The following is a 115343-nucleotide window of genomic DNA, read 5'->3' on the forward strand; positions in this document are numbered from 1 at the left end:
GCAGCTCTCGGACACCCAGTTCAGCCTGCTTCACGGCCTGGCGTTCTCGCTGTTCTATGCCTTTATGGGGATGCCCATCGCGCTGCTCGCCGACCGTTTTTCCAGGCCGCGGATCATCGCCATCGGCATCGCGTTCTGGAGTATGGCCACCGCCCTGTGCGGGCTGTGCACGACCTTTGCGCAGATGTTCCTGGCGCGGATCGGGGTCGGCATCGGCGAAGCCGCGCTGTCCCCCGCCACCTACTCCATGCTCAGCGACATGTTCCCCCGGGAAAAACTCGGGCGGGCGGTGGCGATCTATTCCATCGGCTCGTTTATCGGCGGTGGCATGGCCTTCCTGATCGGTGGCTATGTCATCGACCTGCTGAAAAACCTCGACAGCCTGATGGTGCCGCTGCTGGGAGAAATGCGCCCCTGGCAGCTGACGTTCGTCCTGGTCGGCCTGCCGGGCCTGTTGGTGGCGCTGCTGATTGCCCTGACCGTGCGCGACCCGGCGCGCCAGGGCCTGAAACTCGATGCCGACGGCCAGGTACGGGCGCCGAGCATGGGCCAGGCGCTGCGCTTTCTGACGCTGCATCGCAAGACCTTCAGTTGCCATTACCTGGGGTTTTCCTTCTATGCCATGACCCTGTTCTGCATGCTCAGTTGGTCGCCGGCTTTTTACATGCGCAGCTTCGGCCTGGCTCCGAGCCACGTCGGTTACCTGCTGGGGGGCATCGTGTTGCTGGCCAACACCAGCGGGGTGTTCTGCGGCGGTTGGCTGGTGGACTGGCTGGCCCGCAAGGGCTACAGCGACGCACCGATGCGCGCCGGGGTGATCGGCGCCCTGGGCATGGCGCTGCCGGCGGTGCTGTTTACCCAGGTCGGTGATTTGGGCTGGTCGCTGGGGCTGCTGGCGGTGGCGATGTTCTTCGCCTCGTTCCCGATGCCGGCCTCGACGGCGGCGATGCAGATCCTGCCGCCGAACCAGATGCGGGCGCAGATCTCGGCCCTGTTTTTACTGATATCGAACCTGATCGGCCTGGGCCTGGGCACCAGCCTGGTGGCCCTGGCCACCGACCGTCTGTTCCACGATCCGTTGCAGGTGGGCGCCTCGATATCCCTGCTCAATGCCGGCGCCGTGGTCCTGACCCTGGTGCTGCTGGGCAAGGGTTGCGGTCACTTTCGCGCCAGCCTCAAGCACGAAGGGCTGGCCTGAGGCCGCGGCCCAAGGGCCTGCCCGCGCGGCTGGGTCGCGGGTGGGGTCGCTGGTTTTTTGCCAGGCCCGGCGCGACAATGGCCGCCGCGCTAAGCCATGCCCGGGCCTGCTGCGGTCGACAGCCCGCGTGCAACCCTCTATAAAGCCAGCTCATCAGAAAAGACTACGCGACCCTTTATGACCACCCCGAAAAAACGCCTGAGCCGCTACAACCCCGCCAGTGAAGATTTCAAGAAAGAAGAGTTTCCCTTCTATTGGCTGGCGCGCCTGCACGGTCGTTATTCCATGGCCATGGAAAAGGCGCTGAAGAAAATCGACATGGACATTCCGCGCTGGCGGATCCTGTTTATCCTCAAGGAAAACGGTGAGTCGAGCATTTCCGAAATCTCGATCCACGCCATCGCCAAGCTCTCGACCATCACCAAGATCGTCTACCGCATGAAGGCCGACGGCCTGGTGGAAACCAACACCAGCGCCAGCGACGGGCGGGTAACCCAGGTGTCGCTGACCGACCTGGGCCGCCACACCATCGAAGAGATCCAGCACGGCACCAGCGATATCTTCCGCACCAGCTTCAAGGGCCTGACCGAAGCGCAGATCACCAAGCTCAACGGGACCCTGGAAAAGATCTTCAACAACCTGCCGGAAGACTGATTCCGAACCGGCTTAGAACGCCAGTTTGTAGCCGATGGAAAACAGCATCACCGCCAGGCACGGGCGCAGGATTTCATCCGAGACGCGCCCGGTCATATGGCTGCCGACCCAGATCCCGGGCAGCGACCCCATCAGCAGGAACCCCAGCAGGTGCCAGTCCATGTTGCCCATGCTGGCGTGGCCCAGGCCGGCGACCAGGGTCAGGGGCACGGCATGGGCAATCTCGGTGCCCACCAGGCGTTTGGTGGCCAGGAACGGGTAGAGAATAAACAGCGCCACGGTGCCCAGCGCGCCGGCACCGATCGACGTCAGGGCGACCATGGTCCCCAGCACCAGGCCGGTGACCACGGTCAGGGCATTGAGCTTCGAATCGCTGAGCTGGTAGTGATCACCGGCATGCCGTTGGGCGAAGGCCAGCAACCTCTTCTTGAACAGAATCGCCAGGGCCGTCAGCAGCAGGACCACACCCAGCGCCTGCTTGATCACCGAGTTCAGGGCCTGGGGATCGCCGTCCAGGTTGTTCAGGAACCACAGGGTCGCGAGCACCGCCGGCACACTGCCCAGGGTCAGCCAGCCGGTGATCTTCCAATCGATGTTTCTGTTCTTCTGGTGTACCAGCACCCCACCGGACTTGGTGATGGCTGCATACAGCAGGTCGGTGCCCACGGCAGTCGCCGGGTTGATACCGAACCACAGGAGGATGGGGGTCATCAACGAACCGCCCCCGACGCCGGTCATGCCGACAATAAATCCGACTACCAAGCCTGCAATCACAAACCCAAAATTACCGACATCCATTAACACATGTCCTACACGTCACGCGGCTATATAAAATTCTGGCGGCAGCATAGCGATTTTTCTTATAACCACTTATATCGATATGATCTGACTTTATAACCATTCAACCATAAGCCGTGGTGAGGGAGCTTGCTCCCGCTCGGCTGCGCAGCAGCCGCAAACCCCGAGCCCGCCATGCTCCCGGAGCAATCACGGGACAGCCATCGACGCCCCCCGCGCGCTGGAGCGCCACCTTGGCCCAGCCGGAGCAAGATCCCTCACCCTCATTAACCAGAGCAGCGCACATTGATACTTCGCTGGGCAACGAAGTGTCAGCCCTTGCTGGCCCGCAGACTGTGGCTTCCACACCGTCCAAGGCAAAGCGCAATGAATCGAGCAGTATTCTTCGGCAATAAAGTGCTGCTCACGGCCTTTGTCCTGGCCATGCTCGGCTGGGGCATCGGCTTTTATGGGCCGCCGATTTTCATGTACGCGGTCATCCAGCGCAGCGGCTGGTCCCTGAGCCTGTGCTCGGCGGCCGTCACCGTACATTTTCTGGCCGGAACCCTGGTGGTCGCCAACCTGCCCCGGCTGTACCGGCGCTTTGGCCTGCCGCGCGTCACCTGCCTCGGCACCCTGCTCCTGGCCCTGGGCCTGCTCGGTTGGGCCCTGGCCCGCGAGCCCTATCAGCTGTTTATCGGTGCCCTGCTCAGCGGCCTGGGCTGGGTGACCCTGGGCGCGGCGGCGATCAACGCGATCATTGCTCCCTGGTTTGTGCGCAAGCGCCCCGCCGCCCTGGCCATGGCCTACAACGGCGCGAGCCTGGGCGGGGTCATTTTTTCATCGGCCTGGGTCTACCTGATCAACCGCCTGGGCTTTGCCATGGCCGCGCTGCTGGTGGGCACCCTGGCCCTGGTGACAGTGGCGAGCGTCGCGCGCCGGGTGTTGAACAAAAGTCCCGCGCTGCTCGGCCAGCATCCCGACGGACTGGAACCGCAGCCCACGCCTACAGCGCCGACCACCCCTTCCACCGACGCCCCGGTTTCCCTGTGGCGCAACCGCCATTTCCTGACCCTGGGCGCCGCCATGGCCTTGGGCCTGGTGGCACAGATCGGCCTGATCGCCCACCTGTTTCGGGTCCTGGTACCGCGTTTTGGCGAACAGCAGGCCGGCCTGGCCATGGGCCTCGCAACCCTGAGCGCCATCGCCGGCCGCACCCTGGTGGGTTGGCTGATGCCCCCCGGCGCCAACCGCCGGCATATCGCCTGCCTCAGCTACGGCGTGCAACTGACCGGCTGCATCGCCCTGGTCCTGGCTGGCGCCCATGACAGCCTGATCTGGCTCGGGGTGCTGCTGTTCGGCGCCGGCATCGGCAACGCCACCTCGCTACCGCCGCTGATCGCCCAGGCCGAATTCAGCAGCCAGCACAGCCAGCGGGTGGTGGCCCTGATCGTGGCCTTCGCCCAGGGCTGCTACGCCTTCGCTCCGGCACTGTTTGGCGCCTTGCTGGCCATGCCGCAAAGCGCCGGGTCGAGCAGTGGGTTGTTTATCGGCGCGGGGCTGATTCAGGTACTGGCGATGGGGGTCATGGCCTGGGGCGGCCGCTCCAGCAGCAGGCAAGGCGAGCGGACGGCGACCCATGCCTGAGTCGCACTCCTCGTAGGCCACCTGCCTTTTGGAGCATTGAAATCCCATTCGTATAGATACATCAGCGCCCAGCCTCCTCGATAACACGGGGAAACCTGGGCTCATAACACAACAACAACGACAGCCAGTGGCCCGTGCCGTGAATAAGAACGACCGGCAGTAGCAGCAAGTTGATCAGGACAAATACCCACAGGCCACTGTGTTGCAAAAAGCGGGTATCCAACCCCCAGGCCGCCTTGAACGAGTTCCAGGGCCAGGGAAACTTGCTGATCAGTTTTTTCGGGGGCGGGGCCGCCGCAGGACCGTCTTCCATATAACGGCGGATATATTCCCAGAAGGCCAGCAGTTCGCTGGCATTGCGGGTGGGCTTGCCGACGAAGGCCGCCTCAATATTGTCAAGCGGATTACCCTGCAGGTCTACGCCATCATCTTTTTCCCAGATCACAATGACAAACCCGCCTGTGCCATCCAGCTCCGTCATGTTTTTATCAATAACGACTTCGGCCTTATCCCATTCCATTATCCGAATACCCCCCAGATGTTTGGGGCGCAGCAAATATACTTTGCGGGTGATGCGATTAAAGCGAACGATAATGCGACGCGCAGTAAACGACTCTAGCCGAAGGTATCGAAAGCCGTATTTAAAATAGATGAAAAGCATTCCCACAACAAACAAAGGGATCATTATCAGGAAGAAACAATCCGACCCACTCACTGGCGTACCATCGTGATTAAGCCCTGTATACAACCTTCTTATTGATATATCCAAAGTCACAATCAGCAGGTAGAAAAAGAAACCTCCAAGCCATCCAAGAAAGATCGTTATTAATCCGCGCTTTTCATCGTTAGGCGTACGCAAATCAATATAAGTATCGTTATAGTTATATAAAGATTCATTATCATAAACAGATTTTGAAACGGACTCTTGAACGCCGTCCGGGGCGTTGAGTTCAGCTTGCCCGGGTTTGCGCTGTTGGTTATTGACGGCTTCGGTGCACTCCTCGTAGGTCATCTGCTTTTTCGACCATTGGAACCCCCATTCGAATAGATACATCAGAGCGTACTCCCTATCGCGCGCTGCAAGATTTCAAGTTCCTTTTGTTCGGTATCGGCGATGCCGTTGCTGCGGTTTTTGCGAAAGGCGCTGTGGGACAAATAACGTTCAAGTGCATCGGGAAGAAAGAAAATCTCGATAACGACCAGAGCAATAAACAGGACATTAAGCCCGAAGAAAATACGCAGCATCGGCAGCATTCGCAGTGCCAATGTCGAAGAAGTTTGCAATGTGTACAAAAGAAATCTTCCGAACAACGACTTGGCGCCATGTTTCTTGATCAAATATTCTAGATACGGGCCAGCAGAGGCCAGACCAATTGCAATTGAAAGAGACGCTGCACCTGCTTGCGCACTTGCTCGTATGAGATAAAACATGCCAATTGAGTATTCACTTACCTTCAAGTTATCCCTCATATCTTGACCGTCATACCACGCCCCCACTCCCGCCGCCCCACCCGCCAATACCCCAGCCCCCAATCGCAAACCACTCTTGAACACTTTGGCGCCTTGCTGGACTGCCGCATTGCTGCTTTTTTCCGCAAGGCCTGCCGTCGATGCGCCTATTTCAAGACCCGCCGCCGCGAGCCCCACCATTGCGGCCGCGAGTTCGGCGTACTCTCGGCTGTTCTTGTCAGCGGCATTGAAGCGATTGTGCAGGTTCCACATTTCCAGTATGACCAGTAGACCGCCGAGACGCACCTCAGCCATGGGCCCTTTGGTACCGGCGCGCAGCGCCTCGTCAAAACTGCGGGAGGTCGCTCGGTCCATGCGGCCCAACGTGCCGCGGCTCAAGGCCTTGCCGTCACGCATTTCCAGGCGGAAGTGCTGCGAGTAGTGGCCCAAACGCGATTTCAAGACCCTGGCCAACAACCAGTTCAGGGGTTTGTCCAGATTGCTCGCCAACGTGCCCTGGAACAGGGTATTGCCCAGGGTGTTGATCATCAGAGCGCCGGCCGCCAGGTAACTTGCCGGTGGCCCTGCTATGCCGCTCTGGGCCAGCGCGTCGAGAAGCGCACCGCTTTTTTCATAGAGGTCGGACAGCTTCTTGAATTTTTCCTGGAGTGTTTGCGGATCAAGGTGAACCAGCGAATGCTGCTGGGGGACCAGCGTTTTGACTTCGTCCTCGAGGGCGGTCTGGTTTTGCGCCAGGGAGCGCCAGAACAGGTTCTCCCGGGAGATATCCGCGGCGCGCCAGCGCTCCAGAAGCGCCTCGCCTACGGCGGTGGCGTTCATCCCGACAATGGCTTTTCCCATCTGGTCTTCGAACAGCAGGGCCTGTTCGGCGTCGTTACGATCAAAGGCATCCAGCGCTTCGAGGAACGACTCGCTTTCCAGCCACCGCAGGTGATCGCCAGCGCGGGCATCCTTGGCCTGGTTCGCTTGATCGACCACGCGCTGATAGTCCTTCAGGAAAGCTTGGCGCCGGTCTTCATTGAGGTGCTCGGCGTATTTGTTCCAGCTGTCTTGACGTCGCTGCCGGGCGGTGGCCTGCTGCACTTCTTGCTGATGCGTAGGGTTGCGGTAATTACGATAGGTTCCCGCTGACTGCACGACGGCGTGCCGGTTGCTCATTTCATATTCGCGGTCGGTGTAGCGCACACCGATGTTCTGCTCTGCCTTGTAGTAGCTAGCCTCCGCCGCTTCGGCCAGCAACTGCTTGATGTTTTCTATGGCGAAGGCGACGGTGAGTTTGCGCTTATTGTCGAGGTTCTCTGCGTCCTTCTGCTCCATAAAGGCATCGAGGGGCTCTACGCTTGCATTGCGCCAGGTATTGAGTTCCTGAGTGATGCCGATCGCGTCATGCACAACGATAGCCGCCCCCCGGTATTCCTTGCGTGTACCGGCAGGCAGCATTTCGGCTCGAGCCACCTGCAACGGTGGCGGCAACGTGGAATATGCCTGGGTCTTGAGCAGTTCTTTCAACCTGGGCTGGTCGAGCGCTGCAAACTCCGCCACCCGATTGAGTTGGTCCTGAGCCAATACACCGTCCATTACCGCAGGCTCTGCGCAAGCCAGTTTGGCGACGTCAATCGAGGTCAGGGTGTCACGGTAACGTGGCAATGCACGGTACTTCTTCATTGAATCTTCGGTCAGCGGGGCCGGACTGTAGAGCAGACGAAGGTCGCTGATGTCGTCCACATCATTGACCTTGAACATCCAGGTCAAGCCCTTGATGCCGTCAGCGTCGACACTCGCGGAAGGGGCGGGTTGCCACGGCTTGTGCGCATCGATGTAGCTCAGTGTTCCGAGTTCCGAGATTCGGTACTGGCTATGCCAGGCGTAAGTGCCGTTACTGATGCGCTTGATAAGCACATACAAAAAGCCCTGGCGCAGCGGACGTATGGCGTAGCCTGCCGCACTCAGGGCCGCGACCTGTTGCGGCTTGCTCAAGTGTGTCGGCAAAGACGGCAGCAGTTTCAGTTGTGCAGCACTGCCGCCCACTGCGCCATAGCGCAAGGGGAGGATGGCAAAGGTTCGCGTGCAACTGACCTCTGGACCGCGATCGAGCGCACTGTCCAAGAGCGAGCGGTTTTCAGTGCATTGCTCAAAGGTCTCTTTCCAACTGAACATGGGTATCCTCAAGCGCCTTTCTTGCGCATGCGTAGTTGCAGGGCTTGTGCGAGTGGACGACCCTGGTCTCTGGCTTCCTGCAATGCCTCGTTCCAAATCGGCGAGCCTTGCAGGCTTTTGCCTTGCAAGGCCATCAGGGTGACGTAGTCAATTTTGTCGCTCTGGCGACTCAGCCCCAGGCGATGGGCCTGTGCCAGTAACTCGCGAACCAGCCCAAGCCGGGTGCCATGACAATTCTCATGCATCCCTGAGCGGGTCAGCGGCTCCAGCAGTTGGTCTGCCAAGCGGTAGCTCAGTGGGTCGCCTGCCAGTGCTTTCCAGCACGATGCATCAAGCTCAATCGTTGAAACCCCGCGCAGTGAAGGCTTGTCGTAGCCAGCGAAATGCCGCCAGGCTTTACGTTCCGGGTGCGGGGATACGACCCACCATGAGCGAATCGGCGCCAGCCAATCCGCAATGCCCGGCAAGTCGCGGCGGGCATGCAGCACGGGAAAGGCCAGCTCGGTATGAAAGCGCAGCAGATAGGCCGCACCATCAGGCCCTTGGGCGACGGTGGCCTGGCTCAAGTGCTCAGCCAGGTCAGGCGGGGGCAAGGCGCTGATAAGCCATCCGCAAATCGCATCACTGGTGCACTCAGTGAGGTCGCAGTGGAAATCGTATTGCCCCTGCAGGCACGACTCGGAAGACGCTGCAAAAAGCCAGGGCCCAACGTCCCGCAAATGGGCAAATTCGGGCTGTGGCAATAGCGGCCATCCCGCATACCGCTCGATGACATGCTGCCTGGCCGCTGCCTCCAGGCGGGCCATTTCAACGATGGCCGTCAGTCTGTGTGTCGGCAATGGTCGCAACTCATTCACAATGCCTTCGGCAAATGGAGTCATTGGGCTGTCTCCTCCAACCGAACGACACTGCGCCCTTGCGCAATGGCCTTGAGCAGGCAACCCAGGCAAATCGGCTCTCCCGGCACCGGTGCTGCATCGATGAGGATCGAGTTCGTGCTGCCTGTGGACTCCAGAGTCATTGCTCCCTTCATCCGAATGCTGATGCCATCGAGGACGATGCCAGAGCCGTCGATACGGATGCTGCCACCGGGCCCTCTGATCAGCACTTCATCGGCGGCCTGCAACTCGTAGACCTTGGTCCGATGCCGAATCCCCTGGCCCGCTTGCAGTTCGGATCGGCCTTCCACGCTGTGCTCCTGGTGCCCACCGATGCTGACCCAGTGGTTGGCCGTGGTCTTGTCGCGGCGATGATTGCCCACCTCTTCGAGGCGATCCTTGCCGGTGCGAATCGTCTGGTTGCGACCGATGCTCAGGTCATCGTCCTGGCCGATTTCGTGCCGGCGGTCCTGGCCGATATTGACCTGCTCGTCGTTGCCTACGGTTTCCTTGCGGTCGTGACCGATGCTGATGGTTTCGTCGTGTTCGACTTGTTCGCTGCGGTCATGGCCGACGAAAGTCGTCTCGTCGTGGTTGATGTGGATGTTCTGGTCTTTCTGCGCGTGGACGTAGATTTCTTCCTGGTCCTTTTCATCCTCGAAGCGCAGTTCGTTGAAACCTTCGCCCTTGTGGGTTTTGCTCTTGAGGGTCATCCGGGTTTTATGCCGGGGCAGTTCATAGGGTGGTAGCTGGAGGCGGTTGTAGGTGCGACCGGTGATGATCGGTTGATCAGGGTCGCCGTCGAAATGGTCGACGATAACCTCCTGGCCGATCCGCGGAATGGCCATATGGCCCCAGGTGGCGCCGGAGATGTTTTGCGCGACGCGGATCCAGCAGGAGCTGTATTCGTCTTGCTTGCCGTCGCGATCCCAGGGGAATTGAACCTTCACTCGGCCGTATTCGTCGGTATAGATTTCTTCCCCTGGTGGCCCAACCACCACCGCATTTTGCGGCCCGTCGATCAGTGGCTTAGGCAGCGGTTCGGCGCGCCATTCGGCATCATCGGGGACCAGTTCGGCCTGGTAGCTGTAGTGCGTACCCAACTGCGCCTCGGCACTTTCTTCAGACTGGCTGGTGTGCTGCTTTCCGTGGTGAACGATGCTCACCGGGCGCCAGCCTCGGTTCATATCTTCCCGCGGGTGGCCCGCGAGAGTGAAGGAAATGCCCGGCTGCAGGCGCGGATCATCGCCCTCTACCAGCGCCATGCGTGCATCGCGCCGATGACCGCGCAGGCGGTTCTCGGCGAAGGGTTTTCCGGCCTCGTCAAACTTGGCGCGTGCCGGGTAATCGTAGCGTTCGTATTGGCGACCTTGATGGTCGAGATCGACGCCATCACGGCTGTGCTGATGGCTGTAACGCGGATGGTAGAAGGTGTAATCGCGCTGGGTCTGGCGCGCCGTGCGTACGTTTTCGCTATAGGCGAAGCGGCGCAGAGCCGGTTGTGGCTGATCACCGCCGGGCGTTGGGTTGTATTGCACGGGCTCATCACCCACCCGACCGTGGATAAATAGTCGGTCGCTGTGGACCAGTTGGTGACCTTCGGCACTGTGCCGAAAGGAGTAGAAAAATCCTTCCTCGCGCATGATGCGTTCGACAAAGTGGTAGTCCGTATCTCCCGCCTGCACACAGTATTCGCGGGGCTGATGCTCGGTGGTGAGACGTTGTTCGTAGTCATGAATCAGACCATGGGCCTTGAGCACCGCCTCGGTAATCTGCGGCACGCTAAGGGTCTGAAAAATGCGCCAGTCGGAGCTGAGCTTCAACCGCGCCAGGCGCGGTTCGATCACTGCCGAATAACGGGTGCGCCTGAAGCCGCTGTCGTGCTGAACAAAGGAAGACACCGCGCCGTGCACATGGCGTACGGGAGTCTGGCCATGCCAGAGGGTCATCAGGGCCGAGCGATCGAGCACCTGGCCAAAGTCGATGGCCGGATTAGCACTGGTGAGGTCAACGGCGAGAAGGAAGGTCTCTGAGAGAGCTTCTTGCAAGGTGAACTCGACAACGTCAAAGGACTCATCGCCGATGCTGAAGGTAAAGCGCAAATCGGATTGGCTGGCCATCACTCACTCCCTGTCACTGGGCGCCCTGTTTGCTCCCCAAAGCGTGGGAGATATGCAGGGCTTGCCCCGGCGGCGGGAATTTAGGGCAGAGTTCAAGGGCGGGATATAAGGGCAGTCTGAAACTGACTCAGGTTGGGCAGGCCATGTGGACGCTGAAGAACGACAAAGCGTTTCGTGTCCCTAGGCTTCCACCTCGAGACGGGCATAAGTCGAGGCCGGATTGTTGGAGACGATGCGTCGACCCGAATCGGCAGGCATTGAACACAGGTTCCCGATCTGTCCCGTGATTGCAGGTGGCTTCCAGTCAGGACCCTGTACCCGCACCACACAGGGCGCGCACCACCCACCGTGGCTGTTTATACTGCGCGCCCTTCCCCTTCAATGGACTGAACCATGACCGACGAACAACTTTGCCTGGTTTTTATTCCGGCCCTGGTGGCCGTGCTGCACCACGCCGAGCAAGCCAAGGGCGCCCCGTTGAGCGAAAGCGAAGTGCTGGAGATTCGCGACGGCGCGGTGTGCATGGCGATGTCGTTCAGTACCGCGTTGCAGATGGAAGAAAAACGCGGTTACCCCGATATCGTCGCCGAAGATTGCTGGGCCCAGTGGCAGTTGGCACGGGCCGAGCTGAACGCCCCTGACACCGGTGAGTGACCTCGACACTCGGCGTTAGCGGGCGACCGCGATCTTTTTCACCGTCTCGATCCATTGCGGGTCCAGGCGTGGCTGATCGGTGTCCAGGCCCATGGCTTGCATCGCTTCCTTATGCTGGTCGGCCTCGCGCACCAGTTGGTCCTGGCCGCTGGAGTTGGCGTCGAGCTGGTGCATCTGGTGGATCCCCTGGTGGTAGAAACGCAGCAGCTTCATGGCCGCCGGGTCCCGCGCCTGCACGCCAGCCGTCACGTGGTGCATGACGTTGGTCACGCTCATCAGGCTGCGCTTGAGCTGCCAGCCGTAGACCGCTGCGGCCATCCACGGCTGGGACCAGAAACGCACGCGCATCAGGCCGATGCTCAGCGCGAGGCCGGCCGCCACCCCGGCCACGTTGAGCCAGAAGTTGTCGCCACCGGGCTGGCCGAACAGCAGCACCGCCGCGCTGGACAGGACCATGGCCAGGGACAGGAAAATCAGTGCGATAAACAGCGTGCTGCGGCGCGTCTGCTGGCGGTAGGTGGCGGGGTCGAACGGCTTGATCTCGAACATGGCGGCAACGGGCTCTGATAAGGAACAGGCAAGAAGATTGCCGGGCATTATCACCGTCGCCACGCCGCTGCGCCGATTAAATCGCCCGCTGCGACAAAAGCACGCAGTGGGGTCATACCGATCATTCGAGCACCAGAGCCGGCGAACAATGCTGTGGCGAAGTAACTGGCTGCCGTTGGACCAGCCGCTGCGCCGGCGTAACAGTCCCATTTCAGGGCCGCTGCGCGGCCCAGCGGGAGCAAGCTCCCTCGCCACACGTGGGTGTTGGCCCTCGGACGAGCCTCAGGCCGCGCCGCCCCGGGCTTGTTGTTCCAGGTGCAATTGCAGTTCGGGCTCGATGCCCAGCGCCGCCGCCAGTTCGTCCAGGTAATTGCGTTCGGCGGCCTGTTGCTGGTCCACCAGCATCACGCTGGCCAGGTACATTTCTGCGGCCATGCCCGGGCCGTCGGCGGCTTGCGCCACATCGGCAGCGTCCAGCGGCCGTGCGACTTCGGCGTCGAGCCATTGCTGCAGGTCGGGGTCGTCGGTGTGGCGCCCCAGTTCGCTGCTGATCAACTGCTGCTCCTGTTCATCGATGCGCCCATCGGCCTTGGCTGCGGCGATCAGGGCCCGCAGGATGGCATGGCTATGGGCCTCGGCTTCCGGCCCGGCCAGCAGGTCGACGGTGCGCAGGGCCTCGGGCGCGACGGCGGCCGGTTGCGCGGTGCTGGCCTGTTGCTGCTGCCAGGCCTGGTACGCCTGGAACGCCATCATCCCCAGGGACGCCAGGGCCGCGTAGCGGTTGCCCGAAGTCCGCCCCTGAGGCGTGGCGCCACCCAGGCCCGAACCGCCCAGCAGGCCGCCGAGCAAACCACCCAGGCCACCTCCGCCGCCCGCCGCCCCGCTTGAGCCCAATAGCCCGCCGAGCAGCCCGCCCAGGCCACCCAGCCCGGTAGAAGCGCCCCGGGATTGCGGGCTGGCGCCGCTCTGGGAGTTGATCGAGGCCTGGCCGGCCCGTAGCAGTTGTTCCAGCAGATCACTGGTGTTCATGGCATCGCCCTCATGGATCGCGCGCAGCGAAAAAGGCAACGATAGCCCTCGCCGGCCAATGCGCCATGACCGTCCGGCCGGGGCGTGCGCTGTGATCCTGAGCGTGGGGGGCAGGGCCGCGTTAAGTGCGTGGGGGCGGCTCATTGAGAAACAGGTTCCAGACCTTGTACGCCTCGTGCTGGCGGCGGTTGGCGATCTCCCATTCCGGCCCTGTCAGTTGGTGTGCGGACACCAGTTTCATCATGTCGCAGGTGGCCGCATCCAGCTCCATCAGCAGTTGATGGGATCTGTACCTGAAATCGTCGACGCTGTTCATGGTGGGGGTATGCCTGTGACCGAGGCCGACTTCGCAAGTGGCGAAGCCATGCACCCGGCACAAGATCGACAACCGACGGAGGCGATTAATTGTCATCGCCCGATAAACGGTCGCAGGCGCCTTATACGGCGCCTGCCCCGCTATGTTCGCCAGCGCACAGACACCTCCCCCCCGAGCTGGACAGACTCAGACCCTGAGAAGCTGCGTCCCGCGAGGTCTGGCACCCGATAACGCCCGCCTCGCTTATTGCCCCCGCTTCGGCGCTTCTCCGGTCGAGGGCACGCTCTGCCAAGGAAAACATGGACAGTCATTGGACCCTCAAACTCTTTCGGTTCTGGCGTCTGCCTGCCGTCCATTACCGCCAGTGGAGCGAATCGCGGCGCAAGTTCGAATATGAACCGCTGCTGCGCTCCGAGCTGTTCAGCGCCGAACAGATGGCACACCACGGCACCCTGCTGGCGCAGCAACATCGCCTGAGCCCGGGGAACACCGCCGATACCCTGCTGGCGCGCCTGGCTGACAACGAAGCGACCCTGGCCAGCAGCTGCCGGGCCCTGACGGCCGCGCCCCTGTCCTCGCGCCGCGCGACCCCGGCCGCCGAGTGGCTGCTGGACAACTACTACCTGGTGGAAGAGCAGATCCGCACCACCAAGACCCACCTGCCGCGTGGCTACAGCCGGCAATTGCCGCGCCTGGCCGAAGGCCAGTCGGCGGGTCTGCCACGGGTCTACGACATTGCCCTGGAAACCATTTCCCATGGCGATGGCCGGGTCGATGGTGACAGCCTGGGGCGCTTCGTCGAGTGTTATCAGAGCGTGATGCCGCTCAAGCTTGGCGAGCTGTGGGCGATTCCGATCATGTTGCGCCTGGCCCTGATCGAGAACCTGCGGCGCGTGGCCTCACGGGTCATGGCCAACTGGGATGACCGCAACCTGGCCAACGACTGGGCCGATCGCCTGATCGAAACCGCCGAGCAGGATGCCAAGAGCGTGGTGCTGACGGTGGCTGACATGGCGCGCTCGGGGCCGCCAATGACCTCCTCATTCGTCGCCGAACTGGCGCGCCGCCTGCAAGGGCAAAACGCCGCGCTGGTGCTGCCCCTGGCCTGGATCGAACAACTGCTGGGCGAGTCGGGGCTGAACATCGAGCGCCTGGTGCAACTCGACGCCCAGCAACAGGCTGCCGACCAGGTGTCGATCAGCAACAGCATCGCCAGCCTGCGCCTGCTCTCGGCCACCAACTGGCGTGAGTTCGTCGAGCGCATGAGCCACGTCGAACAGGTGCTGCGCAGCGACCCGGCGGGCCTGTATGAGCGCATGGACTTCGCCACCCGCGACCACTACCGGCACCGGGTCGAACGCCTGGCGCGGCAATGCTCGCTCAGCGAAGAACAGGTGGCGCGCATTGCCATCGACCTGAGCAACAGCCAGCCGCCACAGGACCCCGCCGCCGTGGCCAGCCATGTCGGTTACTACCTGGTCGGCCCCGGTCGCGGCGAGCTGGAGCAACGCATCGCAGCACGGGTGCCCCTGGCCCAGCGCTGGCAGCGCCTGCTGCAACGGGCGCCTTTGAGTTTCTTTCTGCTGCCGGTGGCGCTGCTGTCGCTGCTATTGGCCTGGTCCTTTATGCAGTCGGTGCATGAGGACGGACACGCGTTTTACCTGCTGGCCCTGCTGGCACTGCCGACCCTGCTGATGAGCAGCCGCCTGGCAATCGGCCTGATCAACTGGCTGGTGACCCTGACGGTGGCGCCCTGCATCCTGCCGCGCCTGGACTACAGCGAAGGCATCCCGGAGCAGGCGCGAACCCTGGTGGTAGTGCCGACCCTGATCGCCAACGCGGCGGATGTCGAAGAACTGGTCGAAGGCCTGGAAGTGCGCTTTCTGGCCAACCGCGACCCGCACCTGCACTTCGCCCTGCTCAGCGACTTCATGGACGCCGACAGCGAGGTGCTGCCCGAAGACGCCGGCTTGCTGCAACTGGCGCAGCAGTTGATCGAAGGCCTGAACCGCAAATACCCGGAGGCCGAGGCCGAGCGCTTCTTCCTCCTGCATCGTCCACGGCGCTGGAACCCGGCCGAGCGCAGCTGGATGGGTTATGAACGCAAACGCGGCAAGCTGGCGGAACTCAATGCGCTGCTGCGTGGCCAGGGGCGCGAGCGCTTCGCGCTGATCGTCGGCGATATCCAGGCCCTGCCCCGGGTCCAGTACGTGATCACCCTGGACACCGACACCCAATTGCCGCGCGATGTGGCCATGCAATGCATCGGCGCCATCGACCATCCGTTGAACCACCCGGTGTTCGACCCGCAGACCGGGCAGATCAGCGCCGGCTACGCGATCCTCCAGCCACGGGTCGGCATCAGCCTGCCGAGCACCGCGCGCTCGGCCTATGCCCGTCTGTTCGGCAGCGATGCCGGGGTCGATCCCTACACCCGCGCGGTGTCGGATGTGTACCAGGACCTGTTCGAACACGGCTCGTTTATCGGCAAAGGCATCTACGCCGTGGACGCCTTCGAGCATGCGTTGCAGGACTGTTTCCCGGATAACCGGGTGCTCAGCCACGACCTGATCGAGGGCTGCTACGCCCGCTCCGGGCTGCTCAGCGATGTGCAGCTGTTCGAGGAATACCCCTCGCGCTACAGCGCCGACGTCAAGCGCCGTCACCGCTGGATTCGCGGCGACTGGCAGTTGCTGCCGTGGCTGATGCCCTGGACACCCAAGGCCAGCGGCGGGCTCAAGCGCAACCGGCTCAGCGCCCTGGCCTGCTGGAAGATTTTCGATAACCTGCGCCGCAGCCTGGAACCCGCAGCGTTTCTGATCATGCTGCTGTGGGGCTGGTTCGGTGCCTCTGAGCCCGTGTCCTGGACCCTGGCAGTGTTGATGCTGGTGCTGATCCAGCCGCTGTGCAGCGCGTTGCAGGAACTGATGCACAAGACCGTCGACGTGCCGATCGAACAACACCTGGCTGCAGCCCTGCACACCTGCTCCCAACACTTCACCCGGGCCCTGCTGCCGCTGGTCTGGCTGCCCTATGAAACCTGGTACAGCCTGGATGCCATCGGCCGCACCCTGTGGCGCATGCTGCTGAGCAAACGCCGGCTGTTGCAGTGGCAACCGTCGCGGGAAGTCGAGCGCGGCCACGGCCATTCCCTGGCCGGGCAATACCGCAGCATGTGGATCGCTCCGCTACTGGCCCTGATGCTGCTGGCATTGCTGCAGCTGCCGGCGCTGCTCAGCGCCGGGCCCTTTATCCTGATGTGGCTGGCCAGCCCGGCCATTGCCTGGTGGCTGAGCCGACCGTCGCGGCGCGCCGAGTTTCATCCCTCCAGCACCGAACTGCGGTTTCTGCAAACCCTGGCCCGGCGCACCTGGGCCTTCTTCGACCAGTACGTGGGGCCGGCCGACAACTGGCTGCCACCGGACAATATCCAGGAGCAGCCGCTGTTCGCCGTGGCCCACCGCACCTCGCCGACCAACATGGGCATGGCCCTGCTGTCGCACCTGGCGGCCCACGACTTCGGCTACCTGAGCAGCGGCCGCCTGCTGCAACGCCTGGAACAGAGCCTGGCGAGCATGGCCCAGCTGGAACGCTATCGCGGACACTTCTACAACTGGTACGACACCCTGACCTGCAAACCCCTGCCGCCGCTGTATGTGTCGACGGTGGACAGCGGCAACCTGGCCGGCCTGCTGCTGACCCTGCGCCCGGGCCTGCTGACCCTGGCCGATGCGCCGCGGCATGACTTGCGCCTGGCCAGCGGCCTGGTGGATACCCTGGACGTGCTGCAGGACGCACTGAACACGGCCGGCCTCGACAGCCGCGAAATCGAGGTCCTGAGCCTGCAGGCCCGGGCGATGCAACACCGCCTGAGCCACAGCGCCAACGGCTCCAGCGCGCAGTTGCTGAGCCTGCTGGAGCAGATCAGCGCCCACGGGGCCAACAGCGCGCTCGAGGGCGACGCCGAGGTGCTGTTCTGGCGCGCCGAGCTGGCGGCGCAATGCCTGGACCTGCGCAGCGAACTGGAGCGTTTCGTGCTGCCCGCGCAACAGGATGGCAGCAACCTGCCACCCCTGAGCTGGCGTCAGTTGGCCGAACTTGACCTCAGCCTCTGGGTGCCCGAGCAGCAACCCCGGGTCAGTGCCGTCCGCGCCTTGGCCAGCCAGCGCCTGGCCACCCTGGAGCAATTGACCGACCAGATCAGCGACCTGGCCCGCATGGACTTCGGCTTCCTCTATGACCGTCAGCGCAACCTGTTCGTGATCGGTTACAACGCCGACGAACGCAAGCTCGACGCCGGTTACTACGATCTGCTGGCCTCGGAAGCGCGCCTGACCAACTTTGTGGTGATCGCCCAGGGCCAGTTGCCCCAGGAGGGCTGGTTCTCCTTGGGCCGCTTGCTGACCAGCAATGGCGGGATGCCGGTGCTGCTGTCTTGGTCCGGCTCGATGTTCGAATACCTGATGCCGATGCTAGTGATGCCCAACTACGAAGGCACTCTGCTGGACCAGACGTGCCGCGCCGCGGTCGCCCTGCAGATCGAGCACGGCAAGCAGCTGGGGATTCCCTGGGGGGTGTCCGAGTCGGGCTACAACACCCTGGATGCCCAGCTCAACTATCAGTACCGGGCCTTCGGCGTTCCCGGCCTGGGCCTCAAGCGCGGCCTGGGCGAAGACAGCGTGGTCGCGCCCTACGCCAGCGTGCTGGCGTTGATGGTGGCGCCCCAGGCGGCCTGCGATAACCTGCAACGCCTCAGCGAGCTGGGCCTGGCCGGGCGTTTCGGCCTGTATGAAGCGGTGGATTACACCGAGGCTCGCCTGCCGCGCGGGCAGAGCCAGGCCATCGTCCAATCCTTCATGGCCCACCACCAGGGCATGAGTCTGCTGTCCCTGACCTGGCTGTTGCTGGATCAACCGATGCAGCGGCGCTTTGAATCCGATCCGCAGTTCCAGGCCACCGCCCTGCTCTTGCAGGAGCGCGTACCGAAAACCGCCGCCCAGTACCTGCATGCCTCCAGTGCCCCGGCGGCCGATGAAGCGGCGAGGGTCAACGAGACCAAGCTGCGGGTGTTCACCGACCCCGACCGCAAGCGCCCGGCCCTGCAGCTGTTGTCCAACGGCCGCTACCACGTGATGGTCAGCAGCGCCGGCGGCGGCTACAGCCGTTGCAACGAACTGGCGGTGACCCGCTGGCATGAGGACAGCACCTGCGACAACTGGGGCATGTTCTGCTACCTGCGGGATGTGGCCAGCGGTGCTTTCTGGTCCGCCGCGCACCAGCCGACCCTGGGTCGCCCGGCAAGCTTCGAGGCGATTTTCACCGATGCCCGCGCCGAGTTCCGCGTGCGCGAACTGGACTTCGACACCCACAGCGAAATCGTCGTCTCACCCGAGGACGACATCGAACTGCGACGCCTGCACGTCACCAACCGCGGCCGCACCCGGCGTAGCATCGAGCTCACCAGCTACGCCGAAGTGGTGCTGGCCTCAGCCATCAGCGATGCCATGCACCCGGCGTTCAGTAACCTGTTCGTGCAGACCGAGCTGCTGGCGCCGTTGCAGGCGATCATCTGCACCCGCCGGCCGCGCTCCAATCATGAAACCCCGCCCTGGATGTGCCACCTGCTGGCCGCCCACGGTGTGGACATCGATGCCATTTCCTACGAAACCGACCGCGCGCGCTTTATCGGTCGTGGTCGCAGCGTGGTGGCGCCGGCGGCCATGGAACCGCAGATCGAGCAGTTGTCCGGCACCGCCGGGCCGGTGCTCGACCCGATTGTCGCGATCCGCTGCCGGATCACCCTGGATGCTGGGCAGACCGCAACCATCGACTTCGTGACCGGGGTCGCCCAGAGCCGCGACAGTTGCCTGCAACTGATCCACAAATACCGCGACCGGCACCTGGCCGACCGGGTCTTCGACCTGGCCTGGACCCACAGCCAGGTGCTGTTGCGCCAGCTCAATGCCTCCCTGGCCGATGCCCGGCTGTTCGAGCAGATGGCGGCGTCGATCATCTACGCCAACGCCACCCTGCGCGCCGAAAGCAGCCTGTTGCTGAGCAACCGCCGCAACCAGTCGGGGCTGTGGGGCCAGGCGATTTCCGGCGACCTGCCGATCGTCCTGCTGCAAGTCGGCGACCTGGCCAACATCGAGCTGGTGCAGCAGATGGTCAAGGCCCACGCCTATTGGCGGCAGAAGGGCCTGGCGGTGGACCTGGTGATCTGGAACGAAGACCAGGCCGGTTATCGCCAGCAATTGCAGGACCTGATCATGGGCCTGGTGACCTCCGGCAGCGAAGCCAGCCTGATCGACCGTCCCGGTGGCATCTTCGTGCGCCCGGCCCAGCAGCTGTCGAGCGAAGACCGCACGCTGATGCTGGCGGTGGCGCGCCTGGTGATCAACGACACCCGGGGCAGCCTCGCCGAGCAGGTCCAGCGCCGGCGCGCCGACCCGCTGCTGGCGCGCCTGGAACCGAACCTGGTGCGCCGCGAGCGCCTGACCCGGCAGCCGGTGGCGACGCAGATACCGCAACTGATCCTCGATACCCCCTTCGGCGGCTTCAGCCCCGATGGCCGCGAGTACATCATGACCCTGCACCCGGGCCAGCCGACCCCGGCGCCCTGGTGCAACGTGCTGGCCAACGCCCGGCTGGGCACGGTGATTTCCGAAAGCGGCGGGGCCTACACCTGGAACGAAAACGCCCACGAATATCGCCTCACGCCCTGGAACAACGACCCGGTCAGCGATCCCAGCGGCGAGGCGATGTACCTGCGCGACGAAGACAGCGGGCACTTCTGGTCGCCGACGCCCCAGCCATGCCCGGGCAGCGGCAGTTACCGCACGCGCCACGGTTTTGGCTACAGCGTGTTCGAGCATGAAGAAGACGGCATCCAATCCGAACTGTGGGTGTACGTGGCGCTCGACGCGCCGCTCAAGTTCTCGCGGCTGATCGTGCGCAACCGCAGCGGCCGGCCACGCCGGCTCTCGGCCACGCACTATGTGGAATGGGTGCTGGGGGACCTGCGCAGCCGCTCAGCGATGCACGTGGTGACCGAAAGCGACCCCTTCAGTGGCGCGCTGTTTGCGCGCAACGCCTACTCCATCGAGTTCGGCGCACGGGTGGCGTTTCTCGACACCGACGCCAGCGACCGCAGTTTCAGCGGCGACCGCACCGAGTTCATCGGCCGCAACGGCACCCTTGCCGCCCCGGCAGCCATGACCCGGGCCAAGTTGTCCGGGCGTTGCGGCGGGGCCTTCGACCCGTGCGCGGCGATGCAGGTCGGGCTTGAACTGGCTGACGGCGAAAGCCAGGAAATCGTCTTTCGCCTGGGTGCCGAACGCGATGCCAAGGCCGCGACCCGCCTGGTCCAGCAGTACCGCGGCAATCGCGCCGCCGCCCTGGAACTGGAAGCCGTGCACCAGCACTGGCGCAGCACCCTGGGCGCGATCCGGGTGACCACCCCGGAGCCGGCCCTGGACGTGCTGGTCAATGGCTGGCTGATGTACCAGGTGATCGCCTGCCGCTTCCTCGGGCGAAGCGGCTTTTACCAGTCCGGCGGCGCCATCGGCTTTCGCGACCAGTTGCAAGACAGCATGGCCATGCTCCACGCCGACCCGCAGGCCGCGCGCCAGCACCTGCTGCTGTGCGCCGCCCACCAGTACCCGGAAGGCGACGTGCAGCACTGGTGGCACCCACCGCAAAACCGTGGGGTGCGCACCGGCTGTTCGGACGACATGCTCTGGCTGCCCCTGGCCACCAGCCGTTATGTGCAGGTGACCGGCGACCGCAGTGTGCTGGAGGAAAAGGTCGGCTACATCGAAGGTCGCGCGTTGAACGCCGGCGAGGAGTCCTACTACGACCTGCCCGGCGTCTCGTCCCTGGAAGAAAGTCTCTACCACCACTGCCAGCGCGCCATCGAGCGCGGCCTGACCCAGGGCATCCACGGCCTGCCGTTGATGGGCACCGGCGACTGGAACGACGGGATGAACCGGGTCGGCGAACAGGGTCGGGGCGAAAGCATCTGGCTGGGTTTTTTCGGCCATGAAGTGCTGGAGCAATTCGCCGCCATCGCCCGGCTGCACGGCGATGGCGCCTTCGCCCAGCGCTGCCATGAGCAGGCAACCACCCTGCGCAGCGCCCTGGATCAGCACGCCTGGGACGGCGCCTGGTACCGCCGGGCCTATTTCGACGACGGCCAGGTACTGGGCTCGGCGGCGAACCAGGAATGCCGCATCGACTCCATCGCCCAAAGCTGGTCGGTGCTCAGCGGCGCCGCCAGCCCCGAGCGCCAGCAACAGGCCATGACCGCCCTCGACCAGCACCTGGTGCGGCGCGAGGCCGGGGTGGTGCTGCTGCTCGACCCGCCGTTCGACCAGGGCAGCCTGGACCCCGGTTACATCAAGGGCTACGTGCCCGGCGTACGCGAGAACGGCGGCCAATACACCCACGCCGCCGTATGGGCGAGCATGGCCTTCGCCCGCCTGGGTGACAGCGCCAAAGCCTGGGAACTGTTGCGCCTGATCAACCCGGTCAGCCGCCGCAGCGCCGCGCAAGTCGACATCTACAAGGTCGAACCCTACGTGATGGCCGCCGATGTCTACGGCGTGGCACCGCATACCGGGCGCGGCGGCTGGACCTGGTACACCGGCTCGGCGGGCTGGATGTACCGCCTGGCCGTCGAGTCGCTGCTGGGGCTGGTACGCAGCGGCGACACCCTGCGCTTCGAACCGGTGCTCCCCGGCGACTGGAGCGGCTACAGCCTGGACTACCGCTTCGGCGCCAGCCTGTACCGGATCGAGATCAGCCAGCAACCGGGCGCGCGGCACAGCATCAGCCTGGATGGCCAACCGCTGGCCGAGCCATTGCTGGCTTTGCACGACGACGGCCAGGAGCACCGAGTGCAGGTGATCTGCCCGGCCCCGCTGCGGCTCGACCACCCACAATCGTTAGGCACAACGGGCAGCGCCACAGCGTCGGTGCCAGGGCCATGAGGGATAACAGACAGCGACGCCGTTGTGGACTACCCTGACCAACCGGGAAATGGCTCCTGGGGAATGGCTTCTAAAAGGTGGCGCTGCATATGCTGGATGTACACAAGCCACACCAGAACTACCTGCTGGCCGCGCTCCCGGAGCCGGTCAAGCAGCGCCTGATCCCCGACCTGGAGCAGATCGCCCTGCCCCTGGGCAAGGTCCTGTACGAATCGGGGGACGTCCCGCGCTACGTGTACTTTCCCACCGACGCCATCGTGTCCCTGTTGTATGTGATGGAAAGCGGTGCCTCGGCGGAAATCGCCGTGGTCGGCAACGAAGGGCTGGTGGGCGTGTCATTGTTCATGGGCGGCGAAAGCACCCCGAGTCGGGCCATTGTGCAAAGCCCGGGACACGCCTTTCGCCTGCCCGGGCAACGGCTCAAGGACGAGTTCAACCGCCACGGCGAAATGCTCCTGCTGATGCTGCGCTACACCCAGTCGCTGATCACCCAGATGGCCCAGACCGCCGTCTGCAACCGCCACCACTCCATCGACCAGCAACTGTGCCGCTGGCTGCTCCTGTCCCTCGACCGCCTGCCCGGCAACCAACTGATCATGACCCAGGAACTGATCGCCAACATGCTCGGCGTGCGCCGCGAGGGCGTCACCGAAGCCGCCGGCAAGCTGCAACGCCTGGGAGTGATCGAGTACAGCCGAGGCCACATCACCGTGATCGACCGGCCCCAGCTCGAACAACTGAGCTGCGAGTGCTACGCCGTAGTGCGCAACGAAACCGCACGCCTGCTGCCCTATTTGCCGGCCCACCGTTTGGGCGGTTAGGGGCTCGGTGCTGTGGGAGCGCACCTTGCGCCTGGGGCGCAGTGTTGTGTGGGTGGAAGATCGGGGTTCTTTGCAGCATCGGGGAGGTTTTCAATAGCTGCGGGAAATGGGGTGAACATTGCCACGAGCGGGGCAGGTACAAACTGAGGTGGTTAGAATAATTGTGTTAAGCGTGCAGGTTCGTTTTGCTTGCTCAAGTCCAACAATCAGTTAAGGGCGATTTTATTTAAGAGTTACATAGGGCCGCAGCTCAACCCCAAACGCTGGTACCAAAAAATATAACGCATAGGAATTTAGAGCTGACCGAATACCCTATAAAGCCAGCCTCCTGAACTGATGACATTAGTTATAGAACACAACAGAAATTTACCCCCTCAACTTCCCGACAAACATCAATGTTTATTATCCCTAATAAAACGAGAGACACGCTCAACCTCCTCTTGCATTTCCCTGCTGGACACCACGCCAACTTCAAACTCTTTAATATGCTTCCTTAATTTTTCATTTCCAGTAAACATCAGGGGAACAGAATTATTTTTACCAATATATACAACAGAATAACAGTAAGGATTAGCCCCAATAGTGGTCGGTTGTTTAAAGAGGCTTGCAAATATGCTATTGCGCAATGCTTTCCGATCGATCGGTTCGCACATCGGGTGCGATGAGTAGATATCATGAATTTTTCCAGAAGACCTCTCAAGTTCCTCAATCGTAACACCTCTCCCTAGAGGGACGTTTTTTGCTGATGGTTTTCGACCTACGGCTTCGAGCTGAACTATCCAGCCTGAATTGTCGTGCGAAGTACATTCGCAGTCACAGCTTATCAAATAAAGATTTTCTGCTCTTTTATTCCATGACATGGAGATACGGGGGGATTCGCACGCTTTATTCAACTTAACCGAAAGTGCGGTTATTTCCACAGAGCATTCGCCACCCCTATTGCAAACTGCATTATATTTTGAACCATTCCCTTCACCCCTCAACAACTCATTACAAAGACCCACTCCACTCCAGATAGCGGCCATACAGATAAATGCATATTTTAATATTTTATTAGAGATCACCGACATTTCGATTGCTAACTCCCTTGAGTAGTCAAAAAATCGATCTCCACCTGAAGCTACTGCGTGAAAATATCGAGCGAAAGCGTGCTTTTACTCGACTCTGAAGATTGGAGAGTACAACTAGAACGCGACATTTTCTCAGCGCTACACCTCGCCGTCCGAACAACTATAGGAACGGTTATGTTATCTGCAAGAGCACAGATTTCAGCATAGGTTGGACTATTACACTGAGCGTTAAATCCGAGGAGATTTGCCTGAAGCCAACGCGCAGCAAGCGGGGAGTATCTGTCCGCGTCAGATTGAGTCTCAACGAATAGCACCAGCATTGGACTTCCTATATGTAACGCTTGGCGCCTTACCAGTAATGCATCGAACTCCGCCATGGTCTTAATTCCTTTCTGTGAGCGCCAACTGAATATTCTTGGAATATTTGTCGCGCCCCCTACGAGCTTAAGCTTGTCGCCTTCGTCAAATATGGCAATTGACTGAACTTCTGCCTGCCCCTCTTGCCACCCCCATATAATTTGGGTTCCATCCTTGAGTCTTACTGAACTTGGTGGATTCTGTTGAAACCCAGAAACCACTCTACTCGTCACAGAGAGTTTCACCCTTGAATCCACATCAAACATGAAACCATGATTATTTCTTGTAAACCCTCTTATTTGCAGCATCAACGATGAGTGACTTATTACAGAACGATTGCGCTCAACACTCAAACTATTTACAAGCAAAGGGAGGGACTCGGAATTCTTTCCATCCCTCATTGGCTCAACAAACTCCGCACATGAGTTGTCATATGCAAAGAAAAATAAAACAGCACTAAAAAACACTCTACGCCGCACCCAACTCATGCCTCAGCCTCAAGCGCGTTAATAAAATATCAAACACAAGATCTCCAACCTCAGAGAACTCACCACTATCAGCGGCCCCTTTTATCAATTAATCTTCTAAGGCAGCATCCAATTATTGCTTCACTTAGCTCGCTAGATTTATTCAAGCCACAACCAGCCGAAGGAGATTTCATTTAAATAGATAATACTTCTCGCCTGCGCTAAATCTGCAGCCTATAGATCACCTCTAGCGAATCAAGTAGTTACTCCAATCACACTTAACTCCCCCACCATCGCCCTGCAACGAATAACCGCCCCCTACCGGGTATAACACTTGATCCAACAACAGAATGGGAGTGCTATAACTAATGATATCACCCACCTTGGACCTAACATTTGGATCAATATTTAACTCTCGTAGCAACATGCCGTTTCCCGCTACGCACGCCTCAAGTAAAACCAAGCTTCCCTCATAATCTCGCCATGACGAAATTCGATCCATTTTCCTTACAAGCTCGCCTGCGGAGTTATACACCGCAATACTGGCCACAAGCTCGCGCCCCTCGCCATCGCCAACAAAATAGCCATCCCTGATAAATACGACATAATAACTCCCGCCCAACAACCGCACAGAAATTGGCTTCAAGTCCTTATTAACACCTTCCTTCAATCCAACTTCACCACGCACTTTGAACTCATACATCTTAGACGAAAGACAGTGAATGGAAAGTGGCAATGCGTTAGTAATCTTATAACTGCCCTCTCTATCTGAATCATCAGATTCGCTTTGAGAGCCCAACGGCGGATAACTTTTAAACAGCCTGAAGGTGCTTATTGAAAACCCATCATCATTGGCTATTGTTGCGTTGCGCCTCAGACTATCCGCACACAATTCAGCTTCATCACCAGTTGGTACAAGAGCAGCATAAGCCCTCACCTCCCCCCCTAGGAGCAATGTAAAAAAAGCTATCGAGATGAACATTTTAATATTCACTGCTTGATCTCTTTTAATTTTGGAGAAAAGCCCGCCACATGAAGATGATGGTAATGCCCTGGATAGTGAACAGTGCGCGACAGAAGCTTCTGCGTCCCATTTTTTGTATATTTCCATGCGTAATGCGTCCTCCAACCAAACTTAAATAGCGCCTCATTAAGGCTATTCTGCCTTTCTTCATCCAGGAAGCTCACATCATTTGCCACGTTAAGATGAGTTGAGACACTCCAGTTATTATCAAGCCGCATAAATTTGAAATCTCCATTTTCTCCATTTATATGAGATACACTTTCTCCGGGCGTCCCATCTACGTCACTGAAGCCCGTTGACGCAACATCATCATATCCAACCTCCATCAAGGCTCCGATCAACGCAGCGAGCGCTGTTTGATTTAAAAACCTTCTACTTGTATCAACAAACCGAAACCCAAAGTGACTAGCAGGATTGGCCCCAAGCGTGGCGACATCCATCAAATATATGAAATCAGTTCCCGCTATTCCTTTCTTTATCCAGCGCACTGCCTTCTGACCGATAAAAACACCAAAGTCATGCTCCTTATTATCGGATGAAATATAAATATACCTTGCATCTTTCATTCTTTCGGCTTCGAGCCCAACAGGGACTAAGCGCTCAATAAGACCTGTGCTCTGGTAAATGCGATAAGTCACCATTGCGTCTGGAGTCGCAAGTCTTCCCACCAACCCAATCGGATGAAAGTGATAAACCTTCGCCCCCTCTGGCAACCCAACATCCGCGGCCACCTCCCCCCACCAACGTAATTTCATTACGCAGTTCTTTTCCGCTTTCACATTGTCCATGGCCCACTTGCCGAGCTTGACCGCGATCTCGGAGATCACGCCGTACTTGCCGGCCCAGGACGGGACGTGCCATTCGCTGGTGTGATAGGCAATCAAGCCTCCCAGGCGCTTTGCAAGCGCTCGGTTCTGCAAGGCGGCGTCCAGGTTTTCTTCACTGAGTTCGCCCTGGTTGTTCAAGCCCATGAGTTGGCGGATGTGTTTGAAGAATGGGGTTTCTTCGGGTCGCTGGCCGCCTCTGAGGAAGTCGACGAAGGCGCTGGCGGTGCCGTCCCACCAGGTTCCGGCTTGGTTACTGGCGGCGTCGACGACGTCGAAGCCGGGCCAATGCCAGGGGGTCAGGCGGCGGTCGGTGTCTTTGGCCCAGCCGTGGACGATGGAGCCGTCTGCTGCCAGGACTTGGACATTGACCCAGCTCTGCTGGTGGTCATCCTGCTGCACGGTGGTGTGGCGGGTGATGCCCGTGGTCCAGTCTGTCGCCAGGTCGATGACCGAGGGGGCATCGTCTCTGGGTTCGGCTTTGATCGGGTCGCCCTGGCGCAGCCGCACCAGGGTCCAGTGCTGTTTCGGCAGGTTTTCGGCGTAACGGCGGCTGTCGAGCAGAAAGCGCGGCACATCCTCGGCGCTGAAGATTTCCAGGTGCAGCATGGGGCGCGTGGCCGGCTGGTTGGCCAGCAAGGTGTCGGAGCTGGAGACTTGCTGGCCCAGGTGGCCGATGACCTCGCCCATGCTGAGCGGAATCGGTGGCGCAGGGATCTCGATGTTGTCGAAGGCGGCGGGTGCGCTGAACGCGTCCAACTCCTCCAGATACACCCGACCCGGAACCGGCAGCTCAGTGATTTGAACGCCGTCCGGTTGGGTGGCAATACCGCCCTCGACAATGCGCCGGACCAGGCCCCATTTATCATTCCCTGCCATGGGCTCGATTTCGATCACTGAGCCGCGGACCAGTATTCCCAGTTCGGTGCTGCTATCCAGCGCCCTGACCGTTAGCCCCTCAATCAGTTGGTCGTTCAGGGTCCACTGGTTTTTGGTCTTCAGGCCGGCGCGGTGCCGTTTTTTGGGCCACCACTTGGGCGTTCGGTCGGGGGTTGCCTGGTAGCTCGCGCCATCGGCCAGGTGCATATAAAGGCTGTACAGGACAAGCTCCGGCGGCGATATGACGGCGGCGGGCTTGCACATCGGGGGCTGCGGCTTGGGTTGGCTGCCGAGCACGACGGTTGCGATCGGCGGCTCGCCGCCAAACCAGCGATTGGGCAAGGTTGTGGGCAGGCGGTCCAGGCTGTAGAGGGGGAGCCAGGGCTCAGCCACGGGTTCGCGTGTCCAGGTGGCGGCCGAGGGCGGCTGGATGCGGACCTTGGCCCAGCCGTTTTGCAGTTCCATCAGTGCGACGCGTGCGTACAGCGGCAGCCAACCGACGGTGGGGCCGTGGGCTCGGGTTGCCAGTCGGGTGCCGTAGTCGGGTTCGACGGTGGCTGACGCTAAATCGTCGTCGCTGGCGGGGGCCGGCAGAGGGGGTGCTTGCAGACGGTGACGGACCAGGACAAAGCCGGTGGAGTAAGGTCGCAACACAGCCGTGGCCTGGGCTTCTTGACCTTCATCGGCATTAGCGAGCGGTTCGGCACCGGCCTTCAGAGGTGTATCGGCCACCGGCGTGGCATCCGGGTAATGCTCATCGATTCGGTAGGCGACGATCTCTCCGTCGGCCACGCATTGCACCCCCTCCTCGGTGGCAAACACGTTGGCCGTGCCACGGTCGAAATGGATGCCGCCGTGAAAGTGGCCATTGTTGCCCAGGGGGAAATGGCCACCGTCCGCAAGCGCCAACCCGGCGTAGGCGTCCTGGACATCCGCAAAGGCTTTGCCGTCCTTGGCGTTGAAGGGGTAGCCCATTCGCGAGGTGGGTTTGGGGGCAACGGTCATCCTTGATGTGCTCCAACGGGTTCAACGGGTGAACTGCCAGACCCAGCTCTCGCCATAGGCGTGCGAGCTGGTCCCGGCTGCGGGAATCTAAGGCCCGGATCGAGAGCGGGGCTATAAGGTGAGTCTGAAACTCAGCCGCCGGTCTTTTGGCCTTCCCCTCTTCGCCACACTCTGTGCTGTAGCGAACAGACCCGCTGCCGGATGTTGCCCACACTGCATCACCACTCATCCTCTGCTACCTGATGCGCTACAGGACCTTCGCATGCCAGCCACCGTGATCCGCAGCGCACACAATCAGCTGATCCAGGGTTTGCCCCCGGGGCAGCGCCTGAGTGTGCTGGCCCATTGCGAAACCGTGGAGCTGAGTTTCGGCAAGGTTTTGTGCGAGGCACGCCAGCCGCTGGAGCACCTGTATTTTCCGCAGACCGCGTTTATCTCCCTGGTGGCGTCCCTGCGCGGCCACCCGCCGCTGGAGATGGGCCTGACCGGCAACGAGGGGGTGCTTGGGGCCAGTGTGCTGCTGGGGGTCGAGACGGCGCCGTTGCGCGCGGTGGTCCAGGGCGCCGGTAGTTGCCTGCGCATGGGCCTGGGCCAGTTGCCCCTGGCCCTGGCCGCCAACCCGCTGTTGCGCGCGGCGCTGGATCGCAGCCTGTATCGCCTGCTGCTGCAACTGTCGCAAACGGCGGTGTGCACGCACTTTCATGAAATCGAGCCGCGCCTGGCGCTGTGGCTGCTGATGATTCACGACCGCGCCCACGCCGACCATTTCCACCTGACCCATGAGTTCCTCGGCAATATGCTCGGTGTGCGGCGCAGCGGCGTGACCGTGGCCGCCGGGGTCTTGCAGCAGCGGAAGCTGATCCGCTACAGCCGTGGCGAGATCACCATCCTCGACCGCACGGGGCTGGAAGCGGCCGCCTGCGAGTGCTACGCCACGCTGAATCGACAAACGCCGTAGGCCCATTGCCCGATTCTGGACAAGGTCCAGGCAATCGCAGTGCCACTATGTGCGCTAACAGACAGACAAGACCCGGGCGCCCCTCCAGACTGTCGCGACAGGTATACGGCACAGGCCTTGATGCCTCGCCGGCACTGGTCGCGACACACCGCCTGGCCCCAACAATTTTAGTGAACCAAGCCCATGGAAAGCGAAGACAAGCGCCGGATCACGGAATCGCTGACCCGGCGTGCCGGGGAGAGTCCGAGTGCCCCGCAGGTCGCCGCCGCCACGGTGTCGACCCTGCAGGCTATGGACGCCGCCCTGACGCCTATCATCGGCCAGCGCGGAGTCGCCGCCCTCTACAGGCGCAGCCTGTTCCTCTGCACGCCCGGCTGCGACGGCCTGACGGCGGTGCTTGAAAACGTGCACAGCATGATGGAGCTGGCGCCGCTGGAGCAGTTTCTGGCTGGGCAACACAGCGCCGACACCTTCACCGCCAGCGTCACGCTCCTGACCACGTTCAACGAGTTGCTCGCCACCCTGGTCGGCCCCTCGCTCACCGAACGTCTGCTTCGTTCTGTGTGGGAACACTCTTTTAGCGGTACAGCCCCGCAGGACATTTCGCCATGAGCAGCAAAGTGACAATCAACCGCCTGGCTACCGGGGTTCCAGGCCTGGATGAAGTACTGGGCGGCGGGCTGCCGGAGTTCTCCTTCAACCTGATCGCCGGTCCCCCAGGCTGCGGCAAGACCACTCTGGCCCACCAGATGATGTTCGCCCTGGCCACGCCGGAACGCCCGGCGCTGTACTTCACCGTGCTCGGCGAGCCGCCGCTGAAGATGCTACGCTACCAGCAGCAGTTCGACTTTTTCGACAGCGAGTCGGTCAACCATTCGGTGCGCTACATCAACCTGGCGGACGACACCCTGGCCGGCGACCTGGACGAAGTGCTGCGGCGCATCGTCGCCGAAGTCGAGGCCCATGGCCCGGCGCTGGTGTTCGTCGACTCGTTCCGTTCGGTGGTGCTGGCCAGCCGCACCCAGGACAACCCCAACAACAACCTGCCGCAGTTCGTGCAACAGCTGGGCATGTTGATGACCACCTGGCAGGCCACCACCTTCCTGATTGGCGAGTACTTCACCGAGACCGACACCAACCCGATCTTCACCGTGGCCGACGGCCTGATCTGGCTGCGCCAGAGCGTCCAGCGCAACTCCATGGTGCGCAAGATGGAAATCATGAAGATGCGCGGCCAGCCGACCCTGCCCGGCCTGCACAGTTTTCGCATCAGCCAGGCCGGGGTGAAGATCTTCTCCCCGAGCGCCTGTCACAGCCCGGCACCCGGGGCACTGAGCCCGCAGCCGTTGAGCGAGCGCCTGCCGATGGGCGTGCCGGGCCTCGACGAGATGCTCGGCGGCGGCCTGCCCCGAGGTTATTCACTGCTGGTGGCCGGCCCGTCCGGCTCGGGCAAGAGCATCCTGGCCGCGACCTTCCTTGCCGAAGGCGCGCGCCGGGGCGAGACCGGGGTGATCGCGGTGTTCGAACAACACCCCAATCGCTCCCATAACCCGGGCCTGATGCAGTTGATCGAGTCGGGCCAGGTTGGTCTGGTGGACAGCCGCGCGCCGGACCTGTCGATCGATGAGATCGTCCACCTGCTGCTGGACGAGATCCATCGGCTCAAGGCAACCCGGGTGGTGATCGATTCGCTGTCCGGGTTCGAGCTGGCCCTGGCGCCGACCTTCCGCGAGGACTTTCGCGAGTCGCTGTCGCGCCTGGTCAGCGCCATGGCCCAGGCCGGGGTCAGCGTGCTGATGACCTCGGAACTGGAAGACCGCTACACCGATTTGCGCTTCAGCCCCTACGGCACGGCCTTCATGACCGACGCCATCATCGTCCAGCGCTACATCGAGGTCGACAGCCGCCTGCTGCGGGTGATGGCAGTGGTCAAGGTGCGGGCCAGCACTCACTCCGACCAGTTGCGTCTGTATGACATCGATGACCGCGGGATCCGCATCGGCCAGATGCTGCCCGACCGTGAAGGGTTGCTGGGTGGCCGGCCATCGCGCAAATCGGCGGTGGACGTGCCCTTGCCCCTGCACAGCCTCCCTGAGCAGTGAGCGGCACTTATGAACGATGCCCGCAGCGATAACCCGCGCTCACTGACTGCCGCTCAGCAAGAGCTGGCGCAGTTGCGGGTGCAGACGCTGGAAGTGCGGGCGACCCTGGCACGCCTGCAGGATGAGGTGGTGCAGGCGCAGCGCGGCCCGGCGAATACGTTGCTGGAGGCCAACCAGGAACTGGTGATCCGCCTGCTGCGGGCTCAGGACGAGGCGCAGACGGCGGCCAAGGCGCTGCACGAGATCTCCCACTCGATCGGCATCGATGACCTGACCAACCTGCCCAACCGCCGGCAATTGCTCACCCGCATCGAACACGCCATCGCCAACGCAGTGCGCCTGGGTGATGGCTTTGCCCTGCTGTTTCTCGACCTCAACGACTTCAAGGTGATCAACGATCGCCTTGGCCATGGGGTAGGCGATGCGATGCTCAAGCAAGTCGCGCAGTGCCTCAAGGCCTCGGTTCGCGAGACCGACACCGTGAGCCGCTACGGCGGCGACGAGTTCCTGATCCTGCTCAATAACGTGTCGCGCAAGGCCGATGCGACCCGGGTCGTGGAAAAAATCATCAGTTCCCTGAGTACGCCGTACCACGTCGGCCAGCACGAGTTGAGCCTGAAGGTCAGCATCGGCATCTGCCTGTACCCCGATGACGCCGAGCACCCGCAGCAACTGATCGACCAGGCCGACGCCGCCATGTATCGGGCCAAGCGCCAGGGCAGCGGCGGTTTCGAGTTTCACGACCCACACCTGCTGCCGGGCATCGCCCTGCCAGCGCCTTTCGGTGACATCAGCCACGACCGGCGTGGGAATGAAGCGGAACACCTGCATATCGGGCAATTGCGCGAGGCCAACGAGCAGCTGGTGATGGCCGCCCTCAGCGCCCAGCAGCTGCAATCGGGGGCCGAACAGGCGTTTCTGCAGCAGAAGGACCTGTTGGCCAAGGTCGCCCATGAACTGCGAAACCCCTTGACCCCGCTGAGCCTGACGGCCGGCATGCTGTTGCGCCTCAAGCATGAGGAGCTGCCGCGGATCCAGGCGATCATCGAGCGCCAGGTGCGGCATATGTCGCGGCTGGTGGAAGACCTGGTGGACGTGTCCCGGGTCAGTGCCGGCAAGTTGCGCCTGGACCGGCAGCCGATCGACCTCGGCGTGATCATCACCGAGGCCCTGGAAACCTGCCATGAGGCAATGGAACTGCGCCGGCAGCAGATCAGGGTGCAACTGCCGAAACAGGAAATCCCCGTCAACGGCGACTCGCTGCGCCTGGCGCAGATCTTCGGCAACCTGTTGGGCAATGCCTCCAAGTACACACCGCTGGAAGGTGAGATCGCGCTTTCGGTGCATGTCGTCGAGGGGGCCGTGGAAGTCATCATCAGCGACACCGGGATCGGCATCTCGGCCGCCATGCTGCCTTTTATCTTCGAGCCCTATGTGCAGGATGTGCACGCCATGAAGTTCGATGGCGGTGGGCTCGGCATCGGCCTGACGGTGGTCCGCGAACTGGTGCTGGCCCACGACGGCCACGTCTCGGCCCACAGTGCCGGGCCGGGCCTGGGCAGTCAGTTCGTGGTCAAGTTGCCGCTGCTGGGGTGCACAGTCGAAGCCTGAAACCCCACAGTTACTGGGGTTACAGGGTCAGCGGCGGCGCTGCCCGCGCGCCTGCGGCGCAATGTCGCATGGAATAGGCATGGGGCCAGCCTTGCGCAAACCGCATCTGCCCACCGCCGGTTTTTCCATGGTCTGCGTGCAGCCCGCCCACAGCAGTGCCTGCGCGGTTTTTCAGGTGGTCGCGAGGACTGCCGGCGCAGCGTTGATCCAGGGCCTGGCGTGGCGGTTCGGGGGCGGGCCGCGGTGACCTGTCGTCGTGCTCCGGCGCCCCAACGGCCCGGGGTTTGTTAATATCCGCGGCCTTGAAACAAACCCACCGCCTGGCCTTCTTCGACTGCCAGCCTTGGCAAAGGGCAGTAATGCATGAGTGTTTTAGTCACCCGCCGCAAAGTGATTGCCGGCATGGGCCTGCTGGGCCTGGGCCTGCTCGCCGGCTGCGACAGCAGCAGCAAACTCTCCTACAAGTACGGCAAGGACTTGAGCGACAAGATCCTCGGCCGGACCTTCAAGCTGCGCGACACCGACGGCAATCAGAAGCTGCTGTCGAGCTACCGGGGCCTGATGCCCATGGTCTTCTTCGGCTTCACCCAATGCCCGGCGGTCTGCCCCACGGCACTGGCGCGGGCGGTGCAGGCCAAGAAGTTGATGGGGCGCGACGGTGATCGCCTGCAGGTGATCTTCATCACCCTGGACCCGGAGCGCGATACGCCCGAGGTACTCAAGGCCTACGTCAAGGCCTTCGACCCCAGTTTCGAGGCGCTGTACGGCACCCTGGAAGAAACCGCGGAGACCGCCAAGGAGTTCGGCGTGTTCTATGAAAAGATCCCCAGCGGCTCGACCTACACCCTGTCCCACAGCGCCACCAGTTTTGTCTTCGACTCCCGCGGCGTACTGCGCCTGGGGCTGTCCCCTTCCCTGACCGCGCAGGAATGCGCGGAAGATCTGCTTACCGTGATGGAGGTCTGCTGATGCACCCCGCCCCTCGTAACCCTGCTTTTGCCCGCCGCGCCAAACAGGCCGTGGCCATTCTTTCGCTGCTGGGCCTGGCCTGGCACGCGTCGGCCCAGACCCGGGTCGACGACGCCTGGGTCCGCGCCACCGTGCCCGGCCAGCAGGCCACCGGCGCGTTCATGACCCTGACCGCCGACAGCGACAGCAAACTGCTGAGCGTGCAATCGCCGGTGGCCAAGACCGTGCAGATCCACCAATCGAGCATGAACAACGACGTGATGCGCATGGAAGCCGTGCAAGCGGTGGACCTGCCGGCCGGCAAGGCGGTCAACTTCGACCCCCACGGCTATCACGTGATGCTGATCGACCTGGTGGCCCAGGTGAAGGAAGGCGACCAGGTGCCGCTGACCCTGACGGTGCAGAACGCCAAAGGCGAGCAGGAGTCGATCCAGCTCCAGGCGCCGGTCCGGGCGCTGAACATGCCTGAGCACCACATGCAGCACTGAGCCTTGATCGGGTAATGCCAGCGGCCTTGAATCCTCCCGGATCAAGGCCGTTTTGCTGTGTGCGGCCCGGTGCCACGTCCCTCTGACCGCCCTGCTCCCGAGCCTCAAGTACAGCGCTGAACCCGACAAAACCTGTACTAAAGAACCATTGTCAGACAAAAACCTGTTTGCTATTCAGTGCGGCCTCTTTTTGAGCCCCACCCGCAGGCGTGTGTTGCCCCTGTAAGCGGTCTGGCCAATACCCGTTTCGAGACCCTGACGATGATAGAAAACTCCGATGTGATGTACCGCCTGCTGGTACAGAGCGTGATCGACTACGCCATTTATAGGCTGACCCCGGACGGCATCGTCTGTAACTGGAATGCCGGGGCCCAACGGGCCAAGGGCTACACCTCGGAAGAAATCGTCGGCGAGCATTTCTCGGTGTTTTACGACCCCATGGAACAGGCTGCCCAGACCCCGCAACAGAACCTGGATACCGCCCGCGACACCGGGCGCTTCGAAGCCGAGGGCTGGCGCCGGCGCAAGGACGGCAGCTCGTTCTGGGCCCGCGTGGTGATCGATGCCATCCATGACGATGACGGGCAGTTGGTCGGCTTCGCCAAAATCACCCGCGACATCACCGAACGCCGCCAATATGAAATGGACCTGCTGCAGGCCAAGGAACTGGCGGAAAGCCAAAGCGAGAAAATGGCCTCGCTGTCGATGTTCCTCGATTCGGTGATCTCCAACATCCCGTCCAGCGTCATGGTGCAGGACGTCGCCACGCGGCAGATCCTGCTGGCCAATCCCCAGGCCGAACGCCTGTTCGGCAACGAGCGCCGGCACATGATCGGGCGCACCGCCAGCGACTGCATGGCGCCGGCCATCGCCGGCTATATCGAACACCTCACCGAGCATTGCCTGCACCACGACGGCCTGCACCTGACCGAAGATCGCCTGGACACCCAGTCGGGCACGCGCACCCTGCGCACCCGCACCCTGCTCAGCAAAAGCACCGAGGCCCGTGGCAACTATGTGTTGCAGATCGCCGATGACGTCACCGATGAAATCGCCGCCCATGCCCAGATCCATCACATGGCCCACCACGACGAACTTACCGGCCTGCCCAACCGCACCCTGTTCCATGCCTGCCTCGACGAAGCCCTCAAGGAAGGCAGCCGGCGGCAGAACCTGACGGCGGCGCTGTGCCTGGACCTGGACAACTTCAAGAACATCAACGACGCCCTGGGCCATGCCTTCGGCGATCGCCTGCTGCGGGCCCTGGGCCAGCGCCTGCGCGGCGTGCTGCGCGACCAGGACACCCTGGCGCGGCTGGGGGGCGATGAGTTCGCCATTGTCCTGCCCCACCTCGCCAGTGCCGAAGACGCCCAGAGCACCGCGCGCCGCTTGATCGAGGCAGTCGCCCCGCCCTTCCTGATCGATGGCCACAGCTTTGCCGTGGGCCTGAGCCTGGGCATCGCCATCGCCCCCGACGACCACAACACCCCGGAGCAACTGCTGCGCTACGCCGACATGGCGCTGTATGAAGCCAAGCGCAACGGCCGCAACCGCTATGAACTGTTCCGCGCCGAGCTGGATGAAGCGGCACGCCGGCGCCGCGTGATGGAGACCGACCTGCGCACCGCCCTGCACCTGGGGCAGTTGCAGCTGTATTACCAGCCGATCATCGGCCAGCACGACCAGCAGATTTCCGGCTACGAGGCCCTGATGCGCTGGCAGCACCCGAGCAAGGGGCTGATCATGCCGATGGATTTTATCCCCATCGCCGAAGAAACCGGGCTGATCCACGAGATCGGCGCCCGCGCCCTGAACCTGGCCTGCCAGGAAGCCGCGAGCTGGGCCACCGAGCAATCGGTGGCGGTCAACCTGTCGCCGATCCAATTCAAGAACAACGATCTGCTGGGCATCGTGCAACTGGCCCTGGCCGACTCGGGGCTGGCACCGTCGCGCCTGGAACTGGAGATCACCGAGTCGGTGCTGCTGGACAACAGCGAAGGCAACCTGCGGACCTTGCAGGCCCTCAAGGAATTGGGGGTGTGCATCGCCCTCGATGACTTCGGCACCGGCTATTCGTCCCTGGGCTACCTGCGCTCGTTCCCCTTCGACCGGATCAAGATCGACAAATCCTTTGTCAAGGACATGGGCCAGAGCCGCGAGGCACTGTCGATCATCCGCGCCATCACCGGGATGAGCAGCAGCCTGCTGATCAAAACCACCGCCGAAGGTGTGGAGACCCACGAACAGTTCAACCAGTTGCAGGCCGAAGGCTGTTCGCACTTCCAGGGCTACCTGTTCGGCCACCCGCGTCCGGCGGCGGAGCGCTGCAAGAAACTGCCGTGACCCGGCGCCGGGCCGGGCCTACCCCTGGCCCAGGGGCTTGACCGCCAGCACGCTGCCGGGCATCGAGTACAGCGCGCGCTCGGTGGTGCTGCCGATCAGCCGGCCAAAGCCGCTACGGTGCACGGTGCCCATGACCACCACGTCCACCAGGAACTCGTCGACGAACTCGGCGATGGTCGGCACCGGCGGGCCCATGACGAAATGCCGCTGTTCGGGCGGCACCCCGTATTGCTCGGCCAGGGCGATAAAGGCGCGGTGCAGGGATTCGCGCAACTCTTCCATGATGTTGCTGGCCCAGGCGGACGCCGTCATCGGCACCTCGGGGTTGAAGGCCGGAGTCAGGTCGTAGGCGTACAGCAGGTGCAACTGCGCGTCGCATTGCAGGGCCAGGGCATTGGCGGTCTGGATGATCTGGCCGTTGTGGCCGCTGATCAGGGTGTCGGGATCGGCCGGGTCGACGGCGGCAACGATGCGCCGTGGCAGCGCATGGGCCACCTGATTGACCAGGTGCACCGGCACCGGGCATTCGCGCAGCAGGTGGCAATCGATGGGGGTCACGAACGCGCGCTTCAGCGCCGATTCCAGCACCACATCCTTGATCAGCAGGTCCGGCTGAAACTCCGCGACGTACTGCAACATGTCCTTGAGCGGCTCGGCGGTCCAGACCACCTGGGTGGTGACCTTGACCCCCTGCTCGCGCATCCACTGCGCCTCCACCTGCAACCAGTGTTCGGCCCGTTGCAGGTAACGCTCGCGCGCCGCGTCACTCATGCGCTCTTCCCACAGATGGATGCGCGGCGGCGGCTCGACAAATATCAGCGCATGCAAGCTCGCCTCACTGGCCAGGGCCAGGGCGGCGGCACGCCGCGCGGCGGGTGAGCGGTGCTGCTCGGGGTCGACGATCATCAACAGGCGCTGATACTGGCTCATTTTTTCTCTCCATGACCTTGAGTGCCGGGTATGGAGCCCATGGTGAGCGCTCTGCCGGCGCGGCACTTGATCTCCATCAAGCCAGTGCCGCGCCGAGCGTCATCCGCCACTCAGGGGGTAATGGCAATCTTCATGACGCCATCGCGCTGATGGGCGAAGAGTTCATACGCGGCCTCGATGTCATCCAGCTTGAAGCGGTGGGTGACCAGTGGCGAGAGGTCGACGCAGCCGCTGGCGACCACTTCCATCAAGCGCCGCATGCGCTCCTTGCCGCCCGGGCACAGGGTGCTGACGATGCTCAGGTCGCCGAGGCCGGCGGCAAAGGCATCGAGAGGGATATGCAGGTCGCTGGAATACACCCCCAGGCTCGACAGCGTGCCGCCCGGGCGCAGCACCCGCAGCGCCGATTCGAAGGTGCCCTGGGTGCCGAGCGCCTCGATGGCCACGTCCACCCCACGACCCTGGGTCAGGGCCATGATCTGCTGCACCACGTCGCCGTTTTTGAAATCCACCACATGGGTCGCGCCCAGGCCACGGGCGACCTGCATGCGCTCGGCCACGGTGTCGATGCCGATGATGGTGGTCGCGCCCTTGAGCCGCGCCCCGGCCACCGCACACAGGCCGATCGGCCCTAGGGCGAACACCGCCACCGTGTCGCCAATATCCACCGCGCCGCGCTCGGCGCCGGAGAACCCGGTGGACATAATGTCCGGGCACATCAGCACCTGTTCGTCGCTGAGGCCATCGGGGATCGGGCACAGGTTGGCCAGGGCATCCGGCACCAGCACGTATTCGGCCTGGCAGCCGTCGATGGTGTTGCCGAACTTCCAGCCGCCGGCGGCACGGAAACCGTGGCGGGTGTCGGGTCCATCCTGGGCGCCGCAGCCGCAGAGGCAAGCGAAACTCTGGCCGCTGGGAGTGATGGCGCCGGCAATCACCCGCTGACCCTCGCTGAACCCGCGCACCTGGGAACCCAGGCGTTCAATGATGCCCACCGGTTCGTGGCCGATGGTCAGGCCCTTGGCCACCGGGTATTCGCCGCGCAGGATGTGCACGTCGGTGCCGCAGATGGTGGTGGTGGTAATGCGCACCAGCGCATCCAGCGGGCCGACCTCGGGAATGGTCTTGTCTTCGAGCACGATCCGGTTTTTCTCGACGAATACCGCCGCCTTCATCTTGGCCATGAGCATGATCTCCTGTTGGATTGAGCGATCACTACAGGCTGCGCCCCAGGCGCCACCCAGGGGTTGATCATGGTCAACAAAGCGCGGATTGACAGCCGCGGATGCTCCCTGAAGCCTGCCCAGCGCTCTATTGCGGGGCTTACGCGTGGATCGGAGCGCTGCCATTGCGACGAACGGCGAGTTGCAGAAAGGCCGCCGAGGCTAAAGCGCACAACGCGCCCAGGGCGATGGTTGCACTGTAGCTCTGGTACAGATCGAACAGCAGCCCGCCCAGACTGCCTCCGGCCAACGCCGCAATGCCCACCGAGACATACAGCGCACCGAGGATGGCCCCCAGGTTTGCGGTGCCGAACCAGCCAGCCGCCACAGACGGATAGAGGGCGATGCAACCGCCATTGGCCAGGCCGAACAACAGCGCGAACAGGCCGAGGGTCACTGGGGTCTGGGCGCCCAGCCACAGCCCATTGAGCCCGCCCAGGATCAGGGTCAGTACCAGCAGCAGGCGGTGGGCGCCCATGCGGTCACCCAGGCGCCCTAAAAACAGGCGCCCGGCAATATTGCCGACGCCGATCAGGCCAATGAACAGGTTGGCCTGCGCGCTCGATACGCCCAGCGCCCGTGCATAAGGGTTGATATGCACCAGGGCGCTGAACAGCCCCACGGAACCCAGGAAAATCGCCACGAAGTAACACCAGAAACGCGCCGTGCCGAGGGCTTCCCCCAGGCGCATGCCCTGAGACGTGCCAACACCCGGGCCCGGCGCGCCGACGCCGGGCCTGGCGCCATCCGGCAACAGGCCCAGGGCCTGGGGCGAGCGCCGGACCAGCAGCGCCATAGGCAAGCCAACCAGGGCTATCACCAGGGCAAAGATGCGCAGCGTCGACTCCCACGACAGGTGCTGCATCAGCAAACCGGCCGCCACCGGCCCGATAAACGTACCGACCCCGGTGCCCGCCAGCGCGATGCCCGACGCCTGGTTGCGCTGGATGACAAACCAGCGCTGCACGGTCGCGACCAGGGGCACATACACCAGGCCGACACCCAGCCCGACCAGCGAGCAGAACAGGGCAATAAACAGCGACAACGAGCCGGACGCATAGCTGCTGAAGAAAAAACCCAGGGCCAGCAACGCCACCCCGGCCCCCACCACGGCCCGGGGCGAGGTGCGATCGGCCAGGGCCCCGGAAAAAACCCCGGCGCCGTAATAGATAAACGCCGTCAGTGAAAACACCGAGGCCACGGAAAAGCGCCCGACGGCAAAGCTGTCCTGAATGGGCACGAAGAACGCGCCAAAGGAGTACGCCGCGCCAAAAATCAGGGTCAGCAGCACATGCGCCGCACCCACTACATACCACCCTGGAAATACTCTGGATTTCATCCTGTCGATCCTGCGTCTGCCTGAGACCCTTGGAGGTCGCGCCCGCGCCCCATCATGTATATACAACCATATGCAAGTTTTCGACCAAGCGAATCCAGCGCCCTACGCTCACCGTCGACAAGCTAAAAAATCATTGGTTAACAGCGGGTTGAGCGCCTGAAGCGGTGTTCGGGGTCGGGGGTTTGTCACTGCCGCATCGGGCCGGCATGCGGTGTTTGGTAACGGCCATGACTTGTAATGAACCTGTGCTGCGGCACACCGCCGAGCCTGCCCCAGCACGCTTGCCTGGCAATAGGTGGGTCCCACAACCGGATGATCGGCAGCAATCCGTACTTGTTAGAAAATATTACATGAATCATATTACGCACATAATATTTCAGCCTCGGATGCCCTCCCATGACCAGCCTGTCCGCCGCCACCGAAACCGCCATCACCCCGCTACCGGCCCCAGCGCGCCGACGCAAACCCCTGCTGTTCGGCGCCCTGGGCCTGGCTGCCCTGGTGGCGCTGGAGGTGTACGCCGAGCACTGGTGGAGCGCCGGGCGTTTTATCGAAACCACCGACGACGCCTACATCGGCGGCGATGTGACGGTGATCGGGCCCAAGGTCGCCGGGTATATCGAGCAGGTGCTGGTCAGCGATAACCAGCGGGTACAGGCCGGTGATCTGCTGATTCGTCTGGATTCGCGGGACAACCGCGCCAACCTGGACAAGGCCGAAGGCGCGGTGGCCGGCCAAGAAGCGCTGCTGGCCAACCTCGACGCCACCGAGCAATTGCAGCACGCGGTGATTGGCCAGGCCCGGGCCGGGATCGACGCCACGGGGGCGGAGATGAGCCGCTCGCGGGAAGACAATGCGCGCTACAAACGCCTGGTGGGCAGCTCGGCGGTGTCGGTGGAAAGCGCCCAGCGCGCCGATGCCACGTTCAAGACCGCCCAGGCCCTGAACGCCCGGGCCGAGGCTGAGTTGCTGGCCAGCCAGCGCCAGTTGCAGGTGATTGCCACGCAAAAACTCCAGGCACGCGCCGCGTTGATGCAGGCCCGGGCCGAGCGCGACCTGGCGCGCCTGAACCTGGCCTACACCGAGCTGCGGGCGCCCGTGGACGGGGTGATCGGCAACCGCCGCGCGCGTCCCGGCGCCTATGCCCAGGCCGGCTCGCAACTGCTGTCGCTGGTGCCGGCCAGCGGCCTGTGGGTAGACGCCAATTTCAAGGAAGACCAGCTCGAACACATGCTCCCCGGCCAACGGGTGGTGATTCGTGCCGACGTGCTGCCCGGGCGTGAATTCCACGGTCACCTCGACAGCCTGGCACCGGCCACCGGCGCGCAGTTCAGCGTGCTGCCACCGGAAAACGCCACCGGCAACTTCACCAAGATCGTGCAACGGGTGCCGGTGCGGGTGATCCTCGACCCGGCGGACGGCGTGCTTGGCCAACTGCGCCCTGGGCTGTCGGTGAACGCGGCAGTCAACACCCTGCATGAAGACCCCGCGCCGACCTCGGCCGTGGCCCAGGCCAGCGCGCCATGAGTCGCGCCCTCGCCGCTCCGGCGTTGCCCTTCGATGCCGCGAGCATGGCCACCGCGACCAAGGTCTTCGCCTTTGCCAGCATGTGCATCGGCATGTTTATCGCCCTGCTGGATATCCAGATCGTCTCGGCGTCGCTGCGGGATATCGGCGGCGGCCTGTCGGCCGGCACCGATGAAACCGCCTGGGTCCAGACCAGCTACCTGATTGCCGAGATCATCGTGATCCCGCTGTCCGGCTGGCTGTCGCGGGTGTTCTCCACACGCTGGCTGTTCTGCGCCTCGGCCGTGGGCTTCACCCTGGCCAGCCTGCTCTGCGGCGCGGCCTGGAACATCCAGAGCATGATCGCCTTTCGCGCCCTGCAAGGCTTTCTCGGCGGCTCGATGATCCCCCTGGTGTTCACCACCGCGTTCTTTTTCTTCACCGGCAAGCAGCGGGTGATTGCCGCCGCCACCATCGGCGCAGTGGCGTCTCTGGCGCCGACCCTGGGCCCGGTGATTGGTGGCTGGATCACCGATGTTTCATCCTGGCACTGGTTGTTCTACATCAACCTGGTGCCGGGGATTTTCGTCGCCGTGGCGGTGCCGATGCTGGTCAAGATCGACCAGCCGGAGCTGTCGCTGCTCAAGGGCGCCGACTACCTGAGCATGGTCTTTCTCGCGCTGTTTCTCGGCTGCCTGGAATACACCCTGGAGGAAGGCCCGCGCTGGAACTGGTTCAGCGACAGCACCATCCTCTGCACGGCGTGGATCTCCGGGCTGGCCGGGCTGGCGTTTATCGGCCGGACCCTGCACGTGGCCAACCCAATTGTCGACCTGCGGGCGCTCAAGGACCGCAACTTCGCCCTCGGCTGTTTCTTTTCGTTCGTCACCGGCATCGGCCTGTTCGCGACCATTTACCTGACCCCGCTGTTCCTCGGCCGGGTCCGTGGCTACAGCGCCCTGGACATCGGCATGGCGGTGTTTTCCACGGGGGTGTTCCAGATCCTGGCGATCCCGCTCTACGCCTTCCTCGCCAACCGTCTCGACCTGCGCTGGATCATGATGACCGGGCTGGGGTTGTTTGCCCTGTCGATGTGGGACTTCAGCCCGATCACCCACGACTGGGGCGCCCGCGAACTGCTGCTGCCCCAGGCCCTGCGCGGCATTGCCCAGCAACTGGCGGTGCCGCCGGCGGTGACCCTGACCCTCGGCGGCCTGTCCCAGGCCCGGCTGAAACATGCCTCGGGGCTGTTCAACCTGATGCGCAACCTGGGCGGGGCGATCGGCATCGCAGCCTGCGCCACCGTCCTCAATGACCGCACCAACCTGCACTTCACCCGTCTCGCCGAGCACCTGAACAGCAGCAACGAGGCGCTCAACCAGTGGCTGGCCACGGTCGGCGGCAACTTCGCCAGCCAAAGCCTGGGCGGCGACGCCGGGCTTAATGCCAGCCTGCATCAACTGTGGCTGCTGACCTACCGCGAGGCGCAGACGCAAACCTATGGCGATGCGTTTTTGATGATCATGCTGTGCTTTATCGTCGCCACTGCCATGGTGCCGCTGATGCGCAAGGTGGCACCGCCCACGGCCCCGGTGGCCGATCACTGAGGCCCTTCAGCGGGCGGGAGTTTCGCCACCGGCGGCCTGCAAGTGCTGGTATTGCAGGCACAGGTAGTGGGCAATGATCAGCCGCGCCGGCACCCCGGCCTCCGGCGCCATGCGCTCAAAGGCGCTGTAGCCCGCCGCGCGCAGGGCCAGGCCGCGCTGCTGCAAGGCCTGGTCGACACCCGACGCCACGTGCGGGTCCACCCCACGCTCGGCCTGCTGGCACAACCAGCCGGCGAACTCCGGTAGCAGGTGGCCGCTGGGCAGCAGCACCTCCTGCTCTGGCGCGTCCAGCGTCTCATCCACAGCCGCCAGCGGCGTTGCGGTGGCCGGTGCCTGATCGAAATGCAGCGCATCGAGCAACGGCTGGCCGGGGGCGGCATCGGCGCGAATCAGGCTCAAGGGCTCGGCAATCAGCCGGCCCGCCTGCTCATAGACCCGCGCCACCAGCCGCGCCCCCTCGACCCAGGGTTCGCCAGCCACTTTCTCGATCCGGCCGATGGCGTGCCGGGTGTAGGCCGAATAGCGCAACTCGACCCACAGGGTCGCGCCTTGATGGTCGTGCAGCGGCCAGACCAGGGTCTGGCGTGTGCTGTCGAACTGCACCGTGCCCACGGCAGCCGGCTGCAACAGCGTCCAGTCGTTCATCGGCCGCGCCGGGGTCAGCAGGCTGCGGCGCTGGGCCGAACGGGCCTGGAGCAAAGCACTCCAATCCTCTGCCGCCGGCAGTTGCTGCCACTGCGCCGTGGTCAATGGTTCAAGCACGGTGGCCTGTACCGACTCGGCCACCGACAGGCGCCCGTCGCCATTGACCTGGGCGCCCATCAAAGACAGCCGCCGGCCGCTGGCATGGGCCGGCGACAGCAGACCGCTCCAGGGGCCCGGATGGCGGTAGCGCAGCAACGGGTTGAAGCCGCGTTGCAGCTCGGGCCGGGCCTCGGTGCAGGACAAAAAACCCTGTTGCGCCGGGCTCCAGAACACCAGGCTCAAGCCCTGGTAACCGGATGCCGTGCGCCAGGCATTGGCGCCCAGCCCCCACAGTTCCAGGGCCGTCGACGGCGTGTACTGGCTGCGCGCCTGGCCCAGCAGGCGCACCGGTTCTTCGCCACGTTGCGCGGCGCTGGCCAAGGCCTGGAGCAAGGCATAACAGCGGCTCAGTTCATCGAACAGGCGCTGGCCATCGGCCCCGGCCGCCCGCTCCAGCAGCAGTTGCACCTGATCCGCCAGGCGCCGCAGCGACAGGGCCAGGCGCGGGTAATCGGCGCCCTGGGCCCACACCGCCAGGGTCACGTAACGCTGCTGCATGGCCTGGGACAAATGGGCCAGGCCCACCGCCACCGACTCCTCCAGCAATTGCCGCGCGCCCTGGCGCAAACGGCTGCGCGCGGCCTCCCGCAGGGCCGGGCTCGACTCGGCATTGGCGCCGCCCTGCGGCTCGGGCGCGATCAGTTCCAGCCCTTGCCGACGGCGCAGCGCCAGCACCGCCGCTACCTGGTGCTTCTCCAGGGCGCCGCTGCGCTGGTCGGCGAGCATGCCACCCAGGGGGCCGCCCATATAGCGCAGGGTCAGGGGTGGCGTGCCCAGGGTCAGGGTCAGGTTGTGCTCGCCGCCCAGGTGCAGCTCCTGCTCCATGTCCAGGTCCATGACGAACTGCCAGGCCCAGCGATAACCCGGCTTGCCCCCATGCTTGAGCAACTCGGCATGGGGCAGCGCGAGCAAGCTGTCGAGCAGCACCTGGCGCTGATCCGGCGCCGGTTCGGGCTCGGCGCCAGGCGCCAGCGGCGGGCCCTGCTCGGCCAAAATCTCACGCAGACCCAGGGCGCCGGCCAGGATGTGCTGGCACACGCCGCTGGCCGGGCAGCTGCACTGGGCAAAGGCCGGCCCGCGCTGATCAAAACGCAGTTGATAAGGGCCGCACTCCAGCAGCAGGTGCTCCGCGCCCTCCTCCAGCAGCCGTGGCGGGCTGCTTTCCAGGTCTTTATAGGCGCGGCGCAACAGGCCGCGATTGGCCAGGGCGACAAAGGCTTCGTCGTCAAAACTCAGCAGTTGCGCCAGCAGCGCCGGGCGCAGGCTCATGAGATCACCTTGAGCAGCCAGTGGGCCAGGCGCTGCGGGCTCAGGGCGGCTATCTGCATGCCGCAGGCGGCAAGGCTGGTGGCCATCTGCCGGTCGTAATCGGGGTTGGCCTGGTCGTCGAGAGCGGCCAGCCCGAGCAGGGTCACCCGAGCCTCGGCCAGTTGCTTGACGGTGCGCAGCAGCTCATTGGGCGATGCCCCTTCGTAGAAGTCACTGACCAGCACCAGCACCGTGCGCTGGGGGTTTTCCAGCAACTGACTGCAGTAGCGCAGGGCCTTGCCGATATCGGTGCCGCCCCCCAGTTGCACGCGCATCAGGGTTTCCACCGGATCGCCCGCATGCTCGCTGAGGTCGACCACATCGGTGTCGAACACCACCACCTTGACCCGCAGCGCCGGCAGCCCGGCGAGAATCCCGGCCATTACCGCGCTGTGAATCACCGAGTCGGCCATGCTCCCGCTCTGGTCCACGCAGAGGATGATGTCCCACGGCAGGCGCCGGCTATTGCGCTGGAAGAAGTACAGTTTTTCCACCACCAGCCGCTGGCGCTCGACGTCGTAGTGCTTGAGGTTGCGCCGCAGGGTGCCCAGGGCATCGAAATTGCGGGCCACGGCCATGGGCGAATGGCGCTGGCGGTTGAGGCGCCCGGACAGCACCTGGCGCACCTGCGGCTCCAGCCGCTGGCGAATCTCTTCCACCACCTGGCGAATGATGCGCCGCACCATCACCAGCACCTCGCCCTGCAAGTGCCCGCGCAGGGCAAGCAAGGTGCGCAACAGCTGTTGGTTGGGTTCCAGGCGCTCCAGGGCCTGGGGGTCGGTGACCAGCTCGGTCAGGCCGTAGCGGTCCAGGGCGTGCTGCTCGATCACCTCCACCGTGTCCACCGGGAACAGCTCGCGCACCTCGCCCAGCCAGGTCACCAGGGTCAGTTGGCTCGGGTCGAGGGAGCCGGCGCGAGCGTCTTCACGCAGGCCCCGGCCCTGGTATTCACGGCCGTAGAGGTATTCCAGGGCCACGTCCATGCGCGCCGCCTGGCCTTCCAGCCCGGCACCGCCGGCGGCGTCACACAGGGGTTTATCGGCGTATTTGCCCAGCACCAGGCGCCAGCGTTCGAGGGGGGTCATGGCGTCATCCAGGGGTCGAGGCCGTCGCCCTGCAACACCAGGGCCAGGCTTTGCGACAGGCGCAGGTTGGCCTGGACCTGATCGGCCTGCAGCGAGGCATGGCGCAACCGGCCCAAGTCATCGGCGCCGTGCAATTGGGCGACCCGGGTTGCGATGCGGTCGGTTTCACGCGGAGTCATTTCGGCAAAGGCCAGGCGCAGCTCCGGCAGGCAGGCGACAAACTGCGCCTCGCCCCACTGGTTGAGCAATGGGTCCAGAACCTCGAGCAGGCTGGGGACCTGCCAGGCGCTCTCGCGAGCGGTGGACAGCAAGCCGCGCAGGTAGGCCACGGCTTCCTGGGGTTGACGCAGGCCGTGCAGGTGCCCGGCCAGTTCCGTGGCCAGTTGTGCTTCGGACAAGCGCCCGGCCAGGTACAGCAAGCCGGCACAGGCACCGCGCAGCAGCAGGTTGGGCTGCTGGTGCAACTGGCTGACCAGGGCCCAGTACAACGCCTGATCCAGCTCCGCACCCGCGGCCCCGGCCAGCAATTCGCGCAACTGCACCAGGCAGGCCACATGCCCCAAGGCCTCGGCTTCGCTCACGCCCTGGGCGCCGAGGTAGGTGGCACGCTGATAGGCACTGCGCAGCAACCCCGGCAAGCCCGGCAGATGCGCGGCCTGCAACGGCTCGCGGGACTCCAGCAGCAGCGACAGGCTGGCCGTGGCCGCCACCAGCGAGGCAAATACCGGGTCGGCGCCTATGGCGTCCGCCAGATGCTGCAAGGGCGTGGCCAACTGCTCATGCAGCCCCAGCACACAGGCCTGCACTAACAGCGCCGCCGCACCCCGGGCATCGGCCACGCCGTCGCCGGCCTGTTGCTCCAGGCGCTGGGCGAAGCGACTGGCCACCGCCTGGGGCAGGGTCGCGCCATACACCGACGCCTCCACCAGCGCTCCTTCGGTGCTGGCCGTCCAGGCGTACTCCCAGTGTTCCTGGAGCAGATGCAAACCGTGGCCGCCGACAAAATCCGGGCCGCCGGTGCGCCAGGCGAAGGGGATGCCCAACAGCAGCAGGCCATGCAGCAACTGGCTGCTGCGCCGGTGTTCGGCGCGCCGGTACAGGTCCAGCACCACCCGGCGCGGCTGCGAGTCGTGGAGCTTCAGGCGCTGGCGCCGGGCACGGTATTCCACGTCCTTGACCAACGGCGGCGTGCCAGCCCCGGGCGGCACGCGGCCCAGGGCCTGGCCGGTGAAACAGGCGCGGGCCACTTGTCGCACCCGGACGCCGTCGGCGTCGGCATCGCCCTGGATAAAACAACTGAGGATGGCGTCGTCGACATCCACCCGGATCGGCGCATCGCGCCCGCGCAGGGTGGCCAGGCGCAGCATCTGTTCGTAGGCGGCGGTGAGGGTCGGCAACGGCAGCGCCACGGCCTGCTCGCGGAGCTTTTCCGCGACCTCGAACAACAGCTCCAGAGCCGCCGCCTGCCGTGGCCGGGCCGGAGCCTGCGCGCTGCGCTGCGAGTGCTGGAGCTGGGCGTGCCACAGCCGCTGGTGCCAGGCCGGCGCGGTCATGCCGGCGGCGTAGCCATTGAGGCGTTCCAGGCGGTCGAAGCTGTAGCGGATCAGCGCGCTGGCTTCATCGGTCAGCCCGGCGCGGCTGATGGCCGGCCGCTCGACCCCGGTCGCGAGCAAGCCCGGTAACGCGACCGCATGCAGGCCACCGACCACCACCAGCACCGGCCCCTCCCCCGGACGCCGGGCGGCCAGGGCCTGCTGGATATGCCAGGCCATTTCCGCCTCACGGGCCAGGGTGCCGTCGCCCTGCAGCTCGTCGTGGCTGCAATCCAGGCGCGCCAGTTGGCAATAGGCCGCGACCCGGGTCAGGTGCTCGGACCAATCGCCCCGGGTCGCCGGCACCTCGAACAGGTGCTCCCAGAGTTCTTCGTGGTCGCGGCAACCCAGCTGGCTGGCCAGGCGTTGCAGGTGTTCGCTGCGCCGGTAATGACCTTCGTCGAGCAGCGAGTCCTGGCCGAGCTCCACCTCGGGCGGCGACGCCTCCAGGGCGCATTGCTCGGCAAAGTCGAGGTCGATAAAGCGTGCGGGAATGCCTTGGGCCGCTGCGGCGCGCAGGGCCACCAGCTCCGGCGAATAGTCACAGAACGGGTAATAGGCCGCGCGCCGCGCATCCGCCGCCGCGCCGCCCACGGCGTAGGTGTAGATCGCCAGGGGCATCTGCGCTTGGGGGTGCACCAGCAGCGGCAGCAACGGGTCGAAGGACCGTGGCCCTTCCACCAGCACTACGCTCGGCGGATGGCTGGCGAACAGTTGCTGCAATTGCCAGGCGCAACCTGGGCTGTGGTGGCGCACGGCAAACACAATCAACTCATCGCTGGCCAGGCTCTGGCCCAGGGCACGCAGGCTGGCGCTGTCCAGCCCGGTGCCAGCCAGGGACGCCTCAGCGATCAAGCTCACGCCGCGCCTCGAGCACCCGCTGCCATTGCGGTTGGCGCTGGGCCCGCTGGCGCACCACCACGTCGAAATAGTGGCGCAGCTTGCCGCCGTCCTCGGGGTTGTCCTTGAGCACGGTGCCGATCAGTTGCCGGGCAATATGCTCGCCGCCGACCACGCCGTTGCCGAAGTAGTGGGCATCCAGGCTGGCGGCGTACCCCACCGCCACCGCTTCGGCGGCCGACATCACCGCGCTGGGTTTCTCCAGCACCGTGCCTTCGGCGGTGGCGCCGTGGCGCAGGTCGTTGAACGCAGTCACCAGCAGTTCGAGCACGTCGGGGCTGAAGTCGACCTTGACCTGGGCCTGTTGCAACAGGGCTTCGGTCTGTTCGCGCACCAGCTGGGTTTCCAGGCGCCGGTCGCTGATGGGGCGCACGGTTTCGAAGTTGAAGCGGCGCTTGAGGGCGCTGGACATCTCATGCACGCCCCGGTCACGCAAGTTGGCGGTGGCCAGGATATTGAACCCCGGCGCGGCAAATACCGTGGCCTCTTCGCCCTTGAGTTCGGGTACGTGCAGCACTTTGTCCGAGAGCAGGCTGATCAGGCTGTCCTGGATCTCGGGCTGCATGCGGGTGATTTCTTCGATCCGGCACAGGCTGCCGCTGCGCATCGCCTCATACATCGGGCCGCGCACCAGGGCGCGCTGGGTCGGGCCTTCGGCCAGCAGCAAGGCGTAGTTCCACGAATAGCGGATCTGCTCCTCGGTGGTCCCGGCCGTGCCCTGTACCGTGCACAACGACTGGCCGCAGATCGCCGCCGCCAGCAGCTCGGAGAGCATCGACTTGGCGGTCCCCGGCTCGCCCACCAGCATCAACCCACGGTTGCTCATCAGGGTCACGATGCAGCGGTCGATCAGGGCATCGTCGCCATAGAACTTGCGCCGCACCTGCAACGCCCCGTCGCCGAGGATAAACCCGCGCACCGCGCGCGGTGACAGGCGCCAGCCGCTGGGGCGCGGGCCGCTGTCGTGCTGTTGCAGGCGCGCCAGTTCTGCGGCGTGGGCCTGTTCGGCCGGGGCCTTGAGCATTGCGCCAGGCGCAGGGGTCATGGGCGTGGTCCTTTAAGGTGACGTGCCAGGCGTTCAGTATTCACTTTTCTTTTCCCAATCCGGGTCGAACCCTGTGCCCTGGGCGGCGATCGAGCGCAGGTCGTGGTAGCACTCCGAGAGCAGAATCGTCGGCACCTCGGCCAGGGGCATGCTGTAGCCACCGCGGTAGAACGTCAGGTCGAGCAGGGCCACGGTGCGGTTGCTTTCCGGCAGCGGGTTGCCGGTAAAGCGGATATCGGCCGACAGCCCGAGGCTGACAAAGGACTTTTCATAGGTGTAGAACCAGCCGGCATCCTCGGTCGCGCCCCGGGTATAACCCAGCTTCAGCGCGCGGCCGCGCAGGGCGAAGGCTTCCAGCAGGTGGCCCTTGAAGTCCTCGATGGCATGGGCATCGCCCTGCCCTTCGGGCAACTGATAGACGCCCTTGCCCAACTGTTGGAACAGCGGCGTCACTTCGTAGTCCACCAGGTGCTGCTGCCACTGGGCCAGTTCCTCGGCGCCCAGCAGCGAGTCGTGGGCCAGGCGCACCTGGGCGTCGTCGGCCAGGGTCAGCGGGTTGTCCTCGCAATCGGTCAGGCTGCCATCGTCCAGCGGGCGGAAGCTGGCCACTACCCGATCCCCCTCGACCTGCACCCAGACCAGGCGCTGCAACAGCCGGCGCATGATCGGGTGCTGGTTGAGGTAACGCTGCCAGTCCGCGTACGGCCACTCACGGCCCGTGCACAGAGCTTCGTAGAGGCGCTCGGTCTGCTGTTTGACGATGCTGGCCAGGGATTTCTTGGCGCTGGCGAACTGCTTCTTCGCCTCTTTGGCTTCGTCGGCGTCGTCGTCCTGGCGCGGGTCGGGCAAGGCGGCGATTTTCTTGCCGTCGGGGTTGTACAGCTCGATCTTGAAGTCGGCCAGCAAACGCGCGCTGAACAGCCGCTCGCCGTAACTCAGCTCCAGCAGGCCGTGCTCGTCGAAGCCGGCCGAAGGCAAGGTGCGGTCCGCCAGCTCGGCCAGGGTCCAGTGGTTGCGTTCGGCCAGGGCCTGGGCTTGCAGGATGGCTTCTTCCTGAAAGCCTGCGGTGCGAAAGCGACTGGCAATGGACAGCAACAGCTGGGTCGCGGACGGGTGCTCGACCCAGGCCAGCATGGCGATCAGCGCCTTGCCCTGGGACGCGCGGGTGCCATAGAACTCCTTGAGGTAACGCCCGGCCGGGGCCGCAGCATCAGCCCCGGCACAGGCCGCCACCACCGCCAGCAAGCCTTTGCTGGCCGCCGCCGAGCCTTGGGGCTGGCGCATGAAACGCGGCAGAAAGCTGGCGCTCAGCTCGTCCAGGCTCTTGCCCAGGTGCGGGCTGTCCTTGTAGTCGTCCGGATAGCGCCGGATGAAAAACAGGGTGTTGGTGGCATGTTGCTCAGCCAGCTGCTGGGCCTGCTCCAGCGGGATCGGCCGGGTGTCTTCGGCGAGCCAGGTTTCCAACACGAACTGGCCGAAACGCTCGCGGCCGCGGGCCTCGAACATCCCGCAGAAACGCCGCAGCAACGCCCCCGGCTGCGCCGACTTGAGTTTGACCGCCTGGGCCAGCAGGCCCTGGGCCGCCAGGGCCGGAACCGGCTCCTGGGTATCGGCCCAGCGCAGTTCGGGCAAGGCGTCCCACGGGAACCACGCCAGGTCCTTGGGCGCGCCCTTGGCCATGGCCTTGCTGGTGTCGATGACCCATTGTTCGCGGTCCAGGTACTGCTCCACCGGCTGGCCCATTTGCTCCAGGGCTTCGATCATGGCGGTGCGCACGCCGTCGTTCTTGTCCTTTTTCAGGGCCTGTTCCAAGGCCGGGATCGCCGGCTGATGGCCCAGGTTGCCGAGCCACTTGGTGGCCAGCAGCCGGACCTCGGACTTGCCGGAACCCAGGGCGGCAATCAGGTGCGCCTCCTTGCCCGGCAGTTGTTCCAGAGCGCGCTGGGCCAGGGCCCGCTCACCCTGGTTGGAGCCCAGGGCGATCTCGAACAAACGGTTGATCAAGGACGCGGGCGGCGCTGTCATCTTGACCACCGCGGCGTACAGCGCGTCGGTGTGATACACCTCCAGGGCCGCCAGCGCCTGCTCCAGCCAGCCCACGTGCAGGGCAAAATACGGGGCCACGGCGTCGGCATCCCAGCCCTCGGCGAACCCGTTATTGAAGCAATCCTGCAACAGGCTGTCGCCGTCGCGGCCACGGTCCTCGAGCATCTGTGCCAGGGCCATCAGGCTCAGCGAATCGTCCTGTCGATAGGCTTGCTCCAACGCGCGACAGGTGATGTGGCTCAGGCGGCCCTCGCCACTGCCCAGGGCGTTGCAGAAATCAAGGACCTTGAACGCCATTACCGCCGTCAACGCCTCGCTGTCGGCGAAGGCCTGCATCGCCGAGCGGGAAAAGTACTCACTGTGGTCTTGCGGCAGCTCACGGGATGCCGGCGGCACCACCTCGGTCGAGGCCAGGAATGCCTTGAGCTGATTCAGGGCCGCAGCGCTGTAGTTGGGCCACAACTCCGACTTGCCGGCGGTTTTTTTCTCCGGATGGGCGGTGTAGTACTCGGTGATGCTTTCGTTATGCCGGTCGATCAGTTGATTGAGGTCGGCCCACAATTGCTCGACCACTTCCAGGCGCTCGGGGGTCAGCGCCACCGCCCAGTCAATCACCGGGCCGCTGTAGTGAACCGGCCCCTGCTCGTGGGCAGGCTCAGCGTCCCACTCGGCAAGCAGGCCGCGCACCGAGGCCGCACGGTCGGCTTCGGCCAGGGCCCGGGCCTCGGCGCGCAGGGGCGAATCAGCCAACTGGGTGGCCAGGGCCCACAGCAGGCGCAGGGCATGGGCGCGCTGCTCGGGCTTGCCGCCCTGGATCATCAGGGTCAAGGGTTGCAGGGCACCGCGCTGGCACTTGAGCAGCAGCGGCGCCGCCTGCTCACGCACTTCGCGATTGCCGCCACAGGCCATCTCACACAGCTCACCGGCCATGGCGCTCATGACCGGCGGATCGAGGTCATTCATCAGGTTCAGAACCTGGTGCTTGAGGTACATGTCCCCCGCCAGCAGCAACGGCCGCAGCGCCTCGACATGGCGCAGCACCCACTGTGAATAACCGTCCATATAGGGCACCAGGTAGATGCCGTAGCCCTGGCGATAGGCGTCGTTCGAGCCGCTGAAACACGCGGTCAGCAGCGCCGAGGGCGGCAGCTGCGCTTCCAGCAGCAGGGTTTCCATCAAGGGTGCGCTGATGCGCTGGACGATGCGGGTTTCGTCGGTCTGCGGGTCGCGCAACAGCTCGACGCTGTGGGTCAGGAGCAGCTCCGGCCAATGGCTGCCGTCGGCCATGCTGATGCCGAAGCGGCGTGCCGGGCAGGCTTGCAGCACCCGCGCCCAGCGCAACAGCTGGGCCGGGTCGACATCGGTCAGATCGTGATACAGCTGCGGCCCGAGGCTGCCGACCCGGCACGCGTGCCCGCTCAAAATGTGCAGGTAGTTGGCGACGGCGTAACGCTGGCCCAGTTCGGCCAGGACCTGCGGCCCATCGCCCTGGCGCACATAGGTCAGGATCGCCTCGGCCAGGCCGGCGCGGCCGCCGTTATCGGGCAAGTGGTCAAGGGGTTCGAGGTAGGTCTGCAGGCGCTGCAGCCAGACGTTGCCCGGCACGTCGCGCGCCGCTGCGGCCGGCGTTGCGCTGGCCCCACCCAATACCTTGCCTATCCATTTGAGCATCTGTCGTCCTGTTCGCTATCGGTCCGTTTCGGGCGCGCAGGATATAACACAATGTCCCTCGGCGGCAGGGCGGCCTGCGCCGCAGGTGCCCTGCCCGGGCCGTTCGCTTATGCCTGCGGCAGCTTGCGGAAGCCCACGGCCAGGCGGTTCCAGCTATTGATGGTGGAGATTGCCACGGTGAGGTCGACCATTTCGCTGGGGCTGAACGCGCTGGCCAGCAGCTCGTAGTCGGCGTCCGGGGCGTGAGTCTGGCTGATCAGGGTCATCGATTCGGTCCAGGCCAGGGCGGCCCGTTCGCGCGGGGTGAAGAACGGCGCCTCGCGCCACACCGACACCGCGTACAGGCGGCGCTCGGTCTCGCCACCCTTGCGCGCATCGGCGGTGTGCATGTCGACGCAGAAGGCGCAGCTGTTGATCTGCGAGGCGCGCAGCTTGACCAGCTCGATCAGCGATTTTTCCAGGGGCAGTTTCGACACCGCATTTTCCAGGGCCATCATGGCTTTGAGGGCATCGGGCGAGGCGGTGTAGAAATCGATACGAGGTTGCATGAACGTGCTCCGGTACAAGTGAATGTGCCGCTACGTTAAGCCCGCCACCGCTGCCGACCCATATCCAATTGTGACAAAGATGAGGTGGCCAATCGGCCACCGCCGGCCTAGGTGTGGCTGCGCAACCACTGCATAAAGCCTTTTTTCGCCGGGGCCGGGGGCAAGTCGGCGGTCAGCACCTGGGCGCTGTGCAGGCGCAGGTCGAGCAGGTTCTTCATGGCCTCGCCGATATCCTGGCGCGCTTCCAGGCACGGCTTGAGGTAGTCCTTCTCGATGCGGTACAGGCTGCAGAAGGTCTTGGCGCTGAAGTCCGCCGGCACCGACTGCTCGGCCAGGATCCCCGCTTCGCCGATCACCTCCCCCGGCCCCATGCGCCCGGCCTCGAACGGCACGCCGGCGCGGCTCAGGGTCACCGAGACCACGCCCGACTCGATGATGAACAAATGGTCGCTGACCTCCCCCGCCGGCAGGATCATCGCCCCGGCGCGGAAGGTCTGCAGGTGCATGTTCTGGCTGAAGGTGTCTTTTTCCTCCTGGCGCAGGGTCGAGAAAATCGACGAGCTTTCGAGCAAGGCCCGGGGCCGCGACAGGTTGCTGGGGGCGGCGCTCTCGCCAGTGGACAGCAGGCTCACCCCGGCGGTCTGCAGGTGGCGGAACGCCAGGTCATACAGCTGATTGCGCACCTCGCGCTTGAGCCCCATAGAGGCCACGAAGCCACTGATTTCGTACTCGACGCCGGCGCTGCCGGAGCTTTTGAGGGCCACGCTGGGCGCCGGGGTCGCCAGCAACTGGCGACAGCCGAGCATCGCCCGCTCCAGTGCCTCGATCACCCGGTGCGGCCGGGCATGGGGGCTGACCTGCACACTGATGGACACCCCGTGCATATCGCTGGGGCGGCTGAAGTTGATGATCTTGGCCTTGGCCGCCAGGGAGTTGGGGATCACCGCCATGCTGCCCTGGGCGGTTTGCAGGCGCGTGGCGCGCCAATCGATATCGGTGACCCGGCCTTCGGTGCCGTCGATGGAGATCCAGTCATCGAGCTGATAGGGCTTGGTGGTGTTGAGCACGATCCCGGAAAACACATCGCTGAGGGTGCTCTGCAACGCCAGGCCGACAATGATCGCCACGGCCCCGGAAGTGGCTAGCACGCCCTTGACCGGCAGGTCGAGCACGTAGGCCAGGGCGGCGATGATCGCGATCAGGAAGATCACCGCCCCCAGCAGGTCCTGCAACAACCGCCCGGTGTGGCCGACCCGCTGCATCATCAGGGTGCCCAGAAGCACGGTCAGGGTGCGCGCGCCAAACAGCCACCAGCCAATCTGCAAACCGGTGGCCGCCAGGTGCAGCGGTACGTTCTCCGGCCAGGGTGCCGGCTGCATGGGGTTCATGCCTTCGTTGAACAACAGCAGGCTGAACAACGAGAAAATCAGCACCCTCACCGCCAGTTGCCACCGGCTGCCCCGGCTGCCGATCAGCCGCCACAACACAATGTCGATAAAAATCAGCGCCAGGGCGCAGAGCAACGGGTGATCGGTGAGGACAGACGGCATCGCGCAACTCCAGCAAACCAGTGGCGCGAAGATCGCACACCACCTGCAGCAGCAGGTATAGCTGGAAATAAAAAACCCGGGGAATGGCGGGAAGGCGGGCTGCGGCGCAGGGCTCCGGCCCGGCCGCAGCGATGGCTACCTAGTGCGCGGCGTCCATCCGGCCAAAGCCACCGGACTGGAAGTCGATGAAGGCCTGGTGGATTTCCTGCTCGCTGTTCATCACGAACGGGCCGTGGCCGACGATGGGCTCGTCGATCGGCTCGCCGCTGAGCAGCAGCACCACCGCATCGTTGTTGGCCTCCAGGCTCAGTTGCTGGCCGTCGCGCTCGAACAGCACCAGTTGCCCTTCGCGCGCCAGTTCCTGGCCGTTGACCTGGACCGTGCCATGCAGCACCACCAGGGCCGTGTTGCGCCCGGCGGGCAGGTCCAGGGTCAGGGGCTTGCCGGCGTTGAGGCGGATGTCCCAGACGTCGATCGGGGTAAAGGTGCGCGCCGGTCCCTGTTGCCCGGCGAACTCACCGGCGATCAGCCGCAGGTTACCGGCGTCGTCAGGCAGGCTGATGAGCGGGATATCGCCATCGATCAGGGTCTGGTAGCCGGGCGCGGCCATCTTGTCCCGGGCTGGCAGGTTGACCCACAACTGGACCATTTCCAGGGTGCCGCCACGCTGGGCGAAACCCTGGGAGTGGAACTCCTCGTGCAGGATGCCCTTGGCGGCGGTCATCCACTGCACGTCGCCGGCGCCGATGATGCCGCCGCTGCCGGTGGAATCGCGGTGCTCCAGCTCGCCCTGGTAGACGATGGTCACGGTCTCGAAACCGCGATGGGGGTGCTGGCCCACGCCACGGCGCTCGGTGGTCGGGCTGAACTCGGTGGGTGCGGCGTGATCGAGCAGCAGAAACGGGCTGATGTGCTGGCCCAGGTTGTCGTAGGAAAACAGCGTGCGAACCGGGAAACCATCGCCCACCCAATGTGCTCGGGGGCTGGTGTAGATACCGATGATGTTCTTCATGGCGGGCCTCGAAGGGGTGGATAAAAACCGATGCGCCACCTTAAAGCAGCGCCCCGGGGCGCACTAGACGGCAAAAATCAGTTACTGCGTTCCATAGAGAGGACGATGGTGCACGCACCGCCAGCTTCCGACCTGTGGCGGTTTTGACACTGGCCGATGAAATATTTCGAGCATAATATTCACCCCTCATCGTCCTGTCCGCTCCCAGAGGAAATGCCCATGCAAAGCCCATCCCGTGATGCCACCCTGGCCCAATGGATCGCCCAGGAGCAGGCCATGCGCGCCCGCCTGGCCGGGCCCGGGAGCCTGAGCCTGGCCGAAGTCAGCGCGCTCTCACCCAGTGAATTCTTCGAAGGCATCGGCAATGGCGAACTGCCTTCGCCGCCGATTGGCAGCCTGCTGGACTTTATCCCCATCGAATGGTCGGCCGGGATGTTCCTGTTCCAGGGCACACCGGATTCACGGCACTACAACCCCCTGGGCAGCGTGCACGGCGGCTACGCCGCGACCCTGCTCGACTCGTGCATGGGCTGCGCGATTCACACCCAGCTGCAAAAGGGCCAGGGCTACACCACCCTCGACCTGCGCATCAGCTACGTCCGCGCCCTCACCGGCAGCAGCGGCCCGATCCGCGCCGAAGGCAAAGTCGTGCACCTGGGCCGCTCCACCGCCCTGGCCGAAGGGCGCATCTACGATGTGGATGGGCGCCTGTATGCCACGGGGTCGACCACCTGCATGATCTTGCAGCCGCGGTGAAGACGGCCGTGCCACCAGGCTGCGCTGGCCATGACAGGTGCTGTGTACATCCGGGGTATCTCCGGCGTTATTGAGGGACTGCGTAGCCTAGCGGCAGTGGCTACAGGTGTGGGTCTGGGTGCGGGCGGGGGATGGATTCGTGCGTGGGGGGCAATATTGCTTTGCCCGACCTTGGGTTTTTCTTCGGGCGGCAGGTGCGGATACTCGGGGCATTCCCACCACACTTCCGGAGTTTCTTATGTCTGTACCCGCCTTTGGCCTTGGCACCTTTCGTTTACAGGGCCAGGTTGTGATCGATTCGGTGAGCACCGGCCTGGAGCTGGGTTACCGGGCAATCGACACCGCGCAGATTTATGACAACGAAGCCGAGGTCGGCGAGGCCATTGCCGCCAGTGGCATCGCCCGCGACCAGCTGTTTATCACCAGCAAGATCTGGGTCGCCCATTTCGCCGCCGAGACACTGATCCCCAGCCTCAAGGAAAGCCTGCGCAAGCTGCAAACCGACTACCTGGACCTGACCCTGATCCATTGGCCCTCCCCCGATGACCAAGTGCCGGTCGAGGAATTCATGAGCGCGCTGCTGGAGGCCAAGCAACTGGGGCTGACCCGGCAGATCGGCATCTCCAATTTCACCATCGACCTGATGCAACAAGCGATCAAGGTCGTCGGCGCCGAGCAGATCGCCACCAACCAGATCGAGCTGCACCCCTACCTGCAAAACCGCAAGGTGGCGGAGTTCGCCCGCAGCCAGGGGATCCAGATCACGTCCTACATGACCCTGGCCTACGGTGAGGTGCTGAACGATCCGGTGATCCAGCAGATCGCCACGCAGCATCAGGCCACGCCGGCGCAGGTGACCCTGGCCTGGGCCATGCAGCTGGGTTATGCGGTGATTCCGTCATCGACCAAGCGCGCCAACCTGCAAAGCAACCTGGGCGCCTGTGACCTGCGCCTGACCGAGGACGACATGGCGCGCATTGCCGGCCTGGAACGCGCCCATCGCCTGACCAGCCCCGCCGGCCTGGCGCCACACTGGGACTGAACCAAACCCCAGGGTGCTGACACAGGCCCTGGCCGTTTTCGCTGGCGCAGGTGGCTAAAAAGCGTGCAGCTTGCGCTGGCTGTTGAGGCTGGCTTGCTCCAGAGAGGGGTCGACCCAGGCCATCAGGCGCTTCAGGCTTTCCCGGTCCGGCAGTTGCTGCTGGTTGAGCTGGATCTTCTGCTGACGGCGCGACAGCACCTGGGATTGCTCCAGGCGTTGCCCGTCGTAGATCAATGCGTGGTTGATCTGAGGGTTGTCCAGACAAAAGGACAGCAGATCGAACTGGGCCTGGCCCACAAACGCGGCACTGATGATCAACAGGTCGAACGGTTCACACCCGTACTCCACCAGGGTCAGCAACTCTTCCAGGTGGTGAACCGGGGCAATCCGGAAATAGCGCAGCTGGTTCAAGTCCCTTTCTATTTTCATGCGATTGAAGTGCTGCTCATCGGCAATCAGGACACGCAAGGTTTTATTCAACATTTTTTGTCAGACCGTGACGGTTAATTCAGCGGGATGAACGTTCTAGCTCCCTAGAGATCCGGGCAGAGGTTATGCAAGTCGATAGGGGTTTGCTGTAGGAACAATCTGAAAAGCGATTATAGAAACCTCATACACGCGGCCCCTTTCAAAGACCCGAAAAATTCACTTAGGTGCCACCCCGGCAAAACAAAAAGTCCAAGCGCCCAGTAGCAAGCGTCAAGTTTCAAGCTCCACGCGAGTTGGGGCTAGGGGCTGGGCGAGTGAATTGTCGCTTTGTTTTGTAAGGCTTTTCCTAGAGAATCCCAACGGTCATTTTTGGGTGCTGCGGGCTCTTGTTCTGTATCGGGTGGGTGGCTAGTCTCCGGGTGTCGCTGCACATCAGCGATCGGGTTTAGCAGCTCGTTGGGTATATGAACGCTTGGTACGCACATGACTTGTCCGACTTTTCCAGTCAGGACAGGCACTGTTATGGCGGCTATGTGTGGGGCACCTTCGGGTGCGCCGGGTTCCTATACCTCCGGTCTGCTAACCCGCACATGGCTGCCACCTTTCGTTTAGCAGCGAGCGAGGGCAGCCCCACCGGTATAGGAGCTGCACCCATGAAAAAACTCGTTCCCGATCCCCCCTCTTCCCTGACCGATGCACTCGGCAGCACCGCCAGCCGCGCTTTTGGCTGCCGCGATGCCCGGCAGCGTTCGCTGTTGGCGATTCGTGAAGGGTTCAATGCTGAAGAGGCGCTGATCCAGGTGTCGCAACTGCTGTTGAGCGCCGAGGAGGTGTCGGATGAAATCAGCAGCGCCAGCGGCGTCGAGCGGGGCCTGATCTGGTCGATGATCCATTGCGTGGAAACCGCGCGGGCCATTGTCGACGCGCTGCTCGACGGGGCCAAGGTCAAGGCCGGCAACGTCCCCTGAGCGCTTGAATCGCGAACGGTGACCGCGTTTCACTCGGTGGTGCTCGGGCTCCAGAACGCCTGCTGCACCAGCGGCGAGGTCGACAGCCGCGCCACCAGGGCATCGAGTTCGTCACCGTCAACCGAGGTGGTGGCCAGGGTCGCTTCGATCTCCACCTCCTCGCTGCCAAAGGCATGCACGTCGACGTCGCTGGCCGGGTAGTTGCTGCGCTCAAGCTCGGCTTCCAGCAGCGCCAGTACCGCCTTTTGCCGCGCGCGCTGGGCGATGACGTAGACGATATTGGTGACCTCGGCGGAAATCACATCCAGCGGCTGGCGGTTGATGTTATTGACGATCGGCCGCAGCAGGGTGTTGGCCGCCAACACAAACAGGGTGCCGAGCAACGCCTCCAGAATCAGGTCGGCACCGGCGCACGCCCCGACACCCGCCGACGCCCAGAGCGTGGCCGCGGTATTGAGGCCGCGCACATTGCCCTCCTCGCGCATGATCACCCCGGCCCCGAGAAAGCCGATGCCCGACACCACATACGCCACCACCCGCACCGCGCCCTCGGCGCCGCCCAGGCGGTTGGCCATGTCGACAAAAATCGCCGCCCCCACGGCCACCAGCACATTGGTGCGCAACCCGGCCGTGCGCTGGCGATACTGACGCTCGAAACCAATCAAGCCACCGAGAACAAACGCCGCGCTGAGGCTGACCAGGGTGTCGACCAACGAGGTCAGGTTGATGTTGTCGATGGCTTGCATGGGCAGGGTCCTTGTGCGAAATGGCAAAGCGGCGTGGGCCACTGTGCCAGGGGCAGATGAACATCTGTTGAAGGGGAGCCTGCGTCTATTGTGGCAAAGAAATGCGCAAGCCCCTTTGTGGCGAGGGAGCTTGCTCCCGCTGGGCTGCGAAGCGGCCCCAAAACCGGGCGACAAGGTGTATCAGGCACTACTCAGTGAGCTGGTTTGGGAGGGCTGCGCCCTCCAGCGGGAGCAAGCTCCCTCACCACAAAAACTGAAGCCTGCCCCAACCCTCTTGCCGCTTGCCGCTTGCCGCTTGCCGCTAAAAGCTCGCAGCTGCTCCCTCTTATTGCCAACCAAAGCGCCGCACATAGAAGCCCTTCACCGCCTGGGTCAGCGCCATGTACGCCAGCAATATCACCGGTAAAAACACAAAATACAGCGACGGCAGCGCCTGCAATTTGAAGTAGTGCGCCAGCGGGCCCATGGGCAGGAAGATGCCGACCGCCATGATGATCCCGGTCATTACCATCAGCGGCATGGCCGCGCGGCTTTGCAGGAACGGAATTTTCGGGGTGCGGATCATGTGCACGATCAGGGTCTGGGTCAGCAGCCCGACCACAAACCAGCCGGACTGGAACAGGGTCTGGTGGTCTGGGGTGTTGGCGTCGAACACGTACCACATCAGGGCAAAGGTGGTGATGTCGAAGATCGAGCTGATGGGCCCGAAAAACAACATGAAACGCCCGACGTCCGCCGGCTGCCAGCGCTGAGGTTTTTTCAGCATTTCTTCGTCGACGTTGTCGAAGGGAATGGCAATTTGCGAAATGTCGTACAGCAGGTTCTGCACCAGCAGGTGCATCGGCAACATCGGCAGAAACGGAATGAAGGCACTGGCCACCAGCACCGAGAACACGTTGCCGAAGTTCGAGCTGGCGGTCATTTTGATGTACTTGAGCATGTTGGCGAAGGTCCGGCGGCCTTCCAGCACGCCCTCCTCCAGCACCATCAGGCTTTTTTCCAGGAGGATGATATCGGCAGCCTCTTTGGCGATATCCACCGCGCTGTCCACCGAAATACCGATGTCGGCGGTGCGCAGGGCCGGGGCGTCGTTGATGCCGTCGCCCATAAAGCCCACCACATGCCCGTTGGCCTTGAGCAGGCGGACGATGCGCTCCTTGTGGGACGGGGTGAGTTTGGCGAAGACGTTGGTGGTTTCCACCGCCAGTGCCAGCTCGGTGTCGCTCATGCGCTCGACGTCGTTGCCCAGCAGCAGGCCTTGCTGCTCCAGGCCGACCTCGCGGCAGATCTTGGCCGTGACCAGCTCGTTGTCGCCGGTCAGCACCTTGACCGCCACCCCATGCTCGGCCAGGGCCCGCAGCGCCGGGGCGGTGCTTTCCTTGGGCGGATCGAGAAAGGCCACGTAGCCGATCAGGGTCAGGTCCTGCTCATCGGCCAGGCTGTAGGTGTCGCGCCCCGGGGCCATGGCCCGCGCAGCCACGGCCACCACTCGCAGGCCTTCGCCGTTGAGCCCGGAGGTGACCTGACGGATCCGCGCCAGCAATTCATCGCTCAGGGTCTCTTCGGATTCGCCATGGCGCACCTTGTTGCACACCGCCAGTACCTCTTCCACCGCGCCCTTGCAGATCAGCAGGTGCGGATGTTCCTGCTCGGCCACCACCACCGACATGCGGCGGCGGGTGAAGTCGAACGGGATCTCATCAACCTTCTGGAAGGCGGTGCCGACTTGCAGTTCGCGGTGCACTTCGACGTGCTCCAGCACCGCCACGTCCAGCAGGTTTTTCAGGCCGGTCTGGTAGTAGCTGTTGAGGTAGGCCATTTCCAGCACGTCGTCGGACTCCAGGCCCCAGACATCAACGTGCCGGGCGAGGAAGATTTTGTCCTGGGTCAGGGTCCCGGTCTTGTCGGTGCACAGCACGTCCATGGCGCCGAAGTTCTGGATCGCGTCCAGGCGCTTGACGATGACTTTTTTGCGCGACAGAAACACCGCGCCCTTGGCCAGGGTCGAGGTGACGATCATCGGCAGCATTTCCGGGGTCAGGCCCACGGCGATGGAAAGCGCGAACAGCAGCGCCTGCATCCAGTCGCCCTTGGTGAAGCCGTTGATGAACAGCACCAGCGGTGCCATCACGAACATGAAGCGGATCAGCAGCCAGCTGACTTTATTGACCCCGGTCTGGAACGAAGTGGGCGCGCGATCGGTGGCGCCGACGCGCTGGGCCAGGGCGCCGAAATAGGTGCTGTTGCCGGTGGTGAGGATCAGCGCAGTGGCGGAACCTGAGACCACGTTGGTGCCCATGAACAGGATGTTGTCCAGGTCCAGGGGGTTGCTGGTGCCTTCGTCCTGCTGGCGTGGGAATTTTTCCACCGGCATCGATTCGCCGGTCATTGCCGCCTGGCTGACAAACAGGTCCTTGGCGCTGAGTACCCGGCAATCGGCGGGAATCATGTCGCCCGCCGAGAGCACGATCAGGTCGCCTGGCACCAGTTGCTTGATCGGCAGCTCGAAGGTCCGCGCCCCGCGGTTGGCCAGGGTCGCGCTGGGCAGGCGGGCCGCCGGTATCGCGGCGTCGGGGCTGAAGTCGCGGCGGATCACGGTGGCGGTGTTGCTGACCATGGCTTTCAAGGCATCGGCGGCCTTGTTCGACTTGGCCTCCTGCCAGAACCGCAGCAGGGTCGAAAGCACCACCATGGAGAAAATCACCGTGGCGGCCTTCATGTCTTCGGTCAGCCAGGAGATGACCGCCAGCAGGGTCAGCAGCAGGTTGAACGGGTTTTTATAGCAGTGCCACAGGTGCACCCACCACGGCAGGGGCTGCTCGTGCTCGACCTCGTTGAGGCCATGCCGGGCCTGCAGGCTGTCGGCCTCTTCCTGGCTCAGGCCGTCGGTGTGGCTGCCGAGGCTGTCGAGCAGGGTGGTGGCATCGCTGTTGGCCGCGCCGACCAGGGTTTGCGCGAGCGTCGGCGGCACTTCCCGGCTGACGCTGGCGTCGCTGAAGCTTTCCAGCAGCGCCAGGCGGCGAAAATGCCGGGAGAAATGCCGGGTCCGCAGAAAGCCGGCGAAAAACTCTTTCAACAGAGTGAGGTTCATGGTCGTGCCCCTAGCGGTCAGCGCAGGGAAAACCTTTGGCAGGCACGGCCACACCCCACTGGAACGACGCCCAGGCGGTTGCGGCCCGCAGGATTGAACCTGCGCGTCCGTGGCACGAGTCAGGCTTGGGGCCTGGCATCACGCACTGTTCAGAGTCGTTGAGAGAGACATCGAAACGCGGCCGGAGCTGGCCGCGATCGGGGTGCCGCTTCTCGCTACACGGCGAGACAACGGCACAAGAAGCTGCGCGTTATCGAGCCGAGAATGCGCCGGTTATCGCAACCGGCCGACTACTGTCACTCGAACAAGTCCCCACTCCGGGTCTCCGCTATTGATGAAATCGCGCGCAGCTTACGCCGCGATATTTCGAGAGTAAATCAATAGTCGGAGTCTGATATTGCAATCAGATAGTTCTTCAGGGGAGGTTCAGGAAGAGAGGGACAAACAGCAAAATCGATCACCTATCGCGCACAAAAAGCAGTCCTGTGGCGAGGGAGCTTGCTCCCGCTGGAGGGCAAAGCCCTCCCAAATGTTCCACAGCAATCGGTGCTAAAAACCCCAAGTACTTCAGCCCCCTGGTGGCTCGCACTGGGGGGCAGCCGACGCTACAGGGCGGCGCATGCCCAACACCGCAATACCGCGTTTGTCAGGCACACCGCACACCCCTTGTTTGCGACCGCTGCGCGGTCGAGCGGGAGCAAGCGCCCTCACCACAAGACCTCTGAGCCTGTTCGCTGCAGCCGATCAGCTCGCGGTGGCCAGCAACACATCCCTGACCGAACGGCTATGGCCACGGCTCTTGCCATGTTCATACAGGGAGCCGGCGATTTCCTCGGCGCGGATCGGCAGGATCGACAGCAGCGTGTCGCTCAAGCCGTGGCTGGCCTGGCTGAAGCCCTGCATATAGATGCCGGCCTTGCAGCGCTCATCGGTGAGCACGCGGTAGTTGCGGTCGACTTCGAACTCGCCCAGGTACTCCTGCAACGGGGCCAGCAGTTGACGGTGCATCTGCCGCTCGTAGCCGGTGGCCAGGACCACCGCGTCGTAGTGCTGCACCGAACGTTCGCCGGTGGCGTTGTTGCGCAGCACCAGTTCCACGCCCTGGGCGCTGGCAGTGGCTTGCTCGACGGTGGTCAGGGTGCGGAAGGCGTGGCGGGCGACCCCGGAGACTTTCTGCCGATAGAAGATGCCGTAGATGCGTTCGATCAGGTCGATGTCGACCACCGAGTAGTTGGTGTTGTGGTACTCGTTGACCAGGCGCTCACGCTCGCTGCTGGCCTGCTGGAACACCAGGTCGGTGAATTCCGGCGAGAACACTTCGTTGACGAACGGGCTGTCGTCGGCCGGCTTGAGCGCCGAGCCGCGAATGATCATGTCCACCTGCACCGACGGGAAGCTGTCGTTGAGGTCGATAAAGGCCTCGGCCGCGCTCTGCCCGCCACCGATGATCGCGATCTTCATCGGCTGGCCGGCGACACACGGCTGCTCGGCCATGCGCGCCAGGTACTGGGAATGGTGGAACACCCGAGGGTCATCCTTGAGCGCCTGGAAGGTTTCGGGGATCCGCGGCGTGCCGCCGGCGCTGACCACCACCGAACGGGTGGTGCGTACCTGCTCCTGGCCCTGGGCATCACGGGAAATCACCCGCAGGGCTTCAACCTGCTGGTTGTGCAGCACCGGCTCGATGGCCAGCACGTCTTCGCCGTAGCGGCTCTGGCCCTGGAAGTGCGAGGCCACCCAGCGCAGGTAATCGTTGAACTCCATGCGGCACGGGTAAAAGGTGCCGAGGTTGATGAAATCCACCAGGCGCCCGTGGTGCTTGAGGTAACTGACAAAGGAATAGGGGCTGGTGGGGTTGCGCAGAGTCACCAGGTCCTTGAGGAACGAGATCTGCAACTCGCTCTGGGTGACCAGGGTGTTGCCGTGCCAGCGGTAGTCCAGTTGCTTGTCGAGAAACAGCGCGTCCAGCGGACCTTGAACCTGGCCGCGCTCCTCCAGGGCAATGGCCAGCGCCAGGTTCGAGGGGCCGAAACCAATACCAATCAAGTCGTGAACGGTGGCCGATGCAATTGCCTGTGTCATTTCCAGTGTCCTCTGGATAAGCCCCTCAACACGGGGAGAGTACGACGGTGACCTGACTGCCGATACGACAGCAGATCGTCTGTTGAGTAGGAACGAGGACAATGAAAAAAAATTTAACCCGGAGGGATCAGTGGGTGTCCCACTGACGCGCACGAGCACGACAATGCTTCATGGCGTTGACGATGTGTTTTTCCACCAGGCTGCGGGAGATTCCCAGGCGCTCGGCGATTTCCGGGTGCGACAGGCCTTCGAGCTTGCGCAGCAGGAAACTGTCGCGGCACAGGGGCGGCAGCTCGGCCAGGGCGCGTTGCAACATGTCCAGGCGCTGGCTGTGGTCCATACCGGTTTGCGGCGAGGGACTGAAAAAACGCTCTTCGTTGTCGAGCACTTCCAAGGGCTCGGACTGACGCAGCGCATTGCGCCGGTGGCCGTCGATCACCAGGTTCAGCGCAGTGCGGTAGAGAAAGGCACGTGGCTGCTCGATGGGGGTATCGCTGGCGCGCTCCAGCACCCGCACATACGCGTCATGCACCACATCTTCGGCCACCTGGAGGTTGCCGAGCTTGGCGTTGAGGAAACTCACCAGCTCGCGATAGTAGTTTTCCAACATGACTCCCGCCCCCGAAAAACGAGGGGCTTTTATCCGTGAGCGCGACGGTCTGCCAAGCTTTCTACAGGGCGGCAGAATAATGGCCATTTATAAACAACGCAATTTATAGTAATTCTCATATAGATTTAAAGCGCTAACGCCACTCACGGGGTTTATTTTGTGAATCCATACCTGTAACCCTATGTTTCCGGGCTTAAATCCGCTCCGCCGAACTTCGTATACTTGACAGCCCCCGTGTCTGCCGACCCTTCCGGCAGCGTCCAGCGGCGCTCCAGCTCGGGCAACACCTGGACCACGGGCCGATTTTTCCATTGGCCGGAACCCTGCATGAAACGTCCCCGTCATACCCGACGCGCACTGCTTGTAGCATTTTGTCTGATCCCCGTTATTGCCGTTGCCGCCTGGCAGATCCTGCCCGCTGGGCGAGATCAATTTGCCACCGTACAGGTCAGCCGGGGTGACATCGAAAGCAGCGTGACCGCCCTCGGCACCTTGCAGCCCAGGCGTTATGTGGACGTCGGCGCCCAGGCCTCCGGGCAGATCCGCAAGATCCATGTCGAGGCCGGCGACCTGGTCAAGGAAGGCCAGTTGCTGGTGGAAATCGATCCCGCCACGCAACAGGCCAAGCTCGACGCCAGCCGTTTCTCCATCGAAAACCTGCAAGCCCAACTGCAGGAACAGCGCGCCCAGCACCAGTTGGCCGAGCAGAAGTTCCGGCGCCAGCAAAACCTCGCCGCCGGCGGCGCCACCCGTGAAGAAGACGTGCAGACCGCCCAGGCCGAACTCAAGGCCACCCAGGCGCGGATCGACATGTTCAAGGCGCAGATCCGCCAGGCCCAGGCCAGCCTGCGCAGCGACCAGGCCGAGCTTGGCTACACGCGGATTTATGCACCCATGGACGGCACCGTGGTCGCGGTGGACGCCCGCGAAGGCCAGACCCTCAACGCCCAGCAGCAGACGCCGCTGATCCTGCGGATCGCCAAGCTGTCGCCGATGACGGTGTGGGCCGAGGTGTCGGAAGCCGATATCGGCCACGTCAAGCCGGGCATGACCGCCTACTTCACCACCCTGAGCGGTGGCAACCGGCGCTGGACCAGCACCGTGCGCCAGATCCTGCCGATCCCGCCCAAGCCACTGAACGAAACCGCCCAGGGTGGCGGCAGCCCCAACAGTTCGAGCAAAAGTGGCAGTGGCCGGGTGGTGCTCTACACCGTGCTGCTGGATGTGGATAACAACGACAACGCGCTGATGGCGGAAATGACCACCCAGGTGTTCTTTGTCTCCAGCCAGGCACAGAACGTCTTGACCGCCCCCATTGCCGCCCTGCAGGGCAGCACCGCCGCCGATCGGCAGATCGCCCGGGTAGTGGCGAAAAACGGCGCCATCGAGGAGCGTGAAGTCCGGGTCGGCATCAGCGACCGCCTGCGGATTCAGGTGCTGGACGGCCTGAACGAAGGCGATCACCTGCTGATCGGTCCGGCCGAAGCCAGCGGAGGTTGAATGTTGACCCCGCTGATCGACCTCAGGAACATCCGCAAGTCCTACGGCGGTGGCGACACGCCGCAAGTTGATGTCCTGCGCGGGATCGACCTGTCGATCCACGCCGGCGAATTCGTGGCCATCGTCGGCGCTTCCGGCTCCGGCAAATCGACGCTGATGAACATCCTCGGCTGCCTGGATCGCCCGACGTCCGGCGAGTACCGCTTCGCCGGCGAAGACGTGGCACAACTGGGCAGTGACGAGCTGGCCTGGCTGCGCCGCGAGGCCTTCGGCTTCGTGTTCCAGGGTTACCACCTGATCCCCTCGGCATCGGCCCAGGAAAACGTCGAGATGCCGGCGATCTACGCCGGCACCCCCGCCGCCGAGCGCCATGCCCGCGCCGCTGCCCTGCTCGAACGCCTGGGCCTGGCCAGCCGCACCGGCAACCGTCCGCACCAGCTCTCCGGCGGCCAGCAGCAACGGGTGTCGATTGCCCGGGCGCTGATGAACGGCGGCCATATCATCCTCGCCGACGAACCCACCGGCGCCCTCGACAGCCACAGCGGCACCGAGGTCATGGCCCTGCTCGACGAGCTAGCCGACCAGGGCCACGTGGTGATCCTGATCACCCACGACCGCGAAGTCGCCGCCCGCGCCAAGCGCATCATTGAAATCCGCGACGGCGAAATCATCAGCGACACCGCCGACCGCCAACCGGGCGTCCAGGCCAGCGCCAACAGCGGCGCCCTGCAAGCGGTGGACCTGCGCCAGCGCCTGGCCGACGGCAGCGAACACAACGGCGCCTGGAAAGGCGAACTGGTGGACGCAGTGCAAGCGGCCTGGCGGGTGATGTGGGTCAACCGCTTCCGCACTGCCCTGACCCTGCTCGGGATCGTGATCGGCGTGGCCTCGGTGGTGGTGATGCTGGCGGTGGGCGAAGGCAGCAAGCGCCAGGTCATGGCGCAGATGGGGGCGTTTGGTTCGAACATCATTTACCTCAGCGGGCATGCACCCAATCCTCGCACGCCGCCGGGTGTCATCACCCTCGATGACGTGGCGGCGCTGGCAGCCCTGCCCCAGGTCAAGCGCATCATGCCGGTCAACGGCTCGAAAGCCGGGGTGCGCTTTGGCAACGTCGACCACAGCAGTTACGTCGGCGGCAACGACACCAACTTCCCGACGATCTTCAACTGGCCAGTGGTCGAAGGCAGTTACTTTACCGATACCGACGAGGCTAATGCGGCGGCGGTGGCGGTGATCGGCAAGAAGGTCCGCGACAAACTGCTCAAGGACATCGCCAACCCGATCGGACAGTACATCCTGATCGAGAACGTACCCTTCCAGGTGGTCGGGGTCCTTGCCGGCAAAGGCGCCAGCTCCGGCGACCAGGACAGTGATGACCGCATTGCCATCCCCTACTCCGCCGCCAGCATCCGCCTGTTCGGGACTTACGACCCGGAGTACGTGGTCATTGCCGCCAGCGATGCGCGCAAGGTCAAGGAGGCCGAGCAGGCCATCGACCAGTTGATCCTGCGTCGGCACAACGGCAAGCGCGATTACGAACTGACTAACAACGCAGCGATGATCCAGGCCGAAGCCCGGACGCAGAACACCCTGTCGCTGATGCTCGGTGCCATCGCCGCGATTTCCCTGCTGGTGGGCGGTATCGGAGTGATGAACATCATGCTGATGACCGTGCGCGAACGGACCCGGGAGATCGGAATCCGCATGGCCACCGGCGCCCGGCAACGGGACATCCTGCGCCAGTTCCTCACCGAAGCAGTGATGCTCTCGGTGGTCGGCGGCCTGACCGGCATCGCCCTGGCGCTGATCATCGGTGGTGTGCTGATCCTCAGTGATGTGGCAGTGGCGTTTTCCCTGTCGGCAGCGCTTGGCGCCTTCGGCTGCGCCCTGGTCACAGGCGTCATATTCGGCTTCATGCCGGCCCGCAAAGCTGCCCGGCTCGACCCGGTCACGGCCCTTACCAGTGAATGATCGATCTATGAACCCGCACCTGTCCCTTCTTGCCACCAGCGTCCTTGCTGCCTGCGTGCTACTGACGGCGTGCAGCACCACTGCGCCACCGGACAGCGGCCTCCACGCCCCGGCAGCGTGGCAATCGCCAAACACTCAAGCCCTGCGTCAGAGCAATCAGCTCTGGTGGACAGGGTTTGGCAGCCCGCAACTGGACCGCTTGATCGCCCAGGCGCAAAACGGCAGTTATGACTTGGCCGCCGCTGTCGCCCGGGTGCGACAAGCCCAGGCAAGCGCGGTGATCGCGGGAGCCCCCTTGCTACCGGAGCTGACGGCGCAACTCAATGGCAGTCGCCAGCGATTGCTGCGAGGAAACGGCTACAGCGAGATAAGCACCAATCGCGAAACCAAAGCGGTGAATTACTTTGATGCCGGCCTCAGCGCAACCTATGAGTTGGACTTCTGGGGTGGCAGGCGCGCCGCCCGAGACAGCGCGGCCTTCAGTGTCCAGGCCAGCGAATTTGATCGGGCCACTGTTGAACTGACCTTACTCAGCGCCGTGGCTGACGCCTACACCCAATGGCTGTCACTGCAAGAGCAACGGCGGATCGCCGAACTCAATCTGGTCAACGCGCAAAACGTGTTGCAACTGGTGCAGGCACGCTATGACTCAGGCTCCACCACCGCCCTGGAACTGGCCCAGCAAAGGAGCCTGGTCGCGGCCCAGCAACGTCAATTGCCCTTTGTTCAGCAACAGGCTCAGGAAGCACTGGTTACTCTCGCCGCCCTGCTGGGCCAACCGGTGCAGCAATTGCAGTTGCAGGAGCAGGCATTTGCTCAATTGAACTGGCCAGACATTGGAGCCGGGGTACCCAGCGACCTGCTGCGCCGGCGCCCGGACATTGCCAACGCAGAGGCCCAACTGGCTGCCGCACAAGCCGATGTAGCGGTGGCTCGCGCCGCCCTACTGCCCACCGTGACGCTGTCGGCCAGACTGGGCTCCGGCGCCAATATTTTCGCCGACACCCTGCGCAACCCGTTCTACAACCTCGGCAGCGGCCTCACTGCGCCGATCTTCAACAACGGCCGACTGAAGGCCGAGCGCGACAAGGCCCTGGCACGCCAGCAAGAACTGCTGGAAAACTACCGAGGGGCAATCATCAGGGGGTTTGCGGACGTTGAAAAAGCCCTCAACAGTATCGATGGCCTGGATCAACAACGCCGATGGCTGAGCGAAGAACTGGAGCAGGCGCAAAGCGCATTCCAGATTGCCCAGACACGTTACGAATCTGGCGCAGCAGACCTGCTGACCGTGCTGGAAACCCAGCGCACGCTGTATATCGCCCAAGACCTCAATGTGCAGCTGCGGCGCTCACGCCTGCAGGCCAGCATCGCGCTGTACAAGGCCTTGGGAGGTGGCTGGCAACCGCTGCCCCTGTAAGGGGAGCGTGCCAGCGGCGGCAGATCCGAGCTACGTCGCCGGCAACGCCGCGCTACAGCCGCTGCTCGTTGAGCTTCAAGTGCCGCGCGTACCAAGGTCGTTGCGGCACCTTGCGCAGCAGATTAGCAAGGCTGTCCTCGTTGCTATAGGTGATGCGTAACGCAAGCTTCATGGTTTCCGGATCCATCTCCATGCTTTTCCCCGCCTGCAACCCCGGGATTGTACTGCAGCCATGCGTCACGGGGCCCAGCCAGGGATCGGCCACCTCGACCCAACGCCCTGGGGCAAACCAGGGCACCTCATTGACCTGTAAGCGCGAGACCTGCCCTGGATGAAAACGCTCATGAGCACGAAACCAGTCCTCGAGGCGGTCGTCGATCCAGCCATGAAAACGCCAAAATACCGGGTTCACGTGGGAGGAAAACGGATCGCCCAGAAAATCATTCTCAGCACCGTACCAGCGCGGGGAAAAATCATTCGGCGTACGAGCCATGGGTACTGGCGCACCGTTTGAGGGGTCCCGGGGCACGGAGGCCCAACGCATATGCAGCCAGTCATGCAAACCCAGCTCGACCTCGGAGCCAAACTGCCCCAGGGTCAACTGAGACAGATAATAGGGATCGCTATAACGAGACTCCCAGACTTCGAAATTACTGTGAAAAGTCTCGGCACTTTTGATGTCGTTCACCCACTGGGTGTACTCGGCATCACCGCGGGCCAGCCAGGTCGGCGGCAAAGCGCCCCCCTCCTGGTTGTCAAAATAACGGGCAAAGCCCTGACGGTCGCGGACAAGCTCAGGCTGCGGCAGTGGGAAGCGCTTCCACGACGGCAAGTCCTGCAGCGAACGGGCGGTACCGAGCATATGCCGGTGCATGAAAAAGAAGTCCTCTCCTGAGCCATTCCGATCCTTGGACGGACCTCGGGCATCACGCTCCCGGTCTCTGGGACCCGGTTGCCAGCCAATCCCGCGCAGTGCGTCTTGCTTGTCTGCAGGCAGTTTGTGCCACTTGTCTCGGGAGGCGTGCCACAGCTGGTGAAACAAGCGGTGCTCTGGAGAGATCAGCCAAGCCAGCAAGGTCGGATTCAAGCCAATACGTTCCCTGGCTTCGGGAAACAGCTGTTTACGGGCAACAAATCGGTTGTCCTGGGTGAGCTCGGCCAAAGGGCGGTCCAGGCGCAGGATCTGTCCATTGAGAGTAGCCGGACCGGCGTTGCCAAAGTCCGCCCAGACCTCATCCAGCACGATCCGGCACTCATACAGCGGCGCCTCATCCTCTGCGGCGGCAGGTATCAGGCGCCAGCGTAACTCACCCGCCTTGGCACCCAGCAGATCACCGACCAGCCGATAGCGTGGTTCGGCGTCACTGCGCAAGCGCTCTGCAGTATCCAGGTAACCACGCAGCCCACGACCGCGCGGAGCAATATCCAGAAACAGTTGCAGGTCTTCTCCCGACACTCCATCAAGACCTCCATCCACCCCGCTCAATTGCAGGTTCCAAACACCACGTAACTGGTCGGCCAGTTGCCGGGCTGCGATGTCGGGCAAGTCGACGACAGCTTCCCCAGGTGTGATCGGGAACTCCTCCCGCGTGAGCTTACGCTGTGCGTAATACACCCCAGGCACCGCCGCGCCCGTCAGTGCCAGACCTGCGATGAAGCCTCGTCGAGAAATCGTCATTGCCCTACCTGTGTCAGCCGGATCAGCCATGGTGCATGGCGCTATCCAAGCTAGAACGTTGTGCTGGCAAGGAAATTTAGCGAACCCCGGGCAATTCGGCGCTTGGCGCCAGGCACGGGCCGCCGGCTAAATTTATTCGCTCTGCGCTCGTTCCTCCCAGATAGCAAAGGCCTCGTGCCTGAACCTCGACGGTGAACCTGACTGAGATCACGATGACGACCCCACGTTGGAAAAAAGCCTTGTACATCAGCCTTGCCACGGCCCTCACCGCCGGCGCCGGGTTTGGCGCCTGGAGCTACTGGCATGCCACAGCGGGCTATCCGCTAAACGTGGTCAAGCAGGCCAATGAACTGCAGGAGCGCATCATCTCCTTCGATAGCCACATCACCCTTTCGCCTCGATTCGGCAGCAAAGGGATGGAAGCCGACAAGGAAGGCCCCAGCCGCTTCGACCTGGTAAAGACCGCCCGTGGCCGCCTGTCCGGTGCGGCCCTGACAGTGTTCGGCTGGCCGGAGATGTGGAACGGCCCTAACGCGCCTCATCGACCAACCGAAGGCTTCGTCGAGGAAGCTCGCCACCAACAGGAGGTGCGCTATAAATCCATCACCGGCATGGTCCGCGACTTCCCCAACCAAGTGGCTATCGCTTACACCCCGCAGGATCTGCGGCGCCTTCACGGCGAAGGCAAATTCGCCATTTTCATCAGCATGCTGAACGCCTATCCCTTGGGCGACGACTTGGATCTCCTGGATTTTTGGGCCGCACGAGGCATGCGCATGTTCGGCTTCAGCTACGTGGGCAACAACAGTTGGGCCGATTCCTCGCGACCCATGCCATTTTTCAATGATTTTCCCGATGCCCTGGAAGGTCTTTCGCCCATAGGCCAACAGGCTGTGGCGCGACTCAACGACCTCGGGGTGATCATCGATGTCTCACAGATGTCCAGCAAAGCGTTGGTGCAAGTCAGCCAACTGAGTCGCGCGCCCCTGGTCGCCTCGCATTCGGTACCGCGGGCCATGGTCGACATTCCACGCAACCTCAGTGACAAGGAACTGCAGCTGATCAAGCAGAGTGGCGGCGTGGTGCAGGTCGTGGCGTTCTCCACCTACCTAAAACCGCTCAGCGAAAAGACCCGGGACCGACTCAATGCCCTGCGTAAGCGCTTCGACCTCGAGCCCCTCCCTAACCTCACGGTAGCCCTGATGCCCGGCGACCCGATCATTGCGGCCTGGCCAGAGCAGAAGTTCGGCCAATACGCCCAGCAGCTGTACGCGATTCTGGAAGAGGAACCCCAAGCCACCCTCAAGGATTACGGGGATGCCATCGACTACACCGTGCGCAAGATCGGGATCGACCACGTTGGCATCAGTTCGGACTTCAACGAAGGCGGCGGCGTGCAAGGCTGGAACAACGTCAGTGAAGCCCGCAACGTTACCGCCGAACTGCTCAGCCGCGGCTACTCCGAAGCCGATATCACCAAGCTCTGGGGCGGCAATTTCATGCGGGTCTGGAAGCAGGTCCAGGACGCTGCCCGCCCTGTCGCCACCTCCTCACGTTGACTGCCCAGCGAGCTACTCATGACTGATCGCCGTACCTTTCTCAAACATGCCGGCCTGCTCGCCGCCAGCCTGCCGCTCAGTGCCCAGTTACTGCCGTCGGCATTCGCGGCATCGGCGTCGACGCCCACAGCGCAAGGTAGCGACATCTGGGCGGGATTTCGCAGCCTGTTCGAACTGGACCCAAGTTATGCGCACTTTTCCAACTTCCTGATCACATCGCACCCCCGGCCGGTGCGAGAAGCCATCGAGGCCTATCGTGCGCAACTGGATCGAAACCCGGCGCAATGGGTGGACTGGGAAACCCAGGCCGAATGGAAGCGCGAAGGCGAAGTACGTGACTGGGCAGCCCGCTACCTGGAGGTCAAGCCTCGACAGATTGCCTTGACCGGCAGCACCACCGAAGGCTTGGGGATGATCTACGGCGGCCTGCACGTGACCTCCAAGCAAGAGATCCTGACCACCGAACACGAGCATTACTCAACCCGCAACAGCTTGAAATTCCGCAGCCAGCGTGACGCCACGCAGGTGCGCAAAATTCGCCTGTTCAAGGACCCACATCAGGTTTCAAAGGACGAAGTGCTGAGCACCCTGGCTGCCGCCATCCGCCCCTCGACCCGGGTGCTGGGCATGACATGGGTGCACTCCGGCAGTGGGGTGAAGCTGCCCATTGGCGAAATCGGCGAGCTGGTGCGCGAGCTCAACCGCAAACGCGACGAGCAGGATCAGATCCTCTACGTGGTCGATGGCGTGCATGGCCTGGGAATCGAGGATATGCGCTTCGCCGACCTGAATTGCGACTACTTCATTTCCGGCACCCATAAATGGATGTTCGGTCCCCGTGGCACCGGCATCATCTGCGCGGCCTCCACCGAACTGAAGAACCTCACCCCGACGTTCGCCACCTTCTCCGAAGACGAGGACTTCGCCACCATCATGAGTCCCGGCGGCTACCACTCCTTCGAACATCGCTGGGCCCTGGGCAAAGCCTTCGAACTACACCTGCAAACCGGCAAGCAGAAGATCCAGACACGCATCCACGCGCTCAACGACTACCTCAAGCAACGCCTGGCAGAACACCGCGACATTGAGTTGGTCACCCCGCTGAGCGCCGAACTCTCGTCTGGCTTCACGTTCTTCCGGGTCAAGGATCAGAACGCAGATGACATCGCCTCCTACTTGAACCGCAACCGTATCGTGGTCGATGCCGTATCCCGCGATGTAGGCCCGGTAGTGCGCACCGCTCCCGGCCTGCTCAACACCGAAGACGAAGTCGATCGACTGATGAACGTACTGAGCCAGCGCTTGCGTTCATGAGCCCCCGTCTTTTTTCCAGTTGCCCCCCTATTTGATGGATTTTGCCATGACTCATGCTCTCCCCCTCTCCACCAAGCGCTTGCCGCGCCCATTACAGTGTCTGTCACTGGGCGCCGTGTTCAGCCTGCTGTGCGCAGGAGCCCAAGCCGCCAGCACGCCGCAACCGGGAGCGGTATTCAAGGATTGCAAGAACTGCCCGGAAATGGTCGTGCTGCCCGCCGGCAGCTTTGTCATGGGTGTACCGGACGATGAGGTCGGTCGCCAACCGGACGAAGGCCCGATGCACACGGTGACATTCAACAAGGCCTTCGCCATCAGCCGCTTCCAGGTCCAGGCTGGCGAGCTGGACGCTTACATCCGTGAAACCGGGGTCAAGATCGCTGACGGCGATACACGGCCGGGCCGCCTGTGCAAGGCCAGCAAGCCGACGTACAAGCAAGGGCCGACGCAACCTGCGGTATGCGTCAGTTACTTCGACGTTCAGGAGTATGCCAAGTGGCTGTCGAAAAAGACCGGTCACACCTACCGCATGCTCAGCGAGGCAGAACGAGAGTACGCAGCACGTGCTGGCTCCACTGGGCCGTTCCCGTTCCCCTTCGATGAGGGTGAGGAGTACAGCATCGCCAAACACGCCAATACCTATGGCCCCAAGGACGGCTACAGCTACAGTTCGCCAGCTGGCAGCTACCCGCCCAATGCCTTTGGCGTGTACGACATGCATGGCAACGTCTACGAGTGGGTCGCAGATTGCTGGCATCCCAACTACGAAGGCGCTCCCAGCGACGGCAGCGCCTGGATGACTGGAAAGTGCCGGACTCGGCAAATGCGCGGCAATGACTGGGGCGAGGCTCCCATCTTCTCCCGCTCGGGCAATCGCAATGATCGCGCCCCAGACATCCGCGGCGACTTCCTCGGTTTCCGAGTGGCTCGCGAACTTTGATAGCCCCTAAACCACGTGTGATTCGGGAGACTCGGATGACCAGCAAACCTCGCGGCGCCATCAGTGAACTGTTCGGCCTGCTCAAACCCTTCTGGCCCCTGGTGAGTGTTTCTATCGCCCTGGGCATGGTCGGCGGCCTCAGCGTCACGGCCCTGCTAGCCACCATCAATAGCGCCCTGCACAACGAAGGCGGCCTGACTCAGGGCGTGGTGCTGGGGTTTGCCGGCCTCTGCCTGCTGGCCCTGCTCAGCTCGATCTGCTCCGACATTGGCACCAACTATGTGGGCCAGCACATCATTGCCAAACTGCGCCGTGAATTGGGAGAAAAGGTTCTCGCAGCCCCTATCGACCAGATTGAACGCTATCGCAGCCATCGCTTGATCCCGGTGCTGACTCACGATGTCGACACCATCAGCGACTTCGCCTTCGCCTTCGCCCCACTGGCCATCTCCTTGACCGTGACCCTGGGCTGCCTGGGCTACTTGGCTCATCTGTCGTGGCCCATGTTCCTGGTCATGCTCACCGCTATTGCCATTGGTACCGTGATGCAATTCATTGCCCGCTCCTGGGGCATGCGCGGTTTCGAAGCGGCACGTGAAGCAGAAGATGATCTGCAGAAGCATTACAACGCCATCGCCGAAGGCGCCAAGGAACTGCGCATTCATCGCCCACGGCGCCAGCGCATGTTTATCCACGGCATTCAGGAAACCGCCAACCGTATCTGTGCCACACAGATGCGCTCGATCAATACCTTTGTGATCGCCAAGTCACTGGGTTCGATGTTGTTCTTCGTGGTTATCGGCCTGGCCCTGACTCTGCAATCGATGTGGCCGAGCACCGACAAGACCGTCATGAGTGGCTTCGTGCTGGTGCTGCTGTACATGAAAGGACCGCTGGAGCATCTGATCAGCACACTGCCGATCATCAGCAAGGCACAGATCGCCTTTCGCCGCATCGCCGAGTTGTCCAAGCAGTTTTCATCCCCCGAACAACATCTTTTGCTCAGTGACTCCAGCCAACCGAGCATGGCCATGCACAGCCTGGAGCTGAACGAGGTGAACTACACCTTCCCCCGAGTTCCAGGCAGCGAACCGTTCCACCTGGGTCCGGTGAACCTGCGTATCGAGCAAGGCGACATCATCTTCATCGTCGGCGAAAACGGTTGTGGCAAAACCACCTTGATCAAGCTGCTGCTGGGACTCTATGCACCGCAGTCCGGAAACATCGCCCTGAACGATCAGGTCATCACTGCCCAGACCCGGGATGACTACCGTCAGCTATTCACCACGATCTTCGCCGACTACTACCTGTTCGATGACTTGATACAGGGTGACCAGCGAATTCCGGACGATGCCGGGCGCTATCTCAAGCGACTGGAAATAGATCACAAGGTCAGCATCAACGATGGGGTGTTCAGCACCACCGACCTATCCACCGGCCAACGCAAGCGCCTGGCCCTGGTCAGTGCCTGGCTGGAGGAACGCCCGGTGCTGGTATTCGACGAATGGGCAGCAGACCAGGACCCGACCTTCCGCCGTATTTTCTATACCGAGCTGCTACCGGACCTCAAGCGCCTGGGCAAAACCATCATCGTCATCTCCCATGACGACCGTTACTTCGATGTCGCCGACCAGTTGGTACGCATGCATGCGGGCAAGGTAATTACCGAGCTGCAACCCGCCTGACCCCCTCTCCCTGAAGCCGGATTGAAATATTTCTTTCCGGTTTCTGTCCCGAACAACGTCTCATACGAAGTAATAACAATCATTATCATCTGCACATCACTTCAAAGAGCACACGATGCCAACCCTTCACACTCTTTCCCCGCTTGCTCAGGCGCTTAAACTGCGTCGTCTGTTCCAACCCAAGCTGCTCGGTTCGACCCTGGGGTTGGTCTTGAGCTTGCCGATGGCCTCGCAGGTCATGGCCCAGGACATTGATTTCAATATCGAGACCCAGCCGCTGAGCAGCGCCCTCCAGGAGTTTGGACGCCAGGCGAACCTGCAGGTGCTGTATAGCCCTGAGGATGTGACCCACTTGAACAGTAACCGCCTAATGGGTCGGTACTCCCCCAGCGCCGCCATTGCCCAGTTGCTGAAAAACACGGGAATCAGCTTCAACATCCAAGGCGATACCCTGATCATCAGCGCACGCAGTGACAATAAGGCTTTGAACCTGGGTGCCACCAGCATCACCGGCCAGGCTCTGGGATCGCTGACTGATGGTTCCGGTTCCTATACCACCGGGTCGAGCAATACTGCGACCAAACTGAACATGTCCCTGCGCGAAACCCCCCAGTCGGTCAGCGTTATCACGCGGCAACGCATGGATGACCAAGGGCTGAACGACATCACCGAAGTGCTGGAGCAAACCCCGGGCCTCTCCGTGCAAAGCCTGGGCAGCGAGCGCTTCAACATCTACTCACGCGGGTATTCGGTCGACAACTATCAGTTTGACGGCATCCCGACCACGCTGGACATTGTCAGCCAGGTGTCGGCCCAAAGCCTCGCGGACATGGCCATCTACGACCACGTGGAAGTACTGCGCGGCGCAACAGGCCTCATGACCGGTGCGGGCGACCCTTCTGCAACCATCAATATGGTTCGCAAACGCCCCACCGCACAGTTCAAAGGTCATATCAGCGCCGGGCTGGGATCCTGGAACAAATATCGCAGTGAGATCGATCTATCCGGTCCACTGACCCCCACCGGTAACGTACGTGGCCGCGTAGTGGGAGCCTTCCAGCAAAACAACAGCTTCATGGATCACTACTCTCAGGAGAAACAGGTTTTCTACGGCATCCTGGAAGCCGACCTGACGGACACCACCCTGCTGACATTCGGTATGGATTATCAAAAGAACAACCCTCAAGGGTCGTCCTCGGTAGCGTTTCCCCTGTTCTACAGCAACGGCAAGCAAACCAACTTCTCTCGCTCCACCAACAGCGCCAGCCGCTGGAGTTCGAACGAACAAAACGTCCTCAATTCCTTCGTCAGCGTCGAGCAGAAACTCGCTTATGACTGGAGCTTGAAGGTCTCCCTGAATCAGATGTACATCGATCGCGAATACAGCCTGGCCACTGCCAGCTGGGGTTTTCCGAACGAAGCCACCGGGGCTGGGGTAAGGCTCTATGGGGGTGCGGGTAGCACCTGGCAAAAACAGACCGGGCTGGATGTCCAGGCACAGGGCCCCTTCGAACTGTTCGGGCGCCAACATGAGTTGATCGTGGGCTACAACTTTTCAAAATATGCCAACCATCACGACCCGCTTCGAGGTACCTCGATCGAGGGCAAATTCGTTAATTTCTACACCTGGAACAACTACACAGATAAGCCCGTCACCTCGATGGGCAAGCTTTATGACGGCGACACCACCATCTTTCAAAATGGCACTTACATTGCGACGCGACTGCATCCCACCGATGATCTGTCGGTCATCCTCGGTGCCCGGGCCAGCAACTACAAATACAACTACGATCTGGAATACGTGCTGACTCCCGCCAGGAACAGCAACACTCAGTATCGGGAGAGCGGCGTGGTCACCCCGTATGCGGGGGTCGTCTATGACCTGAATGAAATCCACTCGGTCTACGCCAGCTACACCAATATCTTCAAACCACAAAGCGCCCGCGACGCCAGTGGTGCAACCCTGGCGCCACGTGAGGGCGACAACTACGAAATTGGCCTCAAGAGCGAGTTCTTCGGAGGCCGGCTCAACACCAGCATCGCGGCTTTCGAAATCAAGCAGGACAACCTGGCAGAAGTCGATCCCGGCCAGGTCATCCCAGGAACAACGGCCGCCGCCTACCGAGCGATTCAGGGCGCCACCACCAAGGGCTTCGAGCTGGAGGCCAACGGTGAGCTCATGCCGGACTGGAATATGAGTGCCAGTTTCAACCACAGCATCACCAAGGACAGTGATGGTGAACGGGTCAACACCGTGGCTCCTGCCAACATGGCCAAACTCTGGACCACCTATCGCTTGCCGGGCGAGTTGGAGCGACTGACCGTCGGTGGCGGGATGAATTGGCAGAGCGGCACCCACTTCACCGCCAGACCCGCCGATCTGAACATGACGGTCAAAGCCAAGCAGGAGCAGTTCACGGTATTCAATCTGATGGCTCGCTATCAATTGACTGACGAGCTATCGACGACCCTCAACGTCAACAATTTGTTCGACAAGAAGTACCTGAGTGCCCTGGACACTACGTTCTATAGCGGCTACTACGGTGATCCGCGTAACGTGATGCTATCGGCTAAATATCAATTCTGATGTCACGACACAAGGCGGATACCCCAGGTTATCCGCCTCCTTGCGCTTTGTTACAGCGTTTGCAACCACGCCCCTACCTGGCGATAAATCTCTTCGACTGGCGCGACTATCCCTGACATACGCAGGAAGTCATGAGTCAAGCCCTCCTCCACGCTCAAGATCACAGGCGTACCTCCGGCTTCCAGATGACGCGCATATTCAACGCCCTCATCAAACAGCGGATCGAACTTCGCCAGACTGACAAAAGCTGGCGCCAGAGCTGGCAAGTCGCTGGCCAGCAGCGGTGATACTCGCCAGTCCAGGCGATCATCGGGCCGCGGTGCGTAGTGTTGATAAAACCACTGCAAGGTCTGGCTTTCCAACAGATAGCCTTCGGCATAACGCCGATGGGACTCGCGCGGCCGACTGATATCGGTGACCGGGTAGAACAGCAACTGCGCCAGGGGTTTGAGCCCCAGGGTCGACCCCGGCAACGCCGCCGCAATGGCCAAGCCCGCAGCCAGGGTCGCCCCTACACTGTCTCCGGCGAACACCACCCGCTGGCGGTTCAAACCCAGCTCGGCAGCGTGCTCGGCCAACCAGCAAGCAGCGTCCTGGGCATCATTTTGCGCTGTCGGGAACACCTGTTCGGGCGCCCGTCGGTAGGCGGGGGCCAGAACCGCGAACTCGCCCAGGCTGGCTAGGCGACGGCACACCGAATCATGGGAATCCAGGCTGCCCACCACATAACCGCCTCCGTGAAAATACAGCAGGACCGGTTGCGCCTTCCCGGCATTACCGGCGCGTCGATACAAACGCGCCGGTAACGGCGTGCCATCGCGGGTAGTAATAGACAGGCTGGTGACCGCAAGTTCGGCCGGAGGGCTGGGATCGACAATCAGCGAACTGGCTTCAAATTCGCTACGTGCCTGGGCCACTGTCAGTTCGTGCATGGGCTTGCTGCTACCGCTCAAGCGGCCAAATTCAACCAGCTCCAGAAAAGCAGCCAGATCGGGGTGCAGGGACATCATGCTTCCTTGAAAAATCTTGGTAATGGAAACCGCCCCGGCAACGCCGGGACGGTCATCGGTTTTCAGCTTTCGACGAATTGCGGATCCAGCAACAAGGCCTGCACCTCGTCAATCAACCCGGTATTTCTCAACATCTCGAAATGGCCAGCGACCACCTCATGCGGCTCGGACAGCGCATTCAGGCCGCGCTCGAACCGCTCGCGTTCTGGGCGTACCGCGCCGGCGCTCCACCAGAAACAGGCCTCGGCCTGGACCCCAGGTAGAAACTCGAGGTCATGCGCCAGAGCCTTGAGCTTCATGGCAACGCCGAAGGTGTGGGCCAGATCGTCGATCGAGAAACGCAGACTCTCACGCCAGTCTTGATGCGCCAGGAGCACTTGCTCGATCAGCCCCTCGATCGACTGGCTTGTGGCGCCTGCCGCAAGCTCGAGCGGCGGGAACTGATCCGGCGCGCGGTTGAGCACGATACTGAGGAACTGCAGCAATTCATGACTCCAGTCCAGAGACCCGACAACGGGTGTCGCTGACGGGATGAAGCTGTCCACCAAGCCCAGGAACTGCACGTCCTGGCCCTGCTTCTCCAGTTCATGAGTGACCAGCACCGCCAATGGTCCGCCGAGGGACCAGCCAAGCAGATGGTAAGGACCATTGGCCTGTTTTTGCCGGATGTACTGGGCATAGTCGATTGCCATGGCCGACAGGGACTCGTCCGTCCAATCGCGGTCCAGTTGCATCCGGCACTGCAGGCCGTAGACGCTGCGCTGCTGGTCGAGCTGACGAGCCAGTGGCTCATAGTCGAAGACCGTGCCGAAACCTGCATGCAAGCAGAAAAGTGGTGCCCGTCCATTGACCTTGCTGTTGAGCAACAGCAATGGATCGAGATTTACTTCGACAGTCTGGAAATTCGAGAGCTCGGCGATGGTTGGCTTGCTCATCATATCGCGCAGCTTGATTTCAATATCCAAGTCGGTCCGGGCACGCACCTTGCTCAGCACCTTCAAGGTGCGCAACGAGTCGCCCCCGAGTTCGAAGAAGTTGTCGGTTATCCCAACCTGCTCCACTTCAAGCACTTCCTGCCAGATAGCCGCAAGCGCTCGCTCCAGGGCATTGCGCGGAGCAATGTACTCCTGCCCCCGGAAGTCGGGGGTCGGCAGTGCCTTACGGTCCACCTTGCCATTGGGTGTCAAGGGGAAAGCCGTCATGCCGACAATGTGCGAAGGCACCATGTAATCCGGCAACTGTGCCTGCAGACTGCCGCGCAGGCGCTCGCTCACTCCTGCCGTATCATGGCAAACCACGTAGCCGATCAATTGGCGGGCACCCGAAACCTCCCTTGCAACGACCACGGCATCACGTACCCCAGGCTCCTTGCGCAACCGCGACTCGATCTCGCCCAATTCAATCCGGAAGCCGCGAACTTTCACCTGATGGTCGAAACGACCCAAGTAGTCGATAACGCCATCGCTGCGCAAACGCACCAGGTCGCCCGTGCGGTAGAGGCGCCCGCCATGGTTGCAAAACGGGTCGGCGACAAAACGTTCGGCGCTCAACCCCGGCTGCCCCTGATAACCTCGTGCCAACCCTTCACCACCGATGTAGAGCTCACCAGCAACCCCTTGCGGCAGCGGATTGAGTTGAGCATCCAGCACGTACAGACTGCGGCGGCCGACACGTTGCCCAATCGGCGCGATTGCGGCGCCGCAGCTATCGCTGGCCGCTGCTTTCCAGAGCATGGGAGTGACTACGGTTTCCGTCGGCCCATAGCCATTGGTGATCCAGCGCGGTTTGAGATTACGCTTGACCAGCTCGAAACTTGCCTCAGCCACAGCATCCCCCCCGAAGCAATAGACCTGGACCGCTGGAGGATTGGCGCGACCTTCGGCGTATTCAGCCAGCTGCTGCAGGTAAGCCGGTGGAAAACAGGCAATGCTGATGCCGTGGGCGTGCAAGGCGTCCCAGGTTTCTTCCGGTGTCCAGAGGCGGTTGTCACGCACCACCAGGCATCCACCGCTGAGTGCGGTGGATAACCAGCGCTCCTGCGCACCGTCGAAGGCAAAGGACATGAACAGCAACTCACGGGTCGAGGCATCCATCGCATATCGCGCTGTGATGGCCTCGCAGTGCATGCGCAATGGACCGCGTGAGACTGCCACCCCTTTGGGCATCCCGGTCGACCCGGAGGTGTAGATCATGTAAGCCAGGTTGTCCGGATCGACGGCCACGTGTGGGCAATGGTCGGTGTAGGCATCCAGTGCAACTCGATCCAGCTCGACCACGATCACGTCGTGCAATTGCGGCAAGCGGGCCTTTACCGTGCCCTGGGTGATGAGCAGCGACATCTGCGAGTCGCGGGCAATCCAGCTCAAGCGCTCGGGCGGATAATCGATGTCCAGCGGCACATAGGCACCACCGGCCTTGAGCACTGCATAGAACGCAACAATGACGTCGACGGAGCGCTCCAGGGCTATCCCCACCAACACTTCCGGTCCTACGCCTTGCGCGATCAGGTACTGTGCCAAGTGGTTGGCTCGTTGCTCCAGTTGCAGGTAGGTCAGCTGTTCGCCTGCGCACACCACCGCCACCGAGTCAGGACGCTCACGGCCATGGCGCTGCAAGCATTCGACCAGCGATTGCCCATCATCGAGCGACTTCGGCATCTGGTTGCGCACTTGCAGATCTGTCTGTTCCTGCGGGCCAAGGATGTTCAAGTTACCGAGGCTCACATAAGGATCGTGCAGAATCGCCTGCAGCAGGCTTTCAAAACTGTCACGAATCCTCGCCGTACCCTGCTCGGTAAACTTGTTACGCAGATAGAGGAACTCGATGTTCAGCTTCTCGCCGAGGTTGACCGCCAGATCCATCGCATAGTTGGTGACATCACGCCCCTTGGCAGCACCAAAACGCAGATCACCTTGCTCGATATCCTGCAGGCGCTCGTCCACCGGGTAGTTCTCGAACACGATAATGCTGTCAAACAGCGACTGGCCATTGAGGCCCGACCAGCGTTGCACATCGGCCAGGGATGCGTGCTCATGGTCTCGTACTTCCAGGTTGTAGGCCTGCAACTGCAGGAGCCAGTCGGCAACGCATTGATTGGCAACCGGCGACTGCACGATCGGCAGGGTATTAATGAACAGACCCAGCATATGCTCCGACGCTGGCAAGGATGCCGGGCGACCCGCCACAGTCGCACCAAAGCAAACCTGTTCGCGACCGCAGTAGCGCTGCAACAGAATCAGCCACACCGCCTGTACCAAGGTGTTGGGAGTTACCCGCAAACGCTGGGCCTGCTCGCGCAACAGCCGGGTCTGTTCGGGGCTCCAGTCCAGATAGAGCGCCGCGTGCCCTGCCAGTTCGGGATCCGGCTTGGGATAGAGGCAGTCAGCCAACTCGGTGCTGCTCTGCAGGCCGTGCAGCTTTTGCCGCCAGAAATGTTCAAGTTGCTCCTGCGGTTGAGCCTGTAGCCAGGCGATGTAATCCCGATATCTTCCGTGCTTGGGTGGCAGCGGTTGGCCACCGTACACCACGAACACTTCAGCCAGCAGCTGCGAGTTGCTCCAACCATCCATCAACAAGTGATGACGGGTCCAGATCAGATGCTGACGCTGCTCATCGAGTTTGACCAAGGTCAGACGCATGAGCGGTGGCGCCTGCAAATCGAAATTGCAGGCGCACTCATGCGCCAGATCCACCAGGGCAGCTTCGTCTACGTGGCGCTCATGCCAGTCGATAATAGTGACGGGCAAGCGCGCCGACTTGTGGACAACCTGCAACGGATCAGAGCCATCAGCGCTGCTATGGAAACTGCTGCGCAGGACTTCATGTCGGCTGACGACTTGATCCCATGCCGACACCAGGCGCTCAATGTCCAGGCCTTCGACCGGAACGCTGGTCTGATTGATGTACAACCGTGCATCCGGCTCGGCCAGCGAGTGGAAATACATGCCCAGTTGCATCGGCGACAGTGGGGTAGATGTCCTCGATCTGCCGCGCAGCCACCGGCAAGGCATCGAGCTGCGCCTGATCGAGTTGCACCAACGGGAAGTCCGAGGGCGTCACACCTGCACGTATCAGGCCGCGAGGCAATGCTCGATCAACCTGCGCAGCTGCATCGGTAGTAAGCCGTCAGCCACGGCGTTCAATCGACCTGCGGTATCATAACACCTGGTGACTGAACGTCCAGTTCAGGCTCAAGCTGGCCGTCGTACACTCTGTCCGTTGATCAGTCAGACCAGTTGCTCAGTGGAGCATCGGCAGCCTTGGTCAGTGCCCGCACTTGGCGCCTGGACGGCGTGCAAACAGGGCCCCTTCGTCGGCGTCAAAACTGCCGTCGAACTGCCCAAGGTAGTTGAAGGTGATACTCGGGCTCGGCAGCTCGGCAAGCGCCTGCCGGACCGTCGTATCGCCCAGGTAGCGCAAGGCGCCGTAGCCGATGCCCTTGTTGGGAATGGCCCGCAGTTGCTCCTTGATACCCTTGATCGAACCCGCCAGGTCGGCCTGCGGCGTCAAGCGCACCGGGAACACGCTGGTAAACCAACCCACGCTGCGGGTCAGGTCGATGCCCTCGAACAGTTCTTCGCGACCATGGCCCTCAAGGCGGATCAGCGCACTGCTGTCCCCGGTCCACTCAACCACGGCCCGGGCCAGCGCAGTCAGCAGCAGGTCATTGACCTGGGTCCGATAGGCCGCCGGCGCCTGCTGCAAGAGCCGACGGGTCAAGTCCTTGTCCAGACGCGTCTGGACGGTCTGGGCATGACGGTTGTGCTGCGAACCCTCAGGGTTCTTGCTTGGCAGACGGACTGTCGAGCCTTGCAGCTGTTGTTGCCAGTAAACGAACTCCTGCTGCAACGCATCACTACGGGCGTAGCCTTGTAACTGCTCGGCCCAACTTTTAAAGCTGCTGGTCTTGGCGGGCAGCTTCACCGCTTGCCCCTGCAACAGCTGTTGGTAGGCGGTCTGCAGGTCCTCGAACAGAATCCGCCAGGAAACTCCGTCCACCACCAGGTGATGGATCACCAACAACAGGCGTTGCTCACCCTCGGGCATACGGGCCAGCACCGCCCGCAGCAAGGGACCCTGCTGCAGGTCAAGGCTCGCTTGAGCCTCGCTGGCCAGTTGCATCAGCGCCTCGGAATCAGCAACGTCGACCGACCACAGCAAAGGATTCGCAGCCCGGAACAGAGCCTCATCGCCTAGTGACTGATGGCGTGCCTGCACGCCGCCCCCATCAGCGGTAAAACGCAACCGCAGGGCATCGTGATGAACCACCAGCACAGACAGGGCTTGCTCCAGAAAATCCACCTGCACTGGCGTGCGCAACGTCAAGGAAACCGACTGGTTCCAGTGATTCGGCTGGCTGAGGTCCTTATCGAAAAAGGCCTGCTGGATCGGCAACAACGGCGTGCTGCCCAGCACCGGCCCCTGGTCCAGTTGCACCTCGGCAACCTCCAGGCGAGCGACACCCGCCAGGCGTTGAATCGTCTGCTGTTCGAACAGATCCTTGGGCGTAAAGCGGATACCGGCCTGACGAGCACGACTGACCACCTGAATCGAGATGATCGAGTCGCCACCGAGGTCGAAGAAGTTGTCGTTCAATCCCACCTGATCCAAACGCAGCACGTCCTGCCAGATGCTTGCCAACTGCTGCTCCATGGCGCTTTGCGGGGCCACGTAGGCTTCTTGCAACTGGCTGGCATCGGGGGCCGGCAACGCCTTGCGATCAAGCTTGCCGTTGGGGTTCAGCGGCAGTCGCTCCAGCACCATCAGGTGAGCTGGAACCATGTAATCCGGCAGTTGCTCCTTGAGGCGAGCCTTGAGGCCATCGCGCAATGCCGCCTGGTCATCCTCGCCTTCCACCGGCACCAGGTAGGCCACCAATTGCGAACCGCTCGGGCCGGCACACGCCAGGACCACCGCTTCACGTATCGCCGGATCCGCCAGCAGGCAGGTTTCGATCTCGCCCAGCTCAATGCGGAATCCACGGATTTTCACCTGATGATCGACCCGGCTCACGTAGTCAATCTGGCCGTCGGCCAGGTAGCGCACCAAGTCGCCGCTGCGGTACAGCCGCTCACCCGCAACCTCAGCAAACGGATCAGGCACGAAGCGCTCGGCAGTCAGTGCCGCCTGGCCGTGATAACCCCGCGCCAGCGCTGAGCCGCCAATGCACAACTCGCCCAGGGCACCCACCGGCAGCAGCTCGATGCTGTCGCCCAGGATGTACAAGCGGGTATTGGGCAGGGCCCGGCCAATCGGCACCGAACCCTGGCCGGCCGTGGCACGCTCGGCATGAGTGGCATTGATTGCCGCTTCTGCCGGGCCATAGCGGTTGTACAAGGCCACCTTCGGCAGGCGCTCCTGCGCGCGGTCCAGCAGCTCCCGGGACAAGGCTTCGCCGCCGGAGAACAGGCGTTGGAGGCTGGTGCACCGAGCCAGGCCCGGGGTCTCGATAAAGGCCTGCAACATCGACGGCACAAAGTGCAAGGTCGTGACCTGATGCTGCTCAATCAAGGCCATCAAACGCTCGGGATCACGCTGGTCGCCTGGCTGCGCCAGCACCAACTGCGCGCCCGTGCTCAAGGGCCAGAGGAACTCCCAGACCGACACGTCAAAACTGAAGGAGGTTTTTTGCAACACCGCGTCTGCAGCGGTCAAGCCATAGGCTTGTTGCATCCACAGCAGGCGACCGAGCAGCCCGCCATGGCGGTTGCCCACGCCTTTAGGACGCCCGGTGGAACCCGAGGTGTGGATCATGTACACCAGGTTCTCCGAGCCGACTGTCGACTCGGGGCTGTGGGCGGAGTACCCCGCCAGCAAACCTGGCAGATCATCGAGTGGCAGCACCTGCACCCCACGCCCGTCCAACGGCAGCCGGGCTTGCACAGCGGACACGCTCAGCAGCAACTGAATGCCGCTGTCGTCGATCATGTAAGCCAGCCGTTCCTGTGGATAATCCGGGTCCAATGGCACATAAGCACCACCGGCCTTGAGTATCGCCAGCAGGCCCACCACCATCGCCACCGAACGTTCCAGGGCGATGCCCACCAGCACATCCGGGCCGACGCCGCGCTCGATCAGCACATGGGCCAGGCGGTTGGACAGGGCATCCAGTTCGCGATAGCTCAGGCGTTCATCAGCAAACACCAGGGCCGGCGCATCCGGCGTCAAGCGTGCCTGACGCTCGAACAGCGCCTGCACATTGCTGTCGGGCGAGTAGTCGATGGCCGCCACGTTGTTCCATTCCTGCACCTGCTGCTGACGCTCACCTTCGTCCAGCAACTCAAGTTCGCCTAGCACGGCCTCTGGCGAGCTTTCGAGTATTTGCAGCAGCAAGTGAAACAGGTGCTGGCTCAAGCGCTGAATCGTCGCTTCATCGAAATGCGCCAGCCCATAACTGAAGTGCAGGGAAAGGGTTTCTCCCAAATTGACTGCAAGGGTCAAGGGATAGTTAGTCCGCACTTCGCTGACGATATGCTCGAACTTCAAGCCTTCGGGTGCGCCCTGTTGCAGGGCTTCGGAAATCGGATAGTTCTCGAACACCAGGATATTGTCGAACAGCGCATCGCCGCCCTGTCCCGCCCACCGTTGAACAGCATTCAAGGCGGTGTGCTCGTACTCGAGTGCCGCCAGGTTGTTGTGCTGCACCTCTTGCAACCAGGCGCCCACATTCATTTCAGCGCGCGGCGTGCCGATGACCGGCAGGGTGTTAATAAACAACCCCAACATCTGTTCTGCACCCGCAAGGGCCGCCGGGCGCCCGGCTACAGTAGCCCCGAACACCACGCTGGACTGGCCGGTGTAACGCTGCAATAGCAACTGCCATGCACTCTGTACCACGGTGTTGAGGGTCACCTTGTGTTGCCGGGCAAACTGATTCAGACGCTGGGTCTGAGGAGCAGACAAACTGGCGTAATAATCATCGTGTCCACGGCCTGAAGGGACTTGATGAGCGCAAGCAAACGCTTGGGCCAATAGCGTTGGGGCCTGGAAGTCACGCAACTGGGCTTTCCAGAACCCTTCACTGACGGCTTCATCCTGTTGCTGTAGCCAGCCGATGTAATCGCTGTAACGCGCCACAGAGGACCTTGGAGCTTTATGGGCATATTGCTGCAACACCTCGCCCATCAGCTGCGAGCTGCTCCAGCCGTCCATCAGGATATGGTGGCTGGTGTAAATCAGGTGATAGCGTTCAGTCCCGGTTCTGGCCAGCACCAGCCTCAAGAGTGGGGCTCGAGACAAATCAAAAGCCTGGGCCGTTTCGGCCCGGGCCAAATCTTCCAGCGCCTGCTGCTGATCTGCGTGATCGCGCACATCCTCAAGGGACATCGGCATCTGCAAATATTTGTGGACCGCCTGCAAAGGCTGATCGCCACCGCTCCAGAGGAACGAGGTACGCAGAATGTCGTGTCGGTTCAGCACCTGCTGCCAGGCGTCGCGGAACCTTTCAGGGTCAAGCCCGCTGACATCCATACGCATCTGATTGATGTAGCCCCCCGCTTCCCCTTCCTCATAAAGGCTGTGAAACAGCATTCCCTGCTGCATGGGCGACAAGGGGTAAAGGTCTTGCAGGTTGTTCGAGGCCGGTACCAGGGCATCAAGCTGCGCCTGACTGAGCTCCGCCAGCGGGAAGTCAGCTGGCGTAACCCCATGATTCAATGGCTCAACGCAATGCTTGATGACCTCTTGCAACTCGGCGGCATACTGATCGGCCAAGTCCTGGATGCTGGCTTCATCGAACATCTCCCGGCTGAAGGTCCAACCCAGGCGCAACTCGCCGCCATACACCTGGCCATTGAGACTCAGCCAGTTACCCAGGGGAGCATCCAGGCTCTGCTCGGCACCCGCGTGCTCACTGGCCGGCACGAACAGGGCGCCGTTGTCTGCATCGAAGCTGCCGTCGAACTGGCCCAAGTAGTTGAACGTGATGCGAGGCTCAGCCAGGCCGCTCAATGCGGCTCGAGTGCGCTCACTACCCAGGTAGCGCAAGGCGCCGAAGCCAATACCCTTGTTGGGCATGGCACGCAGTTGCTCCTTGATCGACTTGATGGACTCGGCGAGTCCCGGTTCAGGGGTCAGGCTCAAGGGGAAGACGCTGGTGAACCAGCCCACTGTACGGGTCAGGTCGAGGTGTTCGAACAACTCTTCACGACCGTGACCTTCGAGCTGAATCAGGGTCGAGGCAGCCCCCGTCCAACGCCCGACCACTCGGGCCAAGGCAGTCAGAAGCAGATCGTTGACCTGCGTGCGATAAGCCGCGGGAGCCTGTTGCAGCAACTGCTGGGTCAGGCGGGCATCCAGCCGCGTATGCACGGTGACGCCGTGCCGGTTCTGCAAACTGGCACCGGCGCGGGCAGCGGGTAGATCAGCACTGCGGGAACTCAGCTGACGCTGCCAGAACTGCAGTTCCTGCTCCAATTCGGCGCTGCCGGCATGGCGTTGCAACTGCTCGGCCCATTGTTTGAAAGCACTGGTCTTGGCTGGCAGGCTCAATATCTGAGCGTTGCGCAACTGGCCATAAGCCTGCTGCAAATCATCGAACAGAATCCGCCATGACACACCGTCCACCACCAAGTGATGAACCACCAGCAGCAACCGCTGCTCACCCTCCGCCAACGTCGCCAGTACCCCACGCAGCAAAGGCCCATTACTCAAGTCCAGACTGCGCTGGGCGTCCTCGCACACGGCCTGCAGCTGCGTTGCGTCACTGACACTGGCCTGCCACAGCAAAGGCTCAGCCTGCCAGGCGGCTTGCTGTTCGGCCGGAGTACGATGCACAGCGGTGCCGGCCTGGGCATTGAAACTCAGGCGCAATGCGTCGTGATGCATGACTAGGGCCTGCAAGGCCGACTCCAGAACAGTCGGATCCAGGCGCTGGGTGGACTTGAGCAACACTGACTGATTCCAGTGGTGCGCACTGGCAATTTTTTGCTCGAAGAACCATTGCTGCACCGCCAGCAATGGCATCTGGCCGCTGACCGGGCCCTGGTCGACGGTCACGACCTCGCCACGGCGAGCAACACTCGCCAGGGCCTGCACTGTCTGGTGCAAGAACACATCCTTGGGGCTCAGGCCAATGCCAGCCTGCCGCGCACGGCTGACCACCTGGATGGAGATGATCGAGTCCCCGCCCAACTCAAAGAAGTTGTCGGTCACCCCGACCTGCTGCAACTTGAGAACGTCCTGCCAGATGCTCGCCAGGGCCTGTTCCAACTCATTGCGCGGTGCCACATAGTGCTGCTGCAACAGGCTTGCATCCGGTTCCGGCAGCGCTTTGCGGTCCAGCTTGCCGTTGGGAGTCAGGGGCATGCCCGACAAAAACATCAGATGGGCCGGCACCATGTAATCCGGCAATTGGGCCTTGAGGCTGCTCTTGATCTCTTCACGCCGCAACGCCTGGGCCTGGGAGTCAGTCAACAGGTCACCCACGCCCTCGATCACCACGTAGCCCACCAGTTGCTGGCCACTAGGACCAGCCTGAGCAACCACTACGGCCTCACGAATGCCCGGTAGTGCCAGGAGACGCGCTTCGACCTCTCCGAGTTCGATGCGGAAGCCACGGATCTTGACTTGCCGATCGATCCGTCCCAGATAGTCGATGGTGCCATCGACGCGCTGTGCAACCAGATCGCCACTGCGATACAGACGTTCTCCACTACCAAACGGATCCGGGACGAACCGTTCTGCAGTCATTACCGCCCTGTTCAGGTAACCCCGCGCCAGGCCCTGGCCACCCAGATACAGCTCGCCGGCAATGCCCAGGGGCAGCAAATTGAGGTCGGCATCCAGGACATAGGCCCGGCGCTCGCCAATACGGCTGCCGATCGGTGCGTAGGCAGCTCCACATTGATCGGTGGCCGCTGCCTTCCAGATCAACGGAGTGACTACCGTCTCGGTAGGGCCATAACCGTTGATGATGTACTGGGGTTTCAGCGCGCGCTTGGCCAGCTCGAAACTGGCGTCAGGGACGGCGTCGCCGCCAAAGCAATAGATCCGCACCGGCGGAGGATTGCCGTCACGTTCGGCATGCTCGGCCAGTTGCTGCAGGTAAACCGGCGGAAATGCCGCCACTGTCACACCGTGCTGGTGCATGGCAGCGTAAGTCTGCTCCGGAGTCCACAACTGAGGGTCGCGAATCAGCAGGCGGGCGCCATGAGTCAGCGCGGTCAGCCAGCGCTCGTGGGCGCCATCGAAGGCAAATGACATGAAATGCAGCTCACAGTCCGCCGCACTCATTTCGTAGCGTTCACCAATGGCCCGGCAATGCATTGCCATTGGCCCGTGGGCGACTGCCACACCTTTAGGCAAGCCGGTAGAACCGGAGGTGTAGATCACATACGCCAGGTTGTCCGAGTGCAGCGTTACCTGGGGGGCCGTATCTGCGTGTGCGGCCAGGCTCAGGCCGTCCAGCTCCAACACCGCCAGGTCCGACGGAATCGGCAAGCGCTGTGCTACCTGGGAATCGGTCAGCAATAACGCCATGCCGCTGTCCTGCATCAGATAGGCCAGCCGCTCCTGCGGGTACTCGGGATCCAAGGGTGTATAGGCTCCCCCTGCCTTGAGCACCGCCAGCAGGCTGACCACCATCTCCAAACCGCGCTCCAGAGCGATCCCCACCAGCACATCCGGGCCTACCCCGGCGGCGATCAAGCGATGAGCCAGACGATTGGCGCGCCGGTCCAGCTCGCCGTAGCTCATGCGCTGCTCGGCAAAAATCAGCGCCGGGGCCTCGGGCGCCTGTGCCGCTAGCTCAGCAATCCGCTGGTGCACCAGCAGGCCGTCGACATGGCTCATGTCCACCGCATTGCGTTCAATCAGCAAATGCGTCGTTTGTGTTGCTCCCAGCAACGGCAACTGCGCCACAGGGCGCCGCACATCATCGACGATCCCCTGCAGCAAGGTTTGCCAATGTCCAGCCAATCGTTCGATGGTGGAAGCCTCGAACAGATCGCTGGCATAAGTCAGCGAGGCCCAAAGGCCGTCGGCGCTCTCAACGGTATCCAGCGTCAGGTCAAAGGACGCTGTGTGGCTGTCCCAGCCCAGGCCCTGGATATTCAGGCCAGGTAATTGGGTAGCGCGCTTGCCGCGGGCCTGCTGATCCTGGCGCTGGTGGTTGTACATGACTTGGAACAGCGGGCTGTGGCTCAGGCTGCGACCTGGCTGCAGCGCCTCGACCAGTTGTTCGAACGGCAGATCCTGATGGGCCTGGGCCCCTGAGACAGCGAGCTTGACCTGCTGCAGCAGTTGGTCGAACGGCAAGCGCCCTTCGATCTCGGCCCGGAGTACCTGGGTATTGACGAAAAAGCCCAGCAGGCGATCGGTCTCCACCCGGTTGCGGTTGGCGGTCGGCACCCCGACGCGAATGTCGGTCTGGCCGCTGTAGCGGTGCAACAGGGTTTGGAACGAAGCCAGCAACAGCATGAACAGGGTGACATTCTCGCGCTGCGCCAACGCCTGCAGGCCCGCACTGAGCTCAGGGCTCAGCGGCAGATCGAAGCGTGCACCACGATGACTTTGCACCGCACCCCGGGGATGGTCGCACGGCAGCTCCAATACCGGCTGCTGATCGCCCAGTTGCTCCAGCCAATACTTCAATTGTTGCTGGGTGCCTCCCGCCTCCATCCAATGCCGCTGCCAGATCGCATAGTCGGCGTACTGGATTGGCAGCTCAGGCAGCGTGACCAGCGAGCCCTCGACAAAGCCGACATACAACTGCACCAGCTCATCGACCATGACCTGCATCGACCAGCCGTCGGAGACGATATGGTGCTGAATCAGCACCAGTACATGGTCATCTTCGGCCACCCGCAACAGGTTGATGCGCAGTAGCGGCCCCTGTTGCAGGTCGAAAGTCTGTGCAGCCTGTTGCTCGACCAATGCCTGGATCTGCGCGTCGCGCTGCGCCCCATCGGCCACCTCGGGCAAGGGCTGTGGCTTGAGGCTGATGGTCAATTGGGGGTGAACGATTTGCGATGCCTGTTCACCGTCATGCAGGAACGTGGTCCGCAACGTATCGTGACGGGCAATCAGCGCATTGAACGCCAACTCCAGAGCTGTCACATCCAGGCTGCCACGCAAACGCAGAGCGGTGGGGATGTGGTAGGCGCTGCTATCCGGCTCCAACTGCCAGAGGAACCATTGCCGCTCCTGGGCGTAGCTCAGCGGCAGACGGCCAAACTCTCCACGGACCTCGGGAATCGGCAGGTTGGCCGGCGACACCTGCTGCTCGGCCATTTTTTCCAGGTACTGACGACGCTTGTCCAGGGGCAGGGAGATAAAACGCTTAGCGATGCGCAATGCAGCCGAGTGATCCATTACACCTCCTCCATTTCATCAAGCAGGCTTTCGAGCTGGCTCAATGTCGAATGGTCCATCGGGTTACCGGTCTGTTCCAGCTGGCGCGCGAACTCGCCGAGGGTTGGGTATTGGAAAATCAATTGCGGGGTCGCCTTCATACCAAGCTCAAGTTGAATGCGTGAGACAGTGCTCACGACCAGTAAGGAGTGGCCGCCCAGTTCGAAGAAATGGTCATTCAGACCCACCCTCTCCAGCTTGAGCACGTCCTGCCAGATAGCGGCGAGTTGCTGCTCGATCGCATTCCAGGGGGCCAGATAAATGCGTTGCGACTGGCTGAAGTCGGCTACCGGCAACGCCTTGCGATCCAGCTTGCCGTTGGGGCTCAACGGCATTTGCTCCAGCAACAGCCAATAACCGGGGACCATGTAGTCGGGCAGGGACGCCTTGAGGTGCGCCTTGCACGCGTCCAGCAAGCGCGCCTGAACCTGAGGATCGCTATCGTGGCTATGGGGCAGCACATACCCCACCAACTGCTGGCCGGTGGCACCGGCCTGAGCCAATACCACGGTCTCCCGGACCTCAGGCAGTTCCAGCAAACGCGCCTCGATCTCGCCCAGCTCGATGCGCTGGCCACGGATCTTCACCTGATGGTCAAGCCGCCCGAGGTAGTCGATGGCTCCGTCCTCGCGATAACGCGCCAGGTCACCGGTACGGTACAAACGCTCTCCATCACCGAAGGGGCTGACCACAAACCGCTCGGCGGTCAACGCCGGACGCCGGTGATAACCACGGGCCAGGCCCACGCCTCCCAGGTACAGCTCACCGGCCACACCCGGGACCACCGGCTGCAACTCGGCATCCAGTACATAGGTGTGCAGATTGGCGATCGGTCGGCCGATAGGCACGCTGTCGCCTCCTTCATCGATGCATGTCCAATGAGTCACATCGATCGCCGCCTCGGTCGGGCCATAGAGGTTGTACAGACCCGCACCCGGCAGCCTGGCGAACACCTGGACCTGGGCATCCAGCGGCAAGGCTTCACCGCTGCAAATGATTCGCCGCAGGCTGCTGCACTCCGCCACGTTCGGCGCCTGCAAAAACACCTGCAACATCGAGGGCACAAAGTGCAGGGTGGTGATCTGATGCGCTTCGATCAGGTCGATCAGTTGCGCCGGATCGCGATGCGCACCGGGCTCGGCAACCACCAACTGAGCACCGGTCATCAGCGGCCAGAAGAACTCCCAAACCGAAACGTCAAAGCTGAATGGGGTTTTTTGCAATACCCGGTCCCGGGCATCCAGGGCATAAGCCTGCTGCATCCAGTGCAGGCGATTGACCAGCGCACCGTGACGGTTACCAGCACCCTTGGGCTTGCCGGTGGAACCGGAGGTGTAGATCACATACGCCAGGTTTTCCGCAGCCAATTGCACCTGGGGATTGGCCAGTTCGGGACCACTCACATCGCTGTGCGACGAATCCAACAGCACCGTGGCCAGGTGCTCGGGCACCGGCAGTTGACCGAGCAGTTCCCGCTGCATCAGCAGCAGGGCAATGCCGCTGTCTTCAAACATGTAGGCCAGGCGCTCTTGCGGGTATTCCGGATCCAGCGGCACGTAAGCACCGCCAGCCTTGAGCACGGCCAGCAAGCCGATAACCATTTCCAGCGATCGCTGTGCAGCCACCCCCACCAGCACATCCGGACCCACGCCCTGAGCCATCAGCTCCAGCGCCAAGCGGTTGACGGCCTGATTGAGCTGGTAGTAGCTCATCTGCTGCCCGGCAAAGACCAGGGCCGTGGCGTCCGGAGTCAACGCCACCTGACGCTCGATCAGACGCTGTACACAGGGCTCCGTTGGGAACTGCACGGCGGTCTGGTTCCAGGCTTGCATACGCAGGCGCTGCTCGTTGTTCAGCAAAGGCAGGTCGCTGACCCATTGCTGGGCATCCTCCACCAGGCCTTGCAACAAGCACTGCCAGTAACCGGCCAGGCGCTCGATAGTCGCGGCGCTGAACAGGTCAGTGGCATAGGTCAATGTGGCACTGAGCCCGCGGGCTGTCTCAAAGGTGTCCAGGGACAAGTCGAACTGGGCGCTTTGGTTCTCGCCTGCCAGTGTTTCGACCTGCAACTGCGGCACCTTAAATTCCTGGCCCAGTTGCTGATCAAGGGCATTGCCATGGTTGTACATCACTTGGAACAACGGGTTATGGCTGAGGCTTCGGTCAGGTTGCAACGCCTCCACCAACTGCTCGAACGGCAGATCCTGATGATCCTGTGCACCCAGCGCGGCCTGTCGCACCCGCTGCAACAGCTCGCTGAAACGCTGCTGTCCGTCAAAATCCGCGCGCAGCACCTGGGTGTTGACGAAGAAGCCGATCAGACGCTCGGTTTCAATACGGTTGCGGTTGGCAATCGGTACCCCGACACGGATATCAGACTGACCACTGTAGCGATGCAACAGAGTCTGGAACGACGCCAACAGCAACATGAACAGCGTGACGTTGTGTTGCTGGGCCAGGTGTTGCAACGCATGGCTGAGGGACTCATCCAGCGTCACTTCGTAACGCGCACCACGATAGCTTTGCAGCGCTGGACGCGGATAGTCAGTGGGCATTTCCAATACCACCGGGGCGCGCCCCAGTTGCTCGACCCAATAGGTCAACTGCCGCTCGCGCTCACCGGCCTCCAGCCATTGGCGCTGCCAATGGGCGTAGTCCAGATACTGGATGGGCAAAGGCAGCAAGCCCGAAGCCTGTCCATTCATACGCTCGGCGTAGCCTTGCATCCACTCGTCAACCATCACCTGCATTGACCAACCATCAGAAACGATGTGGTGCTGGACCAGTGTCAGAACGTGATCTTCTGCATCCAGTTGCAGCAAGCCAATACGTAGCAGCGGCCCCTTTACCAGATCGAAGGTCTGGGCGGTCTGCTCGCTGATAAACATACGGATCTGTTGCGCCTCATCCAGCAGCTCCGCCGCCGGCTGCACCGTGATACCCAGGCGCAAATGTTCGTGGATCACCGGCCGGGCCTGGTCCTGCTCCTGGACAAAAGTGGTACGCAGGCTTTCATGGCGACTAATCAGCCCATTGAAGCTGGCCTCCAAGGCATTCAGGTCCAATGGTCCGCGCAAGCGCAAGGCCATGGGGATGTGGTACGCGGCGCTGTGAGGTTCCAGCTGCCAAAGGAACCATTGACGCTCCTGGGCAAAAGACAGCTGCAATGGCTGCTGCCGGGACACCGGTACGATCTGTGGGGCACGGCTGGAACCCAGGTCGCTCAGGGCCTGGGTAAAGGCTTGCAAGGTGCTGTGCTCGAACAGGGTCGCCAGGGGCACCTCAAGATCAAGCTCCTGGGCGACCCGTGACACCATCTGCGTGGCCAGCAACGAATGGCCACCGAGGTCGAAGAAGTGATCAGCCATGCCCACCTGCTCCAAATGCAGAACCTGGGCCCAGATGTCAGCCACTCGGCACTCCAGCTCACTCACCGGGGCCTGGAATTCGCGCAGGGCCAGGCTTGCATCGGGCGCCGGCAAGGCCTTGCGGTCCAGCTTGCCATTGGGACTCAGCGGCATGTGTTCCAGCAGCAACAACTGGCTTGGAATCATGTAGACCGGCAGGTGCAACTTGAGCCCGGCCTTCAGGCTTTCCAGCCAGGCCGCACTGTCCAGAGGGGCCTGCTGATGCACGACATAGGCTACCAATTGCTGGCCCTGGGCATCGTTATGAGCAATAACCACTGCCTCACTCACTTCAGGCAACTCCATCAGGCGCGCCTCGATCTCGCCCAGCTCGATGCGCTGGCCACGGATCTTCACCTGATGGTCAAGCCGCCCGAGGTAGTCGATGGCTCCGTCCTCGCGATAACGTGCCAGGTCACCGGTACGGTACAAACGCTCTCCATTACCGAAGGGGCTGACCACAAACCGCTCGGCGGTCAACGCCGGACGCCGGTGATAACCACGGGCCAGGCCCACGCCTCCCAGGTACAGCTCACCGGCCACACCCGGGACCACCGGCTGCAACTCGGCATCCAGTACATAGGTGTGCAGGTTGGCGATCGGTCGGCCGATAGGCACGCTGTCACCCCCTTCATCGATGCATGTCCAATGAGTCACATCGATCGCCGCCTCGGTCGGGCCATAGAGGTTGTACAGACCCGCACCCGGCAGCCTGGCGAACACCTGGACCTGGGCATCCAGCGGCAAGGCTTCACCGCTGCAAATGATTCGCCGCAGGCTGCTGCACTCCGCCACGTTCGGCGCCTGCAAAAACACCTGCAACATCGAGGGCACAAAGTGCAGGGTGGTGATCTGATGCGCTTCGATCAGGTCGATCAGTTGCGCCGGATCGCGATGTGCACCGGGCTCGGCAACCACCAGCTGAGCACCGGTCATCAGCGGCCAGAAGAACTCCCAAACCGAAACGTCAAAGCTGAATGGGGTTTTTTGCAATACCCGGTCCCGGGCATCCAGGGCATAAGCCTGCTGCATCCAGTGCAGGCGATTGACCAGCGCACCGTGACGATTACCAGCCCCCTTGGGTTTGCCGGTGGAACCGGAGGTGTAGATCACATACGCCAGGTTTTCTGCGGCCAATTGCACCTGGGGGTTGGCCAGTTCGGGACCACTCACATCGCTGTGCGAGGCATCCAACAGCACCGTGGCCAGGTGTTCGGGCACCGGCAGTTGACCGAGCAGTTCGCGCTGCATCAGCAACAGGGCAATGCCACTGTCTTCAAACATGTACGCCAGGCGCTCTTGCGGGTATTCCGGATCCAGCGGCACGTAGGCACCGCCAGCCTTGAGCACGGCCAGCAAGCCGATAACCATTTCCAGCGATCGCTGTGCAGCCACCCCCACCAGCACATCCGGACCCACGCCCTGAGCCATCAGCTCCAGCGCCAAGCGGTTGGCGGCCTGATTGAGCTGGTAGTAGCTCATCTGCTGCCCGGCAAAGACCAGGGCCGTGGCGTCCGGAGTCAACGCCACCTGACGCTCGATCAGACGCTGTACACAGGGCTCCGTTGGGAACTGCACGGCGGTCTGATTCCAGGCTTGCAGCCGCTGGACCTCACGTTCCTCCAGCATCTGCAACTGACCAATGGCTTGCTCGACATCGGCCACCATTGCCTGCAACAGATTCTGCCAATGAGCAGCCAGTCGCTGAATAGTCGAAGCCTCAAACAGGTCAGCGGCATACACCAGCGCCACGCCGATACCTTGAGGAGTTTCCAGGGTTTCCAGCGACAGCTCGAATTGCGCCCCGGCACCGGACAGCGCCAGTTCCTGTGCGTGCAACTGGGCCAGGCTGTTGCCGGTGGCGGTCGCGCCCAACGTGCTGAGGTGGTTGTACATCACCTGGAACAGCGGGTTCTGCTTCAAGGCACGCTGCGGATTGAGCACCTCGACCAATTTGTCGAAAGGCAAATCCTGATGGGCCTGGGCTGTCAGCGTGACGTCCTTGACCTGTTGCAGCATCTGCCGCACAGAGGCTTGGCCATCCAGTTGCAAACGCATCACCAGAGTGTTGACGAAAAAGCCCACCACGCCTTCCAGTTCCTGGCTATTGCGGTTGTTGACCGGTACGCCAATGCGCAGATCGGCATGCCCGCTATGGCGTTGCAGCAGCAGCGCGAAAGCACCAAGGAACAGCTGGAACAAGGTCACACCTTGAGCCTGTGCCAGCCGCCGCACTTGTGCCTCCAGGGTTGCCGACAGCCGCAAGTCCAGCCGCCCTCCCCGGTCACTCTGCTGGGCGGTGCGTGAGTGGTCAGTGGGTAATTGCAGGGTTTCATGTTCATGACCCAACTGGTCGACCCAATAGGCTTGCTGGCGTTGCAACTCACCCTGATCGAGCCAGGCACGCTGCCAATGGGCGTAATCGGCGTACTGCACGCAAAGGGGTGCCAGCTGTACCGGCAAGCCCGCATTGAAGGCGCTGTAGAGTTCAACGAACTCATGGACCAACAGGCTCATCGACCAGCCGTCGGATGTGATGTGGTGCAAGGTCAGCACCAGAACCCATTCTTGAGCAGCAGACTCTATGACCTTGACCCGCATCAACGGACCTTGATGCAGATCGAACAATTGACCGGTTTCAGTGCGTACCACCCGCTCCAGCTCGACCGGAGTGATTCCATGCAGCAAGGTCCAGTGCAGGTCTACCGGGGCAGGGGGAAGGATGACCTGCAGGAGTTGGCCATGCTCCTGAGTGAAGGTCGTGCGCAGGGACTCATGACGCTCCAGCAGCGCATCGAAGGTCTGCTGCAGGGCGTGGCGATTCAATTGCCCCTTAAGGCGCACGGCCAGCGGGGTGTGATAAGCGGTGCTATCAGGCTGCAAGGTCCAGAACATCCACTGTCGCTGCTGGGCATAGGAAGCCGGCAAAGGCTCGTGGCGCGGCAACGCGGGGATGCTGCCCTGACTGACGGTGTGGACACTCTCCTCCACGGCCTGGGCCAACTGGGCCAGGTCGGCACTGTCAAACAGGCTACGCAATGGCAGGTCACGCCCCAACTGGCGACGCACCCGTGAAACAATCTGCACCGCCAGCAGCGAGTGCCCGCCCAGGCTGAAGAAGTTATCGTGCAGGCCGACGACCGGAACTTTGAGCACCTCCTGCCAAATACCCGCCAGGTGCTTTTGCACCGGCGTCACGGGCGCCACATAGGCTTCGCGGCTACGTTCCAGGTTCGGCAGCGGCAACGCACGGGTGTCGAGTTTGCCATTGGCGGTCAGTGGCATTGCCGCCAGCTCGAGGTAGAAAGCCGGCAGCATGTAATCTGGCAATCCAGCCTGCAGATGGGCCTTGAGCAGACCCAGGGTCTCTGCGGTAGCGGCCTCGTTCCAGACGATATAGGCCACCAGTTGCGCGTTGCCCGGCTCACCCACCAACTGCACCGCCGCATCACGTACCTGGGGAGCTGCACGAACTGCCAGCAGTATTTCGTCCAGATCAATGCGCAAGCCCCGCAGCTTGACCTGCCGATCAACTCGGCCCAGGAAACTCAGCTCACCACCGACGCGCAAGCGCACCCGATCCCCGGTGCGGTACAGCCGTCCACCCGCGTTATCGAAAGGGTCAGGAACAAAGCGCTCGGCGGTCATGGCCGCACGTCCGAGGTAACCCCGCGCCAGGCCGGCGCCACCAATAAACAATTCGCCGTGATTACCCTGGGCCTTGATCTGCATGCCGTCATCCAGCACATAAGCCCGCAGGTTTGGCAGCGGCTTACCCAAGGCAATCGGGCTGTCGCCGGCCGTCAAGGACTGCGTCAGCACCCCCACGGTGGTTTCGGTGGGCCCGTAGTGATTGATGATTTCGCAGTTGCCCAGAGCTCGAATGCGCTCAATCAGTACAGGCGCACAGGCCTCACCTCCAAGAATCAGGCAACTGCGCGGCAAGACGTTTTGCGGCTGGTCGCCACTGAGCAGAGCCTCCAGATGCGAAGGCACGATTTTCAACACATCAATACGGTGATTGTGCAGGTAATCACCGAAGAGCCGCGGGTCCAGCGCTACGTCGGCATCAATGACATGCAGCACACGCCCGGAACACAGGGCCCCGAACAGTACGGTGTGCCCCAGGTCGGCGGCCAGGGTCGAGACTACGGCCATGCTCTGCGCCGCCCCCAAGGGCAGCGTGCGCAGGATCCCTTGCACGTAATTGGCCAGAGCGCCGTGACTGACCGCTACTCCCTTGGCCTGCCCCGTGGAGCCAGAGGTGTAGATCAGGTAAGCGAGGTTTTGCGCCGTGATGCGCGATTGCGGGCCGTGCTCGCTGCTGCCGGGCCGAGCCGGGTCCAACAACAGTGTGGTCAGGCCTTCGACATCAGGCACTTGCTCCAGCAATGCCTGCTGAGTCAGAAGCAAGTGAATACCGCTGTCTGCAAGCATGTAGGCCAGACGCTGCCGAGGGAACTCCGGGTCCAGTGGCACATAGGCACCGCCAGCTTTCCACACGGCCAGCAGGCCAATGACCATGTCCAGGGAGCGCTGCGCCATCAGCCCCACACGCACTTCCGGGCCCACGCCCAATTCCGCCAATTGCAGCGCGAGGGCATTGGCCCGACCGTCGAGTTGACGATAAGTCAGGCTCTGCCCGGCGAACACCAGGGCCATCTGTTCCGGCACCTGCCGTACGTGTGTGTCGAACAACTCCAGGGCGCTAGGCGCGTCAGCCATCAAAGTAGCACCGTGACTCCAGTTCTGGACTTGCGCACGGTACTCGTCATCGTCCAGCAGGGTCAGGCTGTCGAGGCTAAGGCTCGGATCAGCAACCATGGACTTGAGCAGGCGCGTCCAGTGACGGGCCATGCGCTCTACGGTCGCGGCTTCGAACAACTCTTGAGCGTAGGTCAACGCCGCATGTAGCTTGCCGCCGCGCTCGAAGGTGGTCAGGGTCAGGTCAAAGGGTGTGGTACGGCTTTCCCACTCGATCTGCCGTAACTGCAGATCGGCGCCGACCTTCATGACCTCAATGTCCGCCACATCCGGCAGGTGGTTGTACATCACCTGAAACAAGGGGTTATGGCTCAGGCTGCGCTCCAGCTTGAGCGCATCCACCAGCCGCTCGAACGGCAGATCCTGATGAGACTGAGCGCCCAAGGCTGTTTCCTTGATCTTTTCAAGCAAGGTCGTTACCGACTGGCGGCCATCCAGTTGGGTGCGCAGCACCTGGGTATTAACGAAGAACCCAATCAACCCCTCAACATCGCCACGGTTGCGGTTAGCAATTGGCACCCCAACCCGCAGGTCGCTTTGCCCACTGTAGCGGTACAACAGAACGTTGAATGCCCCCAGCAAAAGCATGAAGAGGGTCACGTTCTGCTGGCGTGCCAAGGCCCGCAATTGCTCGCCAAGAGTCGGGTCAATCGAGAACTCGTGGCGCATGCCGCGCTGGCTGGCTACTGCCGGCCGAGGATAATCGGTTGCCAACTCCAGCAACGGATGTTCATCGCCCAACTGCTCCATCCAATAGGCCAGCTGACGCTCCTGCTCCCCGGCTTCCATCCATTTACGCTGCCATAGGGCATAGTCGACGTACTGGATCGGCAGTGCCTGCTGAGTCAGGGGCGCACCGGTATCGTGGGCAGCGTAGAACCCCATGAATTCCTCGATCAGGACATTCATCGACCAGCCATCGGAAACAATATGGTGCAGGGTCAAAAGCAGCACGTGTTCCTGATCCTGCATCTTCAGCAGCTTGACCCGCAGCAACGGTCCCCGGGCCAGATCAAATGGCTGCAACGACTCCTGTTCGGCCTGCTCGCGCATGCGGGCTTCACGCACATCTGGATCCAGAGCGCTCAGGTCCTGGTGCACCACCCGCAGCGTTTCCAACATCGGCACCTGCTCCAGCCGATCGTCTTCATGCTGGACAAATACCGTGCGCAGACTTTCATGGCGCTCCACTAGGCAAGCGAATGCCTGCTCCAGCGCAGCGACGTTGAGTCGTCCATTAAGGCGCACTGCGCTGGGCAGGTTATAGGCCCCACTGTTTGGCTCAAGCTGCCACAGAAACCACATACGCTGCTGGCCGTAGGACAGGCCACGGCGGTCTTCGACCTCGACCCCGGCCGGGATCGGGAACATTGAGAAGTCGATGCCTTCTGCACGCAGGCCCTCAAGGAACAGGCGCCGCTTCTCCACCGGCAATTCGATGAAGCGGCGGGCAAGTTTCAGGGACTTCTCAGCATTCATCTGGGTTCTTCCGTACATGTTGGGGGTCTCGAGCTTTGGCTCGGCTATCCCTACGGAACGGATAAGGCTCGCGGAAAATTAGCGGGCCGGCCCCCAGCACAGCCTGACCGCCGCTCAATCTAAATCGAGGCGCACATCGCTCGTTTAACAGATACCCCATAGCCGGAAGCACTGCCCATGTCCTCAGCTACCTCCCTGGCCACTACTCTGGCCAACGGCCTGCGCACTCTGGTCGGTGCCGGCACGACCAAACCCAAGGGCTACCGAGTGATCGATGTCGAGCTCAAGGAGCGCATCCATCTCAGCCCCTCCCTGGCGCGCCTGGTGTTCACCGGCGACGATATCGCCAGCAGCCGAACCCTGGCACCAGACCAGCGCATCAAGCTGTTCTTCCCTAGCGCCGACGGCACGCTGCCCAACCTGCCGAAACAAGGGGACTGGCATGCAGAGCGTCGCACAATGTCGCAAGCCCAGCGCCCGCCCATGCGCACATACACCATTCGTGCACTGCGAACTCATGCCTGCGAAATGGAGGTGGACTTCGTCATGCACGGTGTAACCGGCCCGGCGTCGGCCTGGGCTACCCACGCCCGCCCCGGCGATCGCCTGCAAATGGTAGTACCCAACCTGGCCTTCTCCGGCGATCCCGGCGGGTATGAGTGGCGCCCTCCGGCAGGTACCCGAAGTGTCCTCCTGATCGGCGATGAAACCGCCTTGCCCGCGCTGGCCGGCATCCTCGAACAACTGTCACTGCAAGCCAGCGGATTACAGGTGCAGGCCTTTATCGAGGTGCCGGAAGAGGCGGATTGCCTGCCCCTGCATCTGCATCCCTCGATCCAATTGAGCTGGCTCCCCAGAGACGTGCTGCAGTGCGGACACGGCGAAGGCATGATTCACGCAGCCAGGGAGTTGTCTCAATTGCCACAGGCCCAGATCGACAGCGCTCGCGTCAAACCGCTCAAGAGTGTGGATATCGAACAGCAGATCCTGTGGGAAACCGCCGCGCCTCCTGGCAACACCGATTTTTATGCCTGGATAGCCGGCGAATCGGCGGCAGTCATGAACATCCGCCGCTACCTGATCAGCGAGCGAGGCCTGGACCGCCGCTCCCTGACCTTAATGGGCTACTGGCGTCTGGGCCGGGCCCTGGACTGACACAGGTCCCTGCGCGCGATAAATTTCCAGCCACAGGCTTCGTTCTCTGTTCAGGCTCAAACACAACCCGAGGGAACGCCGTGGACCTGCAGAGCATCCTGTCAAAGCTGTTCGCCAACGCCGACTCGGTCGGTATAGAAGGTGTATTTCAATTCATCTTTGCCCCGAACCTGGCGTTCTGGTCCGAAATCCGCGGCAGCACTCACACCGCACCCGGCTTGCACGCCAAGCCCGATGTGACCATCAATGTCGCGGAAAAGGATTTTCTGGGAATCATGGGCGGCGCCGCCAATGTCGAAGAGCTGTTTGCCAGTGGACGCCTGAAAATCGGTGGCAACATGGGCCTCGCGACCCTGCTGCCGCAAATCATCGAGCGCGCGCGCCGAGGCGGTACAGCCCCAAAAGTCGATATGAACCAGCGCTACCCGACACCACCACGCATCAGCGAACGTGTGTCGGCAGCACAGCCGACACTGCACAGCGTCGAACGCATCGACCGCGAGCAATTTTCACTGGAGCGGTTCCGCGCCCACTACCTACCCGAAGGCATTCCCCTGGTGATCAGCAATGCCCTGAATGACTGGCCATTGTTCAACATGGGCCGCGAAGAATCCCTGGTGCACTTCGCCGAGTTGCAGGGCATTACCCGCCACGGCGACTACGTGAAAAAGACCTTTTCCACCGACCGCGACTTCCGCTCCACCTCCATGGCCGACTTCATCGCGTCCCTCGATGCCCCGGCCCAAAAGGGGCCCAACGGCGAACCGCCGGCCTATATGGGCAACAACATTTTGCCGGCGCAATTGATGGAGCAGATCAGCTACCCGCCCTATTTCGACCGCGCGCTGTTCATTGCGCCACGGATCTGGATCGGCCCCAAAGGCACCCTGACGCCCCTGCACCGTGACGACACCGACAACCTGTTCGCCCAGGTCTGGGGGCAGAAGTCGTTTATTCTCGCTGCGCCCCACCATCGTCCCGCCTTGGGCACCTGGTCCACGGCGCCCAAAGGCGGGCTCGACGGCTGTGACTTCAATCCGGATGCGCCGGACTACCAACGCTTCCCCCAGGCCCGTGACGTGACGTTCCTGCGGGTGACCCTGGAGGCCGGCGACCTGCTGTTTCTGCCGGAAGGCTGGTTCCACCAGGTGGAGTCGGTCTCCACCTCGCTCTCGGTGAATTTCTGGGTCAATTCGGGACGCGGCTGGTAACCGGTGCCGGCACTGGCCCCTGGGTCAGTGCCGGAGGCGCTTGAGTGCAGGAGCAACCCGCAGGGGAAAAGCGTCCGCTCAGACGCTCAATGCAACCTTTTGCCCATGCCGCCGATGATGCACCTCCAGGTAATCCTTGATTGCCCGCAGCACCTTGGCTTCGTGTTCATGGATAAAGAAGTGCCCGCCGGCCAGCATGTCCACCGAGAAGCTGCCGTGGGTTTCCTTGCTCCAGCCGATCAGTTGCTCGGTGGTGGCGCGGTCGGCCTTGCCGCCCAGTACATGCACCGGGCAACTGAGCAGCGGGCGATTGGCCGGCTGGAAACGCCCGCAGAGCAGAAAGTCGGCCCGCAGGATGGGCAACGTCACGCTCATCAGTTCTTCATTGCCCAGCACTTCTTCACTGGTGCCCTGCAGGGAGCGCAACTGCTCGATCAGTTGCGCGTCGGTCTTGGGCTCGGAGAACCCGCGGTCGTACTCCGAGCGCATGCTCGGGGCCGCGGTGCCGGAGGCGAACAGGGCCACCGGTTCCGGCCCGCCCAGGGCACGCAGGGCGTGGGCCATTTCACAGGCGAGCAAGGCGCCCAGGCTGTGGCCGAACAGTGCATAGGGCGCTTTCAGGCTGGGCAGCAGTTCGCTGGCCAGTTGCCGCGCCAGTGCGCGCATGTCGGTCTGCAACGGCTCGCCGAAACGCGCACCGCGCCCCGGCAATTCCACCGGCTGCAGTTTCAGCCACTGCGGCAGCTTGCGCCGCCAGCGGCTGTAGACCATGGCGCTGGCGCCGGAATAGGGCAGGCACAGCAGTGTCAGTTGGGTCACTGCACTTACCTCAATCAGTTATGTGTAAAGAGAACGGATTGAGGTCACCGCAAATTAGTCCGGCTGTGGTGCCCCGCGGCTCAGGCGGCGACAGCTCTGCACCGCCGTCCACAACACCACCGCCCCGGCGCCCAGGGCCACCCAGAAACCGCTGCGCGCGCCATAGTGGTCGGCGAGCCAGCCGGAGCTGGCGGCCCCGATGGCCACGCCGATGCTCAGGCCGGTGACCAGCCAGGTCAGGCCCTCGGTGAGTTTGGCCGGGGGCACGATGTTCTCCACCAGGGCCATGGCCACGATCAGGGTCGGAGCGAAGAACAGACCGGCGACAAATACCGCCAGGGATAGCCCGGGAATATTGCTCACGATCAGCAGCGGCAAGGTGGTGACGGCGGTGGCGATGCCGCCGTACATAAACAGGCGGGGCAAGGGCAAGGTCGGCTTCCAGGCGCCGAAGGCAATGCCGGCCAGGCATGAACCGATGGCGTACACCGAAAGCACGATGCTCGCCGCCGCCGGCTGGCCCTGCTGCTGGGCAAAGGCCACGCTGACCACGTCCACCACCCCGGCAGTGGTGCCCATGGCGACCATCAACAGCACCAGCAGGCGCAGTTCCACCGAGCGAATGATCGAACCTTGCTGCGGACCGGTATGGGGGTGCACCGCCGGTTCCGTGGCGCGTTGCAACACCAGCGCGGTGACGCCGACGGCCAGGGCCAGCAGCGCCACCAGCGGCCCGGCCTCGGGGAATACCGCCACGCACAGCCCTACCGACAACGGCGGGCCGACGATAAAGCACAGTTCATCGAGCACCGATTCCAGGGCATAGGCGGTCTGCAACAGCGGCTGGCCACGGTACAGCTCGGTCCAGCGCGCCCGGACCATGGCCGACATGCTCGGCATGCAGCCGGCCAGGGCGGCAAACAGGAACAGGGTCCAGGTCGGCGCCTGCAAGCGGGTGCACAGCAACAGGGCCAGCAACGCCCCGCCACCGACGCCGGCGGCGATCGGCAGGATCCGGCCCTGGCCAAAGCGGTCGACCATGCGTGACACCTGGGGCGCACAAAACGCCGTGGCCAGGGCGAAGGTAGCGGCCACCGCGCCGGCCAGGCCGTAACCGCCCTTGAGCTGGGAGAGCATGGTGATGATGCCGATACCGGTCATGGAGATCGGCATGCGGGCGATCATCCCGGCGATGACAAAGGCGCGAGAGCCCGGGGCGTGGAACAGCTCGCGGTAAGGATTAACCATGGACTTTCAACCTCGGCAGGGGCGTGCAACTTGCCATAAACAGCAGCTGCAGTAAAAATACATACGGTGCGTATGTGAGAAATAATGCGAACATACGCGGCGTATGTCAAACCCCATTGCCCAGATGAGTAGCCGCCATGAGCCCCCGCCCCCGCGCTGAAATGATCGAAGCCACCCGTGCCAAGCTGCTGGCCAGCGCGCGCCAGGCCTTTGGCCGCCTGGGTTACGCCCAGACCTCGATGGACGACCTGACCGCCGAAGCCGGCCTGACCCGGGGTGCCCTGTACCACCATTTCGGCGATAAAAAAGGCTTGCTGGCGGCGGTGGTGGCGCAGATCGACGCCGAGATGGACCAGCGCCTGGAGGCGATTTCCAGCACGGTGGCCGACCCCTGGCAGGCGTTCTGCGAGCGCTGTCATGCCTACCTGCACATGGCCCTGGAGCCTGAAATCCAGCGCATCCTGTTGCAGGATGCCCGGGCGGTGCTGGCCGACAGCGCCCAGGCCGGCGAAGAACAGTGCATCGAGTCCCTCGGCGCCCTGCTCCAGCAATTGATAGACGCCCGCGTGGTGGAGCCCGTCGCGCCCCTGGCCCTGGCGCGCCTGATCAACGGCAGCCTGGTGGAAGCTGCGCTGTGGATCGCCAATGCCGCGCACCCGGCACAAAAGCTCGAGCAAAGCCTGGGTGGCCTGAACCTGTTGCTGCGCGGGTTGCGGCGCAGCGATGCAGCGGCAGCAACCGCTGCCGGAGCCTGAACCTGAAACCCGTGAGCGCCTGAACACGCCACGGATTTATCGCGCCTGCTGAACTCCCGGCCACCTTCACCAGTCAGCTAATCACGCTCCCTGAGTTAAGGATTGCCCCATGCAGCTCTCCCTCGATGGACAAGTGGCCCTGGTCACCGGCGCCAGTTCCGGTATCGGTGCGGCGGCCGCCACAGCGCTGGCGGCCGCCGGAGCCAGCGTCGTGCTGAACTACAACAGCCAGCCCGAGCCCGCGCAAAAGCTCGCCGCCGATATCAACGCCTGCGGTGGCCGGGCCGTGGCCATTGGCGCCGATGTGTCAAAGGAGGACGAGGTCGAGCACCTGTTCGCCAAGACCCTCGAAGCCTTTGGCTTTCTCGATATCCTGGTGGCCAATTCCGGCCTGCAACGGGACGCGCTGGTGACCGAAATGACCCTCGACGACTGGAACCAGGTGATCGGGGTCAACCTCACCGGGCAGTTTCTGTGTGCCCGCGAGGCGCTGCGGATTTTCCAGCGCCAGGGCATACGTGCCGGGGTGTCCAGGGCGGCGGGCAAGATTATCCACATGAGCTCGGTGCACCAGGTGATTCCCTGGGCCGGCCATGTGAATTACGCCGCCTCCAAGGGCGGGGTGGAGATGCTGATGCGCAGCCTGGCCCAGGAGGTCAGCGAACAGCGGATCCGGGTCAACGGCATTGCCCCCGGAGCGATCCGCACCGCCATCAACCGCACGGCCACCGAGGGCGAGGCCGGGCAGGAACTGCTGAAGCTGATCCCCTACGGGCGCATCGGCGAGGCCCAGGATGTGGCGAATGCGGTGGTGTGGCTGGCGTCCGATGCTTCCGACTATGTCGTGGGCAGCACCCTGTTTATCGATGGCGGCATGAGCCTCTATCCCGGCTTTTATGAAGAAGGGCGTGGCAATGGCTGAGTCTCATACAGAACGGCAGCATCCAGAACGCCAAAGCCCGATCGACGCCCACGGCATCATCGGCGATATGCGCAGCGCGGCCCTGGTCAACGACAAGGGCAGCGTGGATTTCTTCTGCTGGCCGGAGTTCGACAGCCCGTCGATCTTCTGCTCGCTGCTCGACTCCCCCGCTGCCGGAATCTTCCAGTTGGCCCCGGACCTGGCCGACGCCCGGCGCGAGCAGATCTACCTGCCGGACACCAACATTCTGCAAACCCGCTGGCTGAGCGAGCGGGCGGTGGTGGAAGTCACCGACCTGCTGCCGGTGGGCGACAGCGAAGATGATCTGCCTTTGCTGATTCGCCGGGTGCGGGTGGTCAGCGGCCAGGCCACCGTGCGCATGCGCTGTGCGGTGCGCCACGACTACGCCCGGGCCAAGACCCGGGCCCGGGTCGACGCCGACGCGGTGTGTTTCGAGGCCGACGGCCAGCCCGGCCTGCGCCTGGTCGCCAGCCAGGCACTGCGCCTGGAGGGCGACAGCGCGGTGGCCGAGTGGGTGCTGGAGCAGGACCAGAGCGCCGAGTTCATCCTCGGCGGCATCGACGACCCACGGGTCGCAGTGGGCACCAGTGACCTGTGCCTGCAACGCACCCAAAAGTTCTGGCGCGACTGGATCGGCCAATCCAACTACCGCGGGCGCTGGCGCGAGATGGTCCACCGCTCGGCCCTGGCGCTCAAGCTGCTGACCTCGCGCAAGCACGGGGCGATCCTTGCGGCCGCCACCTTCGGCCTGCCGGAAACCCCCGGCGGCGAGCGCAACTGGGATTACCGCTACACCTGGATCCGCGACGCCTCATTCACCGTCTACGCCTTTATCCGCCTGGGTTTCGTCGCCGAGGCCAATGCTTATATGGGCTGGTTGCGCGGGCGGGTCAGCGACTGCCATGGCCAGCCGATGAAGCTCAATATCCTGTACGGCATCGACGGCCAGCAGGAGTTGCCCGAGACCGAGCTCAAGCACCTGGCCGGCCACGGCAATGCGCAGCCGGTGCGCATCGGCAACCAGGCTTACGAACAGATCCAGCTGGATATCTTCGGCGAGCTGATGGACGCGGTGTACCTGGTCAACAAGTACGGCGAAGCCATTTCCCACCAGGGCTGGAAGCACGCGGTCCAAGTTGTGGATCAGGTCTGCGACACCTGGCAGGGCCAGGATGTGGGGATCTGGGAAATGCGCGGCGAGCAGCATCACTTCCTGCATTCGCGGCTGATGTGCTGGGTGGCCCTGGACCGCGCCATCCGCCTGGCTTCGAAGCGTTCCCTGCCGGCGCCCTTTGCGCGCTGGGACCAGACGCGGCAGGCGATCTACGACGATATCTGGAGCAACTTCTGGAACGAGGAACGTGGGCATTTCGTCCAGCACATCGGCAGCACCGCCCTGGACGGCTCGATGCTGCTGATGCCCCTGGTGCGGTTTGTCAGCGCCAAGGACCCGCGCTGGCTGTCGACCCTGGAAGCCATCGAGAAGTCCCTGGTGCGTGACGGCATGGTCTACCGCTACCGCAACGACGACAGCCAGATCGACGGCCTGGCCGGCAGCGAGGGCGCGTTTGCCGCCTGCTCGTTCTGGTACGTCGAATGCCTGGCCCGCGCCGGCCAGCTCGACAAGGCGCACCTGGAGTTCGAGCAACTGCTGCGCTACGCCAACCCGCTGGGGCTGTACGCCGAAGAGTTCGACAGCCATGGCCGGCACCTGGGCAATACGCCCCAGGCCCTGACTCACCTGGCGCTGATCAGTGCCGCAAGTTTTCTTGATCGCAAGCTGGGGGGTGAAAAGAGCGTGTGGCAGCCTTGATCGTCGCGGGCTGATCTGGCGAGCGCAGCTCCGCGCGCCACGGGCTGAGCGCCAGGTCGACGGTGGGCACACCTGTGCCCCTTCCGAACACTGTCGCCTACCGCAAAGGCCATCATATTGATATTATGCGTGGCTTTTTTACGGCCTTGTCCACAAGGCCTGCGGTCGGTCCCTCCCTGGAAATGGAATCCCTATGTATTTTGCCCGCTCCCTGGCCCTGGCAGCCCTTGTGCTGTCCACCTCCGCCTGCACGGTCTTCGTTCGCTCAGCCCCGGTCTCCCACAGCAAGGCCGACCCTGTCCCTCAGGACCGCCTGCTCGCCTACCAAGCGCCTGCCGCCGGCCTGGTCAAGGTCGTGGTCACCCGCGACGAAGGCATGAACAGCCTGGGGTGCTACGTGGGTGTGCAGGCCAACAGCACACTCATCGGCCGCTTCGCCGCCGAAGAAACCGCCACCTTCTACCTGCCGGCAGGCGTGGTGGACATGACCGTGATCCAGGACCCGCAGGGCAGTGGCCTGTGCGGCAAGGGCTTTGCGCCAGGGGTGACGACCTCCCATCTGCTGCGCGCCGACAAGCCGTATTACATGCGCATCAGTACCGGCAACTATCGCCGGCCACGGGTGCTGGAAACCACTGACTGAGTCGGTGCCGTATCGTCTGAACACCCTCGCGGTGTGAATCTGCCCGCCTTCCCGCTTGCAGATTCGCGCCGCTTGTTTAACCTGCTGCACACCGACAGGGGCGCCCCCAGGCGTTCTGCAACCTTGCAGCAAGGACCGTGGTTTTGGATGTAAAGATCGATATCAACCCGTACTTTTCGGCCAGTCGAAAAATGCTGTTTCTGGCGGCCCATACCGAAGGCACCGCCGAGTGCCTGGGGATTCACGAACAGGCCGACCTGGTGTTCAAGCGCTGCGCCGAGTTCCAGCTCGAACTGCTGCAGACCCTGGAACATGTGTTGAAGCTGGGGCTGATCCGCCCCGCCATGGCCACCCTGCGCACGGCCCTCGACCTGGCCACGCGTTTTGCCTGGCTGGCGGATGATTTCGAGAACCGCCTCGAGCGTTTTTCCAAGGGCCAATGCCCGGGCGTGCAGAAGATGATGTCCGCCGCCAACCTGGGCTGGACCGGTGAATATGAGAAGTCCTATGCGCCGCTGTCGGATTTCGTGCACGGCAGCTTTACCCTGTCCGACTTCAACAAGGTGGAAAAGGACTGCACCGATGAGGTGCCGTATTCGCCCTTGGGCGACTATTTCATCGTGCACACCGATCAAGGCATGCACGCGCGGCTGGTTGAAAACCTCACGCCCAGGGAACTCATCGATCTGCACGGTGGCTATATCACGCTGAAGGCGTTCGACATTGCCCTGGCCATGCTGATGCGCGCCTCCGGCCCCTACTGCGACGCGTTCAACTGGTGGCCGGGGCGCGAGGCGATGGAGGCCTACGACGGCTTGGTGCGCCAGTACGACGAGCATTCG

The 115343-nt window shown here is 62.7% G+C and carries 68 protein-coding genes (2 of these 68 cut by a window edge); 34 read left to right on the forward strand and 34 right to left on the reverse strand.

Features of this window, described 5'->3' with window-relative positions; all coding sequences use genetic code 11:
* Together JFU57_RS30120 and JFU57_RS30125 are read left to right on the forward strand one after the other, a co-directional pair.
* Positions 1 to 1198, forward strand: partial view of a spinster family MFS transporter gene (locus JFU57_RS30120; protein WP_078473978.1) — the 3' portion only. It extends 146 nt beyond the left edge of the window; only the last 1198 of its 1344 coding nucleotides appear in the window; its start codon lies beyond the left edge, outside the window; the stop codon is at positions 1196 to 1198.
* A gap of 177 nt (positions 1199 to 1375) precedes the next feature.
* Positions 1376 to 1852 carry a MarR family winged helix-turn-helix transcriptional regulator gene (locus JFU57_RS30125; RefSeq protein WP_078473977.1) on the forward strand — a complete coding sequence of 159 codons (477 nt, stop codon included), beginning with the start codon at positions 1376 to 1378 and terminating at the stop codon, positions 1850 to 1852.
* 12 nt (positions 1853 to 1864) lie between these two features.
* On the opposite strand, the gene JFU57_RS30130 is transcribed toward JFU57_RS30125, so the two are convergent.
* On the reverse strand, positions 1865 to 2650 hold the full coding sequence (locus JFU57_RS30130; RefSeq protein ID WP_201131779.1) for a sulfite exporter TauE/SafE family protein: 786 nt from the start codon (positions 2648 to 2650) through the stop codon (positions 1865 to 1867).
* 366 nt (positions 2651 to 3016) lie between these two features.
* Between JFU57_RS30130 and JFU57_RS30135 the strand changes: the two genes are divergently transcribed.
* Entirely contained in the window at positions 3017 to 4276 is a 1260-nt protein-coding gene (locus JFU57_RS30135) for an MFS transporter (protein ID WP_201131780.1), read from the forward strand.
* 61 nt (positions 4277 to 4337) lie between these two features.
* Here JFU57_RS30135 and JFU57_RS30140 read toward each other — a convergent pair whose 3' ends face one another.
* From JFU57_RS30140 to JFU57_RS30155, 4 genes are read right to left on the reverse strand one after another with little or no spacing between them, the layout of a single operon-like run.
* Complete coding sequence (locus tag JFU57_RS30140) at positions 4338 to 5330, reverse strand: DUF6708 domain-containing protein (RefSeq protein WP_242487374.1); 993 nt, start codon at positions 5328 to 5330, stop codon at positions 4338 to 4340.
* Positions 5330 to 7903 (reverse strand): T6SS effector BTH_I2691 family protein, encoded by a 2574-nt coding sequence (locus JFU57_RS30145; protein WP_201131781.1) that lies wholly within the window; start codon positions 7901 to 7903, stop codon positions 5330 to 5332. The genes JFU57_RS30140 and JFU57_RS30145 overlap by 1 nt, the downstream gene beginning before the upstream one ends.
* 8 nt (positions 7904 to 7911) lie before the next feature.
* A complete protein-coding gene (locus tag JFU57_RS30150) occupies positions 7912 to 8784 on the reverse strand; it encodes a DUF4123 domain-containing protein (protein ID WP_201131782.1) in 873 nt (290 codons plus the stop codon).
* Positions 8781 to 10901 carry a type VI secretion system Vgr family protein gene (locus JFU57_RS30155; RefSeq protein ID WP_201131783.1) on the reverse strand — a complete coding sequence of 707 codons (2121 nt, stop codon included), beginning with the start codon at positions 10899 to 10901 and terminating at the stop codon, positions 8781 to 8783. Before JFU57_RS30155 ends, JFU57_RS30150 begins: the two co-directional genes overlap by 4 nt.
* Positions 10902 to 11294: 393 nt before the next feature.
* Here JFU57_RS30155 and JFU57_RS30160 point away from each other — a divergent pair, with 393 nt between their 5' ends.
* Positions 11295 to 11555: a hypothetical protein gene (locus JFU57_RS30160; RefSeq protein ID WP_078474112.1), complete on the forward strand. Its 261-nt coding sequence runs from the start codon at positions 11295 to 11297 to the stop codon at positions 11553 to 11555.
* Positions 11556 to 11570: 15 nt separating this feature from the next.
* Here the strand turns inward: JFU57_RS30160 and JFU57_RS30165 are convergent, their stop codons facing one another.
* From JFU57_RS30165 to JFU57_RS30175, 3 genes are all read right to left on the reverse strand, one after another.
* Positions 11571 to 12104, reverse strand: a complete 534-nt coding sequence (locus JFU57_RS30165; protein WP_078474113.1) for a DUF3087 family protein — start codon at positions 12102 to 12104, stop codon at positions 11571 to 11573.
* Positions 12105 to 12386: 282 nt separating this feature from the next.
* Positions 12387 to 13133: a DUF533 domain-containing protein gene (locus JFU57_RS30170; RefSeq protein WP_201131784.1), complete on the reverse strand. Its 747-nt coding sequence runs from the start codon at positions 13131 to 13133 to the stop codon at positions 12387 to 12389.
* Between the two features lie 121 nt (positions 13134 to 13254).
* Entirely contained in the window at positions 13255 to 13449 is a 195-nt protein-coding gene (locus JFU57_RS30175) for a hypothetical protein (RefSeq protein WP_078474115.1), read from the reverse strand.
* A 299-nt stretch (positions 13450 to 13748) separates the two neighbouring features.
* On the opposite strand from JFU57_RS30175, the gene JFU57_RS30180 reads away from it, so the two are divergent.
* Together JFU57_RS30180 and JFU57_RS30185 are read left to right on the forward strand one after the other, a co-directional pair.
* Positions 13749 to 22439 (forward strand): glycoside hydrolase family 94 protein, encoded by an 8691-nt coding sequence (locus tag JFU57_RS30180; RefSeq protein ID WP_201131785.1) that lies wholly within the window; start codon positions 13749 to 13751, stop codon positions 22437 to 22439.
* Positions 22440 to 22528: 89 nt separating this feature from the next.
* Entirely contained in the window at positions 22529 to 23260 is a 732-nt protein-coding gene (locus JFU57_RS30185; RefSeq protein ID WP_201131786.1) for a Crp/Fnr family transcriptional regulator, read from the forward strand.
* Positions 23261 to 23652: 392 nt separating this feature from the next.
* Here JFU57_RS30185 and JFU57_RS30190 read toward each other — a convergent pair whose 3' ends face one another.
* The 3 genes from JFU57_RS30190 to JFU57_RS30200 form a co-directional block, all read right to left on the reverse strand.
* A complete protein-coding gene (locus JFU57_RS30190; RefSeq protein ID WP_201131787.1) occupies positions 23653 to 24330 on the reverse strand; it encodes a hypothetical protein in 678 nt (225 codons plus the stop codon).
* 1071 nt (positions 24331 to 25401) lie between these two features.
* Complete coding sequence (locus tag JFU57_RS30195) at positions 25402 to 26148, reverse strand: hypothetical protein (RefSeq protein WP_201131788.1); 747 nt, start codon at positions 26146 to 26148, stop codon at positions 25402 to 25404.
* Entirely contained in the window at positions 26145 to 28886 is a 2742-nt protein-coding gene (locus tag JFU57_RS30200) for a hypothetical protein (protein ID WP_201131789.1), read from the reverse strand. Before JFU57_RS30200 ends, JFU57_RS30195 begins: the two co-directional genes overlap by 4 nt.
* Before the next feature lie 262 nt (positions 28887 to 29148).
* Here JFU57_RS30200 and JFU57_RS30205 point away from each other — a divergent pair, with 262 nt between their 5' ends.
* From JFU57_RS30205 to JFU57_RS30235, 7 genes are all read left to right on the forward strand, one after another.
* A complete protein-coding gene (locus JFU57_RS30205; RefSeq protein WP_201131790.1) occupies positions 29149 to 29844 on the forward strand; it encodes a Crp/Fnr family transcriptional regulator in 696 nt (231 codons plus the stop codon).
* Between the two features lie 183 nt (positions 29845 to 30027).
* Entirely contained in the window at positions 30028 to 30456 is a 429-nt protein-coding gene (locus JFU57_RS30210; protein WP_242487377.1) for a hypothetical protein, read from the forward strand.
* Complete coding sequence (locus JFU57_RS30215; RefSeq protein WP_201131791.1) at positions 30453 to 31946, forward strand: ATPase domain-containing protein; 1494 nt, start codon at positions 30453 to 30455, stop codon at positions 31944 to 31946. The genes JFU57_RS30210 and JFU57_RS30215 overlap by 4 nt, the downstream gene beginning before the upstream one ends.
* 9 nt (positions 31947 to 31955) lie before the next feature.
* The gene (locus JFU57_RS30220; RefSeq protein WP_201131792.1) at positions 31956 to 33557 is read left to right on the forward strand and encodes a diguanylate cyclase domain-containing protein; all 1602 of its coding nucleotides are present in this window, start codon (positions 31956 to 31958) and stop codon (positions 33555 to 33557) included.
* Between the two features lie 363 nt (positions 33558 to 33920).
* Complete coding sequence (locus tag JFU57_RS30225; RefSeq protein WP_020296877.1) at positions 33921 to 34526, forward strand: SCO family protein; 606 nt, start codon at positions 33921 to 33923, stop codon at positions 34524 to 34526.
* Positions 34526 to 35014 (forward strand): copper chaperone PCu(A)C, encoded by a 489-nt coding sequence (locus JFU57_RS30230; RefSeq protein WP_078473966.1) that lies wholly within the window; start codon positions 34526 to 34528, stop codon positions 35012 to 35014. The genes JFU57_RS30225 and JFU57_RS30230 overlap by 1 nt, the downstream gene beginning before the upstream one ends.
* Before the next feature lie 255 nt (positions 35015 to 35269).
* Complete coding sequence (locus tag JFU57_RS30235) at positions 35270 to 37357, forward strand: sensor domain-containing protein (protein ID WP_201132239.1); 2088 nt, start codon at positions 35270 to 35272, stop codon at positions 37355 to 37357.
* A gap of 18 nt (positions 37358 to 37375) precedes the next feature.
* Here JFU57_RS30235 and JFU57_RS30240 read toward each other — a convergent pair whose 3' ends face one another.
* The 3 genes from JFU57_RS30240 to JFU57_RS30250 form a co-directional block, all read right to left on the reverse strand.
* Positions 37376 to 38287, reverse strand: coding sequence for a universal stress protein (locus JFU57_RS30240; RefSeq protein WP_201131793.1), 912 nt, complete (start codon positions 38285 to 38287; stop codon positions 37376 to 37378).
* A 110-nt stretch (positions 38288 to 38397) separates the two neighbouring features.
* The gene (locus JFU57_RS30245; protein ID WP_020296873.1) at positions 38398 to 39471 is read right to left on the reverse strand and encodes an NAD(P)-dependent alcohol dehydrogenase; all 1074 of its coding nucleotides are present in this window, start codon (positions 39469 to 39471) and stop codon (positions 38398 to 38400) included.
* 139 nt (positions 39472 to 39610) lie between these two features.
* Positions 39611 to 40849: an MFS transporter gene (locus tag JFU57_RS30250; RefSeq protein WP_207202252.1), complete on the reverse strand. Its 1239-nt coding sequence runs from the start codon at positions 40847 to 40849 to the stop codon at positions 39611 to 39613.
* Positions 40850 to 41245: 396 nt separating this feature from the next.
* Between JFU57_RS30250 and JFU57_RS30255 the strand changes: the two genes are divergently transcribed.
* Both JFU57_RS30255 and JFU57_RS30260 read left to right on the forward strand, forming a co-directional pair.
* A complete protein-coding gene (locus tag JFU57_RS30255; protein ID WP_201131794.1) occupies positions 41246 to 42376 on the forward strand; it encodes an HlyD family secretion protein in 1131 nt (376 codons plus the stop codon).
* Positions 42373 to 43962 (forward strand): DHA2 family efflux MFS transporter permease subunit, encoded by a 1590-nt coding sequence (locus JFU57_RS30260; protein WP_078473962.1) that lies wholly within the window; start codon positions 42373 to 42375, stop codon positions 43960 to 43962. The genes JFU57_RS30255 and JFU57_RS30260 overlap by 4 nt, the downstream gene beginning before the upstream one ends.
* A 6-nt stretch (positions 43963 to 43968) precedes the next feature.
* On the opposite strand, the gene JFU57_RS30265 is transcribed toward JFU57_RS30260, so the two are convergent.
* The 8 genes from JFU57_RS30265 to JFU57_RS30300 all read right to left on the reverse strand — a co-directional run bounded on the left by JFU57_RS30265 (position 43969) and on the right by JFU57_RS30300 (position 57523).
* Positions 43969 to 46035 (reverse strand): hypothetical protein, encoded by a 2067-nt coding sequence (locus JFU57_RS30265; protein WP_201131795.1) that lies wholly within the window; start codon positions 46033 to 46035, stop codon positions 43969 to 43971.
* Positions 46032 to 47159: a VWA domain-containing protein gene (locus JFU57_RS30270; RefSeq protein ID WP_201131796.1), complete on the reverse strand. Its 1128-nt coding sequence runs from the start codon at positions 47157 to 47159 to the stop codon at positions 46032 to 46034. The genes JFU57_RS30265 and JFU57_RS30270 overlap by 4 nt, the downstream gene beginning before the upstream one ends.
* Positions 47156 to 49612, reverse strand: coding sequence for a DUF5682 family protein (locus JFU57_RS30275; protein WP_201131797.1), 2457 nt, complete (start codon positions 49610 to 49612; stop codon positions 47156 to 47158). Before JFU57_RS30275 ends, JFU57_RS30270 begins: the two co-directional genes overlap by 4 nt.
* Entirely contained in the window at positions 49596 to 50696 is a 1101-nt protein-coding gene (locus tag JFU57_RS30280; RefSeq protein ID WP_078473958.1) for an ATP-binding protein, read from the reverse strand. The genes JFU57_RS30275 and JFU57_RS30280 overlap by 17 nt, the downstream gene beginning before the upstream one ends.
* A 33-nt stretch (positions 50697 to 50729) precedes the next feature.
* The gene (locus JFU57_RS30285) at positions 50730 to 54413 is read right to left on the reverse strand and encodes a DUF4132 domain-containing protein (protein ID WP_201131798.1); all 3684 of its coding nucleotides are present in this window, start codon (positions 54411 to 54413) and stop codon (positions 50730 to 50732) included.
* Positions 54414 to 54520: 107 nt separating this feature from the next.
* Entirely contained in the window at positions 54521 to 54961 is a 441-nt protein-coding gene (locus tag JFU57_RS30290) for a carboxymuconolactone decarboxylase family protein (RefSeq protein ID WP_020295525.1), read from the reverse strand.
* A gap of 107 nt (positions 54962 to 55068) precedes the next feature.
* Positions 55069 to 56511 carry a mechanosensitive ion channel family protein gene (locus JFU57_RS30295; protein WP_201131799.1) on the reverse strand — a complete coding sequence of 481 codons (1443 nt, stop codon included), beginning with the start codon at positions 56509 to 56511 and terminating at the stop codon, positions 55069 to 55071.
* 139 nt (positions 56512 to 56650) lie between these two features.
* Positions 56651 to 57523: a pirin family protein gene (locus tag JFU57_RS30300; RefSeq protein ID WP_078473954.1), complete on the reverse strand. Its 873-nt coding sequence runs from the start codon at positions 57521 to 57523 to the stop codon at positions 56651 to 56653.
* 219 nt (positions 57524 to 57742) lie between these two features.
* Here JFU57_RS30300 and JFU57_RS30305 point away from each other — a divergent pair, with 219 nt between their 5' ends.
* Together JFU57_RS30305 and dkgB are read left to right on the forward strand one after the other, a co-directional pair.
* On the forward strand, positions 57743 to 58279 hold the full coding sequence (locus JFU57_RS30305) for a PaaI family thioesterase (protein WP_020295522.1): 537 nt from the start codon (positions 57743 to 57745) through the stop codon (positions 58277 to 58279).
* Positions 58280 to 58517: 238 nt separating this feature from the next.
* Positions 58518 to 59321: a 2,5-didehydrogluconate reductase DkgB gene (gene dkgB / locus JFU57_RS30310; RefSeq protein WP_201131800.1), complete on the forward strand. Its 804-nt coding sequence runs from the start codon at positions 58518 to 58520 to the stop codon at positions 59319 to 59321.
* A 54-nt stretch (positions 59322 to 59375) separates the two neighbouring features.
* Here dkgB and JFU57_RS30315 read toward each other — a convergent pair whose 3' ends face one another.
* A complete protein-coding gene (locus tag JFU57_RS30315) occupies positions 59376 to 59804 on the reverse strand; it encodes a chemotaxis protein CheY (protein ID WP_078473952.1) in 429 nt (142 codons plus the stop codon).
* Positions 59805 to 60403: 599 nt separating this feature from the next.
* Between JFU57_RS30315 and JFU57_RS30320 the strand changes: the two genes are divergently transcribed.
* Positions 60404 to 60718: a hypothetical protein gene (locus tag JFU57_RS30320; protein ID WP_078473951.1), complete on the forward strand. Its 315-nt coding sequence runs from the start codon at positions 60404 to 60406 to the stop codon at positions 60716 to 60718.
* A 29-nt stretch (positions 60719 to 60747) separates the two neighbouring features.
* Here the strand turns inward: JFU57_RS30320 and JFU57_RS30325 are convergent, their stop codons facing one another.
* The 4 genes from JFU57_RS30325 to JFU57_RS30340 all read right to left on the reverse strand — a co-directional run bounded on the left by JFU57_RS30325 (position 60748) and on the right by JFU57_RS30340 (position 67247).
* Positions 60748 to 61464, reverse strand: coding sequence for an MgtC/SapB family protein (locus tag JFU57_RS30325; protein WP_020295518.1), 717 nt, complete (start codon positions 61462 to 61464; stop codon positions 60748 to 60750).
* A 325-nt stretch (positions 61465 to 61789) separates the two neighbouring features.
* Entirely contained in the window at positions 61790 to 64555 is a 2766-nt protein-coding gene (mgtA, locus tag JFU57_RS30330) for a magnesium-translocating P-type ATPase (RefSeq protein ID WP_201131801.1), read from the reverse strand.
* A 744-nt stretch (positions 64556 to 65299) separates the two neighbouring features.
* Positions 65300 to 66637, reverse strand: a complete 1338-nt coding sequence (locus tag JFU57_RS30335; RefSeq protein WP_201131802.1) for a lysine N(6)-hydroxylase/L-ornithine N(5)-oxygenase family protein — start codon at positions 66635 to 66637, stop codon at positions 65300 to 65302.
* A gap of 127 nt (positions 66638 to 66764) precedes the next feature.
* Entirely contained in the window at positions 66765 to 67247 is a 483-nt protein-coding gene (locus tag JFU57_RS30340) for a sigma-70 family RNA polymerase sigma factor (protein WP_274609839.1), read from the reverse strand.
* 327 nt (positions 67248 to 67574) lie between these two features.
* On the opposite strand from JFU57_RS30340, the gene JFU57_RS30345 reads away from it, so the two are divergent.
* Genes JFU57_RS30345 through JFU57_RS30355 form a run of 3 tightly spaced genes read left to right on the forward strand, consistent with a single transcriptional unit; the run spans position 67575 to position 72141 of the window.
* The gene (locus tag JFU57_RS30345) at positions 67575 to 68747 is read left to right on the forward strand and encodes an efflux RND transporter periplasmic adaptor subunit (RefSeq protein WP_201131803.1); all 1173 of its coding nucleotides are present in this window, start codon (positions 67575 to 67577) and stop codon (positions 68745 to 68747) included.
* Entirely contained in the window at positions 68748 to 70721 is a 1974-nt protein-coding gene (locus tag JFU57_RS30350) for a MacB family efflux pump subunit (RefSeq protein ID WP_201131804.1), read from the forward strand.
* A 7-nt stretch (positions 70722 to 70728) separates the two neighbouring features.
* The gene (locus JFU57_RS30355) at positions 70729 to 72141 is read left to right on the forward strand and encodes an efflux transporter outer membrane subunit (protein ID WP_201131805.1); all 1413 of its coding nucleotides are present in this window, start codon (positions 70729 to 70731) and stop codon (positions 72139 to 72141) included.
* A 52-nt stretch (positions 72142 to 72193) separates the two neighbouring features.
* On the opposite strand, the gene pvdP is transcribed toward JFU57_RS30355, so the two are convergent.
* Positions 72194 to 73819 (reverse strand): pyoverdine maturation tyrosinase PvdP, encoded by a 1626-nt coding sequence (pvdP, locus tag JFU57_RS30360; protein ID WP_201131806.1) that lies wholly within the window; start codon positions 73817 to 73819, stop codon positions 72194 to 72196.
* A 212-nt stretch (positions 73820 to 74031) separates the two neighbouring features.
* Here pvdP and pvdM point away from each other — a divergent pair, with 212 nt between their 5' ends.
* From pvdM to JFU57_RS30385, 5 genes are all read left to right on the forward strand, one after another.
* Positions 74032 to 75378, forward strand: coding sequence for a pyoverdine-tailoring dipeptidase-like protein PvdM (gene pvdM / locus JFU57_RS30365; RefSeq protein ID WP_201131807.1), 1347 nt, complete (start codon positions 74032 to 74034; stop codon positions 75376 to 75378).
* Between the two features lie 18 nt (positions 75379 to 75396).
* Positions 75397 to 76692 carry a pyoverdine-tailoring periplasmic protein PvdN gene (pvdN, locus tag JFU57_RS30370; protein ID WP_201131808.1) on the forward strand — a complete coding sequence of 432 codons (1296 nt, stop codon included), beginning with the start codon at positions 75397 to 75399 and terminating at the stop codon, positions 76690 to 76692.
* Between the two features lie 46 nt (positions 76693 to 76738).
* The gene (pvdO, locus tag JFU57_RS30375) at positions 76739 to 77632 is read left to right on the forward strand and encodes a dihydropyoverdine dehydrogenase (protein WP_201131809.1); all 894 of its coding nucleotides are present in this window, start codon (positions 76739 to 76741) and stop codon (positions 77630 to 77632) included.
* Positions 77633 to 77667: 35 nt separating this feature from the next.
* Complete coding sequence (locus JFU57_RS30380) at positions 77668 to 79317, forward strand: cyclic peptide export ABC transporter (RefSeq protein WP_201131810.1); 1650 nt, start codon at positions 77668 to 77670, stop codon at positions 79315 to 79317.
* 115 nt (positions 79318 to 79432) lie between these two features.
* Positions 79433 to 81904, forward strand: a complete 2472-nt coding sequence (locus tag JFU57_RS30385) for a TonB-dependent siderophore receptor (protein WP_242487555.1) — start codon at positions 79433 to 79435, stop codon at positions 81902 to 81904.
* Positions 81905 to 81954: 50 nt separating this feature from the next.
* Here the strand turns inward: JFU57_RS30385 and JFU57_RS30390 are convergent, their stop codons facing one another.
* Together JFU57_RS30390 and JFU57_RS30395 are read right to left on the reverse strand one after the other, a co-directional pair.
* Positions 81955 to 82911 carry an alpha/beta hydrolase gene (locus tag JFU57_RS30390; RefSeq protein WP_201131811.1) on the reverse strand — a complete coding sequence of 319 codons (957 nt, stop codon included), beginning with the start codon at positions 82909 to 82911 and terminating at the stop codon, positions 81955 to 81957.
* A gap of 65 nt (positions 82912 to 82976) precedes the next feature.
* Positions 82977 to 86924: an amino acid adenylation domain-containing protein gene (locus JFU57_RS30395; protein WP_342032585.1), complete on the reverse strand. Its 3948-nt coding sequence runs from the start codon at positions 86922 to 86924 to the stop codon at positions 82977 to 82979.
* On the opposite strand from JFU57_RS30395, the gene JFU57_RS30400 reads away from it, so the two are divergent.
* A complete protein-coding gene (locus JFU57_RS30400; RefSeq protein WP_201132256.1) occupies positions 86815 to 87075 on the forward strand; it encodes a hypothetical protein in 261 nt (86 codons plus the stop codon). The genes JFU57_RS30395 and JFU57_RS30400 overlap by 110 nt on opposite strands.
* Positions 87076 to 87177: 102 nt before the next feature.
* Here JFU57_RS30400 and JFU57_RS30405 read toward each other — a convergent pair whose 3' ends face one another.
* Together JFU57_RS30405 and JFU57_RS30410 are read right to left on the reverse strand one after the other, a co-directional pair.
* Positions 87178 to 96129 carry an amino acid adenylation domain-containing protein gene (locus JFU57_RS30405; protein WP_446739679.1) on the reverse strand — a complete coding sequence of 2984 codons (8952 nt, stop codon included), beginning with the start codon at positions 96127 to 96129 and terminating at the stop codon, positions 87178 to 87180.
* A 95-nt stretch (positions 96130 to 96224) separates the two neighbouring features.
* Complete coding sequence (locus JFU57_RS30410) at positions 96225 to 105914, reverse strand: non-ribosomal peptide synthase/polyketide synthase (protein WP_201131814.1); 9690 nt, start codon at positions 105912 to 105914, stop codon at positions 96225 to 96227.
* A gap of 177 nt (positions 105915 to 106091) precedes the next feature.
* Here JFU57_RS30410 and JFU57_RS30415 point away from each other — a divergent pair, with 177 nt between their 5' ends.
* Positions 106092 to 107069 carry a siderophore-interacting protein gene (locus JFU57_RS30415; protein ID WP_201131815.1) on the forward strand — a complete coding sequence of 326 codons (978 nt, stop codon included), beginning with the start codon at positions 106092 to 106094 and terminating at the stop codon, positions 107067 to 107069.
* 80 nt (positions 107070 to 107149) lie between these two features.
* The gene (locus JFU57_RS30420; RefSeq protein ID WP_201131816.1) at positions 107150 to 108280 is read left to right on the forward strand and encodes a cupin-like domain-containing protein; all 1131 of its coding nucleotides are present in this window, start codon (positions 107150 to 107152) and stop codon (positions 108278 to 108280) included.
* A gap of 78 nt (positions 108281 to 108358) precedes the next feature.
* Here JFU57_RS30420 and JFU57_RS30425 read toward each other — a convergent pair whose 3' ends face one another.
* Both JFU57_RS30425 and JFU57_RS30430 read right to left on the reverse strand, forming a co-directional pair.
* Positions 108359 to 109099 carry an alpha/beta fold hydrolase gene (locus tag JFU57_RS30425; protein WP_201131817.1) on the reverse strand — a complete coding sequence of 247 codons (741 nt, stop codon included), beginning with the start codon at positions 109097 to 109099 and terminating at the stop codon, positions 108359 to 108361.
* A 54-nt stretch (positions 109100 to 109153) separates the two neighbouring features.
* Positions 109154 to 110347 carry an MFS transporter gene (locus JFU57_RS30430; protein ID WP_078473841.1) on the reverse strand — a complete coding sequence of 398 codons (1194 nt, stop codon included), beginning with the start codon at positions 110345 to 110347 and terminating at the stop codon, positions 109154 to 109156.
* 137 nt (positions 110348 to 110484) lie between these two features.
* On the opposite strand from JFU57_RS30430, the gene JFU57_RS30435 reads away from it, so the two are divergent.
* The 5 genes from JFU57_RS30435 to JFU57_RS30455 form a co-directional block, all read left to right on the forward strand.
* Positions 110485 to 111102 carry a TetR/AcrR family transcriptional regulator gene (locus JFU57_RS30435; protein ID WP_201131818.1) on the forward strand — a complete coding sequence of 206 codons (618 nt, stop codon included), beginning with the start codon at positions 110485 to 110487 and terminating at the stop codon, positions 111100 to 111102.
* Positions 111103 to 111211: 109 nt separating this feature from the next.
* Entirely contained in the window at positions 111212 to 112024 is an 813-nt protein-coding gene (locus JFU57_RS30440; protein ID WP_078473843.1) for a glucose 1-dehydrogenase, read from the forward strand.
* The gene (locus JFU57_RS30445; RefSeq protein WP_201131819.1) at positions 112017 to 113858 is read left to right on the forward strand and encodes a glycoside hydrolase family 15 protein; all 1842 of its coding nucleotides are present in this window, start codon (positions 112017 to 112019) and stop codon (positions 113856 to 113858) included. The genes JFU57_RS30440 and JFU57_RS30445 overlap by 8 nt, the downstream gene beginning before the upstream one ends.
* Before the next feature lie 193 nt (positions 113859 to 114051).
* Positions 114052 to 114501: a hypothetical protein gene (locus JFU57_RS30450; RefSeq protein WP_078473845.1), complete on the forward strand. Its 450-nt coding sequence runs from the start codon at positions 114052 to 114054 to the stop codon at positions 114499 to 114501.
* 143 nt (positions 114502 to 114644) lie between these two features.
* Positions 114645 to 115343 carry the 5' portion of a hypothetical protein gene (locus tag JFU57_RS30455; protein WP_201131820.1) on the forward strand. 66 nt of this gene lie beyond the right edge of the window, so only the first 699 of its 765 coding nucleotides appear in the window; it begins with the start codon at positions 114645 to 114647; its stop codon lies off the right edge, out of view.

This window comes from Pseudomonas sp. TH07, from assembly GCF_016651285.1.
In the GTDB taxonomy this organism is placed as follows: domain Bacteria; phylum Pseudomonadota; class Gammaproteobacteria; order Pseudomonadales; family Pseudomonadaceae; genus Aquipseudomonas.

Coding starts and splice junctions, on each gene's coding strand:
- JFU57_RS30125 (WP_078473977.1), top strand. CDS start 1,376: ATGACCACCCCGAAAAAACGCCTGAGCCGCTACAACCCCGCCAGTGAA.
- JFU57_RS30130 (WP_201131779.1), bottom strand. CDS start 2,650: ATGGATGTCGGTAATTTTGGGTTTGTGATTGCAGGCTTGGTAGTCGGA.
- JFU57_RS30135 (WP_201131780.1), top strand. CDS start 3,017: ATGAATCGAGCAGTATTCTTCGGCAATAAAGTGCTGCTCACGGCCTTT.
- JFU57_RS30140 (WP_242487374.1), bottom strand. CDS start 5,330: ATGTATCTATTCGAATGGGGGTTCCAATGGTCGAAAAAGCAGATGACC.
- JFU57_RS30145 (WP_201131781.1), bottom strand. CDS start 7,903: ATGTTCAGTTGGAAAGAGACCTTTGAGCAATGCACTGAAAACCGCTCG.
- JFU57_RS30150 (WP_201131782.1), bottom strand. CDS start 8,784: ATGACTCCATTTGCCGAAGGCATTGTGAATGAGTTGCGACCATTGCCG.
- JFU57_RS30155 (WP_201131783.1), bottom strand. CDS start 10,901: ATGGCCAGCCAATCCGATTTGCGCTTTACCTTCAGCATCGGCGATGAG.
- JFU57_RS30160 (WP_078474112.1), top strand. CDS start 11,295: ATGACCGACGAACAACTTTGCCTGGTTTTTATTCCGGCCCTGGTGGCC.
- JFU57_RS30165 (WP_078474113.1), bottom strand. CDS start 12,104: ATGTTCGAGATCAAGCCGTTCGACCCCGCCACCTACCGCCAGCAGACG.
- JFU57_RS30170 (WP_201131784.1), bottom strand. CDS start 13,133: ATGAACACCAGTGATCTGCTGGAACAACTGCTACGGGCCGGCCAGGCC.
- JFU57_RS30175 (WP_078474115.1), bottom strand. CDS start 13,449: ATGAACAGCGTCGACGATTTCAGGTACAGATCCCATCAACTGCTGATG.
- JFU57_RS30180 (WP_201131785.1), top strand. CDS start 13,749: ATGGACAGTCATTGGACCCTCAAACTCTTTCGGTTCTGGCGTCTGCCT.
- JFU57_RS30185 (WP_201131786.1), top strand. CDS start 22,529: ATGCTGGATGTACACAAGCCACACCAGAACTACCTGCTGGCCGCGCTC.
- JFU57_RS30190 (WP_201131787.1), bottom strand. CDS start 24,330: ATGTCGGTGATCTCTAATAAAATATTAAAATATGCATTTATCTGTATG.
- JFU57_RS30200 (WP_201131789.1), bottom strand. CDS start 28,886: ATGACCGTTGCCCCCAAACCCACCTCGCGAATGGGCTACCCCTTCAAC.
- JFU57_RS30205 (WP_201131790.1), top strand. CDS start 29,149: ATGCCAGCCACCGTGATCCGCAGCGCACACAATCAGCTGATCCAGGGT.
- JFU57_RS30210 (WP_242487377.1), top strand. CDS start 30,028: ATGGAAAGCGAAGACAAGCGCCGGATCACGGAATCGCTGACCCGGCGT.
- JFU57_RS30215 (WP_201131791.1), top strand. CDS start 30,453: ATGAGCAGCAAAGTGACAATCAACCGCCTGGCTACCGGGGTTCCAGGC.
- JFU57_RS30220 (WP_201131792.1), top strand. CDS start 31,956: ATGAACGATGCCCGCAGCGATAACCCGCGCTCACTGACTGCCGCTCAG.
- JFU57_RS30225 (WP_020296877.1), top strand. CDS start 33,921: ATGAGTGTTTTAGTCACCCGCCGCAAAGTGATTGCCGGCATGGGCCTG.
- JFU57_RS30230 (WP_078473966.1), top strand. CDS start 34,526: ATGCACCCCGCCCCTCGTAACCCTGCTTTTGCCCGCCGCGCCAAACAG.
- JFU57_RS30240 (WP_201131793.1), bottom strand. CDS start 38,287: ATGAGCCAGTATCAGCGCCTGTTGATGATCGTCGACCCCGAGCAGCAC.
- JFU57_RS30245 (WP_020296873.1), bottom strand. CDS start 39,471: ATGGCCAAGATGAAGGCGGCGGTATTCGTCGAGAAAAACCGGATCGTG.
- JFU57_RS30250 (WP_207202252.1), bottom strand. CDS start 40,849: ATGAAATCCAGAGTATTTCCAGGGTGGTATGTAGTGGGTGCGGCGCAT.
- JFU57_RS30255 (WP_201131794.1), top strand. CDS start 41,246: ATGACCAGCCTGTCCGCCGCCACCGAAACCGCCATCACCCCGCTACCG.
- JFU57_RS30260 (WP_078473962.1), top strand. CDS start 42,373: ATGAGTCGCGCCCTCGCCGCTCCGGCGTTGCCCTTCGATGCCGCGAGC.
- JFU57_RS30265 (WP_201131795.1), bottom strand. CDS start 46,035: ATGAGCCTGCGCCCGGCGCTGCTGGCGCAACTGCTGAGTTTTGACGAC.
- JFU57_RS30270 (WP_201131796.1), bottom strand. CDS start 47,159: ATGACCCCCCTCGAACGCTGGCGCCTGGTGCTGGGCAAATACGCCGAT.
- JFU57_RS30280 (WP_078473958.1), bottom strand. CDS start 50,696: ATGACCCCTGCGCCTGGCGCAATGCTCAAGGCCCCGGCCGAACAGGCC.
- JFU57_RS30285 (WP_201131798.1), bottom strand. CDS start 54,413: ATGCTCAAATGGATAGGCAAGGTATTGGGTGGGGCCAGCGCAACGCCG.
- JFU57_RS30290 (WP_020295525.1), bottom strand. CDS start 54,961: ATGCAACCTCGTATCGATTTCTACACCGCCTCGCCCGATGCCCTCAAA.
- JFU57_RS30295 (WP_201131799.1), bottom strand. CDS start 56,511: ATGCCGTCTGTCCTCACCGATCACCCGTTGCTCTGCGCCCTGGCGCTG.
- JFU57_RS30300 (WP_078473954.1), bottom strand. CDS start 57,523: ATGAAGAACATCATCGGTATCTACACCAGCCCCCGAGCACATTGGGTG.
- JFU57_RS30305 (WP_020295522.1), top strand. CDS start 57,743: ATGCAAAGCCCATCCCGTGATGCCACCCTGGCCCAATGGATCGCCCAG.
- dkgB (WP_201131800.1), top strand. CDS start 58,518: ATGTCTGTACCCGCCTTTGGCCTTGGCACCTTTCGTTTACAGGGCCAG.
- JFU57_RS30315 (WP_078473952.1), bottom strand. CDS start 59,804: ATGTTGAATAAAACCTTGCGTGTCCTGATTGCCGATGAGCAGCACTTC.
- JFU57_RS30320 (WP_078473951.1), top strand. CDS start 60,404: ATGAAAAAACTCGTTCCCGATCCCCCCTCTTCCCTGACCGATGCACTC.
- JFU57_RS30325 (WP_020295518.1), bottom strand. CDS start 61,464: ATGCAAGCCATCGACAACATCAACCTGACCTCGTTGGTCGACACCCTG.
- mgtA (WP_201131801.1), bottom strand. CDS start 64,555: ATGAACCTCACTCTGTTGAAAGAGTTTTTCGCCGGCTTTCTGCGGACC.
- JFU57_RS30335 (WP_201131802.1), bottom strand. CDS start 66,637: ATGACACAGGCAATTGCATCGGCCACCGTTCACGACTTGATTGGTATT.
- JFU57_RS30340 (WP_274609839.1), bottom strand. CDS start 67,247: ATGTTGGAAAACTACTATCGCGAGCTGGTGAGTTTCCTCAACGCCAAG.
- JFU57_RS30345 (WP_201131803.1), top strand. CDS start 67,575: ATGAAACGTCCCCGTCATACCCGACGCGCACTGCTTGTAGCATTTTGT.
- JFU57_RS30350 (WP_201131804.1), top strand. CDS start 68,748: ATGTTGACCCCGCTGATCGACCTCAGGAACATCCGCAAGTCCTACGGC.
- JFU57_RS30355 (WP_201131805.1), top strand. CDS start 70,729: ATGAACCCGCACCTGTCCCTTCTTGCCACCAGCGTCCTTGCTGCCTGC.
- pvdP (WP_201131806.1), bottom strand. CDS start 73,819: ATGACGATTTCTCGACGAGGCTTCATCGCAGGTCTGGCACTGACGGGC.
- pvdM (WP_201131807.1), top strand. CDS start 74,032: ATGACGACCCCACGTTGGAAAAAAGCCTTGTACATCAGCCTTGCCACG.
- pvdN (WP_201131808.1), top strand. CDS start 75,397: ATGACTGATCGCCGTACCTTTCTCAAACATGCCGGCCTGCTCGCCGCC.
- pvdO (WP_201131809.1), top strand. CDS start 76,739: ATGACTCATGCTCTCCCCCTCTCCACCAAGCGCTTGCCGCGCCCATTA.
- JFU57_RS30380 (WP_201131810.1), top strand. CDS start 77,668: ATGACCAGCAAACCTCGCGGCGCCATCAGTGAACTGTTCGGCCTGCTC.
- JFU57_RS30385 (WP_242487555.1), top strand. CDS start 79,433: ATGCCAACCCTTCACACTCTTTCCCCGCTTGCTCAGGCGCTTAAACTG.
- JFU57_RS30390 (WP_201131811.1), bottom strand. CDS start 82,911: ATGTCCCTGCACCCCGATCTGGCTGCTTTTCTGGAGCTGGTTGAATTT.
- JFU57_RS30400 (WP_201132256.1), top strand. CDS start 86,815: ATGTACAACCGTGCATCCGGCTCGGCCAGCGAGTGGAAATACATGCCC.
- JFU57_RS30395 (WP_342032585.1), bottom strand. CDS start 86,924: ATGCCTTGCCGGTGGCTGCGCGGCAGATCGAGGACATCTACCCCACTG.
- JFU57_RS30410 (WP_201131814.1), bottom strand. CDS start 105,914: ATGAATGCTGAGAAGTCCCTGAAACTTGCCCGCCGCTTCATCGAATTG.
- JFU57_RS30415 (WP_201131815.1), top strand. CDS start 106,092: ATGTCCTCAGCTACCTCCCTGGCCACTACTCTGGCCAACGGCCTGCGC.
- JFU57_RS30430 (WP_078473841.1), bottom strand. CDS start 110,347: ATGGTTAATCCTTACCGCGAGCTGTTCCACGCCCCGGGCTCTCGCGCC.
- JFU57_RS30435 (WP_201131818.1), top strand. CDS start 110,485: ATGAGCCCCCGCCCCCGCGCTGAAATGATCGAAGCCACCCGTGCCAAG.
- JFU57_RS30440 (WP_078473843.1), top strand. CDS start 111,212: ATGCAGCTCTCCCTCGATGGACAAGTGGCCCTGGTCACCGGCGCCAGT.
- JFU57_RS30445 (WP_201131819.1), top strand. CDS start 112,017: ATGGCTGAGTCTCATACAGAACGGCAGCATCCAGAACGCCAAAGCCCG.
- JFU57_RS30450 (WP_078473845.1), top strand. CDS start 114,052: ATGTATTTTGCCCGCTCCCTGGCCCTGGCAGCCCTTGTGCTGTCCACC.